The organism is Roseivivax jejudonensis (genome assembly GCF_900172265.1).
In the GTDB taxonomy this organism is placed as follows: domain Bacteria; phylum Pseudomonadota; class Alphaproteobacteria; order Rhodobacterales; family Rhodobacteraceae; genus Roseivivax; species Roseivivax jejudonensis.
On sequence record NZ_FWFK01000004.1, the window covers coordinates 220,185 to 329,103 of the forward strand.

111 protein-coding genes and 2 tRNA genes (2 of these 113 only partly in view) are annotated in these 108,919 nt (G+C 70.2%); 56 read left to right on the forward strand and 57 right to left on the reverse strand.

What is annotated here, in order from left to right; all coding sequences use genetic code 11:
- Both ROJ8625_RS11895 and ROJ8625_RS11900 read left to right on the forward strand, forming a co-directional pair.
- On the forward strand, nucleotides 1-706 hold the 3' portion of the coding sequence (locus tag ROJ8625_RS11895; RefSeq protein ID WP_085792109.1) for a rhomboid family intramembrane serine protease. It extends 74 nt beyond the left edge of the window; 706 of the gene's 780 nt are visible here — the last part of the coding sequence; the start codon falls outside the window, past its left edge; the stop codon is at nucleotides 704-706.
- Nucleotides 707-822: 116 nt separating this feature from the next.
- Nucleotides 823-1,200: a GFA family protein gene (locus tag ROJ8625_RS11900; protein ID WP_085792110.1), complete on the forward strand. Its 378-nt coding sequence runs from the start codon at nucleotides 823-825 to the stop codon at nucleotides 1,198-1,200.
- Nucleotides 1,201-1,203: 3 nt separating this feature from the next.
- On the opposite strand, the gene ROJ8625_RS11905 is transcribed toward ROJ8625_RS11900, so the two are convergent.
- The 6 genes from ROJ8625_RS11905 to thyX all read right to left on the reverse strand — a co-directional run bounded on the left by ROJ8625_RS11905 (nucleotide 1,204) and on the right by thyX (nucleotide 6,316).
- Nucleotides 1,204-1,995 carry an inositol monophosphatase family protein gene (locus tag ROJ8625_RS11905; protein WP_085792111.1) on the reverse strand — a complete coding sequence of 264 codons (792 nt, stop codon included), beginning with the start codon at nucleotides 1,993-1,995 and terminating at the stop codon, nucleotides 1,204-1,206.
- Nucleotides 1,996-2,079: 84 nt separating this feature from the next.
- On the reverse strand, nucleotides 2,080-2,406 hold the full coding sequence (locus tag ROJ8625_RS11910; protein WP_085792112.1) for a hypothetical protein: 327 nt from the start codon (nucleotides 2,404-2,406) through the stop codon (nucleotides 2,080-2,082).
- A 128-nt stretch (nucleotides 2,407-2,534) separates the two neighbouring features.
- Nucleotides 2,535-2,819, reverse strand: a complete 285-nt coding sequence (locus ROJ8625_RS11915; protein ID WP_085792113.1) for a hypothetical protein — start codon at nucleotides 2,817-2,819, stop codon at nucleotides 2,535-2,537.
- 140 nt (nucleotides 2,820-2,959) lie between these two features.
- Nucleotides 2,960-3,556, reverse strand: a complete 597-nt coding sequence (locus ROJ8625_RS11920; RefSeq protein WP_085792114.1) for an outer membrane protein — start codon at nucleotides 3,554-3,556, stop codon at nucleotides 2,960-2,962.
- Between the two features lie 789 nt (nucleotides 3,557-4,345).
- A complete protein-coding gene (locus ROJ8625_RS11925) occupies nucleotides 4,346-5,383 on the reverse strand; it encodes an ATP-binding protein (RefSeq protein WP_159456762.1) in 1,038 nt (345 codons plus the stop codon).
- A gap of 21 nt (nucleotides 5,384-5,404) precedes the next feature.
- Nucleotides 5,405-6,316 carry an FAD-dependent thymidylate synthase gene (gene thyX / locus ROJ8625_RS11930; RefSeq protein WP_085792116.1) on the reverse strand — a complete coding sequence of 304 codons (912 nt, stop codon included), beginning with the start codon at nucleotides 6,314-6,316 and terminating at the stop codon, nucleotides 5,405-5,407.
- A 205-nt stretch (nucleotides 6,317-6,521) separates the two neighbouring features.
- On the opposite strand from thyX, the gene ROJ8625_RS21030 reads away from it, so the two are divergent.
- The 4 genes from ROJ8625_RS21030 (at nucleotide 6,522) to ROJ8625_RS11950 (ending at nucleotide 10,394) form a co-directional block, all read left to right on the forward strand.
- On the forward strand, nucleotides 6,522-7,658 hold the full coding sequence (locus ROJ8625_RS21030) for a hypothetical protein (protein WP_085792117.1): 1,137 nt from the start codon (nucleotides 6,522-6,524) through the stop codon (nucleotides 7,656-7,658).
- Nucleotides 7,655-9,130, forward strand: a complete 1,476-nt coding sequence (locus ROJ8625_RS11940; protein ID WP_085792118.1) for a porin family protein — start codon at nucleotides 7,655-7,657, stop codon at nucleotides 9,128-9,130. Before ROJ8625_RS21030 ends, ROJ8625_RS11940 begins: the two co-directional genes overlap by 4 nt.
- Nucleotides 9,131-9,252: 122 nt before the next feature.
- A complete protein-coding gene (locus tag ROJ8625_RS11945) occupies nucleotides 9,253-9,687 on the forward strand; it encodes a VOC family protein (RefSeq protein ID WP_085792119.1) in 435 nt (144 codons plus the stop codon).
- A complete protein-coding gene (locus tag ROJ8625_RS11950; protein WP_085792120.1) occupies nucleotides 9,681-10,394 on the forward strand; it encodes a DUF1194 domain-containing protein in 714 nt (237 codons plus the stop codon). Before ROJ8625_RS11945 ends, ROJ8625_RS11950 begins: the two co-directional genes overlap by 7 nt.
- On the opposite strand, the gene ROJ8625_RS11955 is transcribed toward ROJ8625_RS11950, so the two are convergent.
- Nucleotides 10,391-11,185: an SseB family protein gene (locus ROJ8625_RS11955; RefSeq protein ID WP_085792121.1), complete on the reverse strand. Its 795-nt coding sequence runs from the start codon at nucleotides 11,183-11,185 to the stop codon at nucleotides 10,391-10,393. The two genes, ROJ8625_RS11950 and ROJ8625_RS11955, sit on opposite strands and share 4 nt — an antisense overlap.
- A gap of 404 nt (nucleotides 11,186-11,589) precedes the next feature.
- Here ROJ8625_RS11955 and ROJ8625_RS11960 point away from each other — a divergent pair, with 404 nt between their 5' ends.
- From ROJ8625_RS11960 to ROJ8625_RS11975, 4 genes are all read left to right on the forward strand, one after another.
- Entirely contained in the window at nucleotides 11,590-12,204 is a 615-nt protein-coding gene (locus tag ROJ8625_RS11960; protein ID WP_085792433.1) for a uracil-DNA glycosylase family protein, read from the forward strand.
- On the forward strand, nucleotides 12,201-12,836 hold the full coding sequence (locus ROJ8625_RS11965; protein WP_085792122.1) for a nucleoside/nucleotide kinase family protein: 636 nt from the start codon (nucleotides 12,201-12,203) through the stop codon (nucleotides 12,834-12,836). Before ROJ8625_RS11960 ends, ROJ8625_RS11965 begins: the two co-directional genes overlap by 4 nt.
- A 62-nt stretch (nucleotides 12,837-12,898) precedes the next feature.
- On the forward strand, nucleotides 12,899-13,900 hold the full coding sequence (locus tag ROJ8625_RS11970) for an LLM class flavin-dependent oxidoreductase (protein WP_085792123.1): 1,002 nt from the start codon (nucleotides 12,899-12,901) through the stop codon (nucleotides 13,898-13,900).
- The gene (locus ROJ8625_RS11975; RefSeq protein WP_085792124.1) at nucleotides 13,897-14,439 is read left to right on the forward strand and encodes a L,D-transpeptidase family protein; all 543 of its coding nucleotides are present in this window, start codon (nucleotides 13,897-13,899) and stop codon (nucleotides 14,437-14,439) included. Before ROJ8625_RS11970 ends, ROJ8625_RS11975 begins: the two co-directional genes overlap by 4 nt.
- A 163-nt stretch (nucleotides 14,440-14,602) precedes the next feature.
- Here ROJ8625_RS11975 and ROJ8625_RS11980 read toward each other — a convergent pair whose 3' ends face one another.
- Complete coding sequence (locus tag ROJ8625_RS11980; RefSeq protein WP_085792125.1) at nucleotides 14,603-15,643, reverse strand: permease; 1,041 nt, start codon at nucleotides 15,641-15,643, stop codon at nucleotides 14,603-14,605.
- Complete coding sequence (locus ROJ8625_RS11985; RefSeq protein ID WP_085792126.1) at nucleotides 15,636-15,989, reverse strand: ArsR/SmtB family transcription factor; 354 nt, start codon at nucleotides 15,987-15,989, stop codon at nucleotides 15,636-15,638. Before ROJ8625_RS11985 ends, ROJ8625_RS11980 begins: the two co-directional genes overlap by 8 nt.
- A gap of 200 nt (nucleotides 15,990-16,189) precedes the next feature.
- Between ROJ8625_RS11985 and ROJ8625_RS11990 the strand changes: the two genes are divergently transcribed.
- The 4 genes from ROJ8625_RS11990 to ROJ8625_RS12010 all read left to right on the forward strand — a co-directional run bounded on the left by ROJ8625_RS11990 (nucleotide 16,190) and on the right by ROJ8625_RS12010 (nucleotide 20,550).
- Nucleotides 16,190-17,275: a polyamine ABC transporter substrate-binding protein gene (locus ROJ8625_RS11990; RefSeq protein ID WP_085792127.1), complete on the forward strand. Its 1,086-nt coding sequence runs from the start codon at nucleotides 16,190-16,192 to the stop codon at nucleotides 17,273-17,275.
- Between the two features lie 74 nt (nucleotides 17,276-17,349).
- Entirely contained in the window at nucleotides 17,350-18,471 is a 1,122-nt protein-coding gene (locus ROJ8625_RS11995; RefSeq protein WP_085792128.1) for an ABC transporter ATP-binding protein, read from the forward strand.
- 370 nt (nucleotides 18,472-18,841) lie between these two features.
- Nucleotides 18,842-19,732: an ABC transporter permease subunit gene (locus ROJ8625_RS12005; protein ID WP_085792130.1), complete on the forward strand. Its 891-nt coding sequence runs from the start codon at nucleotides 18,842-18,844 to the stop codon at nucleotides 19,730-19,732.
- Nucleotides 19,729-20,550 carry an ABC transporter permease gene (locus ROJ8625_RS12010; RefSeq protein WP_085792131.1) on the forward strand — a complete coding sequence of 274 codons (822 nt, stop codon included), beginning with the start codon at nucleotides 19,729-19,731 and terminating at the stop codon, nucleotides 20,548-20,550. The genes ROJ8625_RS12005 and ROJ8625_RS12010 overlap by 4 nt, the downstream gene beginning before the upstream one ends.
- A 217-nt stretch (nucleotides 20,551-20,767) precedes the next feature.
- Here ROJ8625_RS12010 and ribA read toward each other — a convergent pair whose 3' ends face one another.
- Nucleotides 20,768-21,865 carry a GTP cyclohydrolase II gene (ribA, locus tag ROJ8625_RS12015; RefSeq protein ID WP_085792132.1) on the reverse strand — a complete coding sequence of 366 codons (1,098 nt, stop codon included), beginning with the start codon at nucleotides 21,863-21,865 and terminating at the stop codon, nucleotides 20,768-20,770.
- 161 nt (nucleotides 21,866-22,026) lie between these two features.
- On the opposite strand from ribA, the gene ROJ8625_RS12020 reads away from it, so the two are divergent.
- Nucleotides 22,027-22,713, forward strand: a complete 687-nt coding sequence (locus tag ROJ8625_RS12020; RefSeq protein WP_085792434.1) for a response regulator transcription factor — start codon at nucleotides 22,027-22,029, stop codon at nucleotides 22,711-22,713.
- A 198-nt stretch (nucleotides 22,714-22,911) separates the two neighbouring features.
- On the opposite strand, the gene ROJ8625_RS12025 is transcribed toward ROJ8625_RS12020, so the two are convergent.
- The 4 genes from ROJ8625_RS12025 to ROJ8625_RS12040 all read right to left on the reverse strand — a co-directional run bounded on the left by ROJ8625_RS12025 (nucleotide 22,912) and on the right by ROJ8625_RS12040 (nucleotide 28,069).
- The gene (locus ROJ8625_RS12025) at nucleotides 22,912-24,117 is read right to left on the reverse strand and encodes a bifunctional alpha/beta hydrolase/OsmC family protein (RefSeq protein WP_085792133.1); all 1,206 of its coding nucleotides are present in this window, start codon (nucleotides 24,115-24,117) and stop codon (nucleotides 22,912-22,914) included.
- 163 nt (nucleotides 24,118-24,280) lie between these two features.
- Nucleotides 24,281-26,659, reverse strand: coding sequence for an ATP-dependent helicase (locus tag ROJ8625_RS12030; RefSeq protein ID WP_085792134.1), 2,379 nt, complete (start codon nucleotides 26,657-26,659; stop codon nucleotides 24,281-24,283).
- Nucleotides 26,660-26,796: 137 nt separating this feature from the next.
- Nucleotides 26,797-27,243 (reverse strand): hypothetical protein, encoded by a 447-nt coding sequence (locus ROJ8625_RS12035; protein ID WP_085792135.1) that lies wholly within the window; start codon nucleotides 27,241-27,243, stop codon nucleotides 26,797-26,799.
- Between the two features lie 76 nt (nucleotides 27,244-27,319).
- Entirely contained in the window at nucleotides 27,320-28,069 is a 750-nt protein-coding gene (locus ROJ8625_RS12040; protein ID WP_085792136.1) for an SDR family oxidoreductase, read from the reverse strand.
- Nucleotides 28,070-28,240: 171 nt separating this feature from the next.
- Here ROJ8625_RS12040 and pyc point away from each other — a divergent pair, with 171 nt between their 5' ends.
- From pyc to ROJ8625_RS12065, 5 genes are all read left to right on the forward strand, one after another.
- On the forward strand, nucleotides 28,241-31,681 hold the full coding sequence (pyc, locus tag ROJ8625_RS12045) for a pyruvate carboxylase (protein ID WP_085792137.1): 3,441 nt from the start codon (nucleotides 28,241-28,243) through the stop codon (nucleotides 31,679-31,681).
- A gap of 85 nt (nucleotides 31,682-31,766) precedes the next feature.
- Nucleotides 31,767-32,147 carry a hypothetical protein gene (locus tag ROJ8625_RS12050; protein ID WP_143535110.1) on the forward strand — a complete coding sequence of 127 codons (381 nt, stop codon included), beginning with the start codon at nucleotides 31,767-31,769 and terminating at the stop codon, nucleotides 32,145-32,147.
- Nucleotides 32,148-32,361: 214 nt separating this feature from the next.
- Nucleotides 32,362-32,742 (forward strand): MAPEG family protein, encoded by a 381-nt coding sequence (locus ROJ8625_RS12055; RefSeq protein WP_234984251.1) that lies wholly within the window; start codon nucleotides 32,362-32,364, stop codon nucleotides 32,740-32,742.
- A gap of 96 nt (nucleotides 32,743-32,838) precedes the next feature.
- A tRNA-Gly gene (locus tag ROJ8625_RS12060) sits at nucleotides 32,839-32,913 on the forward strand.
- Nucleotides 32,914-32,948: 35 nt separating this feature from the next.
- A tRNA-Gly gene (locus ROJ8625_RS12065) sits at nucleotides 32,949-33,023 on the forward strand.
- A 16-nt stretch (nucleotides 33,024-33,039) separates the two neighbouring features.
- On the opposite strand, the gene ROJ8625_RS12070 is transcribed toward ROJ8625_RS12065, so the two are convergent.
- Together ROJ8625_RS12070 and ROJ8625_RS12075 are read right to left on the reverse strand one after the other, a co-directional pair.
- A complete protein-coding gene (locus ROJ8625_RS12070; protein WP_085792139.1) occupies nucleotides 33,040-33,516 on the reverse strand; it encodes a GNAT family N-acetyltransferase in 477 nt (158 codons plus the stop codon).
- A 4-nt stretch (nucleotides 33,517-33,520) separates the two neighbouring features.
- On the reverse strand, nucleotides 33,521-33,760 hold the full coding sequence (locus ROJ8625_RS12075) for an Lrp/AsnC ligand binding domain-containing protein (RefSeq protein ID WP_085792140.1): 240 nt from the start codon (nucleotides 33,758-33,760) through the stop codon (nucleotides 33,521-33,523).
- 136 nt (nucleotides 33,761-33,896) lie between these two features.
- Between ROJ8625_RS12075 and hisB the strand changes: the two genes are divergently transcribed.
- The 3 genes from hisB (at nucleotide 33,897) to ROJ8625_RS12090 (ending at nucleotide 35,840) form a co-directional block, all read left to right on the forward strand.
- The gene (gene hisB, locus ROJ8625_RS12080; protein WP_085792141.1) at nucleotides 33,897-34,484 is read left to right on the forward strand and encodes an imidazoleglycerol-phosphate dehydratase HisB; all 588 of its coding nucleotides are present in this window, start codon (nucleotides 33,897-33,899) and stop codon (nucleotides 34,482-34,484) included.
- 81 nt (nucleotides 34,485-34,565) lie between these two features.
- Nucleotides 34,566-35,201 (forward strand): imidazole glycerol phosphate synthase subunit HisH, encoded by a 636-nt coding sequence (gene hisH, locus ROJ8625_RS12085; RefSeq protein ID WP_085792142.1) that lies wholly within the window; start codon nucleotides 34,566-34,568, stop codon nucleotides 35,199-35,201.
- A 381-nt stretch (nucleotides 35,202-35,582) separates the two neighbouring features.
- Nucleotides 35,583-35,840, forward strand: a complete 258-nt coding sequence (locus tag ROJ8625_RS12090) for a YjhX family toxin (RefSeq protein WP_143535111.1) — start codon at nucleotides 35,583-35,585, stop codon at nucleotides 35,838-35,840.
- A 40-nt stretch (nucleotides 35,841-35,880) separates the two neighbouring features.
- Here the strand turns inward: ROJ8625_RS12090 and ROJ8625_RS12095 are convergent, their stop codons facing one another.
- Nucleotides 35,881-36,267: a DUF2147 domain-containing protein gene (locus tag ROJ8625_RS12095; RefSeq protein WP_085792144.1), complete on the reverse strand. Its 387-nt coding sequence runs from the start codon at nucleotides 36,265-36,267 to the stop codon at nucleotides 35,881-35,883.
- Nucleotides 36,268-36,405: 138 nt separating this feature from the next.
- On the opposite strand from ROJ8625_RS12095, the gene hisA reads away from it, so the two are divergent.
- Nucleotides 36,406-37,122, forward strand: a complete 717-nt coding sequence (gene hisA, locus ROJ8625_RS12100) for a 1-(5-phosphoribosyl)-5-[(5-phosphoribosylamino)methylideneamino]imidazole-4-carboxamide isomerase (protein ID WP_085792145.1) — start codon at nucleotides 36,406-36,408, stop codon at nucleotides 37,120-37,122.
- 31 nt (nucleotides 37,123-37,153) lie between these two features.
- Here hisA and ROJ8625_RS12105 read toward each other — a convergent pair whose 3' ends face one another.
- Nucleotides 37,154-37,594, reverse strand: a complete 441-nt coding sequence (locus ROJ8625_RS12105) for a DUF302 domain-containing protein (RefSeq protein ID WP_085792146.1) — start codon at nucleotides 37,592-37,594, stop codon at nucleotides 37,154-37,156.
- Nucleotides 37,595-37,748: 154 nt separating this feature from the next.
- On the opposite strand from ROJ8625_RS12105, the gene hisF reads away from it, so the two are divergent.
- Nucleotides 37,749-38,510 carry an imidazole glycerol phosphate synthase subunit HisF gene (gene hisF, locus ROJ8625_RS12110; protein ID WP_085792147.1) on the forward strand — a complete coding sequence of 254 codons (762 nt, stop codon included), beginning with the start codon at nucleotides 37,749-37,751 and terminating at the stop codon, nucleotides 38,508-38,510.
- Nucleotides 38,507-38,815: a phosphoribosyl-ATP diphosphatase gene (locus ROJ8625_RS12115; RefSeq protein WP_085792148.1), complete on the forward strand. Its 309-nt coding sequence runs from the start codon at nucleotides 38,507-38,509 to the stop codon at nucleotides 38,813-38,815. Before hisF ends, ROJ8625_RS12115 begins: the two co-directional genes overlap by 4 nt.
- Before the next feature lie 43 nt (nucleotides 38,816-38,858).
- On the opposite strand, the gene ROJ8625_RS12120 is transcribed toward ROJ8625_RS12115, so the two are convergent.
- The 7 genes from ROJ8625_RS12120 to tldD form a co-directional block, all read right to left on the reverse strand.
- Entirely contained in the window at nucleotides 38,859-39,245 is a 387-nt protein-coding gene (locus ROJ8625_RS12120) for a DUF1801 domain-containing protein (RefSeq protein ID WP_085792149.1), read from the reverse strand.
- On the reverse strand, nucleotides 39,245-39,871 hold the full coding sequence (locus ROJ8625_RS12125) for a CoA transferase subunit B (protein ID WP_085792150.1): 627 nt from the start codon (nucleotides 39,869-39,871) through the stop codon (nucleotides 39,245-39,247). Before ROJ8625_RS12125 ends, ROJ8625_RS12120 begins: the two co-directional genes overlap by 1 nt.
- Before the next feature lie 4 nt (nucleotides 39,872-39,875).
- Nucleotides 39,876-40,928, reverse strand: a complete 1,053-nt coding sequence (locus tag ROJ8625_RS12130) for a PAS domain-containing protein (RefSeq protein ID WP_234984252.1) — start codon at nucleotides 40,926-40,928, stop codon at nucleotides 39,876-39,878.
- A gap of 19 nt (nucleotides 40,929-40,947) precedes the next feature.
- Complete coding sequence (locus ROJ8625_RS12135; RefSeq protein ID WP_085792151.1) at nucleotides 40,948-41,646, reverse strand: CoA transferase subunit A; 699 nt, start codon at nucleotides 41,644-41,646, stop codon at nucleotides 40,948-40,950.
- A 356-nt stretch (nucleotides 41,647-42,002) separates the two neighbouring features.
- Nucleotides 42,003-44,795: a type I DNA topoisomerase gene (gene topA, locus ROJ8625_RS12140; RefSeq protein WP_085792152.1), complete on the reverse strand. Its 2,793-nt coding sequence runs from the start codon at nucleotides 44,793-44,795 to the stop codon at nucleotides 42,003-42,005.
- A 201-nt stretch (nucleotides 44,796-44,996) separates the two neighbouring features.
- Entirely contained in the window at nucleotides 44,997-46,184 is a 1,188-nt protein-coding gene (gene dprA / locus ROJ8625_RS12145) for a DNA-processing protein DprA (protein WP_085792153.1), read from the reverse strand.
- A 220-nt stretch (nucleotides 46,185-46,404) separates the two neighbouring features.
- Nucleotides 46,405-47,826 (reverse strand): metalloprotease TldD, encoded by a 1,422-nt coding sequence (tldD, locus tag ROJ8625_RS12150; protein ID WP_085792154.1) that lies wholly within the window; start codon nucleotides 47,824-47,826, stop codon nucleotides 46,405-46,407.
- A 185-nt stretch (nucleotides 47,827-48,011) separates the two neighbouring features.
- Between tldD and coxB the strand changes: the two genes are divergently transcribed.
- The 9 genes from coxB (at nucleotide 48,012) to ROJ8625_RS12195 (ending at nucleotide 55,117) form a co-directional block, all read left to right on the forward strand.
- Nucleotides 48,012-48,911, forward strand: a complete 900-nt coding sequence (coxB, locus tag ROJ8625_RS12155) for a cytochrome c oxidase subunit II (protein ID WP_085792155.1) — start codon at nucleotides 48,012-48,014, stop codon at nucleotides 48,909-48,911.
- A 103-nt stretch (nucleotides 48,912-49,014) separates the two neighbouring features.
- Nucleotides 49,015-49,959, forward strand: coding sequence for a heme o synthase (cyoE, locus tag ROJ8625_RS12160; protein ID WP_085792156.1), 945 nt, complete (start codon nucleotides 49,015-49,017; stop codon nucleotides 49,957-49,959).
- On the forward strand, nucleotides 49,959-50,144 hold the full coding sequence (locus tag ROJ8625_RS12165; protein ID WP_085792157.1) for a cytochrome c oxidase system small membrane protein: 186 nt from the start codon (nucleotides 49,959-49,961) through the stop codon (nucleotides 50,142-50,144). Before cyoE ends, ROJ8625_RS12165 begins: the two co-directional genes overlap by 1 nt.
- A complete protein-coding gene (locus tag ROJ8625_RS12170) occupies nucleotides 50,144-50,734 on the forward strand; it encodes a cytochrome c oxidase assembly protein (protein ID WP_085792158.1) in 591 nt (196 codons plus the stop codon). The genes ROJ8625_RS12165 and ROJ8625_RS12170 overlap by 1 nt, the downstream gene beginning before the upstream one ends.
- Before the next feature lie 28 nt (nucleotides 50,735-50,762).
- A complete protein-coding gene (locus ROJ8625_RS12175) occupies nucleotides 50,763-51,563 on the forward strand; it encodes a cytochrome c oxidase subunit 3 (protein ID WP_085792159.1) in 801 nt (266 codons plus the stop codon).
- A 394-nt stretch (nucleotides 51,564-51,957) separates the two neighbouring features.
- A complete protein-coding gene (locus ROJ8625_RS12180; protein WP_085792160.1) occupies nucleotides 51,958-52,629 on the forward strand; it encodes a 50S ribosomal protein L25/general stress protein Ctc in 672 nt (223 codons plus the stop codon).
- 121 nt (nucleotides 52,630-52,750) lie between these two features.
- A complete protein-coding gene (pth, locus tag ROJ8625_RS12185; RefSeq protein ID WP_085792161.1) occupies nucleotides 52,751-53,479 on the forward strand; it encodes an aminoacyl-tRNA hydrolase in 729 nt (242 codons plus the stop codon).
- Between the two features lie 82 nt (nucleotides 53,480-53,561).
- Nucleotides 53,562-54,737: a serine hydrolase domain-containing protein gene (locus ROJ8625_RS12190; protein WP_085792162.1), complete on the forward strand. Its 1,176-nt coding sequence runs from the start codon at nucleotides 53,562-53,564 to the stop codon at nucleotides 54,735-54,737.
- Between the two features lie 2 nt (nucleotides 54,738-54,739).
- Nucleotides 54,740-55,117 carry a DUF2237 family protein gene (locus ROJ8625_RS12195; RefSeq protein ID WP_085792163.1) on the forward strand — a complete coding sequence of 126 codons (378 nt, stop codon included), beginning with the start codon at nucleotides 54,740-54,742 and terminating at the stop codon, nucleotides 55,115-55,117.
- A gap of 16 nt (nucleotides 55,118-55,133) precedes the next feature.
- Here ROJ8625_RS12195 and ROJ8625_RS12200 read toward each other — a convergent pair whose 3' ends face one another.
- From ROJ8625_RS12200 to trpB, 4 genes are all read right to left on the reverse strand, one after another.
- Nucleotides 55,134-55,667, reverse strand: coding sequence for a helix-turn-helix transcriptional regulator (locus ROJ8625_RS12200; RefSeq protein WP_085792164.1), 534 nt, complete (start codon nucleotides 55,665-55,667; stop codon nucleotides 55,134-55,136).
- 36 nt (nucleotides 55,668-55,703) lie between these two features.
- Nucleotides 55,704-56,057 carry a hypothetical protein gene (locus tag ROJ8625_RS21210; RefSeq protein ID WP_200813314.1) on the reverse strand — a complete coding sequence of 118 codons (354 nt, stop codon included), beginning with the start codon at nucleotides 56,055-56,057 and terminating at the stop codon, nucleotides 55,704-55,706.
- A 27-nt stretch (nucleotides 56,058-56,084) separates the two neighbouring features.
- Nucleotides 56,085-56,447, reverse strand: a complete 363-nt coding sequence (locus ROJ8625_RS21035) for a PepSY domain-containing protein (protein WP_159456763.1) — start codon at nucleotides 56,445-56,447, stop codon at nucleotides 56,085-56,087.
- 206 nt (nucleotides 56,448-56,653) lie between these two features.
- Nucleotides 56,654-57,871: a tryptophan synthase subunit beta gene (gene trpB, locus ROJ8625_RS12215; protein ID WP_085792165.1), complete on the reverse strand. Its 1,218-nt coding sequence runs from the start codon at nucleotides 57,869-57,871 to the stop codon at nucleotides 56,654-56,656.
- A 163-nt stretch (nucleotides 57,872-58,034) separates the two neighbouring features.
- On the opposite strand from trpB, the gene pcaD reads away from it, so the two are divergent.
- The 4 genes from pcaD to ROJ8625_RS12235 all read left to right on the forward strand — a co-directional run bounded on the left by pcaD (nucleotide 58,035) and on the right by ROJ8625_RS12235 (nucleotide 61,808).
- Nucleotides 58,035-58,823 carry a 3-oxoadipate enol-lactonase gene (pcaD, locus tag ROJ8625_RS12220; protein ID WP_085792166.1) on the forward strand — a complete coding sequence of 263 codons (789 nt, stop codon included), beginning with the start codon at nucleotides 58,035-58,037 and terminating at the stop codon, nucleotides 58,821-58,823.
- A gap of 39 nt (nucleotides 58,824-58,862) precedes the next feature.
- Nucleotides 58,863-60,191: a lyase family protein gene (locus tag ROJ8625_RS12225; RefSeq protein WP_085792167.1), complete on the forward strand. Its 1,329-nt coding sequence runs from the start codon at nucleotides 58,863-58,865 to the stop codon at nucleotides 60,189-60,191.
- 77 nt (nucleotides 60,192-60,268) lie between these two features.
- Nucleotides 60,269-61,348 carry an alcohol dehydrogenase catalytic domain-containing protein gene (locus ROJ8625_RS12230; RefSeq protein WP_085792168.1) on the forward strand — a complete coding sequence of 360 codons (1,080 nt, stop codon included), beginning with the start codon at nucleotides 60,269-60,271 and terminating at the stop codon, nucleotides 61,346-61,348.
- 148 nt (nucleotides 61,349-61,496) lie between these two features.
- Nucleotides 61,497-61,808, forward strand: coding sequence for an ArsR/SmtB family transcription factor (locus tag ROJ8625_RS12235; protein WP_085792169.1), 312 nt, complete (start codon nucleotides 61,497-61,499; stop codon nucleotides 61,806-61,808).
- A 124-nt stretch (nucleotides 61,809-61,932) separates the two neighbouring features.
- Here the strand turns inward: ROJ8625_RS12235 and ROJ8625_RS12240 are convergent, their stop codons facing one another.
- Entirely contained in the window at nucleotides 61,933-63,831 is a 1,899-nt protein-coding gene (locus ROJ8625_RS12240; protein WP_085792170.1) for an acyl-CoA synthetase, read from the reverse strand.
- A gap of 225 nt (nucleotides 63,832-64,056) precedes the next feature.
- Between ROJ8625_RS12240 and ROJ8625_RS12245 the strand changes: the two genes are divergently transcribed.
- The 3 genes from ROJ8625_RS12245 to recR all read left to right on the forward strand — a co-directional run bounded on the left by ROJ8625_RS12245 (nucleotide 64,057) and on the right by recR (nucleotide 66,955).
- Nucleotides 64,057-65,826, forward strand: coding sequence for a DNA polymerase III subunit gamma/tau (locus ROJ8625_RS12245; RefSeq protein WP_085792171.1), 1,770 nt, complete (start codon nucleotides 64,057-64,059; stop codon nucleotides 65,824-65,826).
- 174 nt (nucleotides 65,827-66,000) lie between these two features.
- Nucleotides 66,001-66,345, forward strand: coding sequence for a YbaB/EbfC family nucleoid-associated protein (locus tag ROJ8625_RS12250; protein WP_085792172.1), 345 nt, complete (start codon nucleotides 66,001-66,003; stop codon nucleotides 66,343-66,345).
- A gap of 10 nt (nucleotides 66,346-66,355) precedes the next feature.
- Nucleotides 66,356-66,955, forward strand: a complete 600-nt coding sequence (gene recR / locus ROJ8625_RS12255; protein ID WP_085792173.1) for a recombination mediator RecR — start codon at nucleotides 66,356-66,358, stop codon at nucleotides 66,953-66,955.
- Nucleotides 66,956-66,976: 21 nt separating this feature from the next.
- On the opposite strand, the gene ROJ8625_RS12260 is transcribed toward recR, so the two are convergent.
- A complete protein-coding gene (locus tag ROJ8625_RS12260; RefSeq protein WP_085792174.1) occupies nucleotides 66,977-67,771 on the reverse strand; it encodes a DUF1013 domain-containing protein in 795 nt (264 codons plus the stop codon).
- Nucleotides 67,772-67,918: 147 nt separating this feature from the next.
- Here ROJ8625_RS12260 and ROJ8625_RS12265 point away from each other — a divergent pair, with 147 nt between their 5' ends.
- Nucleotides 67,919-68,542, forward strand: a complete 624-nt coding sequence (locus ROJ8625_RS12265; protein WP_085792175.1) for a ribonuclease T2 family protein — start codon at nucleotides 67,919-67,921, stop codon at nucleotides 68,540-68,542.
- A gap of 19 nt (nucleotides 68,543-68,561) precedes the next feature.
- Here ROJ8625_RS12265 and ROJ8625_RS12270 read toward each other — a convergent pair whose 3' ends face one another.
- A complete protein-coding gene (locus tag ROJ8625_RS12270) occupies nucleotides 68,562-69,146 on the reverse strand; it encodes an FG-GAP repeat domain-containing protein (protein WP_234984253.1) in 585 nt (194 codons plus the stop codon).
- Nucleotides 69,147-69,451: 305 nt separating this feature from the next.
- Nucleotides 69,452-69,775: a 2Fe-2S iron-sulfur cluster-binding protein gene (locus ROJ8625_RS12275; protein WP_085792176.1), complete on the reverse strand. Its 324-nt coding sequence runs from the start codon at nucleotides 69,773-69,775 to the stop codon at nucleotides 69,452-69,454.
- A 136-nt stretch (nucleotides 69,776-69,911) separates the two neighbouring features.
- Here ROJ8625_RS12275 and ROJ8625_RS12280 point away from each other — a divergent pair, with 136 nt between their 5' ends.
- Together ROJ8625_RS12280 and ROJ8625_RS12285 are read left to right on the forward strand one after the other, a co-directional pair.
- Nucleotides 69,912-70,298, forward strand: a complete 387-nt coding sequence (locus ROJ8625_RS12280) for an OB-fold nucleic acid binding domain-containing protein (RefSeq protein WP_234984254.1) — start codon at nucleotides 69,912-69,914, stop codon at nucleotides 70,296-70,298.
- A gap of 54 nt (nucleotides 70,299-70,352) precedes the next feature.
- Nucleotides 70,353-70,886, forward strand: coding sequence for a peptidoglycan-binding domain-containing protein (locus ROJ8625_RS12285; protein ID WP_085792178.1), 534 nt, complete (start codon nucleotides 70,353-70,355; stop codon nucleotides 70,884-70,886).
- An 80-nt stretch (nucleotides 70,887-70,966) separates the two neighbouring features.
- On the opposite strand, the gene ROJ8625_RS12290 is transcribed toward ROJ8625_RS12285, so the two are convergent.
- A complete protein-coding gene (locus tag ROJ8625_RS12290; RefSeq protein ID WP_085792440.1) occupies nucleotides 70,967-72,376 on the reverse strand; it encodes a Do family serine endopeptidase in 1,410 nt (469 codons plus the stop codon).
- A gap of 269 nt (nucleotides 72,377-72,645) precedes the next feature.
- Nucleotides 72,646-72,984 (reverse strand): TraR/DksA family transcriptional regulator, encoded by a 339-nt coding sequence (locus tag ROJ8625_RS12295; protein ID WP_085792179.1) that lies wholly within the window; start codon nucleotides 72,982-72,984, stop codon nucleotides 72,646-72,648.
- Between the two features lie 83 nt (nucleotides 72,985-73,067).
- Between ROJ8625_RS12295 and cysE the strand changes: the two genes are divergently transcribed.
- Nucleotides 73,068-73,877 (forward strand): serine O-acetyltransferase, encoded by an 810-nt coding sequence (gene cysE, locus ROJ8625_RS12300; RefSeq protein ID WP_085792180.1) that lies wholly within the window; start codon nucleotides 73,068-73,070, stop codon nucleotides 73,875-73,877.
- Nucleotides 73,878-73,893: 16 nt separating this feature from the next.
- On the opposite strand, the gene ROJ8625_RS12305 is transcribed toward cysE, so the two are convergent.
- Genes ROJ8625_RS12305 through pdhA form a run of 4 tightly spaced genes read right to left on the reverse strand, consistent with a single transcriptional unit; the run spans nucleotide 73,894 to nucleotide 77,272 of the window.
- A complete protein-coding gene (locus ROJ8625_RS12305; RefSeq protein ID WP_085792181.1) occupies nucleotides 73,894-74,667 on the reverse strand; it encodes an E3 binding domain-containing protein in 774 nt (257 codons plus the stop codon).
- Nucleotides 74,657-74,926 (reverse strand): hypothetical protein, encoded by a 270-nt coding sequence (locus ROJ8625_RS12310; protein WP_085792182.1) that lies wholly within the window; start codon nucleotides 74,924-74,926, stop codon nucleotides 74,657-74,659. The genes ROJ8625_RS12305 and ROJ8625_RS12310 overlap by 11 nt, the downstream gene beginning before the upstream one ends.
- A complete protein-coding gene (locus ROJ8625_RS12315) occupies nucleotides 74,923-76,275 on the reverse strand; it encodes a pyruvate dehydrogenase complex E1 component subunit beta (RefSeq protein WP_085792183.1) in 1,353 nt (450 codons plus the stop codon). The genes ROJ8625_RS12310 and ROJ8625_RS12315 overlap by 4 nt, the downstream gene beginning before the upstream one ends.
- Nucleotides 76,276-76,279: 4 nt before the next feature.
- A complete protein-coding gene (pdhA, locus tag ROJ8625_RS12320) occupies nucleotides 76,280-77,272 on the reverse strand; it encodes a pyruvate dehydrogenase (acetyl-transferring) E1 component subunit alpha (protein ID WP_085792184.1) in 993 nt (330 codons plus the stop codon).
- A 283-nt stretch (nucleotides 77,273-77,555) separates the two neighbouring features.
- On the opposite strand from pdhA, the gene ROJ8625_RS12325 reads away from it, so the two are divergent.
- Nucleotides 77,556-78,509, forward strand: a complete 954-nt coding sequence (locus tag ROJ8625_RS12325; RefSeq protein ID WP_085792185.1) for a magnesium transporter CorA family protein — start codon at nucleotides 77,556-77,558, stop codon at nucleotides 78,507-78,509.
- A gap of 230 nt (nucleotides 78,510-78,739) precedes the next feature.
- Here the strand turns inward: ROJ8625_RS12325 and ROJ8625_RS12330 are convergent, their stop codons facing one another.
- Nucleotides 78,740-80,113: an L-serine ammonia-lyase gene (locus tag ROJ8625_RS12330; protein ID WP_085792186.1), complete on the reverse strand. Its 1,374-nt coding sequence runs from the start codon at nucleotides 80,111-80,113 to the stop codon at nucleotides 78,740-78,742.
- Between the two features lies 1 nt (nucleotide 80,114).
- Complete coding sequence (locus ROJ8625_RS12335; protein ID WP_085792187.1) at nucleotides 80,115-80,819, reverse strand: glutathione S-transferase family protein; 705 nt, start codon at nucleotides 80,817-80,819, stop codon at nucleotides 80,115-80,117.
- Nucleotides 80,820-80,972: 153 nt separating this feature from the next.
- Here ROJ8625_RS12335 and rpiA point away from each other — a divergent pair, with 153 nt between their 5' ends.
- The 5 genes from rpiA to ROJ8625_RS12360 all read left to right on the forward strand — a co-directional run bounded on the left by rpiA (nucleotide 80,973) and on the right by ROJ8625_RS12360 (nucleotide 85,962).
- Nucleotides 80,973-81,761 carry a ribose-5-phosphate isomerase RpiA gene (gene rpiA / locus ROJ8625_RS12340; protein ID WP_085792188.1) on the forward strand — a complete coding sequence of 263 codons (789 nt, stop codon included), beginning with the start codon at nucleotides 80,973-80,975 and terminating at the stop codon, nucleotides 81,759-81,761.
- A gap of 177 nt (nucleotides 81,762-81,938) precedes the next feature.
- Nucleotides 81,939-83,429: an FAD-dependent oxidoreductase gene (locus ROJ8625_RS12345; RefSeq protein ID WP_085792189.1), complete on the forward strand. Its 1,491-nt coding sequence runs from the start codon at nucleotides 81,939-81,941 to the stop codon at nucleotides 83,427-83,429.
- Between the two features lie 65 nt (nucleotides 83,430-83,494).
- The gene (hflK, locus tag ROJ8625_RS12350; protein ID WP_085792190.1) at nucleotides 83,495-84,664 is read left to right on the forward strand and encodes an FtsH protease activity modulator HflK; all 1,170 of its coding nucleotides are present in this window, start codon (nucleotides 83,495-83,497) and stop codon (nucleotides 84,662-84,664) included.
- Nucleotides 84,664-85,770, forward strand: coding sequence for a protease modulator HflC (hflC, locus tag ROJ8625_RS12355; protein WP_085792191.1), 1,107 nt, complete (start codon nucleotides 84,664-84,666; stop codon nucleotides 85,768-85,770). Before hflK ends, hflC begins: the two co-directional genes overlap by 1 nt.
- Before the next feature lie 3 nt (nucleotides 85,771-85,773).
- The gene (locus ROJ8625_RS12360) at nucleotides 85,774-85,962 is read left to right on the forward strand and encodes a DUF2065 family protein (protein ID WP_085792192.1); all 189 of its coding nucleotides are present in this window, start codon (nucleotides 85,774-85,776) and stop codon (nucleotides 85,960-85,962) included.
- A gap of 6 nt (nucleotides 85,963-85,968) precedes the next feature.
- Here ROJ8625_RS12360 and ROJ8625_RS12365 read toward each other — a convergent pair whose 3' ends face one another.
- The 4 genes from ROJ8625_RS12365 to ROJ8625_RS12380 all read right to left on the reverse strand — a co-directional run bounded on the left by ROJ8625_RS12365 (nucleotide 85,969) and on the right by ROJ8625_RS12380 (nucleotide 91,530).
- Entirely contained in the window at nucleotides 85,969-88,425 is a 2,457-nt protein-coding gene (locus ROJ8625_RS12365) for a phage tail protein (protein ID WP_085792193.1), read from the reverse strand.
- Nucleotides 88,340-88,669: a hypothetical protein gene (locus tag ROJ8625_RS12370; protein WP_085792194.1), complete on the reverse strand. Its 330-nt coding sequence runs from the start codon at nucleotides 88,667-88,669 to the stop codon at nucleotides 88,340-88,342. Before ROJ8625_RS12370 ends, ROJ8625_RS12365 begins: the two co-directional genes overlap by 86 nt.
- Nucleotides 88,670-88,829: 160 nt before the next feature.
- On the reverse strand, nucleotides 88,830-90,608 hold the full coding sequence (locus ROJ8625_RS12375; RefSeq protein WP_085792195.1) for an SLC13 family permease: 1,779 nt from the start codon (nucleotides 90,606-90,608) through the stop codon (nucleotides 88,830-88,832).
- A gap of 103 nt (nucleotides 90,609-90,711) precedes the next feature.
- A complete protein-coding gene (locus ROJ8625_RS12380; RefSeq protein ID WP_085792196.1) occupies nucleotides 90,712-91,530 on the reverse strand; it encodes a TIGR00282 family metallophosphoesterase in 819 nt (272 codons plus the stop codon).
- A gap of 125 nt (nucleotides 91,531-91,655) precedes the next feature.
- On the opposite strand from ROJ8625_RS12380, the gene ROJ8625_RS12385 reads away from it, so the two are divergent.
- The 4 genes from ROJ8625_RS12385 to ROJ8625_RS12400 all read left to right on the forward strand — a co-directional run bounded on the left by ROJ8625_RS12385 (nucleotide 91,656) and on the right by ROJ8625_RS12400 (nucleotide 96,264).
- Nucleotides 91,656-92,033 (forward strand): hypothetical protein, encoded by a 378-nt coding sequence (locus ROJ8625_RS12385; RefSeq protein ID WP_085792197.1) that lies wholly within the window; start codon nucleotides 91,656-91,658, stop codon nucleotides 92,031-92,033.
- 44 nt (nucleotides 92,034-92,077) lie between these two features.
- The gene (gene cobT, locus ROJ8625_RS12390) at nucleotides 92,078-93,955 is read left to right on the forward strand and encodes a cobaltochelatase subunit CobT (protein ID WP_085792198.1); all 1,878 of its coding nucleotides are present in this window, start codon (nucleotides 92,078-92,080) and stop codon (nucleotides 93,953-93,955) included.
- A gap of 103 nt (nucleotides 93,956-94,058) precedes the next feature.
- Complete coding sequence (locus tag ROJ8625_RS12395; RefSeq protein WP_085792199.1) at nucleotides 94,059-95,864, forward strand: aminopeptidase P family protein; 1,806 nt, start codon at nucleotides 94,059-94,061, stop codon at nucleotides 95,862-95,864.
- Between the two features lie 55 nt (nucleotides 95,865-95,919).
- A complete protein-coding gene (locus tag ROJ8625_RS12400) occupies nucleotides 95,920-96,264 on the forward strand; it encodes a DUF427 domain-containing protein (RefSeq protein ID WP_085792200.1) in 345 nt (114 codons plus the stop codon).
- 40 nt (nucleotides 96,265-96,304) lie between these two features.
- On the opposite strand, the gene ROJ8625_RS12405 is transcribed toward ROJ8625_RS12400, so the two are convergent.
- From ROJ8625_RS12405 to murC, 12 genes are all read right to left on the reverse strand, one after another.
- Entirely contained in the window at nucleotides 96,305-97,987 is a 1,683-nt protein-coding gene (locus ROJ8625_RS12405) for a chloride channel protein (RefSeq protein ID WP_085792201.1), read from the reverse strand.
- Nucleotides 97,988-98,085: 98 nt separating this feature from the next.
- A complete protein-coding gene (recN, locus tag ROJ8625_RS12410; protein ID WP_085792202.1) occupies nucleotides 98,086-99,732 on the reverse strand; it encodes a DNA repair protein RecN in 1,647 nt (548 codons plus the stop codon).
- Between the two features lie 95 nt (nucleotides 99,733-99,827).
- Complete coding sequence (locus ROJ8625_RS12415; protein ID WP_085792441.1) at nucleotides 99,828-100,682, reverse strand: outer membrane protein assembly factor BamD; 855 nt, start codon at nucleotides 100,680-100,682, stop codon at nucleotides 99,828-99,830.
- Nucleotides 100,683-100,839: 157 nt separating this feature from the next.
- The gene (gene lpxC / locus ROJ8625_RS12420) at nucleotides 100,840-101,760 is read right to left on the reverse strand and encodes a UDP-3-O-acyl-N-acetylglucosamine deacetylase (protein ID WP_085792203.1); all 921 of its coding nucleotides are present in this window, start codon (nucleotides 101,758-101,760) and stop codon (nucleotides 100,840-100,842) included.
- Between the two features lie 198 nt (nucleotides 101,761-101,958).
- Nucleotides 101,959-103,626 carry a cell division protein FtsZ gene (gene ftsZ / locus ROJ8625_RS12425; RefSeq protein WP_085792204.1) on the reverse strand — a complete coding sequence of 556 codons (1,668 nt, stop codon included), beginning with the start codon at nucleotides 103,624-103,626 and terminating at the stop codon, nucleotides 101,959-101,961.
- 171 nt (nucleotides 103,627-103,797) lie between these two features.
- Nucleotides 103,798-105,132 carry a cell division protein FtsA gene (gene ftsA / locus ROJ8625_RS12430; RefSeq protein WP_085792205.1) on the reverse strand — a complete coding sequence of 445 codons (1,335 nt, stop codon included), beginning with the start codon at nucleotides 105,130-105,132 and terminating at the stop codon, nucleotides 103,798-103,800.
- Nucleotides 105,129-106,001, reverse strand: coding sequence for a cell division protein FtsQ/DivIB (locus tag ROJ8625_RS12435; RefSeq protein WP_234984255.1), 873 nt, complete (start codon nucleotides 105,999-106,001; stop codon nucleotides 105,129-105,131). Before ROJ8625_RS12435 ends, ftsA begins: the two co-directional genes overlap by 4 nt.
- On the reverse strand, nucleotides 105,989-106,903 hold the full coding sequence (locus ROJ8625_RS12440; RefSeq protein ID WP_200813315.1) for a D-alanine--D-alanine ligase: 915 nt from the start codon (nucleotides 106,901-106,903) through the stop codon (nucleotides 105,989-105,991). Before ROJ8625_RS12440 ends, ROJ8625_RS12435 begins: the two co-directional genes overlap by 13 nt.
- A gap of 167 nt (nucleotides 106,904-107,070) precedes the next feature.
- Nucleotides 107,071-108,003, reverse strand: coding sequence for a UDP-N-acetylmuramate dehydrogenase (gene murB / locus ROJ8625_RS12445; protein ID WP_085792206.1), 933 nt, complete (start codon nucleotides 108,001-108,003; stop codon nucleotides 107,071-107,073).
- Between the two features lie 54 nt (nucleotides 108,004-108,057).
- Nucleotides 108,058-108,312, reverse strand: a complete 255-nt coding sequence (locus ROJ8625_RS12450; protein ID WP_085792207.1) for a DUF2484 family protein — start codon at nucleotides 108,310-108,312, stop codon at nucleotides 108,058-108,060.
- On the reverse strand, nucleotides 108,309-108,563 hold the full coding sequence (locus ROJ8625_RS12455; RefSeq protein WP_085792208.1) for a DUF2484 family protein: 255 nt from the start codon (nucleotides 108,561-108,563) through the stop codon (nucleotides 108,309-108,311). The genes ROJ8625_RS12450 and ROJ8625_RS12455 overlap by 4 nt, the downstream gene beginning before the upstream one ends.
- Nucleotides 108,560-108,919: the 3' portion of a UDP-N-acetylmuramate--L-alanine ligase gene (gene murC / locus ROJ8625_RS12460; protein WP_085792209.1), read on the reverse strand. 1,044 nt of this gene lie beyond the right edge of the window; 360 of the gene's 1,404 nt are visible here — the last part of the coding sequence; its start codon lies off the right edge, out of view; its stop codon occupies nucleotides 108,560-108,562. The genes ROJ8625_RS12455 and murC overlap by 4 nt, the downstream gene beginning before the upstream one ends.

A 108,919-nucleotide genomic window follows, 5' to 3' on the forward strand; every position in this document is an offset into this window, starting at 1 on the left:
GGTGATTTTCCTGAACTACTGGCACCTGTTCCAGAACGAGCTGGCGCTGAACCGGTTCTTCTTCGAGTGGGCCATGATCCCGGCGCGCGTGTCGATGGGCGAGGGCTTCGGCGGGTTGGTGACCTCCATGTTCCTGCACGGCGGCATCCTGCACCTTGCCGGCAACATGCTGTTTCTGTTCATCTTCGGCGACAACGTCGAGGACGAGATGGGCCACCTGCCCTACCTCGCCTTCTACCTCGCGTGCGGCGTGGCGGCGGCATTGGCGCAGTACGTGACGGCACCGCTGAGCCAGGTGCCGATGGTGGGCGCCTCGGGCGCGATCGCCGGCGTCATGGGCGCCTACCTGCTGCTGTTTCCGCGGGCGCGCGTCGATATCCTGATCATCCTCATCATCATCTTTCGCATCGTCACCATCCCCGCGTGGATTCTGCTTGCACTGTGGCTTGCCATGCAGGCGTTCGGCGGCATCGGCGCGCCGGCCGATGCCGGTGGTACGGCCTACTGGGCGCATGTGGGCGGGTTCGTGATCGGCGTGCTGCTCTGCGTGCCGCTCTGGCTTCTGCGCGGCGGGACGGCCTTCTGGCGCCGGTCGCACGGGACGCCGCCGCATCCAGAAGCGCGCTATCGCTTCGTCACCTCGGACGTTCCGCGCGCGGGGCGGCGGCGGAACGCCGGGCGGCCGCGCGGGCCTTGGGGTCGCTAGCGCTCCGATGCGCGCCGCGACGCAAGCACGGGCACGGACATGCGCACGGAGGACTTGCGCTCGGCGAGAGAGCCGCGATGCTCGGGCGTGACCCACGCCGAACAGGAAGGCGCCCGATGTCCGACCGGCCAGACCCCCGTACCGCCACCTGCCATTGCGGCGCCGTCGAATTGCGCGTGACGCTGTCGGACCGGCTGGAGGATGCGCGGCGCTGCGACTGCTCCTACTGCCGCAGGCGTCCGGCGCCGGTAGTTTCCGCGAAGCTTGCCGACCTCACGGTCGTGCGCGGGGCAGATCACCTGACGCTCTACCAGTGGGGCACGCACACGGCCGAGCATCATTTCTGCTCGGTCTGCGGGATCTACATGTATCACCGCCGCCGGTCCGACCCGACGGAATACGGCATCAACATGGGTACACTCGAGGGCGTGAACCCGGCCGAGTACGAGCCCGTCCCGTGGAACGACGGGGTGAACCACCCCTCGGACCGCTGACGTTCAGGCCTCGCGGATGATGCGGGCGAACTGGTCGTAGATGTTGCCGTTCGCGCACAGGATCGTGCCGTCCTCGAGCGGCGTCTGCCCCTCGCGCACGCCGCCCACGAGCGCACCGGCCTCGAGCGCGATGAGCGAGCCGGCGGCGAGATCCCACACTTGCAGCTCGCGCTCCCAGTAGCCGTCGTAGCGGCCCGCCGCGACATAGGCGAGGTCGAGCGCCGCCGAGCCCCAGCGCCGCACACCAGCGCATTGCGGCATGAGCCGGGCGAGATCCTTCAGCGTCGCCGGCAGCGTCGCCTTCGACCCGAAGGGGACGCCGGTCGCGAACAGGGCTTCGACCATGCGGGAGCGGCCGGAGACGCGCAGACGCTTGGAGTCGTTGAGCCACGCGCCCGATCCGCGCTCGGCATAGAACATCTCGTCCTTGGCGGGATCATAGACGACCGCCGACACGATCGCGCCCTTGTGCTCGAGCGCGATTGAGATGGCCCAGTGGGGCATGCCGTGCAGAAAGTTGGTCGTCCCGTCGAGCGGATCGACGATCCAGCGGCGGGTCGGATCCTCGCCCGCGATCTCGCCGCCCTCCTCGGCCAGCCAGCCGTAGGTCTTGCGCGCACCGAGCAGCTCTTCGCGCAGGATCTTCTCGGCCGCGAGGTCGGCGCGGCTGACGAAGTCGCCGGCGCCCTTCATCGAGACCTGCAGGTTCTCGACCTCGCGGAAGTCCTTGACGAGCGAGCGTCCCGCTTTCCGCGCCGCCTTCATCATGATGTTGAGATTGGCGCTGCCCTGCATCGACCCGGCCCCTTCGCGTGTACGCTGTCGCGTGTCAGGGCGGGCGTATACGCGCGCGCTCCGGGGATGTGAAGGGGCGCGGTGTCAGCGGTAGATGATGCCCTTTCGGCCTTCGACCAGCGCCGGCGCCGGCGCCGGCGGAGCGGCCCGCGTCGGCGCGGGTGCATGTGCGTGGCCGCCGGCACGGTTCACGTAGGGTCCGGCCGTCGGCGTGCCGCACGAGACCATGCCGCCGAGCGACACCGGCTGCAGCCCGTGCGGGCAGTGGTTCGCGACGCCGGGATAGACATGGACGAGGAAGGTGGAGTTCGGCTCGTTCGTTGCGTCGCCGCGCCACGCGTCATCGGCCGCAACGACGCCGGCCGACAGGAAAGTTGCGGCGGCCGCCGCGAACAGGTGGGTCGTGCGCATGTCGGTTGTCCCCCGGTCTGGTGGGCGCATGCCGGCACCCGTCGCCGCAAAGCGTACACCGCGCCGCATTTCTGTCAAATTTCACCGCCGGACTTGGCAGGACTTGGGCGGTCGCAACGGGGCAACGATCACGCCGGGTCGCGTTCGTCCCAGTGCTGACCCATCGCGACGATGCAGGAGCGGCCGCTGGCGTAGGTCATCACCAGCGTCCAGTCGCCGTCCTCGGCGCGCCAGAGCTCCATCACCTCTTCGGGGGAGCGCAGGCCGGTGGCGTGGCGCTCGGCGCCGAACTGGCGGGTCAAACGCTCGGTCATCGCCGCCTTGGGCGCGCACACGACCTCGGCAATCGGGCTTGCGGCCGGTGCCGGGGCGGCGGCCGCGAGGAGCGGCAAAAGGAGGAGCGTACGGGTCATCAGCATCTTTGTAACAGATAGATGACATGCCTCGCAGGACAACGGGACATCGTGGCCGGCAGCGGGCCGCGCGTGATGCAAAAAAGCCCCCGCACCGGCGGGTGCGGGGGCCGTCTGTCCGATTGGCGTCGGAGGTCGCCTCAGAAGCGGTAGTTGAGCGTCACGCTCGCCGTCGTGGCGTCGGCTTCGAGGTCGTCTGCGTCGAAGTCGCTGAACTCGTGGTAGTTCACTTCGGCGCCGGCGGTGATGCTCTCGGTCAGGAAGGTCTCGGTGCCGAGGCCGACATAGTAGCCGTTGGAATCGCCCACGGCGTCTTCATCGGTGAACGCCTTGGCGTAGCCACCCTGGCCATAGACCATCGTGCGGCCGAGGTCGTAACCGACGCGCGGGCCGGCGCGCAGCACGCCATCGGCCGTCGCGGCATCGTCGAGGTCGATGTCGGTCGCGTCGTACTGCAGACCGCCGCCGACGATCACGTTGCCGAGGTCGTAGTCATAGTAGCCGCGCACACCGTACGTGGCACCGTCGCCCTCGAGGTCCGGATCCTCGGTCTCGATGTTGCCGTAACCCAGCTGACCACCGAGCGAGAAGCCGGAGAAGTCGTACAGAGGCGCGGGATCGGCGGGCACGATCGGCTGCTGGACGGTGGGCTCCTGATAGGTCTCGGTCGGGCCGGCGGCGAAGCCTGCGGTGGCGGTGGCAGCGAGTGCGGTGGTGATGACGAGAATGCGTTTCATGCTCGATCTCCTGGTTCCGTGTCTGGGTGGCGGGCTTCGTCGCCCGTCGTCGTGAGGCGGAAATGTGGAGAGGGCGGGCTTCGTTCCAGACCCCGCGGTTCACGGTGTCGTGGCTGCCAAGTTACCACTTTCATGGGATTTTTCGCATTCGCCGTGGAACCGGCGGACATTGGCGCATGACGCGGCGCGACCCGCTCACGCGGGTGAAACGCGCGGCGCCATTCGCTCACGCGCCGGCGGCGGGCCGCCGTCCCGGGGCGACCGGCCCGCTTGACGCCGGCGCGACCGGGCCCGGAGTTTCGTCAGATTCGTACAAAACAGGGGGGCGGTTCGGACACGCTCCCGCGCATTCGGCGGGGGTTTCGTACGATTTTCCGGATCGAGGTGCGGCCCTGCGCCCCGCCCTGCCCCCCCGCGGCCGGTCGGGAGCGCGGCGCCGCGGCCCAGCGACGGGACGATGGCGCCGGGCGCGCGTCGTGCCGGGGGCGTGCCTTCCCGAGTCGGTCCGGCGGGTTGGCGCTTTGGTGGGGGTTCGCCCTGCGGTTGGGGCTGGCGCTGGTCGGGCGCGGTGCCCCGCCCGGTCTCAAGCCGAGGCGCCGGGCGAGCGTCATGCCGGAGGCATGCCTCCGGCTTGACCCGTTCCGGCGAGCTTGCGCTTTGGTGGGGTTTCGCGCTCCGGTGGGGGCGGGAGAGGCCGGAATATGAAGCGCGCCGCTCCGGGCGGTGTTTGCGCCAACCCACGGGCCGGCGCTCGCCCGTCGGCTGCAACCAAACACAGAGACCTCGCGGCTAAGGTGCGTCTCCGGTTTCTTGCCATCGCGCTCTGTTTTGAGCGCTGGCGCAAACTTCAAGAAACTCTCGCGGGCTTTCTTCAGCAAATCGGGCCACCGCCTCCCTTCCGTCACGGAAATAAAATGGCCGCTCTGTCATTGATTGATAGCCTGTATGGCGCTCGTCACCTTCCTTCGTTTTCCAGAATCCGAGATGAGCGGCAATTTTTCTAAGATGAGTAGAGTTGAAAGGTAAATCGTTAAGAGTAGCCTGCTGCACCCTATGCCTGATCTCGTCAGCCGCACGGGATGGCAACATAGGTTGTCGTGGATCGTTAGCAGCAGGCACAGTAAGTTCGATGTTACCCTGTATTTGATACGCAGGAGCTCCACCATCATCCACAAGATTTGCGCGGTCGATAACGTTTAGATCTTTAGCAGCATCGTAAGGCAAAAAATATGTAACGTCGCCTTCCGCCTCGCCGGGAGAAGAAGCGTCAGCAATGATTGCTCGATCAAATCCTACTTTTCTACCTCGCGAAAGAAAGCCAAAAATTTGATGCCGTATACTTTCATCCCTTTCTTGCAATATTTGCACAAACTCGCTCCCACTTATCGCGGCAGTCTGACCACGGCGTCGGGCGTATATGACGCCTTGCCTTAACATGTGAGGCTGTCCAGCCCCGGCCGTTAGGTCTTTGGCTGCAATGCATGGCTTATTAGATAGCGGAGAAACTTGGAGCACGGCAACTCTAATGCCGTGCACCGAGGCCTCACGGAATTCAGTGATAGGGTGTGGGACCAAAGAGGTTTTTAGAAGATCTGACTGGATCCCTTCATCCAGCAAGGGTCCAGTCAATCCGATCAAATCACGAGGTCTATCGCAAACCCCGAAAACAATTATCCCCCCTGACTGATTACTAAACGCCGCGATTGTCTTCATGCATTTCTTGAAAGTCACTTCGTTCAGAATCTGTTTGAACTCTAGCTCAGTGCTTTCACGCGCGGTTACTCTCAAGACCCCGCCATTTGAGACCACATCCAGACGTTCTTCCAACTCGCCATCTGTAATCAATTTTCAAGATACTCCAATCACCCCCTTGAACTCCCGCCATTCCCCCTTCGACATCCCGGAATTCTCCTGCGTCACCTCCTCGCCCGCGAGCATCCGCTTCACGCAATCGAGGCCGGCGGCGGACAGGACCGCGCCGCCCATGCGGTAGTCCTCGAAGGCCTTGTAGGCGAAGGGGACCCAGTCCTTGACCATCTCGCAGATGGCGTCGGCGTAGACGCGGATCTCGTATTGAGCGTGGGAATCCGCGCGGAGGCGGAGGAAATGGAGGAGGTTGTGGAGGTCCACCTTCCAGTACCACTGGGTGTAGATGTTGGCGGGCAGGTTCATGCGGGCGAGCTCGCGGGCGAGGCCCTGCTGGCCGTCGTCCGAGATCATCGCCTCGTAATGGTCGTAGGCGCGGGTGGCGTCGTCGCGCAGCCAGCGCAGGACGCGCTCGGCCTCCTCGCCCGAGAGCGCCTCGCCCCGGCCCTGGTTGTTGACCGTCGACTGCGCGGCGAGCGCGTCGGCCTCGGGGATGTAGAACTCGCGGTCGAGGATGGAGTAGCGCGCGGAATACTCGTTCACGTTCGCGGTGCGGTGGCGGATCCACTGCCGCGCGACGAAGACCGGCAGCTTCACGTGCAGCTTGATCTCGCACATCTCGAAGGGCGTGGAGTGCCAGTGCCGCATGAGGTACCGGATCAGCCCCTCGTCGTTCGACACCGACTTGGTGCCGCGGCCGTAGCTGACGCGGGCGGCCTGGCAGATGGCGCTGTCGTCGCCCATGTAGTCGATGACCCGGACGAAGCCGTGATCGAGCACCGGACGCGCGCGGTAGAGATGCGCCTCCATCGCCGGAACCGTGGCGCGCAGCGTCTGGACGGGCTGCGCGCGAAGCTCTTCGATCTCGGCCTCTTGTTCGGGAGTCAGGGGCATGGGCGGGGTCCTCTCCACCAGATGAGTCGCGTTTTCACCACATCTTGCATGACGCGCGACAAAAAACCACCATATCGGGTGGCGGCAAATCCGCCGCACTCGGGCAACATTCGCGGCGGGCGGCGTCCCGCGTCGATTGACTTGGACGACGGGCTCGGGACAATCGCGGGAAAAACACGGCACAGCACAATCGAGGCAGCGTGACATGACCCGCATCGTGGCGATGATCCTGACGCTGGCGCTTCTGGGCGCCTGCGGCTCCACCGGCAACGACGGCGAGAACCCGCTCGACCAGGAAGAGGACGGCGGCGGAGACGGCGGCGACGGCGACGGCGGAGATGACGGCGGCGACGATGGCGGCGACGTCGACGACCCGATCGACAGCGACCGCGACCTGCCCCCCGGCACCGCGAGCCCGACGCCGAACTCGGCAATCGTGCGCTACGAGCCGCAGGACGGCGACGACGGCGGCGGCTTCGCGCGCAACATCCGCTACAATTCCGACAGCGACACGTTCGAGGTCGACAACCTGGCCTTCGACGGCGACAACGTCTACCGCCGCGGCGGCACGGCGGCGGCGCAGAACGACGTGGGCTCGCTTGGGCCCTTCGCGGTCTACGAAAGCGACGTCTCGGGCGTGGACCCGGAGACCGGCAACGTGGTCGACAACCTGTCCTACCGGGCGATCTACGGCGTGTCGAACAGCGGCCAGACCGAGTTCGCGATCGTGCGCACCGGCTCCTACACCGATTTCGGCTTCGGCGGCTTCGTCTACCAGCGCAACTCCACCGACCGGGCCGGCAACCCGACGCAGCTGATCCTGCCGACCGAGGGCAGCGCGGGCTATGCGGGCGACTACGCCGGCACGCGGATCTTCGGCGGGCGCAGCGGGCAGGAATACGTGACCGGCCGGGCGTCGATGACGATCGACTTCGAGGACTTCAACGACGGCCAGGCGGGCGTGCAGCTCTTCGTGCGGGACCGCCGGCTGTTCGACCTCGACGGCAACGACATCACGGACGAGTACGTCGCGGCGCTGCAGGAGAACAACCCGGACCTGATCGCCCCGCGCGACGCGCAGGGCAACGTGATCCTGCCGAACGTCCGCCCGGTGATCGCGCCCGACAACGCCGACGCGAACGGCGAGATCACGCAGGACGTCTTCGCCTCGGCGACGCAGACCGACGGCACGGTCGTGAACACCGCCGAGGGGCAGTACTACGCGATCATGTCGGGCGACGGCGCCGAGGAGATCGTCGGCGTGCTGGTGATGGAAGGCGACGACCCGCGCAGCGACGCGACCTTCCAGGAGACCGGCGGCTTCATCGTCTACCGCAGATGACGGCAGCGGGCGCGCAGGCGACGCATCCCCCGCCCGGCCGCCGCGCGCGGCGGCTGGGACGGGTCCTGGCGGCGCTGGTCCTGTGGGCCGGCGCCGCCGGCGCGCAGGGGGCCGATGCGCCGGAGCGCGCCGCGCCGGCGGCCGGCGCGGGCGCCCAAAGCGTGCTGACGCCGGATGCGCTGCGCGACGTGGCGGGCCGCGCGGCGGTGTCGGGGCGGCCCGACCTCGCCCGGAGCGCGGCGGAGGCGCTGCTCGCGCGCGATCCCGACGACGTGCAGGCGCTGCTGATCCTGTCGCGCGCCGCGCGCGACGGGCAGGATTTCGACACCGCGCGCGACGCCGCCGGCCGCGCCTTCCGCGGCGCGGGCGACGCCGACACGCGCTATGCCGCGGCGCTGGCGATGGCGCAGGCGCTGTCGTCGGACGGGGCGCGGACGCGGGCGCAGTTCTGGCTGCGCCGGGCGATGCAGATCGCGCCGACCGAGCGGCAGAAGGCGCAGGCCGTCGCGGATTTCCGCTACGTGCGGTCGCGCAACCCGTGGTCGACGCGGCTGTCGTTCTCGGTGGCGCCGTCGTCGAACGTGAACGGCGGCACGACGTCGGAGTCGTTCGACCTCTTCCTGCCGATCGGCAACGGCTATTACGTGCCGGCGCCGGACCTCGAGCCCGAGGGCGCGTCGCGCGCGCTGTCGGGGCTGGAGATCGGCACCGGGATCTCGACCGAGCGGGTGATCTTCGAGACTCGGACCCGGCGGATCTCGCTCGATCTGGGGCTGTCGCGGCGCGACGTGGTGCTGTCGGACGACGCCCGCGACATCGCGCCGGACGCCGAGAACGGCGATTTCGCCCGCACGACCGTGTCGGCGGGCCTGACGCAGGACTGGACCACACCGTCCAAGCGGGTCGGCGCGAGCATCGGCGCGCGGCTGGCGCGGGACTGGTACGGCGGCGACCTGCTGTCGCAGACGGTGAGCGCGAACGGCACGCTGCGCGTTGCGCTCGCGCCGCGGCTCCTGGGCCAGGCGGGGCTGTCGGTGGATCACGAGGCGGGCTTCGGCACGCGCGAGGACGCGGACGGCTGGCGCGCGAGCCTCGGGGCGACGCACGTGCTCGAGGGCGGGCATCGGCTGAGCCTCGCGCTCAGCCATCGCGACCGCGAGTCCGACGCCGAGATCCTCGATTTCACCGAGCAGGAGGCGAAGCTGTCGCTCGACCTCGGCCGGCCGGTCCTCGGCACGGGGCTCGCCTTCGGTCTGAGCGCGTCGGGGCGCGCCTATGAGGAGCATCCCTACTCGCTCGACGGGCGCAACGACCGCCGCTACGGCGCGTGGGCGCGCGCGTCGCTGGACGAGCTCGACTACTACGGCTTCGTGCCGGACCTGACGCTGAGCGCCTCGCGCACCGAATCCGACATCGGGCTCTACGACAGCGAGGAGTTCGGCGTCTCGGTCGGGATCCGCTCGAAGTTCTGACCGGACGTCCCGTGCCGACGGCACGCGGCGGGCGCGTCGGGCCACGCGACGCTCGACACCGGTTCGGGCGCGCCTATCCTCCGGTCAGTACCGCAACCACCAGATCCGAGGGCACGCACTCCATGTCGATCGAATACCTGCACACGATGGTCCGCGTGAAGGACCTCGAGAAATCCATGGCCTTCTACGAGATGCTGGGTCTCAAGGAGCGGCGGCGCATGGACAACGAGGGCGGCCGCTTCACGCTCGTCTTCATGTGCCCGCCCGGGCAGGAGGACGGCCACAACGATGTCGAGCTGACCTACAACTGGGACGGCGACGACCAGCTGCCCGACGACAGCCGCCATTTCGGCCACCTCGCCTATCGCGTCGACGACCTCTACGGCCTGTGCCAGACGCTGATGGACAACGGCGTGACCATCAACCGGCCGCCGCGCGACGGGCACATGGCCTTCGTCCGCTCGCCCGACAACGTGTCGGTGGAGCTTCTGCAGAAGGGCGACGCGCTGCCCAAGCAGGAACCCTGGGCCAGCATGGAGAACACCGGGCATTGGTGAGGGCGGCCGCCCTTCTTGCCCTGCTCCTGTCGCTCGCGACCGCCGGCGCGGCGCGGGCGCAGGAGTGCCGGCTGGCGCTCCTGCTCGCGCTCGACGTGTCGTCGTCGGTCGACGCAAGGGAATACGCGCTGCAGCGCGACGGTCTGGCCGCCGCGCTGAACGACCCCGACATCCGCGCGGCGCTGCTGTTCGGGCCCGGCCGCGTGGCGCTGTCGGCCTACGAGTGGAGCGGGCGACAGCAATCGGTCGTGGTGCTCGACTGGACGATGATCGCGTCGGAGCGCAACATCGACGCGGTGATCGCCGGGCTGACGCGCAGCCCGCGCAGCCAGACCCGGTTTCCCACCGCGATGGGCTTCGCGCTGGGGTTCGGGGCGACGCATCTCGCGCGGGGCCCGGCCTGCGCGCGCCGGGTGATCGACGTGTCGGGCGACGGGGTGACGAATGACGGTTTCGGCCCGGGCCTCGCCTACCAGCACTTTCCCTTCGAGGGGGTCACGGTGAACGGCCTCGCGGTGCTCGGCGCCGACCCGGAGGTCGACCGCTACTACGACGAGGTGGTGCGCCACGGGCCGGGGGCCTTCGTGGAATACGCCGACGGCTACGAGGGCTTCCGCCGGGCGATGACACGCAAGCTCCTGCGCGAGATCGGCGGCATGGTCGTGGGCGGACGCGCACGCCCGCATCCCGAGGGATCGGCCGGCTAGCGCAGCTTCGGCGGCGTGTCCGGATCGCTGCCGGGTGCCGGCCGTTCGCCGCGCGCCCGCGGTTTCGCGCCCTCGGGCAGGTCGAAGCGCAGCGCCACGCGCGCGAGCCGCGCCGCCAGCGGATCCTCGTTGCCCAGGAACGCCACGTCGAGCGCCCCGGCATCGAGCCCCGAGAAGATCAGCGCCTCGTTGACCGCGCGGGCCAGCGGCTCCTCGGCGCCGCGCGCCGTGCCGGTCACCGCCAGCAGGTGCCCGCGCGAGCCATCGTCGTAGCGCACCGAGGCGAGGTAGGCGTGCCGCGCCAGCCCCGCCGCCCGCGCCAGTTTCGCGTCGAGCGCGGTCAGCAGGTCCTCGGGCAGCGCCCGCGGCGCCTCCACGCTCTCGGGACGGGCGAGCGCCTCTCCGGGCCGGTTCGACAGCACCTCGGCCAGCCAGTCGAGCGCCGCCGGCGGCACCAGCCCCGACCCGCCCGGCGCGCCGAGATTGAGCGCGATGCCGACCCCCTGCCCCGCCAGCATGTCGGCGAGCGTGCGCCCCGGCAGCGCGGCATAGGGCGCGGGCGCGCCGGCGAAGGCGGCCAGCGCCTCGTCGCCCTCGAAGGCCAGAACGTAACGTCCCTCCGCGGTGTCGAAGACTTCGGGCGACAGCGCGTCCGCGCGGGGTTCCTCGGTCAGGAGCAGGCTGAGCTCGGTCTCCGCCAGCCGGGCGTAGAACGCCATGCGCAGGCGGTCGTCGTCAGGCGCGGCCTCCATCGCCGCGCGCGCGGCGTCGAGCGGGGTCGGATCGGACATGGGGTCGCTCCTTCTCCGGTCCCGTCGAGACTCCGCCGAAACGCGGGGGGATGCAAGGGCATACCGTCCGACAGGGCCGAGAGCGCGCGCGCCCGCGACGCGCCAACGGGCCACGGCGCCCACCCGCGCGCCCCGCACCGCCCCGACACCTCCCAGGCAACCGCCCCCTCTTCTTCTTGGCGCAAATACTCCGGGGAGCGCGAGGGGCAGCGCCCCTCGCTCCCGTCCGCGCCACACCCACGCCGCAATGGCCTGCGCGCGCCCGGCGCGGCAGGCATTGCCCGCGCCGGGCGCGCGCCGGGGGATTTGCTTGCGCGCGTCTGGCGCGCCGGGGGGGGGTTGCCTGCGCGCGTCTGGCGCGACAGGGGTTGCTTGCGCGCGTCTGGCGCGCGACGCTGCCCCGCATGGACCCGACCGCCCCCCTCAAGGCCGAAATCCGCGCCTGCCGCATCTGCGCCGATCGCTTCGCCGCGACGCGGACCGCGCATGCACCGCGGCCCTGCGTGTGGTTCTCCGCGGATGCGCCGATCCTCGTCGCCGGACAGGCGCCCGGGATGCGCGTGCACGAGTCCGGCAAACCGTTCTTCGACCGCTCGGGCGACCGGCTGCGCGACTGGATGGGCATCGACGAGAGCGAGTTCTACGACCTCGCCAAGGTGGCGGTCCTGCCGACGGCCTTCTGCTTTCCGGGCTACGACGCCAAGGGCTCGGACCTGCCGCCGCCGCCGGTCTGCTGGGAGACGTGGCACCACCGCGCGCTCGACGCGATCGGCCCGGTTCGGCTGCGGCTGGTGATCGGCGGCCACGCCATCCGCCGGCATCTCGGCGACCGGCGCCCCGTGCGCGAGGCGGTCGCCGACTGGCGCGCCCGCCCGCCCGGCACCTTCGCGCTGCCGCACCCGTCGTGGCGCAACACCGCGTTCCTTCGCCGCAACCCGTGGTTCGAGGCCGAGGTGGTGCCGCGCCTGCGCCGCGCGGTGGCCGACGCGCTCGACCGGCCGGTGCGGGCGGCGTCATGAGCGCCGAGCCCGTCACCGAAGCGGCCCTCGCCGACCGCCTTGCCGCGCTGCCGCGCGGGCGGCGGCACCTCGTCGCGATCGCGGGCGCGCCGGGGTCGGGCAAGTCGACGCTGGCCGAAACGCTCGTCGCCGGGCTCGCGGCGGCCGGGCGGCCCGCCGCGATCCTGCCGATGGACGGCTTCCACCTCGACGACCGGGTGCTCGAGCCGCGGGGCCTGCGCCCGCGCAAGGGCGCGCCGGAGACCTTCGATGCCGCCGGCCTCGCCCATCTTCTCGGCCGGCTGAAGCGGAACGACGAGGCGGAGATCGCCGTGCCGGTCTTCGACCGCGAAATCGAGATCGCGCGCGCCGGGGCGCGAATGATCCCGCAGGCGGTCGAGATCGTCGTGGTCGAGGGCAACTACCTCCTGCTGGAGCGCGCGCCGTGGGACGCGCTGGCGCCGCTCTTCGACCTCTCGGTGCGTCTCGACGTGCCCGAGCCGGTGCTGCGCGACCGGCTCGCCGAGCGCTGGCGCGGCTTCGGCCTCGCCGCGCCGGCGATCCGCGCCAAGCTCGAGGAGAACGACCTGCCGAACGGGCGGCTGGTCCTGTCCGCGAGCCGCATGCCGGATCTGGTCGTGGCGCAGGGCTGACCCCTTCCGCCGGCGCGCCCGCCTGATTACCTCTGTCCTTCCAGCCGACAGGAGTCCGACCGATGCGCTATTCCCTTCTCGATCTCGCCCCGGTGCCCGAGGGGTCCGACACCGCGACGGCGCTGGCCAACATGGCCGCGCTCGCCGAGCGGGCGGAGACGCTGGGATACCATCGCTACTGGCTGGCCGAGCACCACAACATGCCCGGCATCGCCTCGGCGGCGACGGCGGTGCTGATCGGCCACGTGGCCGCGCGGACGCGGCGGATGCGCATCGGCGCGGGCGGCATCATGCTGCCCAACCACGCGCCGCTCGCGGTGGCCGAGGCGTTCGGCACGCTCGCCACGCTCCATCCCGGGCGGATCGATCTCGGGCTCGGCCGCGCGCCCGGTGGCGACCCGGCGGTGATGCAGGCGCTCGGCACCCATCCCGCGCGCGCCGAACGCTTCGAGGACGAGGTCGCGGAGCTGCGCGCGCTGCTCGGCCCGGCCCGCGACGGGCTGCCCGTGCGTGCGCATCCCGGCGAGGGCACCGAGGTGCCGTTGTGGATCCTGGGCTCCTCGCTGCACGGCGCGGAGGTCGCGGCCCGGCTCGGTCTGCCCTACGCCTTCGCGTCGCATTTCGCGCCGGCGGCGCTCGAGCGGGCCTTCGAACTCTATCGCGCCCGCTTCACGCCCTCCGCGCAGCTGTCGCGGCCGCACGCGATGCTGGCGATCAACGTCTTCGCGGCCGAGACGGACGCCGAGGGCCGGCGTCTGCGCAGCTCGATGGAACAGGCCTTCTACCGCCTGCGCACCGGCCGGCCGGGCAAGCTGCCGCGCCCGGTCGACGACATCGCCGCGGCGATCCCGGCGCAGGTCCGCCCGGCGATCGACGGCGCGCTCGCGGTCTCGGCCACCGGCGGCCCTTCCAAGGTCGAGCGCGAGCTCGACGCGCTGATCGCCCGCCACGCGCCCGACGAGGTGATCCTGACGAGCCAGATCCACGACCCCGCCGCGCGCCTCGCCTCGTGCGAGATCGCCGCCGAGGCGATGACGCGGCTCGGCGCGCAGGCGGCGGCATGAGCGGCCCGGTGGCACGGCCCGCGCCCCGCCCCGACGACCTCGTCCTGACCCCGCGCGGCGTGCGCTTCATGGGACGGTTCTGGCCCTGCACGATCGGCCGCGGCGGCGTCACCCGCGACAAGCGCGAGGGCGACCGCGCGACGCCCGCCGGCGTGCACGACATCGTCGGCCTGCTCTACCGGCCGGACCGCGGCGCACCGCCGGCCGACTGGGCGGTGCCGATCCGCCCCGGTGACCTGTGGTCCGACGATCCCGCCGACGAGGACTACAACCTCATGGTCCGGGCCCCGCACGCGCATTCGCACGAGGCGCTGCGCCTGCCCGACCCGCGCTACGACGTCGTTCTCGTCACCGACTGGAACTGGCCGCGGGCCGAGGCCGGCCGCGGCTCGGCGATCTTCCTGCACGCCTGGCGGCGCCCGGGTCACCCGACCGCCGGCTGCGTCGCGTTCCGCGCCGACCATCTTCGCGCCATCGCCGCCCGCGTGACCGTCACCACCCGCCTGATCGTGCCCGACACCCTCGCCGACCGCGCCTGACCCCGGGCGCACCGCCCCCATCTCCGCCCCGCGACGGTCCCGGGCGCCTCCGGCCCCCGGTCCCCTGCCTCTTCTTCTTGGGCAAAATACTCCGGGGAGCGCGAGGGACAGCGCCCCTCGCTCCCGCCCGCGCCACAGGCGCGGCCCGGCGCGGGCGCCGGGCTCAGGCCGCGCCGGCCCAGGCCGCCCAGGCGAGGCCCGCCACCAGCGAACCGGCGAAGGCGAAGCCGAGATAGGCGGCGAAGACCCGCGGGCGGACGAGGGCCCAGACCGCGATGGCGGCGGGGATGCAGCTGACACCGCCGGCGAGGACGAAGCTCATCGCCGCGCCGGGCGCCATGCCCTGGTCGAGCAGCGCGTCGACGAGCGGGACCGCGGCGTAGCCGTTGAGATAGGCCGGCGCACCGATGAGCGCGCCTTTCACCACCGGCCAGATGCCGGTGCCGCCGAGCACGCCGGCGACCGCTTCGGCGGGCACGTAGCGCAGCATCAGGGCCTCGATCACGTAGGCGAGCGTCAGCCACTTGAGCAGGAAGACGGCGTTGCCGATCCCGGTGTCGCGGAAGGTGGCGCGGCGCTCGGGCTCGCTCCAGAAGCGCCAGACGGGGCGGCCGCGGAACGGCTGCGCCGCGCCGCAGCAGCCGCCGGTGGCGGGCCGTTCGCGCAGCGGGTCGCGGAATACCGGCGAGCCGCGCAGCGCCATCGTTCCGGCACCGCCGAGGAGGCCGAGCCCGACCGCGGCGATCGTCTTGCCGATGGCGAAGTCCCAGCCGAGCGTGCCGGAGGTGATGAGGAACATCGCCGGGTCCATGAGCGGCGAGGCAAGCCAGAACGCCATCACCGCCGAGAGCGGCGCGCCGACCGCGAGCAGCGCGGCGATGAACGGGATCACCTCGCACGAGCAGAACGGCGAGAGCCCGCCCAGCAGCGCGGCGAGGCCGATCATCCGGACCTCGCGCCCCTCGAAGGCACGCGCGAGCAGCGTCTCGGCGCCGGTCGCCTTGAGGTACGCGACGGCGAGCACGGCAAAGAGGATGAAGGGCGCGGTATGCCACAGCGCGGTCGCGGTGAAGATCACCGCGGGCCCGAGCTCGGCGGGGTCGAACAGCGCCAGCGCGGCGAGGATCAGGAGCGTGGCGAGCCAGGCCTTGCCGGGCAGGCGCAGGCGGGTGCGGCGCGGCCCGGGCAGCGTGATGTCAGTCATGGTGGACGTGCCCTTCCGGTCCGGCATCGGCGCAGCAATTGCGCAGGAGGAAATCCGACAGCGCGCGCGCCTCGTCGTAGGCCACCGCGGCGCAGATCACGCTGCGGCCGGCGCGCGTCTGCGTCACGAGCCCGGCGCCGGCGAGGATCCGCAGGTGATGGGTGAGGGTCGAGCCGGTCACCCCGGCGCGGTCGCCGAGCGCGCCGATCGACAGCCCCTCGGGCCCGGCGCGCACCAGCGTGCGCAGGACCGACAGGCGCTGCTCGGAGCCGAGCGCGGCGAAACGTGAGGCGGCGATCTCGAGCGCGAGGTCGGGGCCGTCGGACGGGAGCGAGTCGTGTTTCATGTTTCTAGGGATATCGAAATGTCGCGCCGTCGCCAAGAGACATTTCGACAGGTCTCGAAACGTGGGCCGCGCATGATCTGGGCGCTTGCGGTGTCCGCGGCGGCGGTTAATGATCTTTTGATTGCCCCGCCGGGCAAGCTTTGTTCACATCCGGTCAGGAAGGGACGCCGAGACGTCCCGCGACCACAGGGAGCCAATCCATGACGACGAAACTGACGACACTGACGGCCGTTGCCGCGCTTCTCGCCGGAGCCGCGGCCGCGCAGGAGGTGCGGGTCTACAACTGGTCCGACTACATCGACGAGGATCTTCTGACCGAGTTCGAGGAAGAGACCGGAATTTCGCTGACCTACGACGTCTTCGATTCCAACGAGGTGCTCGAGACCAAGATGCTCGCCGGCGGGTCGGGCTACGACGTGGTGGTGCCGACGGGGTCGTTCCTGCAGCGGCAGATCCAGGCCGGGGCGTTCCAGGAGCTCGACAAGAGCCAGCTGCCGAACCTCGACAACATGTGGGAGACCATCAGCGAGCGCACCTCGCAGTACGACCCGGGCAACACCTACTCGATCAACTACATGTGGGGCACGACCGGGCTCGGCGTGAACATCGACAAGGTGCGCGAGGTGCTGGGCGAGGATGCGCCGGTGAACTCGCTGTCGCTGATCTTCGATCCCGAGAACATGGAACAGCTCGCCTCGTGCGGGGTGCATGTCCTCGACGCGCCGACCGAGGTGATCCCGGCGGCGCTGAAGTATCTCGGCGAGGATCCCGACAGCAAGGATGCCGAGGTCATCGAACAGGTCGGGCCGCTGATGGCCGAGATCCGCCCGTATATCCAGAAGTTCCATTCGTCCGAATACATCAACGCTCTCGCCAACGGCGAGATCTGCGTGGCGTTCGGCTGGTCGGGCGACGTGCTGCAGGCGCGCGACCGCGCCGCGGAGGCCGACAACGGCGTGACGGTCGAATACCACATCCCCAAGGAGGGCGCGCTGATGTGGTTCGACCAGATGGCGATCCCGGCGGATGCGCCGAACCCCGAGGCCGCGCACACCTTCCTGAACTTCATGATGGACGCGCAGAACATGGCGCAGGCGTCGAACTACGTCTACTACGCCAACGGCAACGAGGCGTCGCAGGAGTATCTCAACGAGGACGTGATCGGCGATCCGGCGATCTACCCCGACGAGGAGACGCTGGAGAACCTCTACACCTTCTCGCCCTACGATCCGCGGCTGCAGCGCACGGTCACGCGCCTGTGGACCTCGATCAAGTCGGGCGTCTGATCCCGACGTGACGCGGCCCGGCGCCGGATCCTCCGGCGCCGGGCGGCCCTTTCCCCCCTGCCCGCCGGAGCCCCATGAGCCAGACGGTCTTCGCCCCCTGGGACGATCCCGACGCGCGCCCGCTGATCGAGTTCCGCGGCGTGACCAAGCGCTTCGGCGACTTCACCGCGATCGACGATCTCACGCTCGACATCTACGAGCGCGAGTTCTTCGCGCTGCTGGGCCCGTCGGGCTGCGGCAAGACGACGATGATGCGCATTCTCGCCGGGTTCGAGACGCCGAGCGAGGGCACGATCCGCCTGTCGGGGCAGGATATCGGGCAGGTGCCGCCGAACCGGCGCGCGGTGAACATGATGTTCCAGTCCTACGCGCTCTTTCCGCACCTGTCGGTGTGGGAGAACATCGCCTTCGGGCTGAAGCGCGAGGGCCAGGACAAGGAGGCGATCGAGGCGCGGGTCGCCGAGATGCTGCGGCTGACCCGGCTCGAGAAGTTCGGCGCGCGCAAGCCGCACCAGATCTCGGGCGGGCAGCGCCAGCGGGTGGCGCTCGCGCGGTCGCTGGCCAAGGCGCCGAAGCTCCTGCTGCTCGACGAACCGCTGGGCGCGCTCGACCGCAAGCTCCGCGAGGAGACGCAGTTCGAGCTGATGGACATCCAGGAGAAGACCGGCACCACCTTCGTGATCGTCACCCACGACCAGGAGGAGGCGATGACCGTCGCCAGCCGGGTCGCGGTGATGAACGAGGGCCGGCTCGTGCAGGTGGCGACGCCGCCGGTGATCTACGAGCAGCCCAATTCGACCTACGTGGCCGACTTCCTCGGCAACGTCACGATCATCGAGGGGCGCGCGCGGCGCAGCGAGGACGGCTACACGCTCGACTGGGCCGAGGGCCAGCCGCCGCTGAAGGTGCGCTCGGGTCTCGATGTGCAGGAGGGCGCGCGCGCCTTCATGGCGATCCGCCCCGAGAAGGTGGAGATCCACCGCAACCGGCCCGAGGACGACAACGTGCTGCGCGGCAAGGTCATCGACATCGGCTATCTCGGCAACCTGTCGACCTACCACGTGGAGATGCCCGACGGCCGGATCATCCGGGCGCAGAACTTCAACACCGAGCGCGACACACGCCAGCCCTTCACCTGGGATGACGAGGTGTGGATCAACTGGACCGCCGCCTGCGGCGTGCTGCTCGAGTCATGAGCGCGGCGCGCGGGATCGGGCGACGGGACCGGCAGGACGGCGCGACGCGCGAGCGGGCGCCGGGACGGGCTGTCGCCGCGGCGGGGCGGACTGGCGCGCGGCCGGCGCGCGATCCTCGGGGCCGCGAGCCCGACATGGCGGGCGGCCGGTGGGCGCCCGGCCGCCGCGTCGGCGCGGCCGGCCGTCGGTCGACCCCGGTTCGCCGCGTCGCTGCGGCCGGTGCCGGTGTCGCGTCGCCGGTGACTGCCGGTGACACGGCCCCCGGCGCAGGGAACAGGACAGAGCGACGCGGCGCAGCGCAGCGCCGCCGCACATTGCTCGGCGCGGCGCTCCGGGCCGGGCTCGGTGACGCGCTCCGGGCGGGGGCGGCATGAGGCGGCTCGCGGTCATCGCCCTGCCCTATCTGTGGCTCGTGGCGCTGTTCCTGGTGCCGTTCCTGATCGTGCTGAAGATCTCGCTGTCGGACATCGCGGTGGCGATCCCGCCCTACACGCCGACGCTCGATCTCTCCGAGGGCTGGGCGGGGATCCGCGACTTCCTCGCCGGGCTCGATTTCGAGAACTTCGTCTTCCTGACGCAGGATTCGCTCTACTGGCGGGCCTATCTGAGCTCGGTCTGGATCGCGCTCGTCTCCACGCTCATCACGCTCGCCGTGGGCTACCCGATCGCCTACGGCATGGCGCGCGCGGCGCCCGAATGGCGGCCGACGCTCCTGATGCTGGTGATCCTGCCGTTCTGGACCTCGTTCCTGATCCGCGTCTATTCGTGGATCGGCATCCTGTCGTCCGAGGGCCTGCTGAACCAGGTGCTGATGTCGGTCGGCGTGATCGATGCGCCGCTGACGATCCTCAACACGACCCGCGCGGTCTATGTCGGGATCGTCTACACCTACCTGCCGTTCATGATCCTGCCGATCTACGCGACGCTTGAGAAGATGGACGAGTCGCTGCTCGAGGCGGCCGAGGATCTCGGCTGCTCGAAGATCCAGGCCTTCTGGCTGGTGACCTGGCCGCTGTCGCGCGGCGGGGTGATCGCCGGGTGCTTTCTCGTCTTCATCCCGGCGATCGGCGAGTTCGTCATCCCCTCGCTCCTCGGCGGGTCCGACACGCTGATGATCGGCAAGGTGTTGTGGGAGGAGTTCTTCTCCAACCGCGACTGGCCGGTCGCCTCGGCGGTGGCGATCATCCTGCTGCTGATCCTGATCATCCCCATCGTGCTGTTCCAGCGCAACGAGCAGAAGGCGCGGGAGCAGGACGGATGAGACGCTTCTCGTGGTTCAACGTCACCTCGCTGACGCTCGGCTTCGCGTTTCTCTACCTGCCGATGGTCATCCTGGTGATCTACAGCTTCAACGCCTCGCAGCTGGTGACGGTCTGGGGCGGCTTCTCCACCCGCTGGTACGGCGAGCTCCTGCGCGACGAGGCGTTCCTCGATGCCGCCTGGGTGACGATCCGCGTCGCCGTCGCCTCCTCGACGCTGGCCACCGTTCTCGGCACGCTGGCGGCGGTCGTTCTGGTGCGGATGGGCCGGTTCCCGGGGCGCACGCTGTTCTCGGGCATGATCTATGCGCCGCTGGTGATGCCGGAGGTGATCACCGGCCTGTCGCTCCTGCTGCTGTTCATCGGCATCGGGCTCGACCGCGGGATCCTGACGGTGGTGCTCGCGCACACCACGTTCTCCATGTGCTACGTGTCGGTCGTGGTGTCCTCGCGGCTGGCGACCTTCGACCGCGCGCTTGAGGAGGCCGCGCTCGACCTCGGGTGCACGGCGGCGCAGGCCTTCCGGCTCGTGACCCTGCCGATCATCGCGCCCGCGGTCATCTCGGGCTGGCTCCTCGCCTTCACGCTCTCGCTCGACGACCTCGTGATCGCGTCCTTCACCACCGGACCGTCGGCGACCACCCTGCCGATCAAGATCTTCTCGTCGGTGCGCCTCGGCGTGTCGCCGCAGATCAACGCGCTGTCGACGATCCTGATCGGGTTCGTGACCGTGGGCGTCATCGCCGCGTCGCTCGCCACCAAGCGCCGCGCGGTGCTGGCCGAGCGGGACCAGCGGGCGGCGGAGCGCGCCGAGGCCTGAGGGCCGCGGGCGGTCGCGGCGGGAGCGAGGGGCGCGGCCCCTCGCGCTCCCCGGAGTATTTCGACCAAGAAGAATATGGGGCGCGTCGGGGGGACGCGCGGTGGGTGTCGAGCGGCGCGAGGGGCCGGGCCGTTCTCGCCGCGCGGAGTTCTTGGATCGGGATGGCGGGAGGGGCGCCGGGGGTGGTCGGGTGTGGCGGGGGCGGGGCTCGCGGCGGTCAGAGGAGGTGGCCGGATTTCCGCGCCTTGGTCGCGAGGTAGTGGTGGTTGAACCGGGTTTCGCCGACCTTGAGCGGCACGCGTTCGGCGACGGCGATGCCGCTTTCCTCCATGCGCGCGATCTTGGCGGGATTGTTCGTCAGCAGCCGGACCTGGCCGACGCCGAGCCGGCGGAGCATCTCGGCGCCGAGGCGGAAGTCGCGCTCGTCGTCCTCGAAGCCCAGCCGGTGATTGGCCTCGACCGTGTCGAAGCCCTGGTCCTGCAGCGCGTAGGCGCGCATCTTGTTGGCCAGTCCGATGCCGCGGCCCTCCTGGTTGAGGTAGAGCAGGATGCCGGCCCCGGCCTCGCCCATCTGGCCGAGTGCCGCGTTGAGCTGCGGGCCGCAATCGCATTTGAGCGAACCGAGAAGATCGCCGGTGAAACAGGCCGAGTGCAGCCGCGCGAGCACCGGCGCGGCGCGGTCGGGGCGGCCGATCTCCACGGCGTAATGCTCCTCGGAGCCGTCCTCGGGGCGGAAGATGTGAAGCCGCGTCGCCTCGGCCGCGCGCAGGGGCACCTGTGCCGTCACGACGTGCGACAGCGGGCTCAGCCGTTCGAGATGCGGCGCCGCGGCGGCGGCGTCGATCAGCCCGAGCCCCTCGGCGGCCGCGAAGCCCGCGGCGTCGGCGGCGGCGAGGGGCACGACGAGCGCCGCGGGCAGCAGCCGTGCCGATTTCACCAGCGCCAGCGCCAGCCGGTGCAGCGTCGCGTCGCCGTCGCGCCGGGTGCGCAGCGGGCCCTTCATCGGTTGCGCGAGGTCGTCCTTGGGGTCGGCGACGCTCTGGACCCAGGCGCGGGTCGCCGCGGCCGGCACCGCGACGCGCGCGACGTCGCCGTCGTAGGCGCGCGCCTTCAGCGTCTCGGCGCGCCGCGCGGTCAGCGCGAGATCGACCTCGGCGTCGAGCCCCTGCGCGGCGGCCAGGCGGTGCGCGCTCAGCGTTTCGGCGGCGAGAACGAGCGCGGCGCCGCCGGGCCCGGCGAGCACCACCGGCACCCCCATGCGCAGGTCGCTGCGCGCGCGGGCCAGCGTTTCGGTGAGATCGGGCGCGAAGGACATGGGCCGGCTTTCCGAGGGGGAAGCGGCCGCGCGCGGCGGCCGCGGATTACGTCTCTGTAACAAAGGTCCGCAGCGGACACGAGGGCGTGAGAGACCTGCCACAATGCTTGTCGGCCGCGCCGGCCCATCACATTTCCGAGAAAACGACGGAGGACCGCAAGATGGCCCAGCTGAAGAACATTCTTCTTGTCGACGATGACGACGATCTGCGCGAGGCCCTGGCCGAGCAGCTCGTTCTCACCGAGGACTTCGAGGTGTTCGAGGCCGAGACCGGCGCGGCGGCGATGTCGCGCGCGAAGGAACAGCTCTACGACCTCATCATCCTCGATGTCGGCCTGCCCGATACGGACGGCCGCGAGGTGTGCCGGCTCATGCGCAAGCAGGGCGTCAAGTCACCGATCCTGATGCTGACCGGGCACGACAGCGACGCGGACACGATCCTCGGACTCGATGCGGGCGCGAACGACTACGTGACCAAGCCGTTCAAGTTCCCGGTTCTGCTCGCGCGGATCCGCGCGCAGCTGCGCCAGCACGAACAGTCCGAGGACGCGGTGTTCCAGCTCGGGCCCTACACGTTCCGGCCCTCGATGAAGCTTCTCGTGGACGAGGCGGAGAAGAAGATCCGCCTGACCGAGAAGGAGACGAACATCCTCAAGTTCCTCTACCGCGCGCCCGAGGGCGTTGTCCCGCGCGACGTGCTGCTGCACGAGGTGTGGGGCTACAATGCCGGGGTGACGACCCACACGCTGGAGACGCACATCTACCGGCTGCGCCAGAAAATCGAGCCGGATCCGTCCAATGCACGGCTCCTGGTGACCGAATCAGGCGGATACCGGCTCATTTCCTGAGCGAAGGAAATTCCGACCATAGGCGCGGAACCGAAACCGAGAGACCTCTGTTACCCTGACAGCCCGTGGGCGCGTGCGGGGTATCGCGCGCCGAACCTCCCTGTTGGACCTGGCCGGGCTTTGTGCCCGGCCTTTTTTTGTCCGCCCCCCCCCGGCTCCCCCGCGTTGGCGGGGGCAGAGGCGCGGGGCGCGACGCGGTCAGAGCGGCGTCGTGTCGACCGACGCGCCGCGTTCGAGCGTGCGGTGCACCGGGCATCGGTCGGCGATCTCCAGAAGACGCGCGCGCTCGGCCTCGCTCAGGTCGCCGGTGATCTCGATCGCGCGGTGGAAGCGGTCGATCTTCGCGTCGCCCGCGCCGGCGTCTTCGGCGTGGCGCTTGTCATGGGTGATGTCGACGCGCACGTGGTCGAGCGCCAACCCCTTGTGGCGGGCATACATGCGCATCGTCATCGCGGTGCAGGCGCCGAGCGCGGCCGACAGCAGGTTGTAGGGCGTCATGCCGCGATCGGTGCCGCCGACGAACGCGGGCTCGTCCGCCTGCACGTGGTGGGCGCCGACATTCACGTCCTGCAGGAAGCCCGCCGGATCGGCCTCGACCACCCGCACCACGCCCTCGGGCGTGGCGTCGGGCGGCGGCGGCGGCACGAGGTCGACGTAGCGCGCCATCCACGCCGCGATGACGCCGGCGGCGTAGTCGGCATCGGCCGGGTCGCTGACGAGGTGATCGGAGTCGTCGAGGGTGACGAAGCTCTTGGGATGCCGGGCGGCGGTGAAGATGTCGGAGGCGTTGTCGATCCCGACAGTGGCGTCGCGCGGCGCATGCATCACGAGGAGCGCCCGGCCGAGGGCGGCGATGGCCGGCGTGAGCGCGGCGGCGCGGATGTCCTCGACGAAGTCGCGTCCGATGCGGAAGGGCCGGCCGGCGAGCGTGACCTCGGCGACGCCCTCGCGCTCGATCGTCTCGAGCGAGTCGGCGAAATTGTGGGCGACATGGGCGGGATCGGCGGGCGCGCCGATGGTGACGACGGCCCGGGCCGAGGGGATGTCGGCGGCGGCGCGCAGCACGGCGGCACCGCCGAGCGAGTGACCGATCAGCACGTCGGGCGCCATGCCTAGCCCGTCGAGATGCCGGGACGCCGCGACGAGATCGCCGACGTTGGAGGTGAAGGAGGTGTTCTCGAACTCGCCGCCGGAATGGCCGAGGCCGGTAAAGTCGAAACGCAGGACGGCGACGCCCTCGGCCGTCAGGCGCGCAGCGATGCGGCGGGCGGCGGCGATGTCCTTTCCGCAGGTGAAGCAGTGCGCAAAAAGCGCTGTCGCGAGGTGCGGGCCGGCCGGGCGGTCGAGCCGCGCGGCGAGCGCGTGGCCGCCGCTGCCGGTGAAGGTCAGGCGTTCGGGGGGCATGTCGGGATCTCCTCGGCCGGGGGTCGGCCGGGAGGGTGCCAGCGGCGCGGCGTTTCGGCAATCGCCGGATCGGCCGGGCGGGTGCCGGGGCGCGCCGGAACGGCGCGGCCCGTGTCCCGGGCGGGGGGAGCCGCCGCCGGTCGCCCGGCGCCGGCGCGGGCGATCAGAACGGCACGTCGTCGGCGGCGCAGATGAAACGGGCGACGACCTTCTTGGTGCCGGCCTTCTCGAAATCGACCTCGACCTTGTCGCCCTCGATGCCGGCCACGGCGCCGTAGCCGAACTTCTGGTGGAACACACGCTCTCCGATGACGTAGGCCGACACGGCCTCGAGATCGATGACCTGGTTGCGCGACTCGCGCGGCTGGCTCATCGGCCGCTCGGTCGAGCGGGCCTGCAGCCGCCGCCAGCCCGGCGAATTGTAGACGTCGGCCCGCTGCGCGCGGTCGTCGATGTCGCTCATCTGGCGCGCCATGATCTCGGGCGAGGCGGAGGCCGCCATGCCGGCCGCGCCGTAGCCGCCGCCGTAGAGGCCGGGCGGGGTCAGGACCTCGACATGCGCCTCGGGCAACTCGTCGATGAACCGCGAGGGCATCTGGCTCTGCCATTGGCCGAAGACCCGGCGGTTGCCGGCGAAGGAGATGGTGCAGACCTCCTCGGCGCGGGTGATGCCGACATAGGCGAGGCGGCGTTCCTCCTCGAGGCCCTTGAGCCCCTGTTCGTCCATCGAGCGCTGCGAGGGAAACAGACCGTCCTCCCAGCCCGGAAGGAACACGGCCGGGAACTCGAGCCCCTTGGCGGCGTGCAGCGTCATCACCGACACCTTGGCCCCGCCGTCGTCGGTCTCGTTGTCCATCACGAGGCTGACATGCTCGAGGAAGCCCTGCAGGTTCTCGAAGCCCTCGAGCGCCTTCACCAGCTCCTTGAGGTTCTCGAGCCGGCCGGGCGCCTCGGGCGTCTTGTCGTTCTGCCACATCGCCGTGTAGCCGGATTCGTCGAGGATCTGCTCGGCGAGTTCCATGTGCGTGAGGTCCGCGCTGCCGACGAGGCGGCCCCAGCGGGCGAGGTCGTCGACCAGAACGCGAAGCGCGGCGCCGCCCTTGCCCTTGATCGCCTCTTCGGCAACGGCGATGCGGGCGCCGTCGACGAGGGTGACGCCGCGGTCGCGGGCGATGCGCTGGATCGTCTGCTGCGCCTTGTCGCCGAGCCCGCGCTTGGGCACGTTCACGATCCGCTCGAAGGCGAGGTCGTCCTCGGGCGAGGTGACGAGGCGGAAATAGGCCATAGCGTCGCGGATCTCCATCCGCTCGTAGAAGCGCGGGCCGCCGATCACCCGGTAGGGCAGACCGATCGTCAGGAAGCGGTCCTCGAACGCGCGCATCTGGTGCGAGGCGCGCACGAGGATGGCGCAGTCGTCGAGGCTGAAGGCGCGCATGCCGCGGGTGCCCTTCTGCATCGACTCGAGTTCCTCGCCGATCCAGCGCGCTTCCTCGTCGCCGTCCCAGTGGCCGATGAGGCGGACCTTCTCGCCGTCGTCGGCGTCGGTCCAGAGCGTCTTGCCCAGCCGGCTTTCGTTGCCGGCGATGACCGAGGACGCGGCGGCGAGGATGTGCGGCGTCGAGCGGTAGTTCTGTTCGAGGCGCACGACGTGCGCGCCCGGGAAATCCTTTTCGAAGCGCAGGATGTTGCCCACCTCGGCGCCGCGCCAGCCGTAGATCGACTGGTCGTCGTCACCCACGCAGCAGATGTTACGATGTCCGGCCGCGAGCAGGCGCAGCCAGAGATACTGCGCAACGTTGGTGTCCTGATACTCGTCCACGAGGATGTAGCGGAACCAGCGCTGGTACTGCGCCAGCACGTCCTCGTGGGTCTGGAAGATCGTCACGCAGTGCAGCAGCAGGTCACCGAAATCGACGGCGTTCAGCTCCTTCAGGCGCGCCTGGTACTCGGCATAGAGCCGCGGCCCCTCGTGGTTGTAGGCGCCGGCCTCGGCGGCGGGCACCCGGTCGGGAGTGATCGCGCGGTTCTTCCAGCCGTCGATGACGTTGGCGAGCTGGCGCGGCGGCCAGCGCTTGTCGTCGATGTTGGTGGCCGCGACGAGCTGTTTCATCAGGCGCAGCTGGTCGTCGCTGTCGAGGATGGTGAAGTTCGATTTCAGCCCGACGAGCTCCGCATGGCGGCGCAGGAGCTTGACCGAGATCGCATGGAACGTGCCGAGCCAGGGCATCCCCTCGATCGCCTGCCCCAGCATCCGGCCGACGCGGGTCTTCATCTCGCGCGCGGCCTTGTTCGTGAAGGTCACGGACAGGATCTCGTTCGGGCGGGCCTTGCCCTGGTTCAGCAGGTGCACGATGCGCGCGGTCAGTGCCTTGGTCTTGCCGGTGCCGGCGCCGGCCAGCATGAGCACGGGGCCGTCGAGCGTTTCCACCGCCTGGCGCTGCGCGGGGTTCAGCTCGTCGAGGTAGGGGGCGGGCCGCGCCTGCATCGCCCGCGCCGAAAGCGACGCGGCCTCGAAGGCGTCCATGTCGTCGAAACTGCTCATGGCGCGAAGATAGCGTGGGCGGCCCCCGAGATAAAGCGGAGTTCTCCATCTGTTCCGCTCGTTAACGGAAAATCGATACGCTTGTGCATGGTTTCGCCGGCGCGGGGCGGTGGCAGGTCGCGGCGGGGTCCGGCGGATCAGCCGCCGGCATCGGTGGCGAGGCTGGCGAGATCGCAGAGCGAGCGGACCGGCCCGGCGCGCGGGACGTCCCACCCCGCCACGGCATCGCGCCACGGCTGCGTCGCGCGCCAGCGTTCGACGACGTGGCCCGCGCAGCGGGCATAGCCGACGCCGACCCGAGCGGCGACGCGGCGCGTCTCGTATTCGTAGCGCCCCTCGACCCCGTCGCGGTCGATCAGGATCACGAGCGGCGTCTTGCCCGTCAGTTCGGCGGCGAAGATCGCCTGGTGCAGGCTGTCGCGGGAGGACGCCTTGTCGAGGCCGATCTCGATCACGTGGCGGTCGGTCTCGCAGTCGACGCGGACGTGGCGCGCCTCGCCCACCGCCTCGAAATGGCGGCGGGTCTCGACCTCGCCGCCGGCGAGGAGGCCGCAGAGCAGCAGCGCGATGTCGACCTCGGACATGGATCCCCGGCAGCGTCGGAACGGGTTAACGAAGGTTAATAAAACCTTAACGCCGCCGGGAAAAACCGCAAGCGCGTCAGCGCTTGGTCATGCCGCCGTCGACGACGTACTCGGAGCCGCTGACGTAGGAGGCATCGCCGGACAGCAGGAAGCACGCGACCGCGGCGACCTCATCGGCGGTGCCGACACGCCCGAGCGGGACCGCCTGCTTGACGGTTTCGACGAAGTCTTCCTGCTCGTCCTTGCTCATGCCCGTGCCCTCGAAGAACCGGGTGTCGATCGGGCCGGGGCAGACCGCGTTCACGCGGATCCCGCGCGGCGCGAGGTCGGCCGCCCAGGAGCGGGCCAGCGCCATGCAGGCGATCTTGGTCGCGCCGTAGACCGCGCCTTCGGCCTGACCGAGATAGCCGGCGACCGACGAGGTCAGCAGCACGGCGGCGTTGTCGTTCAGCATTGGCTTCAGCCGCGCCATCTGCAGGACCGGACCGCGGACGTTGACGTTCATGATGTGGTCGAAGCTGTCGGCGTCGGAGTCCTCGGTCGCCCAGAACTTGCCGTAACCGGCGTTGAGATAGGCGCCGTCGAGCCCGCCCATCTGGTCCTTCACCTTCTCGGCGAGAACATCGGCCTCGGCCGGGTCGAGCGAGTCGTTGCGCAGCACGAGGCTGCCGGAAGGAAGCCGGCGGCCGGCCTCGTCGAGATGGTCCTGGCTGGTGCCGGTGACCGCGACCTCGCCGCCTTCGTCGACGATGCGAAGAGCGGTGGCGAGGCCGATCCCGGAGGTGCCGCCGGTGATAAGAATGCGCTTGCCGTCGAAACGGGCCATCGGATTTCCTTTCGGGAGGGTTGCGTCGCGTGGCCAACGGCGCCGGGGCCGCCCGCGTTCCGCGCCGCAGCGACGGCGCGCCCGATGTCGTGCCCCGCGCGGCGTCCATTGTTGTTCGGGTGGCCGCGCCCTACCATGCTGCGAAGCAGAAAAGACCGAGGACAGACCCAGATGGCCGATTTCCAGAAGATCCTCATCGCCAATCGCGGCGAGATCGCCATCCGCGTGATGCGGGCGGCCAACGAGATGGGCAAGAAGACCGTCGCGGTCTTTGCCGAGGAGGACAAGCTGGGGCTGCACCGGTTCAAGGCCGACGAGGCCTACCGGATCGGCGAGGGGCTGGGCCCGGTGCAGGCCTACCTGTCGATCCCCGAGATCATCCGGGTGGCGAAGCTGTCGGGCGCCGACGCGGTGCACCCGGGCTACGGCCTGCTGTCGGAGAACCCCGAGCTCGTCGATGCCTGCGATGCCGCGGGGATCACCTTCATCGGGCCGAAGGCCGAGACGATGCGCGCGCTCGGCGACAAGGCCAGCGCGCGGCGGGTCGCGATCGAGGCGGGGGTCCCGGTCATCCCGGCGACCGAGGTGCTCGGCGACGACATGAAGAAGATCCGGGCCGAGGCCGACGAGATCGGCTATCCGATCATGCTCAAGGCGTCGTGGGGCGGCGGCGGCCGGGGGATGCGGCCGATCCTGTCGGCCGACGAGCTCGAGGACAAGGTGAAGGAAGGCCGGCGCGAGGCCGAGGCGGCGTTCGGCAACGGCGAGGGCTACCTCGAGAAGATGATCGAGCGCGCCCGCCACGTCGAGGTGCAGATCCTCGGCGACCGGCAGGGCAACATCTATCACCTCTACGAGCGCGACTGCTCGGTCCAGCGGCGCAACCAGAAGGTCGTGGAGCGCGCGCCCGCGCCCTACCTGTCGGACGCCCAGCGCGAGGAGCTGTGCGAGCTGGGGCGCAAGATCTGCGCCCACGTGAACTACGAATGCGCCGGCACCGTCGAGTTCCTGATGGACATGGACACCGGCAATTTCTACTTCATCGAGGTCAATCCGCGGGTGCAGGTCGAGCACACGGTGACCGAGGAAGTCACCGGCATCGACATCGTGCAGGCGCAGATCCTGATCGCTGAGGGCAAGAGCCTCGTCGAGGCGACCGGCAAGGCGTCGCAATACGACGTGGCGCTGAACGGGCACGCGCTGCAGACGCGGATCACGACCGAGGATCCGACCAACAACTTCATCCCCGATTACGGCCGCATCAGCGCCTATCGCTCGGCGACAGGCATGGGCATCCGGCTCGACGGCGGCACCGCCTATGCCGGCGGCGTCATCACGCGGTTCTACGATTCCCTGTTGGTGAAGGTGACGGCGTGGGCGCCGACGCCCGAGAAGGCGATCGCGCGGATGGACCGGGCGCTGCGCGAGTTCCGCATCCGCGGGGTCAGCACGAACATCGACTTCGTGAACAACCTGCTGCGGCACCCGACCTTCCTGTCGAACCAGTACACGACCAAGTTCATCGACACGACGCCGGAGCTGTTCGACTTCAAGCAGCGCCGCGACCGGGGCACCAAGGTGCTGACCTACATCGCCGACATCACGGTGAACGGGCATCCCGAGACCGAGGGCCGCACCCTGCCCCGCGCCGACCTGAAGGTGCCGAAGGCGCCGGAGACCGAGGGCACGGCGCCCGACGGCACCCGGCAGCTTCTGGAGCGCGAGGGGCCGCAGGCGGTGGCCGACTGGCTCGCCGCGCAGAAGCAGGTGCTGATCACCGACACCACGATGCGCGACGGGCACCAGTCGCTTCTGGCGACGCGGATGCGCTCGATCGACATGATCCGGGTCGCGCCGGCCTATGCCGAGACCCTGCCCGGCCTGTTCTCGGTCGAGTGCTGGGGCGGCGCGACGTTCGACGTCGCCTACCGCTTCCTGCAGGAATGCCCGTGGCAGCGGCTTCGCGACATCCGCGCGAAGATGCCCAACATCATGACGCAGATGCTGCTGCGCGCGTCGAACGGGGTGGGCTACACCAACTATCCCGACAACGTGGTCGAAGGCTTCGTCAAGCAGGCGGCCGAGTCCGGCGTCGACGTGTTTCGCGTGTTCGACAGCCTGAACTGGACCGAGAATATGCGCGTCGCGATGGACGCGGTGATCGACAGCGGCAAGATCTGCGAGGGGTCGATCTGCTATACCGGCGACATCAACGACCCCGACCGGGCGAAGTACGACCTCAAGTACTACGTCGCGATGGGCAAGGAGCTGAAGAAGGCCGGCGCGCACATCCTCGGGCTCAAGGACATGGCGGGGCTCCTGAAGCCCGCCGCCGCCGGGCCGCTGATCAAGGCGCTGAAGGACGAGGTGGGCCTGCCCGTCCATTTCCACACGCACGACACCTCGGGCGCGGCGATCGCGTCGATCATGGCCGCGGCGGAGGCCGGTGTCGACGCGGTGGACGCGGCGATGGACGCGCTGTCGGGCAACACCTCGCAGCCGACGCTGGGGTCGATCGTCGAGGCGCTGCGCTTCACCGACCGCGATACCGGGCTCGACATCGCGCGGGTGCGCGCGATCTCCAACTACTGGGAACAGGTGCGCGCACAATACGCCGCGTTCGAGAGCGCGATGCAGGCACCGGCGTCGGAGGTGTATCTGCACGAGATGCCCGGCGGGCAGTTCACCAACCTGCGCGCGCAGGCAAGGTCGCTGGGGCTCGAGGAGAAGTGGCCCGAGGTCGCCAAGACCTATGCCGAGGTGAACCAGATGTTCGGCGACATCGTGAAGGTGACGCCGTCGTCCAAGGTGGTGGGCGACATGGCGCTGATGATGGTCAGCCAGGGCCTGACCCGCGAGGAGGTCGAGGATCCGAAGAAGGACATCTCGTTCCCCGACTCGGTCATCGACATGATGAAGGGCAACCTCGGACAGCCGCCGGGTGGCTGGCCCAAGGGCATCCAGAAAAAGGTCCTGAAGGGTGAAAAGCCGATGACGGACCGGCCGGGCAAGCATCTCGATCCCGTGGACTTCGACGCCAAGCGCGAGGAATTGCAGGAGAAGTTCCCGGACCGCGAGTTCGACGCGGAGGACCTGAACGCTTACCTGATGTATCCCAAGGTCTTTACCGACTACGTCGCCCGCCACGAGACCTACGGCCCGGTGCGGACGCTGCCGACGCGGACGTTCTTCTACGGCATGCAGCCGGGCGAGGAGGTCACCGCCGAGATCGATCCGGGCAAGACGCTGGAGATCCGGCTGGTGACCGTGGGCGAGACCCACGAGGGTGAGGTGCGCGTCTTCTTCGAGCTGAACGGCCAGCCGCGGACGGTGCGCGTGCCCGACCGCAAGGCGACAGGCGGCGCCGCGGCGCGGCCGAAGGCCGAGCTCGGCAACCCGCTGCATGTCGGGGCGCCGATGCCCGGCGTGGTCAGCCAGATCGCGGCCGAGGCGGGCAAGAGCGTGAAGGAGGGCGACCTTCTGCTGGTGATCGAGGCGATGAAGATGGAGACCGGGCTCTATGCCGAGCGCGACGCGACCGTGAAGGCGGTGCACGTGCAGGCCGGCGGCCAGATCGACGCCAAGGACCTGCTGGTGGAATACGAGGAGTGACGTCGCGTCCGGGGCGCCCTGCGTTGACCGCGGGGCACCCCACCCGCATGATCGCCGCCGGTACGAGTTCCGGGTGGAGTGCGACATGTGTGAGCCGGGCGAAAAGCTCAAGTTGTGTACCTGCACGGGCCCCGGGCCGCTGAAGCGGCCCTACTGGACCTTGAAGCGCCGGGATCCCGAACGGGCCGACCCTGACCTCATGGCCGTCGGCAGTTGCGAGATGGTTCGGCACAGCTTCGAGGAGAAGCTCCTGCGCTCCAAGATCCTGGAGGATATCAACCGCTTCGACGCGTTCGACACCGAGATGACGCTTGCGGACGGCGACATCCTCGAACTGGCGCTCGACCGGATGGACCTGACGTTTCGGTTCACGGGCGGGCGCTGGCAGGACGCGGACGACCTCGGCGACCGCCGGAGCGCGGGTGACCTCGTCGGAGTGGGACGCTTCTCGTGCTCCATTCGCTGACGCGCCCGCGGCGGGTGCCGTTTCGGTGATCGTCACGTAGAGCCGTGCGGCCGCGTGCACCTTGGTCGGCCGTCGGAGGGCTCAACGGGGCGCTGGCCCCTGCCCTGCGGGTATCGCGTCATGCACACCGGCGCGCACGGGCTGTGCGACGCTGTGCTTGTCAGTCGGCCCGCGCGGTGCATCCTTTCAACGAGAGCCACCCGGGAGGGCGATCATGCTGAGCGTCACGCCGATCTATGCCGCGCTGCTGACGGCGCTGTTCATCGCGCTGAGCGTCCGGGTCATCCGGGCGCGGCAGGGGGCCGGGGTCTCGCTCGGGCATGGCGGGGATCCGGGGCTCGAGGCGCGAATCCGGGCGCAGGGCAATTGCGCGGAATACGCGCCGCTCGGGATCCTGTTGCTGCTTCTGGCCGAGTTGCAGGGCGCGCCGGCGATCGCGCTGCATCCGCTGGGCCTCTTGCTGCTGGCGGGGCGGGTGGCGCATGGCCTCGCGCTGACGCGCGGCGCGCTCGGGCTGCGCGTCGCGGGCATGGCGCTGACCTTCACGATGCTGGCGATCACCGCCGCGGGCCTGTTGCTGCACGCGTTGATCTGACCGGTCGGCACCGCGCGACACGGCGTGACGCGGCGCGGAAATTTCTGCTTGCAGCGCTGGGCGCGAGACTTTAAATCCCGCGCACACCCAAGGAATGCGGGCGTAGCTCAGGGGTAGAGCATTACCTTGCCAAGGTAAGGGTCGTGAGTTCGAATCTCATCGCCCGCTCCATTGGGTCGACATCGCCGGGACAGACCGGCCGGAGCGCGGGCGTAGCTCAGGGGTAGAGCATTACCTTGCCAAGGTAAGGGTCGTGAGTTCGAATCTCATCGCCCGCTCCAATCATCAGGCAGACAGTCACGATGTCAGCGGCTTGCGCATGCGGGCCCGTTGCAGCGCGACGCCGCGGCGCCGCACCTCTTCGCGCAAGACGGTGGTGAAGCCGCAGGCGGCGAACGGCGCTTCGGCCGCGAGGCTCGCATCGGTGACGAGTTCGGTCTCTCCGGCCGCGCGCGCCGCCGCCTCGATTGCGCGGAGAAGGTCGCGGAAGACGCCCCGGCCCCGCGCCTCGGGCAGGATGAACGCGAGATCGACGTAGCCGCCGGGACCGAGCGTCATGAAACCCGTGATGCCGCCCGATTCTTCGGCCACCCGCACTTCCTGCGCGGCGAGGCGCAGTTCCCAGTCCGGGGCGGCGGGCACGGACGGCGCCCAGGCGCGGCGCTGGCGCCGCGTGTAGGGGCTGGGCTCGGCATGGATGGCGGCGTGGAAGATCACCGCCAGCGCGCGCAGATCGGCGGCGCGGGCCGGGCGGATCCGGCGCGCACCCGCCACCGGATCAGAATGCCTTGAACGTCAGCGTCGTGAGCGAGCGTTCGATGCCCGGGATGTCGAGAAGCTGTTCGTTGATGTACTTGCCGACATCCTCGTCCTCGGGGATGTAGAGCTTCATCAGGAGATCCCACTCGCCCGAGGTCGAGAAGAGCTCCGAATGCAGTTCGCGCAGCGCGATCGCCTCGGCCACCTTGTAGGTGCGGCCGGGCGTGCAGCGGATCTGGACGAAGGCGCAGGTGGACATTTTCGGGCCTCGCAGCGGACAGGAACGCGCGGGAACGCTTGCACGGGCGACACGCGGATCACAAGGGCCGCGCGCGCCCCTTGGCCTCGGCCCCCGGCCCGCCTATACCGGCGCGCGACGACACGAAGGAGAGCCCATGCGGCGCGCGCGCATCACCCGCAAGACCGCCGAGACCGACATCACCGTCGCGCTGACGCTCGACGGGTCGGGCAGCTACGACAATCGCACCGGCGTCGGCTTCTTCGATCACATGCTCGACCAGCTGGCGCGGCATGCGCTGTTCGATCTCGAGGTGCGCTGCGACGGCGACCGGCACATCGACGATCACCACAGCGTCGAGGACGTGGGCATCGCGCTCGGCCAGGCGCTGACCGAGGCGCTGGGCGACAAGCGCGGGATCCGGCGCTACGGCGCCTGCCACCTGCCGATGGACGACGCGCTGGTGCGCGCGGCGCTGGACCTGTCGGGACGGCCCTACCTCGAATGGCACGTGGCGTTCCCGACCGAACGGATCGGCAGCTTCGACACGGAGCTGGTGCGCGAGTTCTTCCAGGCGTTCGCGACCCACGGCGGGATCACTCTCCACGTGGACGGGCTGCGCGGGCTCAACAGCCACCACATCGCCGAGGCGGCGTTCAAGGCGGTGGCGCGCAGCCTGCGCGACGCGGTCGAGACCGATCCGCGCAAGGGCGACGCCGTGCCCTCGACCAAGGGCACGCTCTGAGCCGGGCGCGCCGACGGGGCGCGCGCGGAGACCACACCTGAGGCGCGCGCCGGCCGCGCGCGGCACGAACGAGAGACGGGCATGCTGACAGCGATCATCGACTACGAGAGCGGCAACCTGCATTCCGCCGACAAGGCGTTCCAGAAGATGGCGCGCGAGGCCGACGCCGGCGAGGTCGTGGTGACCTCGGAGGCGGAGACGGTCGCGAAGGCCGACCGGCTGGTCCTGCCGGGCGACGGCGCGTTCCCGGCCTGCGCCGCCGCGCTGGCCGAAAGCGGCGTGAAGGAGGCGCTGGTCGAGGCGGTCGAGCAGCGCGGCGTGCCGTTCATGGGCATCTGCGTCGGCATGCAGCTGATGGCGCGGATGGGCCACGAATACGAAGAGACCCGCGGCCTGGGCTGGGCCGACGGCGAGGTGATGCGGATCACCCCCTCGGATCCGGGGCTGAAGGTGCCGCACATGGGCTGGAACGACCTGATGATCGACATCCAGCACCCGGTGCTCGAGGGCGTGCGGAGCGGCGATCACGCGTATTTCGTCCACTCCTACCAGATCCGCATGGCCGACCCGGCCCAGCGCATCGCCAAGGTGGATTACGGCGAGGACGTCACCGCGATCGTCGGCTCCGAGAACCGGATCGGGCTGCAGTTCCACCCCGAGAAGAGCGGGCCGACCGGCCTGCGGATGATCGCCAACTTCCTCAACTGGCGGCCGTAGGGGCCGCCGCACGGCGGTGGGGCCCTTGCGTGTCGCGGAACGGTGCGGGCGGCCGTGTGCGCGGATGCGCGGGTCTGTCCGACCGGCTGATGGCAGCGCGGCGCGGGCCTGTCCCGTCGGCGGCGGCCGCACCGGACCACGCCCGAGTGTGGCGTTGCCGTTCCGCTCCAACGTCCCGAGATCGGCAGCACACGCCCCGCGCTTGACCGCGGCGGGCCGGCGGGGCAAGGACGGTCCCGGATCCCGGCGCGGTGTGACGCGCCACATGGAGAGTGGATGCGCGAGCTTGTGTGACGGCCGCCTTTCCTGAGGGAAAGGCCACCACCCTGCCCCGAACCGAGGCGGTCGGCGGCATTGTCATGGCCGAACACGAGACTTCCGATGAACTTGTCGAAACGGGAACAGCGCGTGCTGCACGTGCTGGCGCAGGGCGGTGCGATCCGCCACGAACGCGGCGACACCGCGAAAATCACCGGCGTCACCTGCGTGACGCGCGACGGCGCGATCCTCTCCGAGTGCGGGATCGCGCTGTTCCAGCGGCTGCGCCGCCGCGGGCTGATCGCCAGCCACAAGGGCGCCGCCTACCGCATCTCGATGAAGGGCCGGCGCGCCGTGCGCGCCGAGCTCGACAACCGCTGATGCGCCGCCGGGGCGGGCCGAGGGCCCGCCCCGTGCGGTCTCAGCGCACGCGGCTCCAGGTCTGGCTGGAGCACAGCAGGCCGCCGGCGACGCAGCCCGAGAGCTTCAGCGAGTTGCCGGCGAGATCCATCTTGCCGAGATAGATCTTGTCGTTCGACGGCCGCCACACGCGGCCCTCGTATTTGCCGCCACCCTGCGGGACCATGTTGATGACCAGCGTCTTGCCCTTGTTGGGCGAATCGTATTCGCCCGAGGAATCGAAGGTGCGCTGGATGACGCCGCACAGCTTGTCGCCGCAGGGCACCATGGCGACGTGGGCGTAGGAGCCGTCGTCGACCTGGGTCTGCCAGATCCCTTCGACCGGATCGGCGGCGGCGGCGCCGGCCATCAGCGTCAGTCCGGCGATCCATGCGCTCAGTCGTGTCATGTGAGTGTCTCCTCCCGTCAATGGTGGCCCGGAGCCTGTGGCCCGATCGGCCCCTCGATCAAGGTTGACGCGAGGTCGCGTTGCATGTGCCGTTCCGTCATGGCAAGGGCCGGACGCCCTCACAGGACGGAGCCCGAGATGATCCTCTACCCCGCCATCGACCTCAAGGACGGCCAGGCCGTGCGGCTTCTGCGCGGGGACATGGAGGCGGCGACGGTGTTCAACGACGATCCCGCCGGGCAGGCCCGCGCCTTTGCCGAGGCCGGATGCCGGTGGCTTCACCTCGTCGACCTGAACGGCGCCTTTGCCGGGCGGCCGGTGAACGCGGCGGCGGTGGAGGCGATCCTGCGCGCGGTGGACGTGCCGGCGCAGCTCGGCGGCGGCATCCGCGACATGGCGACGATCGAGACGTGGCTGGACAAGGGCCTCGCGCGGGTGATCCTCGGAACCGTCGCGGTGGAGGATCCGGGCCTCGTGCGCGAGGCGGCGCGCGCCTTTCCGGGGCAGGTCGCGGTCGGGATCGACGCGCGCAAGGGCCGCGTGGCGACGAAGGGCTGGGCCGAGGAAACCGAAGTGGACGCCACCGCGCTGGCCCGAAGCTTCGAGGACGCGGGCGTGGCGGCGATCATCTATACCGACATCGACCGCGACGGCGCGATGGGCGGCCCGAACGCGGAGGCGACCGAGGCGCTGGCGCGCGCCGTCGACATCCCGGTGATCGCGAGCGGCGGGGTGTCGTCGCTGGACGACCTGATCCGGCTGCGCGACACCGGCGTGATCGCGGGCGCGATCTCGGGGCGCGCGCTCTACGACGGGGCGCTCGACCTGCGCACGGCGCTGGACGCGCTCGGCTGAGCGCGCGCCACGCCGGGCGCGGCGCCGCGCATCAGTCTTCTGCGGTGGCGGCGGCAGAGAGATTCTCGAGCGCGCCTTCCATGCGCTCGATGTAGTCGGCATCGTCGTCGATATCGAAATCGTCGAACATTTCTTCGGGCTCTTCCCAGCTCAGGTAGGTCTGCCCTTCCCAGGTGTAGGCGAGGACGCGCAGCGGCAGCACGAGACCCGCGCGGATGTCGTCCTGCATTGCCGGCGTGCCGAGCTGCGGGTTGCCGAAGATCAGCAGCGTCGCGGGCTCCAGCTCCATGTCGACCGAGGCCGCGCCCTCGGCGTGATCGACACGGGCGAACACGGTCGCGCCGGCCTCTTCCACCGCGGCTTCGAGCCGGTCCACGGTGTCGGCGACGGAATGCGGGCTCTCGACGCTGACGAGATCGGCGGCGGCGGGACTGGCGACGAGCGCGAACGCCGCGAGGGAACGACGGAACATGGCGGGATCTCCGGGTTGATGGACGTAACGGCAACGCCGCCGGTCGCGCCCGGTTCCGCCTTTGCCCGACCCGGCCCATCGCCCTGCCCGGCCGCACGCGCGGTTGCGCTCGCGCCGCCGCTTCGGCATATCGAGGCGCGACAGGAGGTCCCCCATGCTGAAGACGCGCATCATCCCCTGCCTCGACGTGGCGGACGGCCGCGTGGTCAAGGGCGTCAACTTCGTCGACCTGCGGGACGCGGGCGACCCGGTCGATGCCGCCCGCGCCTACGACGCGGCAGGCGCCGACGAGATCTGCTTTCTCGACATCACCGCGACGCACGAGGACCGCGACACGATCCTCGACGTCGTGACGCGCACGGCCGAGCAGTGTTTCATCCCGCTGACCGTGGGCGGCGGCGTGCGCACCGTCGAGGACGTGCGCAAGCTGATGCTCGCGGGCGCCGACAAGGTCAGCTTCAACTCGGCCGCGGTGAAGGACCCCGACGTGGTGACCGCCGCCGCCGACCGGTTCGGCAGCCAGTGCATCGTCGTGGCCATCGACGCGAAGGCCAAGGAAACCGGCGAGGGCTGGGAGATCTACACCCATGGCGGCCGCCAGGCGACGGGCATCGACGCGGTGGAGTTCGCGCTCGACATGGTGGCGAAGGGCGCGGGAGAGATCCTGCTGACCTCGATGGATCGCGACGGCACGAAATCGGGCTTCGACCTCGAACTGACGCGGACGATCGCGAACGCCGTGCCGATCCCGGTGATCGCCTCGGGCGGGGTCGGCACGCTCGATCACCTCGTGGAGGGGATCACCGAGGGCGGCGCGTCGGCGGTGCTGGCCGCCTCGATCTTCCACTTCGGCACGTTCAGCATCGCCGAGGCGAAGGATCACCTCGCCGCCGCGGGTATCCCGGTGCGGCAATGACGCTCGAGGAGCTCGCCGCCATCGTGGACGCGCGGGCCTCGGCGGCCTCCGGCGAAAGCTGGACGGCAACGCTGTTGTCCAAGGGCCCGGAGAAATGCGCCGAGAAGTTCGGCGAGGAGGCCGTGGAGGCGGTGATCGCCGCCGCGACGGGCGACCGCGCCGGGCTGACCGGCGAGGCCGCGGACGTGCTGTTTCATCTCCTGGTGATGCTGCGCGCGCGCGGCGTGCCGCTGTCGGACGTGATGGACGAACTGGCGCGGCGCCAGGGACAGTCCGGCCTCGCGGAGAAGGCCGCGCGGCGCTGAGGGCGCGGGCCGCCCAATTCGCGGCCGGGCCCGCCCCCGTCGATCATGCCTCGCTCGGGCGCCGTTCGTCGCGCGCCGCGACGAGGAGCGCCCGGATCTCGGGCCGTGCCGCGTCGTCCGGTGCGGCGAGCTTCACGTGCCGGAGCGCCTTTCCGGTGCCTTGGAGCAGGCCGGCCGGATCGGCCAGCGACGTGCCCCGGAAGAAGCCGAGGTTGACGTGCCGGGCGTGCGGCATCGCGTAGGCGTAGCCGTGCGTCATCTTGCCCGGGCCCCAGCCCCACCAGACGCTGCCTTCGCGGCGGCTCGCGGCCTCCAGCGCGTCGGGGTGCACGTCCGCCACCAGCGCGCGCACGGCCCGGAGCGTCCCGGCGTGGGCGGGCGCCCCCGCCACCACGTCCTCGAACGTTCCGAGCCGCGCGTCGACGCGCATCAGACGATGGTCGCCTCGGTCTTCTCGCGGATCTCGTCCTCGGTCACGTCGGGGGCCGTCTCGACGATCCTGAGGCCGCCGTCGACGACGTCGAGAACGCCCAGGTTGGTGATGATCCGGTTGACCACGCCGGTCCCGGTCAGCGGCAGCGTGCACTCCTTGAGAAGCTTCGGCTCGCCCGCCTTGTTGGTGTGGTCCATGACCACGATCACGCGCTTCACGCCGGCGACGAGATCCATCGCGCCGCCCATGCCCTTGACCAGCTTGCCCGGGATCATCCAGTTGGCCAGATCGCCGTTCTCGGCCACTTCCATCGCGCCGAGGATCGCCATGGCGATCTTGCCGCCGCGGATCATGCCGAAGGAGGTCGCGCTGTCGAAATAGGCGGTGTGCGGCAGCTCGGTGATGGTCTGCTTGCCCGCGTTGATGAGGTCGGGGTCCTCTTCGCCCTCGACCGGGAACGGGCCCATGCCGAGCATGCCGTTCTCCGATTGCAGCGTCACCTCGACGCCCTCGGGGATGTAGTTGGGCACGAGCGTCGGGATGCCGATCCCGAGATTGACGTAGGTGCCGTCCTCGAGCTCCTGCGCCGCGCGCGCGGCCATCTCGTTGCGATCCCAGGGCATGTGGTCACTCTCCTTGGCTGGTCAGGTCGTGCGGATCCACCGGCACATCGATCATCACGACGGTTCCGGCGGCGCCGCGCGCCACGTTGATGGTCGCGTCGAGCCCTTCGAGCAGCGACGCGGTGAGACGGCCGCCGCGGGTGCGTTCGGACGGCCAGTCGATGTTGCGGGGGATGCCGACCCCGTCGTCGGCGACGAGGATCCGCAACCCGCCTTCGGACAGGCGCGAGACGCGCAGATCCACCGTGCCGCGGTCGTGCCCGACGAAGGCGTGACTGAAGGCGTTAGACAGCGCCTCGGACACCAGGAGCGCCACGCGGGTCGCGACCTCGAGCGTGACATCGGCGGGGTCGATGCGCTGACCGAAGCGGATTCCGGGCCGGCCCTCGTGATGCGCCACGGTGCTCGCGATCCGGCCGAGCAGCGCGCCGAGATCGATGCCGAGCCAGTCGACGTGATCGTCGGTGAGCCGCAGTTCCTCGTAGACCAGCTGCAGGCATTCGAGCCGCCGCGGCAGCGCCTCGACCTCGCGCATGGGATCCTCGAGCGTGCCGCTGTGGTCGGCGGCGCCGATGGTGGTGAGGATCATCGCGAGGTCGGTGTGAACCCGCGAGCGGATCACCTCGAGATTGTGATCGAGCGTGCCCCGGCCGCTGTCGTTCGTGCGGATCTCCTTCTGCAGGCCGAGAAAGTAGATCGGCTTGCCGTCCTGGTCGTGGATCGGGGCGATGGTGAGCCGGTTGGTGAAGGGCTCGCCGCTCGCGCGGTAGTTCAAGATGTCGACGGTCACGTCGCGCCCGCCCTCGACCGCGTCGCGGACCTTGTCCACGTCCGACTTGGCGGTGCGCTCGCCCTGCAGGAACCGGCAGTTGCGGCCCACCACGGCCGAGCGCGAATAGCCGGTCGTGCGTTCGAAGGCGTCGTTGACATAGACGATCGGGTTGTCCGGGGCGAGCGGGTTGGTGATGATCACCGAGATCGCGAGACGCGAGAAGCCGGCGACGACCTCGCGGTCGTCGAGCACGGCGGCCAGGGCGCGCTTTTCGGTGATGCTCACTCGCGGGCCCCTTCCCGGCTCAGGCGGCGGGCCGCGTGGTGCGCTGCTCGATGCGCTTCTCGTGCTCGCCCTGGATCAGGCGGTGCACGTAGATCCCGGGCAGGTGGATGTGGTCGGGGTCGAGCTGGCCGGGCTCCACGATCTCCTCGACCTCCATGATGCAGACCTTGCCGCACATCGCCGCCGGCGGATTGAAGTTGCGCGCGGTCTTGCGGAAGATGCAGTTGCCGGTGGTGTCGGCCTTCCACGCCTTCACGATCGAGACGTCGGCGAAGATGCCGCGTTCGAGGATGTAGTGCTCTCCGTCGAACTCCTTGACCTCCTTGCCCTCGCCGATCTGGGTGCCGTAGCCGGTCTTGGTGTAGAAGCCGGCGATGCCGGCGCCGCCGGCGCGCATGCGCTCGGCCAGAGTGCCCTGCGGGTTGAATTCGAGCTCGAGCTCGCCGCCGAGATACTGGCGCATGAACTCCTTGTTCTCGCCCACGTAGGAGGACATCATCTTCTTGATCTGCTTGGATTCCAGGAGAATGCCGAGCCCGAAGCCGTCGACGCCCGCGTTGTTCGACGCGACGGTCAGATCCTTCGTGCCGGCCTCGTTGATCGCCTGGATCAGCAGCTCGGGGATGCCGCAGAGGCCGAAGCCGCCCGCCGCGATGGTCATGCCGTCGAACAACAGCCCGTCGAGCGCCTCGGCTGCGGAACCGTAGACTTTCTTCATGGATCACTCCCTCGTGCGGTGGTTGCGGATGTTGTGGCGAAGGGGGCTGGCAGAGTCAAACCCGTGCGGGGGCCGCCCTGCCGCTCGGGCGCCGGTCCGGGCCCTGCGTGGGGGACCGGCGGGGGCGCTGCCCCCCGCACCCCCGGGGTTTCCGGCAAGATGAAGGATCGGCGGGGTGCCCGGCCCTCGCCGGGCGACGTGGATCGGGCGCTGTCCCTGGCGGAGTGTCGCGGGGCTCGCTTCGCAAGGGGCGCGCCGCCCCGGCGCCGGTCCGGGCCCCGCGGGGTGGACCGGCGGGGGCGCTGCCCCCGCACCCCCGGGGTTTCAGGCAAGATGAAGGCGGATCGGCGGGGCGCTCAGCTCTCGCCGGAGGCCTTGGAGCGGGTGCCGCTCTTGGCGGACGTCTTGGCGGCGCCCGTCTTCGCGGCCGCGCCGCGCGCCGGGGCCTTGGCGGTCGACTTGGCCGCGCCGGTCTTCTTCGCCGCGGTCGTCTTTGCGGGGGCCTTCTTGGCCGGGGCCTTCTTGGCGGCGGTCTTGCTGGCCGGGGCCTTCTTCTTCGCGCCGCCCTTCTTCGCCGCCTTCTCGTCGACGAGGGCCACCGCCATGTCGAGCGTCACGTCGGCGGGCTCGGTGCCCTTGGGCAGCGTGGCGTTGACCTTGTCCCACTTCACGTAGGGCCCGTAGCGGCCGTCGAGCACGTTGACCGGGCCGCCGTGTTCGGGGTGCTCGCCCAGTTCCTTGAGCGGCTTGGCGGCCGCGCCGCGGCCGCCGCCGCGCTTGGCCGCCTTCTCAGCGAGGACGTCGACCGCGCGGTTGATGCCGATCTCGAAGACCTCGTCGACCTCCTTGAGATTGGCGTAGAGGCGGTTGTGCTTCACGTAGGGGCCGTAGCGCCCGATCCCGGCCTCGATCGGCTCGCCGTCCTCGGGGTGGCGGCCGACCTCGCGCGGCAGGGACAGCAGCGTCAGCGCCTTCTCGAGATCCATGTCCTCGGCCGGCCAGCCCTTGGGCAGGCTGGCGCGCGGCGGCTTGGGCTGCTCCTCGGTCGCCTCGCCGCGCTGGACGTAGGGCCCGAAGCGGCCGGAGCGCAGGCTGATCTCGTCCTCGCCGTCGTAGCCGAGCACCCGGTCACCGGCGCCGTCGTCGCCGCCGATCGGGCGGGTGTAGCGGCACTCCGGGTAGCGCGAGCAGCCGACGAAGCCGCCCGACCGCGAGGTCTTGAGGTGCAGGTTGCCTTCGCCGCAGAGCGGGCAGACGCGCGGGTCCGAGCCGTCCTCGCGCGGGGGGTAGAGCTGGGGCGCGAGGGCGTCGTCGAGCACGTCGAGCACCTCGGCGATGCGCAGCTCGGAGGTCTCGGCAATGGCCGCGGAGAAGTCGCGCCAGAACTTCGACAGGAGTTCCTTGTAGTCGCGCTCGCCGGCGGAGACGTCGTCGAGCTCCTCCTCGAGCGCGGCGGTGAAATCGTACTCGACGTAGCGCTTGAAGAAGTTCAGCAGGAAGTGGGTGACGATCCGGCCCTTGTCCTCGGGAATCAGGCGGTTCTTGTCCTTGCGGACGTATTCGCGGTCCTGGATCGTGGAGAGCACGGAGGCGTAGGTGGAGGGGCGGCCGATGCCGAGCTCCTCCATCTTCTTGACCAGCGTCGCCTCGGTGTAGCGCGGCGGCGGCTGCGTGTGATGCTGGAGCGCGAGCACCGCGTCGCCGCCGCCGATCACCGCGTGGCCGTTGCGGTCGCGCCCGGCGCCGGCGGTGGCGGCGCCGGCGGCCGCGTCCTTCTCGGCCGCCTTCTCGAATTCCGCGCGCAGGCCGGTCGCGGCGAAGGCGGCGGGCTCGCCCTCGGCGATCTGCGGCAGGCGCTTGTCGTCGTCGTCCTGCGGCTCGTCGCGGCCTTCCTCGTAGACGCGGATGAAGCCGTCGAAGAGCACGACCTGGCCGGTGGCGCGCAGCCCGACCTGCCCGTCGGGCGAGGCGATCTCGACCGTCGTGCGCTCGAGCCGCGCGGCCTCCATCTGGCAGGCGAGCGTGCGCTTCCAGATGAGATCGTAGAGTTTCTTCTGGTCGGCGTCGGTCAGGCGCAGCGCGGCGGCGTCGGCGGCCATGTCGGTGGGCCGGATGCATTCGTGCGCTTCCTGCGCGTTCTTGGCCTTGTTCTTGTAGATGCGCGGGCTGGAGGGCACGTAGTCGTCACCGTAGCGCGCGCGGATCGCGTCGCGCGCGGCGTCGACCGCCTCCTGCGCCATGTCGATGCCGTCGGTCCGCATGTAGGTGATGTGGCCCGCCTCGTAGAGCCGCTGGGCGGCGGACATGCATTGCTTGGCGCCCATGCCGAACTTGCGGCTGGCCTCCTGCTGGAGCGTCGAGGTCATGAACGGCGCGGAGGGATTGCGGTTCGCGGGCTTGGCCTCGACCGAGGTGACGCGCAGATCGCGCGAGCCGACCGCCTGCACCGCCATCTCGGCCTGGGTCTCGTTCTCGAGGTCGTACTTGTCGAGCTTCTTGCCGGCGAGCGTGGTCAGCCGGGCCTCGAACTCCTTGCCGCGCGGGGTGGCGAGCAGCGCCCTGACCGACCAGTACTCGCGAGGGTCGAAGGCCTCGATTTCCATCTCGCGCTCGACGATCAGGCGCAGGCACACCGACTGGACCCGGCCGGCGGAGCGCGCGCCCGGCAGCTTGCGCCAGAGCACCGGGCTGAGATTGAAGCCGACGAGGTAGTCGAGCGCGCGGCGGGCGAGATAGGCCTCGACGAGCGGCGCGTCGATCTCGCGCGGGTTGCGCATCGCTTCGGCCACGGCGGACTTGGTGATGGCGTTGAAGGTGACGCGGCGCACGTCGGTGTCGGCCTTGATCGACTTGCGCTTGGTCAGCGCCTCGCGCAGGTGCCAGGAGATCGCCTCGCCCTCGCGGTCGGGGTCGGTCGCGAGGATCAGCTGCTGGTCGTCCTTGAGCGCGTCGGCGATGGCCTTGACGTGCTTCTTGCTGTCGGCGCCGACCTCCCACGTCATCTCGAATTCGTGGTCGGGATCAACCGACCCGTCCTTGGCGGGCAGGTCGCGCACATGGCCGTAGGAGGCGAGGACCGTGTAGTCGGAGCCGAGATACTTGTTGATTGTCTTGGCCTTGGCCGGGGACTCGACGACGACGACGGGCATGGCGGAGGGCACCTGTACTGCGGGAAACGCGGCTCTTAATGGCGGGGCAGCATGTGGGCTTCAAGCCCGGATTGTCAATCTGGCCCGCGGCGGGGGCCGCCGGACCCGGCCGGAGCGCGATGCGGCGCGCGCGGGAACGAGGGGCGCTGCCCCTCGCGCTCCCCGGAGTATTTCGGCCAAGAAGAGGGGGATGGCGCGCGGTCAGACCGCGCGGGCGAGCAGGCCGCCCGGGGCGCGGCGGATCTCGCCCGCAAGCTCGAGATCGGTGAGCGCGGGGCCGACCTCGCCGAGGCCGGCGCCGAGATCGCGCGCGATCTGGTCCTCGGCGACGGGAACCGGGCCGAGGCGGTCGAGAATCGCCTGGTGCAGCGCGCGGGTATCCGGGCCGGGCGCCGATGGCCGCGGTGCGGCGGGCTCCGGGACGGGGGCCGGCGCCACGGGGGCCGGGGTCGGCACGGGCTGGGCCGTGGCGGGGGCGGCCGGCGCGGCGGCGAGCTCCGGCACGGCATCGAACACGTCGGCGGCCGAACGCACGAGCCGCGCGCCATCGCGCAGCAGGAGATTGGTGCCGCCCGAGCGGGCATCGAGCGGGTGGCCGGGCACCGCCAGCACCTCGCGGCCCTGGTCGAGCGCGGTGCGCGCGGTGATGAGCGAGCCGGATTTCGCTGCCGCCTCGACCACGATGACGCCGCGGGCGAGCCCTGAGATCAGCCGGTTGCGGGCGGGGAAGTGGCGCGCCTGCGGCTGCAGGCCGATCGGCTGTTCCGCCAGGCGCAGGCCGCCGACGGCGGCCAGATCCTCCGCCAGGCGGCCATTTTCGGCCGGGTAGAGCACGTCGACACCGCCGGCGAGCACCGCCACGGTTCCGGTCGCGAGGCTCGCCTGGTGGGCGGCGGCGTCGATGCCGCGGGCGAGGCCCGAGACCACGACGACGCCGGCCTCGCCCAGGTCGCGGGCGAGGAGCCGCGCCATGCGCAGCCCGAGCGAGGAGGCGTTGCGCGCGCCGACCAGGGCGACCATCGGGCGGGACAGGATCGCGGGCGTGCCGACCGCCCAGAGGAAGGGCGGCGCGTCGTCGATCGCGGACAGCGGGGCGGGCCAGTCGGGGTCGCCCTCGAAGATCAGGCGGGCGCGCGCGGCGCGGCCGGCGGCGAGTTCGGCGCGGGCGGTGCGCTCGGGGCAGGCCGCGTAGTCGGTGAGGCCGGCGTCCCGGGCGATCGCGGGCAGCGCGGCGAGCGCGGCGGCGGCGGAGCCGTGTTCGGCGATCAGCCGACGGTAGGTGGCGATGCCGACGCGGCGGGAGCGCAAGAGTCGAAGCCGGTCGAGACGGTCGTCTTCCGTGGTGGGTGGGAGTAGGGGGTGAGTGGAAGAAGAATAATGCTCAACCATCCGCCCTCGGCTCCGAACTCTTGCCGGACCTGTTTAGGCGGGCCGGGGTTAATGCGGCGTAAACGACGGGCGGGGAATTCGCGGGTCGGCGCGGAAATTCGGCGAAAGCCGGGCCGGCCCCGGGCGCGGCGGCGGCGCATCGTGTCGATTCGTCCTGAGTCGGCGCCGTGTGGCGCCGCGATGCCCCTGCCCCGCCGCGTCCTGCCGCGCCACGCCGGGCTCAGCCGCCGGCGCCGCCGACGGTCAGCCCGCCGATCAGCACCGAGGGCTGGCCGACGCCGACCGGGACCCACTGGCCGGCCTTGCCGCAATTGCCCATGCCGGGATCGAGCGCCATGTCGCCGGCGAGGCCGCGGATCTGCTGCAGCGCGGTTGCGCCGTCGCCGATGAGCGTCGCGCCCTTGACCGGCGCGCCGACCTTGCCGTCCTTCACGCGGTAGGCCTCGGTGCAGGAGAACACGAACTTGCCGTTGGTGATGTCGACCTGGCCGCCGCCGAAGCCGACGGCGTAGATGCCGTCCCTGAGCTCGGCCACGAGATCGTCGCGCGTGGCGTCGCCGCCCAGCATGTAGGTGTTGGTCATCCGCGGCATCGGGATGTGGGCGAAGCTTTCGCGCCGGCCGTTGCCGGTGGGCGCCGCGCCCATGAGCCGGGCGTTCTGCCGGTCCTGCATGAAGCCCACGAGGATGCCGTCCTCGATCAGCACGTTCCGGCCCGAGGGCGTGCCCTCGTCGTCGACCGTGAGCGAGCCGCGGCGGTCGGGAATCGTGCCGTCGTCGAGCACGGTGACGCCGGGGGCGGCGACGCGCTGGCCCATGAGCCCGGCGAAAGCCGAGGATCCCTTGCGGTTGAAGTCGCCCTCGAGGCCGTGGCCCACGGCCTCGTGCAGCAGGATCCCGGGCCAGCCGGGGCCGAGCACGATGTCGAAGACGCCGGCGGGCGCGGGTTCGGCGCGCAGATTGACCAGCGCGATGCGCAGCGCCTCGCGCGCCTTGGCCTGCCAGTCCTCCGGCGCCAGCAGGCCGTCGAGCGCGACGCGGCCGCCGCCGCCGGCGGTGCCGCTCTCGCGGCGGCCGTCCTCCTCGACGATGACGCTGACGTTGAGCCGGGTCATCGGGCGGATGTCGGTGACGAGCGAATCGTCCTCGCGCAGAATCGCCACCTCCTGCAGCGAGGCCGCCACGCTTGCGGTGACCTGCACCACGCGCGGATCGAGCCCGCGGACGAAGGCGTCGATCTCGGCGAGGGTCTCGACCTTGGTCGCAAACGGCTGGCCGGCGATCGGGTCGGCTTCGGTGTAGAGCTTGCGGTTGGTGGCCTGCGGGCCGGGCGCCATCACGCCGCCGCCCTGCCCCACGGCCAGCCGCGCGGTGTCGGTCGCGCGCGCCAGCGCCGCGGCGCTGATCTCGGTCGAATGGGCGTAGCCCGCGACCTCGCCGCGCACCGCGCGCAGGCCGAAACCCTCGGAGGCATCGTAGCTTGCCTGCTTCACGCGGCCGTCGTCGAAGACCACGCCCTCGGAGCGGCGGCGTTCGAGAAACAGCTCGCCGTCCTCGGCGCCGGCGAGCGCCCCGCGCAGGCCGGCGAGCGCCTCCGCCCGGTCGAGATGCGTGTCGAAGGGGCGGAACGGAGAGTCTGTCATACGGGCCTCGATATGATCTGGATCATGGACAAGCGTCTGTTTGCCGCAAGGCAAGTTCTTTATCCCGGGGTGAGAATATGGTTAGAGGCTGGGCCAAACAACGGGAGTGGCCCGAAGTGCGCCCTGAGGCAGCACCTAGTGCTCCCGGCCCCGGATGCGACAGACGACAACCGACAAGGTGAGACATGAAACTTAAGACGATGCTGTTGGGCGCTCTGGCGAGCTTCGCCGCACCGGCCGTTGCGCAGGATGCGGGCGAGAACCTTCCTGTCATCGGCGCACCGACGCCGGGCGCCATGGGCTTCCAGGAGGCCGCGACCGAGCTTGCGCGCGACATCCACTGGCTCGACGGCATGGTGACGATCATCATCACCGGCATCACGCTCTTGGTGGTCGGCCTGCTCGGGGTCTGCATCGTCCGCTACAACCGCCGCGCCAACGCGGAGCCGGGCAGCTTCACCCACAACTCGCCGCTCGAGATCGCGTGGACCGTGGGCCCGATCTTCATCCTCGTCTTCATCGGCGCGTTCTCGCTTCCGGTGCTGTTCAAGCAGCAGGAGATTCCCGAGGGCGACATCTACATCAAGGCGACCGGCTACCAGTGGTACTGGGGCTACGAGTACATGGACGACGGCTTCGCCTTCGACAGCTACATGATCGGTTCGCCGGCGACCGGCGGCGACAACCGCATGACCGAAGAGGTTGCGGCCCAGCTCGAGGAGGCCGGCTACGCCCGCGAGCACTTCCGCCTGGCGACCGACACCGCGGTGGTCGTGCCCGTGGGGCAGACCGTGGTGATGCAGGTGACCGGCGGCGACGTGATCCATTCGTGGACCATCCCCGCCTTCGGCGTGAAGCAGGACGCCGTTCCCGGCCGCCTCGCCGAGCTGCACTTCACCCCCGAGCGGGAAGGCGTCTACTTCGGCCAGTGCTCCGAGCTCTGCGGCATCGCGCACGCCTACATGCCGATCACCGTGAAGGTGGTCAGCGAAGAGGCCTACGCGACCTGGAAAGAGCAGATGGTCGAAGAATACGCCGTCGCGCCCAGCGCCGACGCACCGGTCCGGCTCGCCGCGGCGGAGTGATACGGCCCGCGCCGCCGGCCGGCGGCGCCAGACATCTCCGGCGCGGCCCCCGTGACGGGGGCCGCGCGATCCATCTCAGGACAGACCGCCAGGACGACCCAGGATGACCGACGCCTCCCTCGATCCCACCGACGTCACCGGCGACGCGCAGTTCGGCGACTACTTCGCGCTGCTGAAGCCGCGGGTGATGACGCTGGTCGTGTTCACGGCGCTCGTCGGGCTCCTGGCCGCGCCGGTGGCGATCCATCCCTTCGTGGCGTTCTGCGCGATCCTGTTCATCGCCGTCGGCGGCGGCGCGTCGGGCGCGCTCAACATGTGGTGGGACGCCGACATCGACGCGGTGATGCGGCGCACCGCAAAGCGGCCGATCCCCGCCGGGCGCGTGTCGGGCAGCGAGGCGCTTGGCCTCGGAATGGCGCTGAGCGGGTTCTCGGTCGTGTTCCTCGGGCTCGCGACCAACTGGCTCGCCGCCGGGCTCCTGGCGTTCACGATCTTCTTTTACGTGGTCATCTACACGATGTGGCTGAAGCGCTGGACGCCGCAGAACATCGTCATCGGCGGCGCCGCCGGGGCCTTCCCGCCGATGATCGGCTGGGCCGCGGCCACGGGCAGCGTGTCGGTCGAGGCGGTGCTGATGTTCTCGCTCACCTTCCTGTGGACACCGCCGCATTTCTGGGCGCTCGCGCTCTTCATGCGGAAGGACTACGACAATGCCGGCGTGCCGATGCTGACGGTGACGCATGGCCGCCGCGCGACGCGGAACCAGATCTTCGTCTATACGCTGATCCTCGCGGCGCTGGCGCTCGCCACCGGGTTCACCTCGGCCGGCGGGCCGCTCTACCTGACCGTCGCGATCGTGCTGAACGCCATGTTCGTCAAGGGCGCGTGGGAGATCTGGATGCGCGACGAGCTGCTGGCCGAAACCGACAACTTCGCGGTGGAGAAGTCGTTCTTCAAGCTGTCGCTTCTCTACCTGTTCCTGCATTTCGGCGCGCTCCTCGCCGAGGCGACGATCGAGCGCGCGGGCATCCTCTGGGGGGCCGCCTGATGAGCATACGCACCACGCACGAGATCCACACCCGCCGCTTCGGCCGGAACCTCGGCCTCGGGCTGACGCTGGCCGGGTTCATCGCGGTGATCTTCGGCCTGACGGTCGTGAAGGTCCAGGGGCTGGAGTATCGCCAGCCCGCCGCCGGCACCGTCACGGTCACCGACACGGAGGCAGACAGCTGATGGCATTCAGATCGCTCGACAAGAAGACCCGCACCGTCGCCGGGCTCGGCGGCGTGATCGTGTTCATGGGCGCGATGTCCTGGGCGGCGATCCCACTCTACAACTGGTTCTGCGCGGTGACCGGCTATGGCGGCACCACCGGCGTGGCCGAGGCCGGCAGCGACGCGGTGCTCGACCAGACGATCAAGGTGCGCTTCGACGCCAACACCGAAGCCCGGATGCCCTGGGAATTCCGCCCGATGGAGCGGGAAATGGAGCTGAAGATCGGCGAGGACGGTCTGGCCTACTACGAGGCCTACAACCCGACCGATCGCCCGGTCGCCGGGCAGGCGGGTTACAACGTCGCGCCGTTCACCGCCGGAGCCTATTTCGAAAAGGTGCAGTGCTTCTGCTTCAACGAGCAGGTCCTGCAGCCGGGGGAACGGGTCGAGATGCCGGTGTACTTCTACGTCGATCCCGAGATCGTCGAGGATCGCGACGCGAAGTTCACCAAGACCATCACCCTGAGCTATACGTTCTACGAGATCGACCTTCCCGACGCGGCCAAGCAGGCCGCGCTGGGCGAGGACAGCGACACCACCGTCAACTGACGACGCCATCCGAAGAGGGACAAGACACATGGCGCATGCTAAGAACCACGACTATCACATCCTGAGCCCTTCGCTCTGGCCGTTCTTGTCGGCCGTCGGGGCCTTCGTGATGCTCTTCGGCGCCGTCATCTGGATGAAGCAGGACAGCCCCTGGCTCTTCCTGATCGGCTTCGTCGGCATCCTCTACTGCATGTTCGGCTGGTGGTCCGACGTCATCTCCGAGAGCAACGCGGGCGACCACACGCCCGTGGTGCAGATCGGGCTGCGCTACGGCTTCATCCTGTTCATCATGTCCGAGGTGATGTTCTTCTTCGCGTGGTTCTGGTCCTTCTTCAAGCACGCGATCTACCCGATGGGCCCCGAGAGCCCGGGCGTCGACGGCGTGTGGCCGCCGGCGGGCATCGAGACGTTCGATCCGTGGCACCTGCCGCTCATCAACACGCTGATCCTGCTGTGCTCGGGCGCGGCGGCGACGTGGGCGCACCACGCGCTGGTTCACGAGAACAACCGCAAGGACATGAAGTGGGGCCTCGTCATCGCGATCCTGCTCGGCCTGATCTTCTCGGTCTTCCAGGCCTACGAGTACAGCCACGCGGCCTTCGGCTTTGCCGGCAACATCTACGGCGCCAACTTCTTCATGGCGACGGGCTTCCACGGCGCGCACGTCATCATCGGTACGGTGTTCCTGTTCGTGTGCCTGCTGCGCCTGATGAACGGGGCGTTCACGCCGAACAAGCACGTCGGCTTCGAGGCCGCCGCGTGGTACTGGCACTTCGTCGATGTGGTGTGGCTGTTCCTCTTCGCCGCCGTCTACGTCTGGGGCGGCTGAGCCTCCGCGCCTTCAGCGACATGGACCGAACGCCCGCCCTCCCCGGCGGGCGTTTTTCGTTGCCGGGTCCGCGCAAGCTGCGCAGCGACGGGCCGCGGATCGGCGATCCCGACGGTCGGGCGGCGGCGCGTTATGGCTGCCATTACGGCAAGACCCCCGAGCGTCGCGCCAAGCGTCAGCGGATCGCCGGTCCGGGGGCGGCCCGGCGATGCGCGGCGGCCTGACGGCCTTTTGTCCGCGCGGGTCACGTCCGACCGCAGCATGCCCGCCCCCGCCATTCTGCCGCACGCGGGGCGAATCGCCTTGCCAACGTCGCCCGGCCCTTGTAACGGGCAAGCCTCGCGCGGGGTGACAGCCTTGGAGGCACCCTGCGGCACACATTAGGAGACACATCATGGCTGGAGAAATTCCTGATCTTCACGCCCTGGAACGCACGGGGACGGGCAAGGGCGCCGCTCGTGCAGCGCGTCGTGCGCACCTGGTTCCGGGGATCGTGTTCGGTGGCGACAAGGATCCCTTGCCCATCAACCTGCCCTACCACGACCTGATCAAGCGCCTGAAGGCCGGCCGCTTCAAGTCGACGCTCTTCAACCTGAAGGTCGACGGGCACGAGGACGTCCGCGTCATCTGCCGCGACGTGCAGCGCGACATCGTCAAGGACCTGCCGACGCATCTCGACTTCATGCGCCTGCGCCGCACCTCGAAGATCAACCTCTTCATTCCCGTCGAGTTCGTCGGCGAAGAAGAGTCGCCCGGTCTCAAGAAGGGCGGCGTGATGACGGTGATCCGCCCCGAGGTGGAGCTGATCGTGACCGCGGGCGACATCCCCGAGAAGCTGGTGGCCGACATCTCCAAGCTCGACATCGGCGACACGGTGACGATCTCGGCGATCGACCTGCCCGCAGGCACGAAACCCACGATCGACCGCGACTTCGTGATCTGCAACGTCACCGCGCCGTCGGCCCTCGCCGCAGCCGAGGACGAGGAGGACGAGGTCCAGGAGACCGAGGTCATCGAACAGACCGACGACACGGTCGAGGAAGAGAAGGAATACGCCGAGGAGTGATCCCCGGCGGCTCCGGCTCAGACATCATCCGAACGGCCCCACGCCCCCGGCGCGGGGCCGTTTTCGTTGCAGGCCCGGCGCACGCGGCCTATCTGTCGGGCGACCAGAGAGGGAGCGACGCATGAAACTCTTCGTCGGCCTCGGCAATCCCGGCGCGCAATATGCCGGCCACCGGCACAATATCGGCTTCATGGCCGTCGACCGGATCGTTGAGGAGCACGGGCTGGGCCCGTGGAAAGCCCGGTTCCAGGGCCGCACCGCCGAAGGTCGGCTGGGCGGTGACAAGGTGCTGCTCCTGAAGCCCGAGACCTTCATGAACCGCTCGGGCCAGTCGGTCGGCGAGGCGATGCGCTTCTTCAAGATCGACCCCGAGGATGTCTGCGTCTTTCACGACGAGCTGGACCTCGCGCCCGGTCGGCTGAAGGTGAAGATGGGCGGCGGGCATGCCGGCCACAACGGATTGCGCTCGATCCACGGACATATCGGCGAAGGCTACCAACGCGTGCGGCTCGGGATCGGGCATCCCGGACACAAGGACAAGGTGTCGGGCTACGTGCTGCACGATTTCGCCAAGGCCGACCAGGACTGGCTCGACGACCTGATGCGCGGGATCGCCGACGGCGCGCCGGCGCTGGCCGACGGCGACGCGCCCGGCTTCATGAACAAGGTCAGCCTGCGCGTTGCGCCGCCCAAGGCGCGCGATGCCGGCGGCGATGGCAAGCCGAAAGCGGCGGCCGCGCCGAAGCCGGAGGCGGACCCTGCGCCCAGGTCCGACGCGGCGGCGCCGTCGGACGCCCCGGAGCCCGACACGCGCAGCGCGCTGCAGAAGCTGGCCGACCGCTTCCGCTGAGGCGGGCGACAGCGTAGCGACGGAGCGTCGCGCTTGCGCGGTGCGCGCGGGTCGTATGTCCTTCGCTCCGGGAGGACGACACATGCGACGACTGGTCCTGCGGGCGCTGACCGCCCTGATCATCCTGGCCGTGATCGCGGCCGGCGCCGCCCTGTGGCAGCGCGAGCGGCTGGAGCGGCTCGCGGCGGTCACGACGCTGTTCGCCGAAGACCGGATCGTCGAGAACTTCAGCAATATGGACGAGCTCTTCGAGACGGCGGCGGTGCCGCGCGGCGACGGGCCGGTCACGCCCCTGCCCGAGGGGCCCGCGCTGACGCTGCCGGCGGGGTTCGAGGCATGGCTGGCGCGCCGGGCGGTCACCGGCATCGTCGTGCTGCACGAGGGCGCGATCGTGCACGAGGGCTACCACCTGGGCACCGGGCCCGAGGACAGGCGGATTTCGTGGTCGGTCGCGAAATCCTACCTGTCGATGCTGTTCGGGGTGATCGTCGAGAGCGGCGCGATCCGCAGCCTGGACGATCCGGTGACGGAGTACGCCCCGGTGCTGGCCGGCAGCGCCTATGACGGCGTGACGATCCGCAACGTGCTGCAGATGGCGTCGGGCGTGGAATTCGACGAGGATTACCTGGACTTCTGGAGCGACATCAACCGGATGGGGCGCGTTCTTGCGCTTGGCGGGTCGATGGACGGGTTCGCCGTCGCGCGCGAGGCGCGCGTGCGGCCGCCCGGCGAGGCGTGGCAATACGTGTCGATCGACACGCACGTGCTGTCGATGGTGCTGCGCGGCGCGACGGGGCGCACCCTGCCCGAGCTGATGTCGGAGCACATCATCGGCCCGATGGGGGTGGAGAGCGCACCCTACTACGTCACCGACGGCAACGGCGTGGCGTTCTCGCTCGGCGGGCTCAACCTGTCCACGCGCGATTACGCGCGGATGGGCCAGACGGTGCTGGCCGGCGGCACCTTCGGCGGCCGGCAGATCGTCCCCGAAGGCTGGATCGCCGAGAGCACGGCGCCGTCGGCGCCCACCGCTCCGGGCGAGATCCGCTACGGCTACCAGTGGTGGATCCCGGCCGACGGGCGCGAGGGCGAGGTCCTTGCCCGTGGCGTCTATGGGCAATACGTCTACATCGACCGGCAGGCGGGGCGCGTCGTCGCGTTGAACGGGGCCGACCGCGCGTTTCGCGAGCCCGGCGCCTTCGACGACACGCTCGGTATGGTGCGCCAATTGCGCGACGCGCCGCTCGAAGAGAGGTGAGTATGGAAAAGGATCCGCAAATCAACGTTCTGGGCACGGACCTTGAACCGTGTTCGTCGGACCCGCTGACCGGGTTCTTCCGCGACGGGCACTGCAACACCTGCGCCGCCGACCAGGGCAGCCACACCGTGTGCGCCGTGGTGACGGAAGAATTCCTCGCCTATTCCAAATACGTCGGCAACGACCTGTCGACGCCGCGGCCGGAATTCCAGTTTCCGGGGCTGAAGCCGGGCGACCGCTGGTGCCTGTGCGCCGGCCGCTTCCTCCAGGCCCATGACGAGGGCTACGCGCCGCGCGTGTCGCTGGCCTCGACCCATCGCCGGGCGCTCGACATCGTTCCGTTCGAGACGCTCGAGAGCCACGCCGACGACGCGGTCTGAGCGAGAGCGCTGAGCGTCAGCGCCCCGCGTCGGCAAGGCGGGGCGGCTCCGGAGCGGGCTCGATCGGCATCTGCGGCTCGATCAGATCCTCTATGAACGTCGACAGGAGCTGAGAGCGGCCGCTGACGCCGGCCTTGCGGTAGATGGCGTTGGTCTGGGCCTTTACCGTCCCCTCTGAGGTCTGCCGCAGCGACGCGATCTCGGCCACCGACAGGCCCTTGATCGAGAAGAGCGCGACATCGCGCTCGGCCGGGGTGAGCCGCCACGCATCGAAGCGGTCGTGCACCACCTTCATGAAGTCGCCCGAGGCGATGCGCACGCTGTCCTCCGCGCGCTTGGCGGCGAGGACGCTCTGCCGCAGCATCGCCGCCGTCATCGCGACGCCGAGCGTCAGCCCGAGCGCCGCGCCCACCTCGGCCAGTTCCCACAGAGTCCACGGGATCGGGTCGCGGCGGATGCCGAGCAGGCTTGGCAGGAAGTCCCAGAGGAAGAACAGCGAGCACGTCGCCTGCAGCAGCAGGAGCGCGACGAAGGCGACCTGACGTTTCACGCCGCCGGCCCGAGGCGACGCCCGGATGCGGGCCGGTCAGTCCTCTTCGCCATCGCCGCCTCCGCCGTCATCGTCATCGTCGTCGTCGTCATCGCGGTCGTCGTCATCGTCGTCATCGCGGTCGTCATCGTCGTCGTCGCCGCGGCGGCGATCGGTGTAGTCGCGCAGGACGGAGCCGGTGGACGGGTCGATGACGATCTCGCGCTGGCCGGCGGGCCCGTCGGCGACGATGCGGATCCGGCCCAGCCACGTGCGCGACACGCGGATGTTGCCGAACCCTTGCGCGCGCAGTTGCTCGGCCACGCTTTCGGCCAGGCCCTGCGCCTCGGCGGCGCACGCCGGGGCCACCACGAGAGCGGCCGCCCCGGCCAGGAAGACGCGGCGTTTCATCGGCGCATCCGGAGGAACACCAGGATGTCAGTCGTCGTCGTCCCAGTCGTCGTCGTCATGGTCGTCGTCATCATCCCGATCGTCATCGTCGTCATCATACCGATCGTCATCGTCGTCATCATACCGATCGTCGCGATCGTCATCGTCGTCGCGATCCCAGCCGTCGTCGGAATCGTCGCCATCGCGCCAGCCGCCGTCGTCATCGTCGTCGTCGTCATCGTCCCGTGCAAGGATGATGCCGCCGTCGAACGCACGCGCGCCGTCCGCGACGCGGTCGCGCACCTCGTCGGCGAAGGCCGCGACGAAGCCGGAATTGAGTGTATCCGCGCCGGCGGTGCCGGCGGTCAGCGCGCCGAGGGCTGTGGCCGTTGCGAGCAGAAGCGGTTTCATGTCGTCTCTCCTGTGATCGTATGATCTTCGGGGTTCGACGATCACGCCGGTGGCGCGACCGTGGACGACAGGATGCGCGCCCTGCCGCGTCGAGCCATCGGGAGAGAGTTTAGGACCGGCCGCGTAAACCGGGTGCCGACGCGCATAAACCCAGGTTTATGCGCGGGCCGGCGGCGTTTCACGGCGCGAACGCCGTGGTCGCGGTGTCAGATGTCGTGGCCGAGCGCCTTGGCGACGGTGAAGATGTCCTTGTCGCCGCGTCCGCACATGTTCATGCAGATGATGTGGTCGGACGGCAGCTCCGGCGCGATCTTGGTCACGTGCGCCAGCGCGTGCGACGGCTCCAGCGCGGGGATGATCCCCTCCATCTCGCAGCAGAGCTGGAACGCCTCCAGCGCCTCGGCATCGGTGATCGAGACATACTTGGCGCGGCCGACCTCGTGCAGCCAGGCATGTTCGGGCCCGATGCCCGGGTAGTCGAGACCCGCCGAGATCGAGAATCCTTCGAGGATCTGGCCGTCGTCGTCCTGCAGCAGGTACGTGCGGTTGCCGTGCAGCACGCCCGGGCGCCCGCCGGTGAGCGACGCGCAATGCTCCATCTTGTCGCTGACGCCCTTGCCGCCGGCCTCGACACCGATGATCGACACGTCCTTGTCGTCGAGGAACGGATAGAACAGGCCCATCGCGTTGGATCCGCCGCCGATTGCCGCGACCAGCGTGTCGGGCAGTCGGCCCTCGGCCTCCTGCATCTGCTCGCGCACCTCCTTGCCGATGATCGACTGGAAGTCGCGGACCATCGCCGGATAGGGATGCGGGCCGGCCACCGTGCCGATGCAGTAGAACGTGTCGCGCACGTTCGTCACCCAGTCGCGCAGCGCGTCGTTCATCGCGTCCTTGAGCGTGCCGCGGCCCGACGTGACCGGCACCACCTCGGCGCCCAGAAGCCGCATGCGGAACACGTTGGGCTGCTGGCGCTCGACGTCGTGCGCGCCCATGTAGACCACGCATTTCAGGCCGAACTTGGCGCAGACCGTCGCGGTGGCGACGCCGTGCTGACCGGCGCCGGTTTCGGCGATGATGCGGGTCTTGCCCATGCGGCGGGCGAGGATGATCTGGCCCAGCACGTTGTTGATCTTGTGCGCGCCGGTGTGGTTCAGCTCGTCGCGCTTCATGTAGACCCGGGCGCCGCCCAGACGCTCCGTCAGCCGCTCGGCGAAGTAGAGCGGCGAGGGCCGGCCGACGTAGTGGGTCCAGAGATCGTGCATCTCGTCCCAGAACGATTGGTCGGTCTTGGCGTGGGTGTAGCGCTCCTCGAGTTCGAGGATCAGCGGCATCAGCGTTTCGGACACGAAGCGGCCGCCGAAATCGCCGAAGCGGCCCTTTTCGTCCGGGCCGGTCATGAAGGAATTAACGAGCTCGTTCATCGTGACGCCTCCCGCGCGCATTCAGACCCGTGGTCTAGTCGAGACGCGGCGCGGTTTCCAGCGAGAATGCCGGGTCATTCGCCCGCCGCGTGCCGCCCCATTTCCTTTGGCGCGCAGGCGTCCTACACCGGGCACGACGGCGAGGCAGAGGGGAGACACGCACATGCGCATGGCGGATCTGGGCGGGCTGCGCCTGCACTATCGCGAGGACGGCGACCCGGACGGCGCGCCGGTGGTCTTTGCCAACTCCCTGGGCACCGATCTGCGGCTGTGGGACGACGTTCTGCCGCACCTGCCGTCGGGGCTGCGGCTCATCCGTTACGACAAGCGCGGGCACGGCCTGTCGGATTGCCCGCGCGGCCCCTACGGCATGGGGCAGCTCGTCAGCGACGTGGAGGGCCTGCTCGATCATCTCGGCGTCCGCAACGCGGTCTTCGTCGGGTTGTCGATCGGCGGCATGATCGCGCAAGGCCTCGCGACCAAGCGGCTCGACCTCGTGCGCGCGGCGGTGCTGTCGAACACCGCGGCGAAGATCGGCACGCGCGAGATGTGGCAGGAGCGGATCGAGGCGGTGGAGACCGGCGGCATCGCCGCGCTGGCCGACCCGATCCTCGAACGCTGGTTCTCGGCCAGGTTCCGCGAGACCGACGCGCTGCACGCGTGGCGCAACATGCTGCTGCGCCAGCCGGTCGAGGGCTACACCGGCTGCTGCCACGCGATCGCGGGGACGGACTTCTTCACGCCGACGGCGGCGCTGCGCCTGCCGGTGCTGGGGATCGCCGGGTCCGAGGACGGCTCCACCCCGCCCGACCTCGTGCGGGAAACGGCGGAGCTGGTGCCCGGGGCCGAGTTCCGGCTGATCCGCGGTGCCGGGCACCTGCCCTGCGTCGAGGCGCCCGAGGAATACGCCGAGATCCTGACCGAGTTCCTGAAGGTGCAGGGCCATGTCTGAGCGCCTGCCCGGCCCCGCCGCGTGCCCGGGAGGCGCCCGATGACCGGCACGATCGCCAGCCCTCTTTATGCCCACCTGTTTCCGGCCGGCGACGTGGGGCGGCTCTTCACCGACAGCGCAGAAGTGCGCGCCATGATGATCGTCGAGGGTGCGCTCGCCAAGGTTCAGGGCGCGGCCGGCACGATCCCCGAGCTGAGCGCGGCGGCGATTCACCGTGCGTCGCTCGAGCTTCAGATCGACCCCGGAGGGTTGGCGCGCGCGACCGGCGAGAACGGCGTTCCGGTGCCCTCGCTCGTGGCGGCGTTCCGCGACGCGATGCAGGCGCCGGAGCATGCGCAATACCTGCACTGGGGGGCGACCTCGCAGGATATCGTGGATACCGGGCTGATGCTGCGGCTGCGGCAGGTTCTGGGGCATTACGGCGACGCGCTCGACCGGCTGCTGGACGCGCTGGCCGGGCTGGCCGAGACGCACGCGCGCACGCCGATGGCGGCGCGCACCTACGGTCAGCATGCGACGCCGACGGCGTTCGGCGCGGTGGCGGCGTCGTGGGGCTGGCCGCTTCTGACCCTGCGCGCCGAGATCCCGGCGCTGATCGATGCGCTGCCCGTGTCGCTGTCGGGCGCGGCGGGCACCGCCGAGGCGCTCGGCCCCGAGGCGCCGGTGCTGCGCGCCGCGCTGGCCGAGGCGCTCGGTCTCGCCGATCCGGGGCACAGCTGGCACACCGACCGGACGCCGGTGACGGCGGTTGCCGCGTGGATCGCGCGGGCGGCTTCGGCGCTGGCCAAGATCGGCGAGGACCTGATCCTTGCGGCGCAGTCGGACGTGCGCGAGGTGCGGCTGGCACAGGCGGGCGGATCCTCGACCATGCCGCAGAAGCAGAACCCGGTGGCGCCGTCGGCCCTCGTCGCGCTGGCGGCGCAGGCGCACGGGCTGAACGCGACGCTGCAGGGCGCCGGTGCCCACCGGCAGCAGCGCGACGGCGCGGCGTGGTTCACCGAGTGGCTGACGCTGCCGCCGCTGGCGCAGGCGCTGGCAGCCGCCCTCGCCCGGGCCGAGGAGGCCGTGGGCGGGCTCGAGATCGACGCCGCGGCGATGGAGCGCGTCCTGTCCGAGAGCCAGGGTCTCCTGGCCGCCGAGGCGCTGAGCTTCGCGCTGACCGCGCGCATGTCGCGGCCCGAGGCGCAGGCGGAGGTGAAGGCGCTGGTGCGCGAGGTCGTGGCCACCGGCGGGCATCTGCGCGACGCGGCGCTGGCCAAGTGGCCCGAGATCGACTCCGGGCTGTTCGATCCGCACGTGGAGCTCGGGCAGGCCCCGGCGGAGGCGCATGCCTTCGCAGCGGCGGCGCGTCAGGCAACGGCGCGCTGAGCCCCGGGACCGGCGGGTTGTTTTCCGCCGGCCCGCCGATGACAGTCCGCCAGAGCACAGCGAGAAAGAGGTCCGCCATGCCGCGCATCCGCGCCGCCGTCTGCACCGCCTTCGGGGCGCCGCTCGAGATCGAGGAGCTGGACCTGCGGGCGCCGGGGCCCGGCGAGATCGAGGTCGCGATCGAGGCGGTGGCGATCTGCCATTCGGACATCCACTACGCCGAAGGCAGCTTTCCGAGCCGCCTGCCCTGCGTCCTCGGCCACGAGGCGGCGGGCCGGGTGACGGCGCACGGGCCCGGGGTCACCGGCCCCGCCATCGGCAGCCGCGTGGTGGTGACGCTGGTGCGATTCTGCGGTGCCTGCCCCGCCTGCCTGTCGGGGCACTCGACGATCTGTCGCGACTTCGACCGCGCCGACACGCCGCTGGCACGCCCGGACGGCACGCCGGTCTGGAACGAGATGGAAACCGCGGCCTTTGCCGAACGGGTGGTCGTGCACGCCACGCAATGCGTCGCGGTGACCGAGGAGATCCCGGCCGACCGCGCCGCGCTTCTGGGCTGCGGGGTGGTCACGGGCGTCGGCGCGGTCGTCAACGCGGGCGCCCTGCGCCCGGGCGAGGACGTGGTGGTGATCGGGGCCGGCGGCGTGGGCCTGAACGCGATCCAGGGCGCCCGGATCGCCGGCGCCCGGCGGATCGTCGCCGTCGACGTGTCGCAGAGCAAGCTGTCCGATGCCGCGGCCTTCGGCGCGACCGACGGCGTACTGGCGACCGATCCGTCGCCGTGGCGGCGCGTGGCCAAGGCGCTCGGGCGCGCGGCGGACCTCTGCATCGTGACGGTGGGCGCGACGGCGGCCTACGATGCCGCGCCGCGCTATGTCGGCTGGGGCGGCCGGATCGTCATGGTCGGCATGCCCGCCGCCGGGGAAACCGCCGCCTACGAGCCGCTGAAGGCGGCATTCACGGGCCAGCGCCTGATCGGGTCGAAGATGGGGGATGCGGTGATCGCGCGGGACATTCCGTGGATGGCCGACCTCTACGCCCAGGGGCGGCTGGAGCTCGACGCGCTGGTGTCGCGGCACTGGACCTTCGACCAGATCAACGATGCGATGGCCGACACCGAAGCGGGCGGCGCTCGCCGAAACGTGATCGTTTTCTGAGGGTCCAGGGACGGCCTTTGCAGCGGTGAAACGGCGCGTTTCCGCGAGGGCAAGTTCACTTCTTGGAACTCGGCGCCGGACAAACTAGTATTGCCGATACACCTTTTGACCACCACCGACCTGGCTGCGGAGGGCTGGTACCTTGACGATGGACGACGCCTCCAGCGTAGACCGTGACGCGTTCGAACGTGTGGACGACGCCACGGACTATCTCAAGACGCTGAGCCATCGCGGCCGCCTGCTGATTCTGCACCATCTCCAGGATGGCGAGAAATCGGTTACCGAACTCGAGCGTCTGCTCGACAGCAGGCAGGCCGCGGTAAGCCAGATGCTGGCACGGCTTCGGGGTGACGCGCTGGTTCAGACCCGGCGCGAAGGCAAGACGATCTACTATCGTCTCGACGACCCCGAGACCGGGCGGGTTCTGGATCTGCTCAGGCAGAAGTTCGCGCCGCTCTGAGCGGCGGGCGGACGGCGCGCTGCGACGCGCCGTCCCGCGATGCCATGCCGAGGCTTCGGCCCGGCGGTTATCCTCATACGGGAAACGACGAAGCGGCGCGCAAGGCGCCGCCGCGCCCGTGCGTTCAGGCGGCTGCCGACGTCGCCTCGGCGTGGTCCCACGGACGCGTGAACGCGCCGAGCACGTCGCCGATTTCCGAATCCGACGCGCCGTTGGGCACGATCTGAGCGACGAGGCCGCGGGTCTTGTCGTCGATCACCGACACGACGCGCGCGGCGCTGCCGGCCTTTTCCAGCGCGTCGTTGTACACGCGGGTGATCGCATGCTTGCGCAGGTCGGGCTTGAAGACCTTGCCGACCGCCGTCTTGGGCAACTCGTCGAGGATCGTGAGGTGCTTGGGCTGGGCCGCGCGCTCGTGCACGTGCGTCTTGCAATGCGCCATCAGCTCGTCCTCGGTCACCGTGGCGCCGTCCACCAGTTCGACGAAGGCGCAGGGCAGTTCGCCGGAATGCGCGTCGGGCTGACCGATCGCGCCCGCGAACGCCACCGCGGGATGGCCGAGCAGCGCCTCCTCGATCTCGGCGGGGTCGATGTTGTGGCCGCCGCGGATGATGAGATCCTTCGCGCGCCCGGTGATCCAGAGGTAGCCGTCCGCGTCGATCCGGCCGAGATCGCCGGTGCGCAGGTAGACGCCCTCGTGGAACAGGTCGCGGTTCTTGTCTTCCTCGGTGTAGGTCGAGCCGGCGTAGACGCCGGGGCTCGCGATGCAGATCTCGCCGATCTCGTCGGTGGCGCATTCCTCGGGGCCGTTGCCGCTGCGCTTGACGATCTTCACCTGCGTGTAGGGGAACGGGATGCCGATCGAGCCGACCTTCTTTTCGCCGTCGGGCGGGTTGCAGGACACGAGGCAGGTCGCCTCGGTCAGGCCGTAGCCTTCGCAGATGGTCACGCCGCAGGCCTTTTCGAACCGCTTGAAGAGTTCCAGCGGCATCGGCGCGGAGCCCGAGAACGCGGTCTTGACGGTGGAGACGTCGGCATCGACCTTGCGCTGCATCAGCGCCGACACGGCGGTCGGAACGGTGATCACGAAGGTGATCTTCCAGCGCTCGACCAGCTTCCAGAAATTGTCGAACACGCCGTCGCCGCGATAGCCCTGCGGCGTGGGGAAGACGACATGCGCGCCCGAGGCCAGCGACGCCATCAGGATCACGTGGCAGGCGAAGACGTGGAACAGCGGCAGCGGGCAGATGATGTTGTCCTCTTCGGTGAAGAGGAGACGGTGCCCGAGCCAGCCGTTGTAGATCATGCCGGAATACAGGTGCTGGGCGACCTTCGGCATGCCGGTGGTGCCGCCGGTGTGGAAATAGGCGGCGACGCGATCGACCTCGCGATCCTCGAACTCCAGGGTCTTCGGCTGCCTGGCGACCTCGCGGCCGAAGTCCTTGACGTCGACGTGGTCCTTGCCGGCGAGCTTGGGCCGGATCAGCGGGACGATCCACGATTTCGGCGGCGTCAGGTAGCGGTTGAGATCGACCTCGAGCACGGTAGACACCGACGGCGCGTGGCGCACCGCCTCGTGGACCTTCTGCGCCACGTCGGTCTTGGGAAACGGCTTCAGCGTGACCACGACCTTGGCGCCGGTCTCGCGCAGGATGGCGGCGATCTGCTCGGGTTCGAGCAGCGGGTTGATCGGGTTGACGATGCCGGCGACGGCGCCGCCCAGAAGCGTGATCGTCGTCTCGTTGCAGTTGGGCAGGACGTAGGCGACGACGTCGTCTTCGCCGACTCCGAGCGAGCGGAAGAGGTTGGCGGCCTGCGTCGTCTTTTGGTGCAGCGCCTTCCAGCTCAGGGTCTCGGCCTTGTCCTTCGGTCCCGACAGGATCTGGTAGGACACCGCCGGACGCTCGGGAAACTTGCCGGCCGTGCGCGACAGCAGACCGTAGAGCGTGACCGGCAGGTCGCGATCGGCCCACGGCATCTCGTTCTCGATGGCGTCGCGGTCGGCGAACGAGGCAAATGTCATCGGCAGGGTCCTCCCAGAAATCTCCCGGCGCGCAGTCTCGCGCGGCGGGCCGGCCTTCTGCAAGTGTGCGCGACGTGACGGCAGATTGCGCTGACGCGACGTTCCGGACCGGGCGGACGGGCGGCAGGCGGCGCGTCGGGCCGCGCCGTCCGGTGCGGGGCCCGCACGCGGTGGACGCCGCCGCGTCCGCGCCCTAGGCTGCGGTCGCCCCCCAAGGAGTCGCGCATGTCCGACAGCCCCGCCTACCAGGTGCTCGCCCGCAAGTATCGCCCCGAGACGTTCGCCGATCTCGTCGGGCAGGACGCGATGGTGCGCACGCTGAAGAACGCCTTTGCCGCCGACCGGATCGCGCAGGCCTTCATCATGACGGGGATCCGGGGCACCGGGAAGACGACGACCGCGCGGATCATCGCCAAGGGCATGAACTGCATCGGTCCCGACGGCACCGGCGGACCGACGACCGAGCCGTGCGGCGAATGCGAGCATTGCCGCGCGATCATGGAGGGGCGTCACGTCGACGTGCTCGAGATGGACGCGGCGTCGAACACGTCGGTCAACGACGTGCGCGAGATCATCGACAGCGTGCACTACCGGGCGGCCTCGGCGCGCTACAAGATCTACATCATCGACGAGGTGCACATGCTCAGCACCTCGGCCTTCAACGCTCTCCTCAAGACGCTGGAGGAGCCGCCCGAGCACGTGAAGTTCATCTTTGCGACGACGGAGATCCGGAAGGTGCCGGTGACGGTGCTGTCGCGCTGCCAGCGGTTCGACCTGCGGCGGATCGAGCCCGAGACGATGGTCGCGCTGCTGCGCCGCATCGCAGATACCGAAGGCGCGGCGATCGGCGACGAGGCGCTGGCGCTCATCACCCGCGCGGCCGAGGGGTCGGCCCGGGACGCGACGTCGCTGCTCGACCAGGCGATCAGCCATGCCGGCGGCGAGACCACGGCCGAGGAGGTGCGCGCGATGCTCGGCCTCGCCGATCGCGGACGCGTCATGGACCTGTTCGAGCTGGTGATGCGGGGCGATGCGGCGGGCGCGCTGACCGAGCTCTCCGCGCAGTATTCCGACGGCGCGGACCCGATGGCGGTGATGCGCGACCTGGCCGAGGTCACGCACTGGGTGTCGGTGGTGAAGATCACGCCGGAGGCCGCCGAGGACCCGACCATCGGCCCGGAGGAGCGCACGCGCGGCATCGCGCTGGCCGAGGGGCTGGGGATGCGGCCGCTCACCCGGATGTGGCAGATGCTGCTGAAGGCGCTCGAAGAGGTCGCGCAGGCGCCGAACGCGATGATGGCCGCGGAGATGGCGATCATCCGCATGACCCACGTGGCCGAGTTGCCGAGCCCCGAAGAGCTGGTGCGCCGGCTGCAGGCGGAGCCGGCGCCGCCCGCGCCGGGCCCCGGCGGCGGTGGCGGTGGCGTCGCCGAGGCCGGCGGCGCGGCGCAGGGCCAGCCCGCGCAGGGTCAGCCCATGCCGACACATCGCGCCCCGGCGGGTCCGTCGGCGCGGTCGACCGGCGGGGCACTGGCGGCCGTCGCCGAGGATCAGGCGCTCGCGCGGTTCCCGACCTTCGAGCACGTGGTCGAGCTGATCCGCGCCAACCGCGACGCCAAGCTCCTGATCGAGGTCGAGAGCCATGTGCGTCTGGCGGCCTACCAGCCGGGCCGGATCGAGTTCACCCCCACCGACGACGCGCCCGGCGACCTGGCGCAGCGGCTGGGCGCCGCGCTCGGCCGCTGGACCGGCAACCGCTGGGCGGTGATCCTGGTCAACGGGGCCGAGACGCCCACGATCTTCGAGACGCGCAACGCAGACCGTCTGGCGCTGGAGGCCGAGGCGGCGGCGCACCCGATGGTGCGCGCGGTGCTCGACGCCTTTCCGAAGGCGACGATCGCCGAGATCCGCACCGAGGAGGCCGTGGCGCAGGAAGCCGAGGTCGAGGCCCTGCCCGAGGTCGAGGACGAGTGGGACCCCTTCGAGGAAGACTGACCGGGCCGGAGCGGGGCAGCACAAGACGGCCGAACGGGCCGGAGTGGCGCAAGGCGGCGGAGCGGACAGAGGGCCGACCGGACCGGGCGCTGCGACAGCGACGCGCCCTGCCCTTGTGAGCCCGCGATGCGCCGCGTATCTGTGTCTCGACACCTCACGCGACGGGAGACGGGCATGTTCAAAGGATTGGGCGGTCTCGGCGACATGGCCGGGATGATGAAGAAGGCGCAGGAGATGCAGACCCGCATGGCGGAGCTGCAGGAAGAGCTGCACGCGATGACGGTCACCGGCGAAAGCGGGGCGGGTCTCGTGAAGGCGACCGCGTCCGCCAAGGGCGAGCTCAAGTCGCTCGACATCGATCCGTCGATCTTCAACGGCGACGATAAGGAAGTCGTCGAGGACCTGATCCTCGCCGCGATCAAGGACGCGCAGACCAAGGCGAACGAGCGCGCGCAAGAAGAGATGCGGGCGCTGTCCGAGAGCCTCGGGCTGCCCAAGGACATGAACCTGCCGTTCTGAGGCGGGCGCCATGGCCGGATCCGACCGCGACGACATCGACGCGCTGATCGAGCTGATGGCCCGCCTGCCGGGCCTCGGGCCCCGGTCCGCGCGCCGCGCGGTGCTGCACATGATCGCCAAGCGCGGGCAGATCCTGTCGCCGCTGGCGGAGCTGACCCGCAAGGTCGCCGACACCGCGCGCGAATGCCTGAACTGCGGCAATGTCGGCACCGCCGACGTCTGTGCGATCTGCCGCGACGAGGCGCGCGCGACGGGCCTTCTGTGCGTGGTGGAGGATGTCGCCGATCTCTGGGCGATGGAGCGTTCGGGCCAGTTCGGCGGGCGCTACCACGTGCTCGGCGGGACGCTGTCGGCGCTCGACTCCGTCGGGCCGGAGGATCTCGGCATTCCGCGGCTGGTCGACCGGGTATCGGCAGAAGGGGTGACCGAGGTCATCCTCGCGCTGAACGCGACCGTGGATGGCCAGACCACCGCGCATTACATCGCTGACGCGCTGGAGGGCCGCGTGACGCTGTCGTCGCTGGCGCAGGGCGTGCCGATCGGCGGCGAGCTCGACTACCTCGACGACGGGACGATCACCGCCGCGCTGCGGGCCCGCCGCGCGCTCTGACGCGGCGGTGCCGGGCGCGGATCAGCCGCGCGGGTCGTCGCTGTCGTCGTCTTCGTCCTCGTCGTCGTCGTCGTCGGAGCCGTCTTCGGGCAGGTTGAAGAAGCTCTCGGCGTCGGCGTAGTCGCCGTCGTCACGCTCTGCCGTCTCGGGTGCGGCCTCTTCCTCGTTGCCGTCGGTCAGGCTGAACGTCTCGAGCCCCTCGATCGCCGAGGGCAGACGCGGTTCGGGATCCATCTCGAGCGACTGCTCGGTCGAGACGAGCTTGCGACGCGCGTCGTCGTCCATCACCTCGCCGGTCTTCTTCGACGCCTTCTGGATCGCCTCGTCGAGTTCCGACTGGCGGCAGAGGCCGAGCGCGACCGGATCGATCGGCTGGATGTTGGAGATGTTCCAGTGCGTCCGGTCGCGGATCGACTGGATCGTCGGCTTCGTGGTGCCCACGAGCTTGCCGATCTGGCCGTCGCTCAGCTCGGGGTGGAACTTCACCAGCCACAGGATCGCCGCCGGGCGGTCCTGCCGCTTGGACAACGGCGTGTAACGCGGGCCGCGGCGCTTTTCCTCGTCGCGGGCGGCGGGGTTGAACTTGAGCTTCATCCCGCGCAGCGGATCCTTCTCGGCCGCGTCGATCTCGGACTGTTCCAGCTGGTTGTTGGCGACGGGGTCGAAGCCCTTGACGCCCGCGGCCACGTCGCCGTCGGCGATGCCCTGGACCTCGAGCTCGTGCATGTCGGTGAAATCGGCGATCTGCTTGAAGGTCAGGGTGGTGTTGTCCACGAGCCAGACGGCAGTCGCCTTCGGGTGCAAGAGCTTGGCCATGTCATCGTCTCCTAGTGGTCATCTTTCTCGGGCTCCCGAAGCGCGGCCAGCGCCTTCGGAAGCTCCCGGATCGGCCCGGGTCGGGGTTACCGTTGTCGGGGAACTCGACTGGCATATAGTGGCTGCGACGGCGAGAGGAAAGAGCAAATGCGGCTTGTGATGGCCCTGCTCCTGATGGCCGGCGCGGCGCGCGCCGAGGGCGAACGGGCAGGAGAGTTCGACTACTGGGTGCTGGCGATGAGCTGGTCGCCGACCTACTGCGCGCTGGAGGGCCGGGCCGAGGGATCGCAGCAATGCGACCGGCCGCTGGGCTGGATCCTGCACGGGCTCTGGCCGCAATACCATCGTGGCTGGCCGTCCTACTGCCCGACCGGCGCGGCGCCGCCGTCGCGCGCCGACACGCGCGCGATGGCCGACGTGATGGGCACCGCCGGGCTTGCCTGGCACCAGTGGAAGAAGCATGGCACCTGTTCGGGGCTGTCGTCCGAGGCCTATTTCGCGACGTCGCGCCGGGCGTTCGACGCCGTCACCCGGCCCGAGGTGCTGCGCCGGCTGGACGCGCCCGTGCGCGTTCCCGCCGCGGTAATCGAGGAGGCGTTCCTCGAGGCCAATCCGGGCCTTGCGCCCGACATGCTGACGATCACCTGCCGCGACGGCCGGATCCAGGAGGCGCGGCTTTGCCTGTCGAAGGCGCTGGAGCCGGTGCCCTGCGGCGCGGACGTGGTTCGCGACTGCCGGGCGACCGACGCGCTTCTCGATCCGGTGCGCTGACGGCCGCGACGACGACGGCTCAGCGGCAGGCGCGCGCCCGCGCTTCGGCTTCGGGGCTCCACGGGCCAATATCGCGCGCCGAGAGGCGCGTGCCGTCGAAGCCGATCGCCAGAAGCCGCCGCCACGTGCCGTCGGCGGCGACGAGTTCGGGCCGGTCGCCGCAGGCGCGCAGGCCGCCGTGGATCACCGCCTCTCCGATCCGGTGGTTGGTGACGCCCTGCATCGACGCGACCGCGACGAGGCGGTCGCCCTCCAGCCGCCAGAGCCGCAGCACGCGTGCCAGGTGCGGCCGGTCGACATAGGCGATCTCCACCCGGCCGTCGCCGTCGAGATCGGCGGCGGCGAGCGGGGCCAGCCAGCGGTGCCGTTCGCCGATGAAGGGCGTCGCGGCGCGGCGGCCCTCGGCCGACCAGATCGCGAGCCGGGCGCCCCGGTCGAGCGCGGTCTCGACCGTTACGACCTCGGGGGCACCGTCGCCGTCGACATCCCAGAGCCGCGGCGCGAGATCCTCGAACACCATGTCGGCGGGCAGCGTCGCCCGCAGCCGGCGTCCGTCGGTCAGCGTCATCTCGAGGCTGCGCCATTCCAGCGCGTCGCCCAGCACCGCGTGGTCGTAGACCGCCGTGGCGTCGGTGTAGCGGGCGGCGGCGATGTCGGCGGATTGCGCCGCCGCCGGGAGCGCGCCGAGACCGCAGAGTCCGCCGAGCGAAAGCAGCGCCGCGCGAAGCGCGCGACGCCGCCCGGACGGGCGAAGGAGCTGCGCCCAGGGGAACGGGCGACAAAGCTGCGCCCGGGAGGACGGGCGACAAAGCTGCGCCCGAGGGGACGGGCGACAAAGCTGCGCCCGGGAGGACGGGCGACAAAGCTGCGCCCGGGAGGACGGGCGACGGAGCTGCGGCCGGCGGCCGGTCAGATCTGTTTTTCCGGCATCTGCACGACGAGCCCGTCGAGCGCGTCCGATACCTTCAGCTGGCAGGTCAGGCGCGAGCGTTCGGGGTCGGGCTCGTGCGCGAAGTCGAGCATGTCCTCTTCCATGTCCTGCCGCTCGGGGAGCTTCGACACCCAGTCGGGATGCACGTAGACATGGCAGGTCGAGCAGGCGCACGCGCCACCGCAATCGGCCTCGATGCCGGGGATGCCGTTGTCGCGCGCGCCCTCCATCACCGTCAGCCCGTTGGCGACGTCGACGGTGTGTTCGGTGCCGTTCCACTCGATATAGGTGATCTTCGCCATGCGAGGGCCTCCGTTCCTGCGTCGCGGGGATACCTAGAGAAGCGCGTCGCGGGCTTCCAGAGGTTTCGGGCGCGCCGTGGTGCCGCGGCACCGCCCGGGCTGGACGCGATCCCGGATGTTCGCTAAATGTTCACGCATGCGCACCATCCAGCCCCCGACCGGCCCCTGGCCGCGCCCGCCCTCCTGCCTGACCGCCGAGCGGTTGGTGGAGCCGCCCGAGGGCGCACGGATCGCGGTGGCGGGACTCGTCATCCTGCGCCAGCGTCCGGGCACGGCGAAGGGCGTGATCTTCCTCACGCTCGAGGACGAGACCGGCGTGGTGAACGTGATCGTCTGGCGGGCGCTCTACGAGCGCTTTCGCCGGGCGGTGATCGCGGGCCGGATGCTGCGGGTGACCGGCCGGCTGCAGCGCGAGAGCGGCGTGACCCACGTGATCGCCGAGGAGATCGAGGACATGTCCCACCTGCTCGACCGGTTGCTGGACGAGCGCCCGGCGCTTTCGTCCGGCGGGCCGGAGCGGTAGGATCCGCCAAAACGGCGCGCGGTCCCGGCGCGCCGGCCCGACAACGAGCAGGACATGACCGGACGGTTTTTCCCCTTCGCCGCGCTGACGCTGGCCGTTCTCGGAGCGTGCAGCGCCTCCGACCGAGGCACCACGCCCCCCGCCGACGCCGAGACCTCGCAGCGGACCGAGACCGGCGCCGACGGGCGCTGCTACGCGGTCGAGCCGATCCCGGCGATCTACGAGCAGGTGCCCGGACAGGTGCAGGTCGTGCAGGCCGAGATCGCCGAGGACGGGACCGTGATCCGCCCGCCGATCTATCGCAACGCGTCGGTGCCGCGCATCGTCCGGCCGCGCGGCGAGATCCGCTTTGCCGTGCCGTGCCGCGAGCGGGTCACGCCCGAGCTGGTGGCGTCGGTGCAGCGCGCACTCAAGGTGCGCGGCCTCTATGCCGGTCCGGTGACCGGAGAGATCGACGCCGGGACAGAGGCCGCGATCCGCGCCTACCAGTCCGATCGCGGGCTCGACAGCGGGCGGCTGTCTCTCGAGACGGCGCGGGCGCTGGGACTGATCGAGGTGCCGCGCCCCGCTCCGGACGCCGAGGAATGAGCCCGAACGAAAACGGCGCACCCCCGAGGGAGTGCGCCGCATGTCCGTCGTCGGGTGACGGGATCAGCTGAGACTAACGATCACTCGTTCCCGCTTTCCTCGAGGCTGAGGGCGACAAAGCGCGGGCTGCCGTCGCGGCGCACCAGCAGCAGCAGCGACATCCGGCCGGCGTCCCGGGCCTCGGTGATACGCTCCTGCAGGTCCTCGATCGCCAGCACTTCGGTCTGGCCGGCCTCGGAGATCACGTCACCACGGCGCAGGCCCTTTTCGTAAGCCTCGGCACTTTCGTCGACCTCGAGCACGGCGAGGCCGCGCACATCGTCTTCAAGCCCGAGTTCCCCGCGCAGGTCGGAGGTCAGGGGCGACAGCGTCATGCCGAGGACGCTTTCCTCGGACGGCGCCTCTTCCTGCGGCGTCTCGCCGCTCGGGCCGACCTGGGCCGCCTCGGCCTCTTCACGGCGGCCGAGCGTCACGCGGAAGGTCTCGGTCGCGCCCTCGCGGTTGACGACCACGCGCACGGTCTTGCCGACCGCGGTGTTGCCCACCTGGCGCACGAGGCCGCGGGTATCCTCGACCTCGACGCCGTCGAAGCTGACGATCACGTCGCCGGTCTCGATCCCGGCCTCGGCGGCGGGGCCGTCGGGCACGTCGGTGACGAGCGCGCCGGCCGCGGCCTCAAGGCCCATCGCCTCGGCCACGTCGTCGGTCACGTCCTGGATCGACACGCCGAGCCAGCCGCGGCGCGTCTCGCCGTATTCGCGCAGCTGATCGACGACGTTGGTCACGACGTTCGACGACATCGCGAAGCCGATGCCGATCGACCCGCCCGTGGGCGACAGGATGGCGGTGTTCACGCCGATCACGTCGCCGTCCATGTTGAACAGCGGGCCGCCGGAGTTGCCGCGGTTGATGGCCGCGTCGGTCTGGATGTAGTCGTCGTAGCTGCCCGACAGCGCGCGGCCCGAGGCCGACACGATGCCGACCGACACCGAGAAGCCCTGCCCGAGCGGATTGCCCATCGCCATCACCCAGTCGCCGACGCGCATCGCTTCGCTGTCACCGAAATTGACGAAGGGCAGCGGCTCGTCGGCCTCGACCTTCAGAAGCGCGATGTCGGTGTTGGGATCGGTGCCCACCACCTCGGCCGGCATCTCGCCGCCCGAGAAGAACTCCACCTGAATCTCGTCGGCGTTCTCGATCACGTGATTGTTCGTCACGACGTAGCCGTCCTCGGAGATCACGAAGCCCGATCCGAGCGCGGAGGAGCGCCGCATCGGGGCATCATCGCCCTCGGGGTTGCGGAACTCGCGGAAGAACTCCTCGAATGGGGAGCCTTCGGGCACGATCCCCTGCGGTCCCGACTGGCGCGCGACGGTGGTCGCCGTGGTGATGTTGACCACCGAGCCGCTGATGCGGTCGACGAGCGGCGCAAGGCTCTGCGGAGCGCCCTGCGCTGCGGCGCTGGCCACGTGGGCGAGAATCAGCAGCATCGAGAGCGTGGCGATCCAGAGCGCCTGAATCGGGAAGCGCGCGGCGCGCGCTCGGGCGGCGGCGGCACTGGCGGCAGGTCTCGCGGTCGGTCTGACGGTCACGTCTCACTCCTTGTGGATTGTGCCCTTGTGAATTTCGGCGCGGCGGGCCGGGCGGTCGGTCGCGCGCCGGGATCTGTCGAGGACCAAGATAGAGTCCTCGCGGCAAGTCTCAAAGCCCGATCCGCGGTCTCAACCTCTCGTGACCGGGCGCGACGCCGCTCGCGCCCTCAGCCCGCGGCGCATTCGACGCAGCGCGTGGCCGTCGGATCGAGCGCCAGCCGCTTCGGCGCGATCTCCTCGCCGCAGGTGTCGCAGTAGCCGTATTCGCCGTCGTCGAGACGTTCCAGCGCCTGCGCCAACCGGCGGCGCTCGGCATCGCGGCGGGCCTGCCCGGCCTTGGCCATCGCCTGCGATTGCAGCGCGTCCATCCGGCTGAGGCGGCCGACCGATTGCTGGTCGAGGGTCACCACGCCCTGCCCCTCGCGGCCGAGCGCGTCCTCGGCATCGAGCTCCTCGAGCCGCGCGGCGATGCGCGCGCGGGCCTCGTCGTCGGGCACCGCATTCATCTCTGTGATCGCTCCGGTCACGGGCTTTGAGTTTCGCGCCCACATCCTATTTGCTAGGGTGCCGGTGTCAAAGGAGGCTTGCCATGGCAGAAACCCGCGCGAAGGTCGCCGAACTCGATCCCGTCTGGGCCCGCGTCATGCGCGAGGCCGAAGAAGCCGTCGCGAACGAGCCGCTGCTCGGCGGGCTGGTTCATCAGTCGGTGCTGCACCATCCGACGATCGAGCGCGCGCTCGCCTATCGCATCTCGCTCAAGCTCGCCTCCGGCGAGATGTCCGAGCAGATCCTGCGCGAGATCGCCGACGAGGCCTACAAGACCGATCCGGAGCTCGCGCTTGCCGCGCGCGCCGACATCGTCGCGATCTGGGAGCGCGACCCGGCCTGCCATCGCTTCCTGCAGCCGCTTCTGTTCTTCAAGGGCTTCCAGGCGGTGCAATCCTACCGCGTCGCCAACTGGCTCTATCGGCAGGGCCGGCAGGATCTGGCGTTCTTCCTGCAGATGCGCTGCTCCGAGGTGTTCGGCGTCGACATCCACCCGGCGGCCCGGATCGGGCGCGGCATCATGATCGACCACGCCCATTCCATCGTGATCGGCGAGACGGCGGTCGTCGGCGACAACGTGTCGATGCTCCATTCGGTGACGCTCGGCGGGACCGGCAAGGAGGAAGAGGACCGCCATCCGAAGATCGGCGACGGCGTCCTGATCGGCGCGGGCGCGAAGGTTCTGGGCAACATCCGCATCGGGCGCTGCTCGCGCATCGCGGCGGGGTCCGTCGTTCTCGAGGAAGTGCCGGACTGCAAGACCGTGGCGGGCGTGCCCGCCCGGATCGTGGGCGAAGCCGGCTGCGCGCAGCCGTCGATCAGCATGGATCACCTCATCACCGGCGGCACCTGACCCCAGACCCGGCGCGTCAGACCTCCGGCAGACCGGACAGGAGCGGCCCCGGCCGCTCCAGCATTGCGGCGACGTCCGACAGCGTCGCGGCGGCCTGGTCCGGCGTCCAGTGATCCGGATCGGCCACCAGAAGCAGATCGAGCGCCGCATCCTCGCAGCGTGGGCACCGAACCGCCGCCGGCCCGATCGCCAGCATCAGGGTGCGTCCCGCCGGCAGCGGCAGCGCCTCCGGCGCGTGCGGCAGCACGGCGAGCGCGACCGCGGCGGCGCCGTTGCCCCGCGCGGCCTGCCCCGCGCCGAGCGCGCGCGTGCCCGGGGCGGACAGCGCCCGCCACTCGGCCAGGTCCGTGCTGACGGCGACGGCCTCGACCGACGGGAGCGCCCGGCCGAGCGCCTTGGCCGCGAAGGCCCAGAGCGGCGTGGCGCCGTGGCTGTCGCCAAGGATCTCCACCAGCATCTCGAGCCGGGCGGACGCGACGCGCTGCCGCAGGGCGATGGTGGGGGCCATGCGCGACGGCTTGGCGGCTTGCGCTCCGGGCGCAGCCGCGCGCGGCGCGGGCGCGGAGGACGCGGCGCCCTCGGGCGCGGGCGCGGAGGACGCGGCGCCCTCGGGCGCGGGCAGATCGGCCTCCACGATGCGTCCGTTCGGGCCGCTTCCGCTCAGCGTCGCGAGGTCGATGCCGCGTTCGGCAGCGAGCCGGCGCACGAGGGGCGAGGCGCGCGGCCGCGCCGGTGCGGCCGCCTCCGCGGCGCCGTCGGGATCGGACCAGTCGTGCGCGCTATCGTCCATCGCTCTCCTCCAGCGTGACCAGATCGTAGGGTGGCCGCGGGGCGCGGCCCGCACGCCGCGCGGCGACCGCCGCGGCCAGCGGCCGCCGGTGCGCCGCGATCCACTCGTAGGCCTCCTGGTGGGAGGGCCGCTCGCCCGGGCGCATCCCCTCCATCAGGCATTCCGGCACCAGCGCCCGCGTCGCGCCCTCGGGCAGCGCGACGCGCACGCGGTACGCCTCGCGCGCGACGTCGCGGCCGGTGACCTCGACCCGGCTCATCGGTAGCGCACCTGCCGCACCGCGGCGATCACGTCCTCGGCGCACGGCAGCGCCGCCCGCTCGAGCGTCTCGGCATAGGGCATCGGCACGTCGGCCCCGGTGACGCTGGCGACCGGCGCATCGAGCCAGTCGAAGGCCGCGCGCGTGACCTCGGCAGCGAGATGCGCGCCGATCCCGCCCTGCGGCCAGCCCTCCTCCACCGTCACCAGCCGATGGGTCCGGGTGACGCTCTGGGCCACCGTGTCCACGTCCAGCGGCCGCAGCGTGCGCAAGTCGATCACCTCGGCCTCGATCCCGTCGTCGGCGAGCGCCTCGGCGGCCTCCAGCGTCGCCGCCATCGCCGGGCCGTAGCTTGCGAGCGTCACGTCGCCGCCCGAGCGCCAGATCCGGGCGCGACCGAACGCGACGACGTGATCGTCGAGCGCGGGCACCTCGAAGCTCTTGCCGTAGAGCCGCTCGTTCTCGAGGAAGATCACCGGGTTCGGATCGCGGATCGCGGCCTTCAGCAGCCCCTTGGCGTCCGACGCGGCATAGGGATAGACCACCCGCAGGCCGGGGATGTGCGCGAACCACGCGGCAAAGCACATCGCGTGCTGCGCGCCCACCCGCCCGGCCGCGCCGTTCGGGCCGCGGAACACGATCGGGCAGGCGATCTCCCCGCCCGACATGTAGTGCGTGAACGCCGCCGAGTTGACGATCTGGTCCATCGCCTGCAACGCGAAGGACAGGTTCATGAACTCCACGACCGGCCGCTGCCCGGCGAAGGCCGCACCCACGCCGATCCCGGCGAAGGCGGCCTCGGTCACCGGAGTGTCGATCACGCGCGCCGCGCCGAAGGCGTCGAGCAGGCCCTGGGTCACCCGGTAGGGCCCCTCGGCCATGCCGACCTCCTCGCCGATGACGAAGACCGACTCGTCACGGCGCATCTCTTCGGTCAGCGCGTCGCGCAACGCCTCGCGCACGATGAGCGGCGACAGGTGCGCGCCGGCCGGCCATCCGGGCTCGGGGATCGCGGCGGCGCGCGCGCCGCGCGGGCGCGGCCGGGTCACCGGCGCCGGCGCCGGCGCCGCGGACTCGGCGGCCGTCGCCGCCGGCCGGGTCGCGTCGTTGGCCGGAACGAGAAGCGCGATCGGCGTGTCGACCTTGACCGGGTCGCCGCCCTCGGGAACGAGGATGCGGTCGAGCCGGCCGGCCGCCACCGCCTCGAACTCCAGCGTCGCCTTGTCGGTCTCGATCTCGGCGATCACGTCACCCGGCTCCACCGCGTCGCCCTCGGCGACGAACCAGCGCGACAGCCGGCCCTCCTCCATCGCCGGCGACAGCGCGGGCATGCGGATCTCGGTCGCCATCGGTTCAGCCCTCCGCCACGACGTGGGCATGCAGCGTCTCCGCAGCCGGTTCGGGCGCGGCCCGGGCGGCGTCAGCGGCGGCGCTGACCACGTCCTTCACCTCGCGGTCGATGCGCCGCAGGTCGTCCTCGGTGGCGAGTCCGGCCTCGAGCAGGACGCGGCGCAGCCCGTCGATCGGATCGCGCGCGGCGCGCACGCGGGCGGCCTCGTCACGGGTGCGGTACTTGGCCGGATCGGCCATCGAGTGGCCGCGATAGCGGTAGGTGCGCGCCTCGAGCGCGACCGGCCCCTTGCCGGCGCGCGCATGCAGCACCGCGTCGCGCGCGGCCTCGCGCACGGCGCGGACGTCCATGCCGTCGACCGACTGCACCGGCAGGCCGTAGGCGCGCGCCCGGTCGAGCAGGCTCGACCGCGCCGCGGCCCCGGCCACGCCGGCGGCGAAGGAGTTGTTCTCGATCACGAACAGGACCGGCAGGCGCAGCATCTCGGCCATCCGGTAGGTCTCGGCCACCTGCCCCTGGTCGGCGGCGGCGTCGCCGAAATACACGAACGTCACCGCGTGGCGGCCCTGCTGTTTCTGCGCGAGCGCGACGCCGGCGCCGATCGGCACCTGCGCGCCGACGATCCCGTGGCCGCCCCAGAAACCCGCCTCGCGGCCGAACATGTGCATCGATCCGCCGCGGCCGCGCGACACGCCGGTCTCGCGACCGAGGAGCTCTGCCATGAGCGCCGCCGGGTCCATCCCGGCGGCCAGCATGTGCCCATGGCCGCGATACGAGGTGATGCGCTGGTCGCCGGGCCGGGCGGCGGCCTCGATCCCGGTGACGACGGCCTCCTGGCCGATATAGAGATGGCAGAACCCGGCGATCAGGCCCATCCCGTAGAGCTGCCCCGCCTTCTCCTCGAAGCGGCGGATCAGCAGCATGTCGCGGTAGAGTGCCACATCGTCGTCCGACGCCGCCTCGGGCGCCCGGTCGGTCCCGTCGCGTGCCGCCATCGGCGCGCCCTCCCAATCCCGGCCTTCGGCCGTCCTTTGCGTCAAGTCTAGGCGCCGCGCAATATTCTTTCAAGCCGCCATCGCGGGACGACCCCTGCGCGGCCGGGGTGCGTTTTCCGCGGCCGCGGACTGTGCCGTTGCCGCCCGCGCGGCGGCCTGTGCGATTGCCGCCTGCGCGGCAGCCTGTGCGATTGCCGCTTTCGCGGCGGCCTGTGCGATTGCCGCTTTCGCGACGGGGCGCTATGGCTGGCGGCACGCACGCCGTCCGGGAAAGAGGCGAAGAATGATCCGCTGCTTCACGCTCGACGGCCGGCACCTGGTGCCGGCGCCGCGGCTGCGGCACGACTCGATCTGGATCGATCTCGTCGCGCCCGACGCGGACGAGTCCGCCGAGGTGGCCGATCTCGTCGGGCTGCGCGTGCCGAGCCGCGCCGACATGGAGGAGATCGAGGTCTCCTCGCGCCTCTACTCCGCCGGCGGCGCCGCCTACATGACCGCGATCCTGCCGGCCCAGAGCGAGGACGGCGACCCCGAGATGGCCCCGGTGAGCTTCGTGCTCGCCGAGGACCGGCTGGTCACGGTCCGCCATCACGCGCCGCGCGCCTTCGACACCTTTCCCGGCCCCGAGGGACGCCTCCTGCCCGACCCGGCCGACGCGACCGCGGTGCTCATCGGTCTGCTCGAGGCGGTGGTCGACCGGCTCGCCGACATCCTCGAGACCGCCGCGGGCGACATCGACGCCATCTCGCGCGCCGTGTTCCGCCCCGGCGACGCCACCGAACGCGACTTCCAGGCGATGCTGGAACGGATCGGCCGCAAGGGCGACCTGACCTCGAACATCCGCGACAGCCTCGTCACGCTCGACCGCCTTGCGCGCTATCTCGGGCAGATGACCGCGCGCGGCCGCACCGAGAAGGAGCTGCGCGACCGCGTCAAGGTGCTCGGCCGCGACGTCGCCTCGCTGCTCGACCACGCCGGCTTTCTGGCGCAGAAGATCACCTTCCTGCTCGACGCGACGCTCGGCATGATCTCGATCGAGCAGAACGCGATCATCAAGATCTTCTCGGTCGTCGCGGTGATGTTCCTGCCGCCGACGCTCATCGCCTCGATCTACGGCATGAACTTTCGCCTGATGCCCGAACTGGGCTGGCCCTTCGGCTACCCGCTGGCGCTGGCCCTGATGGCCGTCTCCGCCGTCGTGCCCTACTTCTACTTCAAGCGGCGTGGCTGGCTCTGACACCACCGCAGCGCCCCGGCGGCACCACCTCCGCCGCGACGGCCCCCGGATCGCCCCCACCGTCTTCTTCTTGGCGCAAATACTCCGGGGGTGTGGGGGCTGGCCCCCACGCCACCGCCGCAACCCGTCCCGCCGGCCGCCGCAATGCCTGCCCCGGCACGGCGTCTCCAGCAGGATTGCCCCCCGCAGGACCGCGGCGCGCCGCACCGCCAGCCGCCCCAGGGCGTCCGTCAGCAGTTCGGCACGTTGACCGCGAGCCCGCCGAGCGCGGTCTCCTTGTATTTCTCCGACATGTCCGCGCCGACCTGCCGCATCGTCTCGATGCACGCGTCGAGCGGCACCAGATGCGTGCCGTCGCCGCGCAGCGCCAGCGACGCCGCCGACACCGCCTTGATCGCGCCGAGCCCGTTGCGCTCGATGCAGGGCACCTGCACGAGGCCCTTCACCGGATCGCAGGTCATGCCGAGGTGATGCTCGAGCGCGATCTCGGCGGCGTTCTCGATCTGCGCGGGCGTGCCGCCCATGACCGCGGCGAGGCCCGCCGCCGCCATCGCCGAGGCGGATCCCACCTCGGCCTGGCAGCCGGCCTCGGCGCCCGAGATCGAGGCATTGTACTTCACCAGCCCGCCGATCGCCGCCGCGGTCAGCAGGAATTCGGGCACGCGCGACCGGGTCGCGCCCGGCACATGGTCGAGCCAGTAGCGGATGGTCGCCGGCACGACGCCCGCCGCGCCGTTCGTGGGCGCGGTGACGACCTGCCCGCCGGCGGCGTTCTCCTCGTTGACCGCCATGGCGTAGACGCTCATCCAGTCGTTGATCGTGTGCGGCGGGGCGAGGTTGGTGCCGCGCTCGGCCAGGAGCGCCGCGTGGATGCCGCGGGCGCGGCGGCGCACCGAGAGCCCGCCCGGCAGGGTGCCGTCGCCCTCCAGCCCGCGGTCGATGCAGTCGGTCATGACCGTCCAGATCCGCGCCAGCCCGTCGTCGAGCGCCGCGCGCGGGGCGCGCGACAGCTCGTTGGCGCGCTTCATCTGCGCGACCGACAGCCCCGACGCCTCGGCCATCGCCAGCATCTCGGCGGCGGTCTTGAACGGGTACGGCACCGGCGGGCCGTCGTCGGTGTCCTTGCCGCGGGACAACTCGTCCTCGGTCAGCACGAATCCCCCGCCGACGGAATAGTAGGTCTCCTGCAGGATCACGTCGCCCTGCGCGTCGGTCGCCATCAGGATCATGCCGTTGGCGTGCCCCGGCAGCGCCCGGTCGTAGTCGAAGACGAGGTCGCGCCCGGGATCGAAGGCGAACGGCCCGATCCCGTCCGGCGCCACCTGCCCGGTCTCGCGGATCTCGGCCAGCGCCGCCTCCGCGGCGGCGGCGTCGTAGGTCTCGGGCCGGAACCCGGCGAGGCCGAGGATCACCGCACGGTCGGTCGCGTGCCCGACGCCGGTGAAGGCCAGCGATCCGTGCAGCGACCCGCGCAGCCCGTGCGCGGTGTAGTCCGCCGCGCGCACGCGCTCGAGAAACCGCGCCGCGGCCACCATCGGCCCCATCGTGTGCGAGGACGACGGCCCGATCCCGACCTTGAACATCTCGAAGACCGACAGGAACATTTCAGACCGCGCTCCCTTCCGGCGGATCGGGCAATTCGGGCGCCGTGAACGGGCTGGGGCCCAGCCCCTCGGCCGCGGCCGCACGACGCGCAGCCTCGCGCGTCTCGACGCGGGCCGCAACCCGGCGCAGCGCCGGGCGCCCGGAGAGATCGTACCAGCCGGTCTCGCCCGGCGGATAGATCGCGAACCAGCGCAGGAGACAGGCCAGCAGCAGGTCCGCGACCGACGGCACCTCCGCCCCGAGCCAGCCATGCCCCGCCCCGGCCGCCGCCTCGACGAGGTCGAGGTGCCAGGACAGGTTGCGCTTGACCCGGGCGCGCAGCGCCGCCGCGGCCGCCGGCGCCTCCCGCCCCACATACGTCTCCGGGTAGGCCAGGAGCCGCAGCTCCGCCTGCACCGTGTTCGACAGGAAGAACAGGTGGCTGAGAAAGATGCCGCGATCGGCCGCGTCCGGCCGCGGCGCCAGCGCCCCGTGCGTGTCGGCGAGATGGAGCAGGATCGCCGCGGTCTCGAAGATCGGGCCCTGCGGTGTCTCGAGCGCCGGGATCCGCCCCGCCGGGTTCACCCGGCGAAAGGCCGGCTGCGCCTGCGCCCGCGCCGCGCGATCGACGAGAACGGTCTCGTAGGATTGCCCGAGCTCCTCGAGCGCGAGGCGCACCGCGAGCGAGGCGTTGTCCGGGGCGTAGTGCAGGCGATAGCGGCTCATGCCGCGACGGATAGGCGCCCGCGCCGGCGCCGCCGCGCCCGTTTGCGACGCGCCGCACCCCGAATGCGCCGGCGGGCCGGGCCGGATTGCCTCTCGCGCCCGGCGCGCACGCCGCCTATACACGGCGCGGAACCGATCCCCCGGAGGCCGCCCATGACCGCAGAGCTCTCGCCCATCGACAAGGCCAAGTTCGTCGCCGCCCGCCGCGCCGCCGACTACGTGCAGGACGGCATGCGCGTCGGCCTCGGCACCGGCTCGACCGCCGCCTGGCTGGTGCGCTGCCTCGGCGAGATGGTGCGCGAGGACGGGCTGCGCTTCCGCGGCGTGCCGACCTCCTCGCGCACCGCCGCGCTCGCCCGCGAGGAAGGCATCGACGTCGTCGGCCTCGACGAGGCGCGCTGGCTCGACCTGACGATCGACGGCGCCGACGAGTTCGACACCGAGCTCAACCTCGTCAAGGGCGGCGGCGGGGCGCTCCTGCAGGAAAAGATCGTCGCCGCGGCGTCCGACCAGATGGTCGTGATCGCCGACGCCGCCAAGGAGGTCGCGCATCTCGGGGCCTTCCCGCTGCCGGTCGAGGTGGTGCCGTTCGGCTGGCGCACGACCCAGGCGCTGGTCACCGAGACGCTCGAGGCGATGGACGTGCTCGGCCGCGAGATCACGCTCAGGATGAACGGATCGCAGCCGTTCGTGACCGACGAGGGCAACTACATCCTGGATCTGCACCTGGGCCGCATCGGCAACGCGCGCCAGCTCGCCATGGTGCTGAACCAGATGCCCGGCGTGGTCGAGAACGGTCTCTTCATCGACATCTGCGACACCGTGATCGTCGGTCACGGCGACGGCCGCATCGAGATCCGCGACATCAATGCCGGCACCGTCAGCGAGGACCGCATCGACTTCGTCGAGGACGACAACCTCTTCCGCGACCTCGGCGACTGAGCCGCCCGCACGCCCCTGCCCCTTCTTCTTGGTCGCAAATACTCCGGGGAGCGCGAGGGGCAGCGCCCCTCGCCGGCCGGCCGGCGGCCCCGGGCGCCGCGGCGGGCGGGCACGCCCGCGTCTGGCCAAGCGGCGTGCGCTGTGGAATACCGAGCCTGCAACGAGCCGGAGGCATTCATGAGCGACTTCGACTACGATCTCTTCGTCATCGGCGGCGGCTCGGGCGGCACGCGGGCGGCGCGGATGGCGGCCGGAGAGACCGGGGCCCGGGTCGGGCTGGCGGAGATGAGCCGCTACGGCGGCACCTGCGTGATCCGCGGCTGCGTGCCGAAGAAGCTCATGGTCTTCGCCTCGGAATACGCGGACGTGGCAGAGGCCGCGAACGATTACGGCTGGGAGATGACGCGCGGGGCCTTCGACTGGCCGAGCTTCTCGCGGCATCTCAACGCCGAGCTCGACCGGCTGGAGCAGGTCTACCGCGACCTGCTGTCGAAGGCGGGCGTGACGACCTACGACGCGCGCGCGACGCTGCGCGATCCGCACACGGTCGAGCTGTCGAGCGGCGAGGTGGTCACCGCCAAGCACATCCTGATCGCCGCCGGCGGGCACCCTGTCCGGCCGGACATGGCCAATGCCGATCTGGGCCTCGTGTCGGACGACATCTTTCACCTCGAGCGGCTGCCGAAATCCATCCTGATCGTCGGCGGCGGCTACATCGCGTGCGAATTCGCCTGCATCCTCAAGGGGCTGGGCGTCGACGTGACACTCTATTACCGGGGCGCGCAGATCCTGCGCGGCTTCGACGACGAGGCGCGCGGGCTGATCGCCGAGGAAATGGGCCAGCGCGGGATCGAGATCCACACCGGCACCAACATCGTCGAGATGCGCTGTGCCGAGGAGGGCGAGATCGAGGATCCCGACGAGGCGCGCATGGGCGCGAGCGTCGACCAGATCGGGGAGCTGGCCGGCGACAGCGGGCTGGCGACGCAGGAGCGCGAGGACGACACCGAGGCCGCCGAGCGCAAGGGCCCGATCTGGGTGAAGTCGACCAATGGCGGCGAGCATGTCTTCGACGCGGTGCTCTTCGCCACCGGCCGCAAGCCGAACACCGACGATCTGGGCCTCGAGGCCGCGGGGGTGCAGCTCGGCCGGCGCGGCGAGGTGAAGGTCGACGAATACAGCCAGTCCAGCGTGCCGTCGATCTACGCGATCGGCGACGTGACCGACCGCGTGGCGCTGACCCCGGTGGCGATCCGAGAGGGCATGGCCTTCGTCGACACCGTGTTCCGGGGCGAGCCGACGCCGGTCGATCACGCCTACATCCCGTCGGCGGTCTTTACCCAGCCCGAGATGGGCAGTGTCGGCATGACCGAGGAGGACGCGACCGAGCAGGAGGAGGTCGAGGTCTACTGCACGTCGTTCCGCCCGATGCAGACCGCGTTCATCGGACGGCCCGACCGGGTGCTGATGAAGCTGATCGTGTCCAAGGCGTCGCGTCGGATCATGGGCTGTCACATCGTCGCACCGGGTGCGGGCGAGATGATCCAGCTGGCGGGCGTCGCGATCAAGATGGGCGCGACGAAAGAGGATTTCGACCGCACCTGTGCGGTGCATCCGACCATGTCCGAAGAGATCGTGACCATGCGCAAGCCGGTCCGGAGCGGTTGATTTCACCCCCCGCATGACCAGCTATAACGCAGAACGAACGAATTGGTTCAACAAGGGAAGAGTTCATGGCAGGCAATAGCGGCGGCCCGTGGGGCGGCGGCGGCTCCGGCAACAACGGACCGCAGCGCCCGCAGGGCGGCGGAGGGGGCGGCGGACGCCGGCCCGACGACAACCAGATCCCCGAGATCGACGAGCTGGTCCGCAAGGGCCAGGAACGTCTGCGGGTCCTGATGGGCGGCCGGGGCGGCAACGGCGGATCGGGCGGCGGCGGCGACGGCCCGTCGGGCCGCACGATCGGCATCATCGTTGCCGTGGTCGTGTTGGGCATCTGGGCCTGGAACAGCTTCTACACCGTGCGCCCCGAAGAGCAGTCTGTGGAGCTGTTCCTCGGCGAGTACGCGTCGACGGGACAGCCCGGCCTCAACTTCGCGCCCTGGCCGCTCTACTCCTACGAGGTGGTCAATGTCACCTCGGAGCGGACCGAGAACATCGGCATGGGCCGCGGCGCCAACGAGGACGGCCTGATGCTGACCACCGACGCCAACATCGTGGACATCGAGTTCCAGGTGGTCTGGAACATCCAGGATCCGGCACGGCTGCTGTTCAACATCCGAGATCCGCAGCTGACGGTGCAGGCGGTGTCGGAAAGCGTGATGCGCGAGATCATCGCGGCCTCGAACCTGGCGCCGATCCTCAACCGTGACCGTGGCATCATCGCCGATACGGCGCTGGAGAACATCCAGGGCACGCTCAACGAGTACGAGTCGGGCATCAACGTGGTGCGTGTGAACCTCGACGCGGCGGACCCGCCGGCCGAGGTGATCGACGCGTTCCGCGAGGTGCAGGCCGCCGAGCAGGAGCGCGACAGGCTGCAACGCCAGGCCGACGCCTACGCCAACCGCGTTCTGGCCGAAGCCCGCGGCGAGGCCGCGCAGACGCTCGAACAGGCCGAGGCCTACCGCGCGCAGGTGGTGAACGAGGCCATCGGTGAGGCATCGCGCTTCATCTCGGTGGCGCAGGAGTTCAACCAGGCGCCCGAGGTCACGCAGCGCCGTCTCTACCTCGAGACGATCGAGCGGACGCTCGGCGACATCGACAAGATCGTGCTCGACGAGGCCGGGGCCGGCGGCGACGGACAGGGCGTGCTGCCCTACCTGCCGCTCAACGAGCTGAACCGGAACCGTCCGGCGGCGTCGTCCGGCAACTCCAACCAGACCAGCGGAGGGTCGAACTGATGCGCTGGACCGCTCTCCCAATCATCGTGATCGTCGGCGTGTTGATCGCCGTCTGGTCGGCCATCTTCATCGTGGACGAACGCGAAAAGGCCCTCGTGCTGCAGTTCGGCCAAATCAAGCAGGTGCGCGAGGAGCCCGGGCTCGGGTTCAAGATCCCGGTCATCCAGGAAGTCGTCTACTACGACGACCGGATCCTGTCGCTCGACACCGACACGATCGAGGTGACGCCCGCGGACGACCGCCGGCTCGTGGTCGACGCCTTCGCGCGCTACCGCATCGCCGATGTCGTGCAGTTCCGGCAGGCGGTCGGCATCGGCGGCGTGCGCGCCGCCGAGGACCGGCTGAGCTCGATCCTCAACGCCGACATCCGCGAAGTGCTCGGTGCCGACCAGGTCACGTCCGACCGGATCCTGTCGCAGGATCGTCGGGACCTGGCGCGGCGGATCCTGTCGGAGGCGCGGTCGGAGGCCGAGAGCCTCGGGCTGCAGATCGTCGACGTGCGGCTGAAGCAGACCAACCTGCCGCAGCAAAACCTCGAGGCGACGTTCGCCCGGATGCGCGCCGAGCGTGAACGCGAGGCGGCCGACGAGATCGCCCGCGGTAACGAGGCGGCGCAGCGCGTGCGCGCCGCGGCCGACCGCACGGTGGTCGAGACGACCTCGAACGCGGGCCGCGAAGCCGAGATCATCCGAGGCGAGGCGGACGCCGAGCGCAACCGCGTCTATGCCGAGGCGTTCGGCGACAACCCGGAGTTCTTCTCGTTCTACCGGTCGCTCACCGCGCTGGAGCGGTCGCTGCAGCGAGACAACTCCACGCTCGTTATCTCGCCCGATAGCGAATTCGTCGGACCGCTCTTCGCGGCGATCCGGGCCGAGGGGCTCGAGGGCGTCGAGATCTCGGACACCGACGTTGAGCGGCTGCGCGAACTGGCGCCGCAATCCGAGATCTCGCCCGACCTGCCCGACAGCGCGCGCGAGGAGATCGAACGCTCCGCCGAGGAGGCCGAGCGCCAGATCGAGGAGCGGGCCAACCAGAACCGGCCCCAGGGCAGCGGCGAAGATGACGCCGAGAGCACGCCCGAAGAGGACGCACCGGTCGGGAACTGACGCATGACCGCAGAGATCGTTCTGGCGATGATCGCCGGTGCGCTGATCGTGGAGGGGCTGGCCTATGCGCTGGCCCCTTCGCTTGTCGAGCGCGTGCTGGAGGCGCTGGCCGCGATGCCGCTGGAGGCGCGGCGCACCCTCGGGCTTCTGACGGCCCTGACCGGCGTGGCGGTCCTCTGGCTCGCGCTTTAGCGCGGGTCACCCGAGATCGAGGCGCGCGGCCGGCCCCGGACCGAAGCGCGCCGACACCTGCGCGACCGCGAGCCGCACCGGCCCGCCTGCGAGGTCCGTGCCCAGCGCGCCGGCCTCGTAGCGCCAGCGCGGCGCATCGGTGGATGCCTCGCGCAGCACCTCCGCCCCGCGCAGGATCCGCACGAGATAGGTCTCGCGCTCTTCGCCGAGCGGTACGTCCGGGCCGGTCCAGTCGTCGCCATCGATGCGCGTGCGGCGGATCCAAGTTACATCGAGCCCACCGCCCGAGGGGACCGCGCGCAGGTGCGCGGGCGCATACGGCCGGAGGCCGACGCCATCGAACGCGGCGACGGTCAGCGTGTAGGACGGATCGTCGAGCGGCCGCCGCGCCGGTCCGATGCGGTAGTGCCGCGCCTGCCGCCGCGCCGCCGCCGCCAACGCGATCTGCGCCGGCGCGCCGTCCATGCGGACGACGACGCTGCCCGCGGGCCAGACCGGCGGCATCACCCCGTCGGTGCCGAACTGCCCGCGCAGGCGCATCGACAGACGCCAGCGGTCCGGCGCGATCATCTCGACCTCGCGCGCCTGCAGAAGCTCCCATCCGTCCGGTGAGCCGTCACCGACGGCAAAGAGGTTGCCGCCGGCCAGAAGCGCCGGCCCGTCGATCCGCGACAGCGCCCCCGAGAAGAGCCGGATACCGAGCGGAGCACCGCGATCGAGCCGCCCGACCGGACCGGCGGCCAGCGGCGTTTCCGTAGCCCCGACGGTGGCGCGGGCCGCGATCACCGTGTTGAGCGCGTAGCCGGAATCGTCCGCGGCATCGTAGACGGCGACCGACCCGGGCCAGGGGCTCGCCGTCAGTGCGAGATGCGGCGCGTGCGGCGCCTCGTCTCCGATCATCAGCGGCAGGTCGAGGAACCGGGCCTGAACCGGGATCGCCGGCACGAACGGGCGCAGCGTGGCCGGATCGTCCGGAAACGCCGCCGCAAGGTAGGTGCCCGGCTCGATGCGCACGGCCTCGAGCAGCTGGCGATCGGTGATCTCGGCCCGGTCGATCCGGTAGCGCGCGCCGTCGAGCGAGACCACGTCGCCGGCCCCCAGCGCGATCCGGGAGGGCGGAAGGGCGAAACGCAGCGTATCGCGGGCGAGCCGCGCCTCCACCAGCCAGCGCTCCGTCACCTGCCGCGCCTCCGCGCGGGTGAGCGACAGCGCGACATCGGTCTCCGAGATCGCGTGGGTGGCGTCGTCCGGCAGAACGCTTTCCTCGGCGACGGTCTCGTGGTCGCCGTCGGCCTCGAAGAAGCGCAGGCGCACACGACCGGCCATCTCGGCCTCGGCGGCGCGCGTTTCGGTCAGGCGGGCCTCGAGGTCGTCCGACAGCGCCAGCGCGTCGGGGTCGAGCTCGGTGGCATGCGCGCCGTCGCGCATGCGGAACACGAGCCGCCCGCCCCGTTCGATGGCGTCGAATCCGTGGGCCAGCATCAGCGGCTGCAACGCGCGGCGGGCGTCACCGACATCCGGAACGAGGTAGCCGCGCACGAAACCGTGGAGCGCGGAGGTGTCGATCTCGTGCAGACCGGCGCGGGCGCAGATCTCCGTCACGACCGACGCCAGCGTGCGCGCGCTGGCACGGCCCGTGATCCAGTGGCCCCGGCGCCAGTTCGCGCCGTCGGCCCACACGTCTGACAGGCCCGGAAACCACGGGTATGGCCGCGCGTCCCACGCCCAGACGAAGGCGCGCGACAGGTCGACCATGGGTCCGTCATAGACCGGCGACACCGGGTTGTTGTCCGGGTCGTCCCAGTAGAGGTGCAGCGCGCGCAGGTACTGCCGCTGAATCAGTTCGTCGCGCTGCCCGGTCGAGTGTCGCGGCAGGTGGCTTTCGGAGGATCTGGGATCGAGAAAGACGTTCGGCTGGTTCGTGCCCTTGTCGACGGCGGGGCAGCCGAGCTCGTCGGCCCATGCGCCGTCGAATTGCGGCCCGCGCAATCCCTCCGGCTCGTGTGCGGAAAACGCCATCGCTTCGGCGCCGTTCGGCCATTCGAGGCACTTGCGCGAGGCCTTCCACGTCGGACGCCGATCGGGTGGCGAACAGGCCATGATGCCGCTGTCGCCGAAGATCATCACCTCGCGCACCTGGTCCTGGGTCTCGCCGAGAAGCGCGAGCCGGCGGCATCGCCCGGGGTCGAGGGGTTTCGGCCCCTCGACCGCCGCGCGCACCCATTCGGCGCCGGCGCGGGTCTTGCCCGCGCCGCGCCCCCCGAGGATGACCCACGTGCGCCAGTCGCCCTCGGGCGGCAGCTGGTGCGGCATCGCCCAGACCTCGAAGAGGAAGGGCAAGGCCAGTTCCACGCCGTCACCCAGGGCGCGCAGCCATTCAGTCCGACGCGCAGCACTTGCGGAGGCGATGGATTCGGCAGCGGACCTCGTTCCGGGCCGCGTCGAGGTCGAGTCCGTAGCCATATGCGATGCCCGCTTTTTCCTTGCGAAAGGCCGCGATCTCGCCCTCGGTCTCGCGCGCGGCTTTCAGCCAGTAGCGCACATCGCCGAGAAGACGCGCCGTTTCCGTCCGCTCGCCGAGATCGCCGGCTTCGGCGCGTGACCTCAGCTCGGTCAGTTCCGTCCGGATCGATCGGAGCGTCTCGGCGATCGCGTCGCGATCCTCTTCGAGCTCGGAGACCCGGTCTTCGAATGTGATCAGTGCCATGCTCGCCTCACCTTCGCGGTTATGTGCGTGGGGCCGCGCCGGGACGTGCCCGGACTGCGACGATGCGGCGAAGCTACATCGGCGATGCACAATTCCGGATTGATCGCCGGAGCCCGGCGCTAATCCTTTGTTCAAATATCGGGGGCCCGGAGCCCGCGCCCTACAGCGGCCAGATCAGCGGGATCATGAGGGTCGAGACAACACCGACCAGAAGGTTGAGCGGAATGCCCACGCGCAGGAAATCGGTGAAGCCGTAGCCGCCCGGCCCGTAGACCAGCGTGTTGGTCTGGTATCCGATGGGCGTGGCAAAGCTGCACGACGCGGCCACCATGACCGCGACGACCAGCGGGCGCGGATCGACGCCGAGCGCTTCGCCGAGCGAGATCGCGATCGGCGTGACCACGACGGCGACGGCATTGTTGCTGACGAGCTCCGTCAGCGTGCTCGTCAGCAGGAACACGGCGCCGACCACGAAGAATCCGTTCAGACCGTCGAAGAATGGCACCACGGCCTGCACGATGAGTTCGACCGCGCCCGAGCTTTCGAGCGCCGCCCCGATCGCGAGCATCGCGAAGATGAGCGCGAGCAGCTGCCCCTCGACGAAGGTGAACGCCTCATCGGCATCGATGCACCGCGCGAAGAGGACGACCGCGACCGCCATCACCGCCAGCGCGAGGATCGGCGCGACGCCGAGGGTCGACAGGATCACGATACCGGCCAGCGCGAGGACGGCGATCGGCGCGTGCCCCCGCCGGAAGGCGCGCGCCGACGGCTGCGACACGTCGACGAGGTTCATTTCCTCGGCCAGCCGCTTGATGTCGGCCGGCGCCCCCTCGAGCAGCAGGGTATCGCCGACGCGCACCACGAGTTCGTCCAGCTGCCGGCCGATATTCTGGTTCCGGCGGTGCACCGCAAGCGGGTAGACACCGTAGCGCCGCCGCAGGCGCAGCGCCCCGAGCGAGCGGCCGATCATCTTGCAGCCGGGCGTGATCAGCACCTCTACGGTCGTTGTCTCGACCGCCGAGACCTGGTCGACGCGGCGCAGGGACTTGTTGCTCTGCAGGCTCAGGAGCTCGGTCATCTGCGTGCGCAGCACCACGCGGTCGCCGACCTGCAGCTGAACGCCCTCCAGCTCGCGCCGGAGCGACTCGTCGCCGCGCACGACGTCGACAAGGCGCACGCCGTCGCGCTTGAACAGTTGCACGCTCAGCACGTCGCGCCCGATCAGGTTGGAGTCGGGCGGGATGACCGCCTCGGTGAAGAACTTCATCTTGCTGCGGTCCGACAGCGTGCCGGCCATGCTCGTCCGCGCCGGCAGCAACCAGCGGCCGAAGAGCATCAGGTAGCCCAGCCCGCAGACCACGAGGACGAGCGCCAGCGGCGTCACTTCGAAAATGGTGAACGGCTCGAGGCCGCGGGTGCGCGCGACGCCATCGACCAGCAGGTTGGTCGACGTGCCGATCAGCGTCGTCATGCCCCCGAGGATCGCCGCATAGCTCAGCGGGATCAGAAGCTTCGACGGCGTGACACCCAGAACCTTCGACAATTGCACGAAGATCGGCAGCATCACGACCACCACCGGGGTGTTGTTCATGAACGCCGAGGCCACCACGACGAGCCCCATGATGCCCGCCATCGCGGTCCGGGGGCGTTTCTGCGCGCCCGACTGCGCCACCGACGTCACCGCCTCCAGCGCGCCTGTGCGCACGAGCGCCCCCATCACGAGGAACATCGCGGCGATCGTCCACGGCGCCGGGTTGGCCAGAACCTCGAGGCCTGCCTCGTAGGGCAGAACGCCGGTCGCCAGCAGAACCGCGACGCCGCCGATCGCGACGACCTCGGTCGGATAAAACTCGCTCACGAACAGCGCGAACATCACGGCGATCACGCCGAGCGTGACATACGCCTCTGCGGTCTGCCCGAGGTTCAGAAACTCCATGCTGCCCGTTACTCCGCCGCACTTGCCCGGTCCGAGGCCAGCCGCCATCTTGTCGAAGGCGTCGGCGCGGCACAAGCGGGTCCGGCGTCGCGGCTCGGGCGTGTCATGCGGACGGATCGCCCGGCATGAGTCGCCCGCCATCCCGCACCATGTGCACCGCGGTCGCCCGGCCCGTGCGGTCGTCGGTCTCCACCAGAACGCCTGACAGCGTGGCGTCGCCCAGCGCCGGCTGGAACCTCCCCTTCGGCATGCCCGTGATGAACCGGCGCAGCGGTTCGGTCTTGTCCATGCCGATGACCGAGTCGTAGTCGCCGCACATTCCGGCATCGGTCAGGTACCCGGTCCCGCCCGGCAGAACCTGCGCGTCGGCGGTCGGCACGTGCGTGTGCGTGCCGACGACGAGGCTGGCGCGGCCGTCGCAGAAATGGCCCATCGCCATCTTCTCCGACGTCGCCTCGCAATGCATGTCGAGCACGATCGCCTGCGCCTGCCCGCCGAGGGGATGCGCCTTGAGCACCGTTTCCACCGCCGAGAACGGATCGTCGAAGGGCCGCTTCATGAAGACCTGGCCCAGCACCTGCACGACCAGCACCTTGCGGCCGCGCGCATCGGTGAACAGCCGGTGACCGCGGCCCGGCGCGCCCTTGGCGAAGTTGAGCGGGCGGACGATGCGGGTCTCGGACTCGATGGCCTGCAGCATGTCCTTCTGATCGAAGGCATGGTCGCCCAGCGTCACGCAATCCGCGCCGGCCTCGAACAGGGCCTTCGCGTGGTCCCCGGTCAGCCCCGCACCGTTGGACGCGTTCTCGCCGTTGACGATGCAGAAATCGACGCGCCACCGCGTTCGAAGCTCTGCCAGCCGCTCCGCCACCGCGGCCCGGCCGGCCCGCCCCATCACATCGCCGAGAAAGAGAATTCGCATGCAGCGAGGCCTAGTGCCGCCGGTCGCAAAAGCAAAGCGCAAACACGGTCCGCGCCCGCCCCGCGACAACGCGCCCGCGTGCGGCCTCAACCGGAACTTCAGGCCCGTATGCTCGGTTTCACATCATGCGGCCTTTCGTCCTCGCCCTCTTCGCCTCTCTCGCGCTTACCGGCGCGGCATCGGCGTTGCCCACCGGCGACCCGGCGACGGTTTTCGCGCGGTGCGAGGGGCGCATGGGGGCCGCGCTCGCCTTCGGATGGCTCGACGGCCGGCATGACGACCGCACGGAGCGGATGCAGGACACCTTCGCCGACCTCCGCGATGCCGCCTCGACCGGCGCCGAGGGCTCCGCGACGCGGCGCGATCAACGGATTCGCGCCCGCGCCGATCAGGCGCGGCTGCTGCAGGACGCCCGGTTCCATCCCGACCCCAGGCATCGCCGCGTCGCCGCCGCCACCGCGCAGGCGCATCGCCGCAGCTGCGAGGCGCTGGTTCTGGGCTGAGCCGCCCTCTTGCCAATCGCCCGTGCAGAGAGGACAAAGACCGCATGGCGAAGAACTCCGACAACCCGGCGGATCCGTTCAAGAAGGCGCTGGCCGAGGCCACCAAGGTCATGGCCCACGACCCGGAACTGACGGTCAGCTACACGGTCGATCCGTCCGGCGTGTCGGGCGACGCGATGCGGCTGCCGCAAGTGTCGCGCCGGCTGGCGCCGGACGAGATCCTGCTGGCGCGTGGCACCGCCGACGCGCTCGCGCTGCACCGCCGCTACCACGATTCCGGCACGCACGCGCGCTACGCGCCGCAGGGCGACATGGCACGCGAGATCTACGAGGCGATGGAGACCGCCCGCTGCGAGGCGATGGGTGCGCGCGACATGCCCGGCACCGCCGGCAACATCGACGCCAAGATCGGATACGACGCGGCGCGCAAGGGCTATGCCGAGGTGAAGGACGCCGCCGACGTGCCGCTGTCGACCGCGGCGGGCTACTACGTGCGACACCTCGCGACCGGGCGCGATCTGCCCGAGGGCGCGCGCACGGTCATGGACCTGTGGCGCAACCACCTCGACAGCCAGGCCGGCGGCAATTTCGGCGATGTCGAAGCCGCGATCGCCGACCAGGCCGAGTTCGCGCGGCTGGCCCGCCGCGTCATCACTGACCTCGGATACGGCGATCAGCTCGGCGATGACCCGGATTCGATGGACGACGAGTCGCAGGACGAGGCCGAGGACGGCACCGACGACGACCAGGATCCCGACTCGACCGGCGATCAGGACGAGGGCGAGGACGATCCCGAGGCGTCGCCCGAGCAGAGCCAGGAGCAGACCGACGATTCCGCGCAGGCGCAGGTCTCGCTCGACGAGATGGCCGACGAGGAGATGGGCGAGGAGACCGAGCTGCCCGAGGGCGAGGCGCCGATGGATCCGCCCCCGCTCCCGCCCGCGTCCGAGGCCGACCCGAACTACACCGTCTACGAGACCGCGTTCGACGAGGAGGTCCGCGCCGAGGATCTGGCCGACGCGACCGAGCTCGAACGCCTGCGTGCCTATCTCGATCAGCAGCTCGACCCGCTCAAGGGCGCGGTGTCGCGGCTCGCCAACAAGCTCCAGCGCCGGCTGCAGGCCCAGCAGAACCGCTCGTGGGAATTCGACCGCGAGGAAGGCATCCTCGATGCCGGCCGGCTCGCCCGCGTCGTCGCCAACCCGACCACGCCGCTGTCGTTCAAGGTCGAGAAGGACATGGAGTTCCGCGACACGGTCGTGACGCTCCTGCTCGACAATTCCGGTTCGATGCGCGGGCGGCCGATCTCCATCGCGGCGATCTGCGCCGACGTGCTCGCGCGCACGCTCGAACGCTGCTCGGTCAAGGTCGAGATCCTCGGCTTCACCACCCGCGCGTGGAAGGGCGGCATGGCGCGCGAATCGTGGCTCAACGCCGGCCGCGAACAGCAGCCCGGGCGCCTGAACGACCTGCGCCACATCATCTACAAGAGCGGGGACGCGCCGTGGCGGCGCACCCGCGCGAATCTCGGCCTGATGATGAAAGAGGGTCTGCTGAAGGAAAACATCGACGGCGAGGCTCTCGAATGGGCGCACCGCCGGCTGGTCCACCGGCCCGAGGCGCGCAAGATCCTCATGGTGATCTCGGACGGCGCGCCGGTCGACGATTCCACGCTGTCGGTCAATCCCGCCAACTTCCTCGAGAAGCACCTGCGCGACGTCATCGCGATGGTCGAACGCAAGAAGCAGGTGGAGCTGTTGGCGATCGGGATCGGGCACGATGTCACGCGCTACTACGACCGCGCGGTCACGATCACCGACGTGGATCAGCTCGCCGGCGCGATGACCGAACAGCTCGCGTCGCTTTTCGACAGCGATCCGCGCGCCCGCGCGCGCGTCATGGGCATGCGGCGCGCCTCGTGACAGCCGCGCCCGGGCGACGCGGCACGAGAGCGGTGCATCACGCCGCGCGCGTCGTTCACGGCCCGGCACGACAGCCAGGCAGCCGACACCGGGGAGAAGTCGTGTGAAAGACACGCGCGCAACGACCTTTCAGCGGTTCGAACAGACCACCCGCCCCGACCAGGGGCCCGGGCGGCTGGCCGCCCTGCGCACGGAGCTGTCGCGAGAGGCGCTCGACGGCGTCATCGTGCCCCGCGCCGACATGTACCAGGGCGAATACGTCGCGCCGCGCGACGAACGCCTCGCCTGGCTCACCGGGTTCACCGGCTCGGCCGGGCTCTGCGTCGCGCTGCAGGACCGCGCCGGTCTTTTCGTAGACGGCCGCTACCGGGTGCAGGCCCGCGATCAGGCCGACCCGGTCTTCACCCCTGTCGACTGGCCCGAGATCCAGCCGTGGGCATGGCTCGCCGAGGCGCTGCCCGAGGGCGGACGGATCGGTGTCGATCCCTGGCTGACGAGCGTCGACACGCTCTCCCGGCTCGAGAACGGCGCGCCGGGAATCACCTTCGTGCAGGTCGACAACCTCGTCGACCGGATCTGGGACGATCAGCCCGATCCGCCGCTCGGGCCGGTCACGGTACAACCCGAGGACCTCGCCGGCCGCAGCCACGACGAAAAGATCGCGGCGCTCGCCGCCGACATCGCGCCGGCATCGGCCGCGGTGCTCACCTTGCCGGACAGCATCGCGTGGCTTCTGAACGTCCGCGGCAGCGACATCCCCCGCAATCCCGTGCCGCACGCCACCGCGATCCTGCATGCCTCGGGCCGGGTCACGCTCTTCATCGCGGCGGAGAAGCTCGACGGGATCGGCGATCACCTCGGTTCGCGTGTCGATGTCGCGCCCCCCGACTCGTTCGAGGCGGCGCTCGCCGCGCTCGATGGCCCGGTTCGGATCGACCCCGCCTCCTGTCCGGTCGCCGTCGCGCGGATCCTGCGCGAGGCCGGCGTTGCCACGGAGCACGCCACCGACCCGTGCCTGCGGCCCAAGGCGACGAAGACCGAGGCGGAGATCTCGGGCGCCCGGGCCGCGCATGCCCGGGACGCCGTCGCGGTCACCAGGTTTCTCGCCTGGCTCGATGCCCAGGCCCCCGGCACCCTGACCGAGATCGACGTGGTCTCGCGGCTGGAGGCCGAGCGCCGCGCGACCGGAGAGCTTCTGGACATCTCGTTCGAAACGATCGCGGGCACCGGGCCACACGGCGCCATCGTGCACTACCGCGTGACCGAGGCGACGAATGCCACCGTGGAGGCCGGGCACCTGCTGCTCGTCGATTCCGGCGGACAGTACCGCGACGGGACGACCGACATCACGCGCACCGTTGCCATCGGCGAGGTCGCCGAAGACGAACGCGCCGATTTCACCCGTGTCCTGCGAGGCATGATCGCGATGTCGCGGCTGCGCTGGCCCGAGGGCCTCGCCGGACGCGACCTCGACGCGGTGGCGCGCCTGCCGCTCTGGGAGGCCGGGCGGGACTACGCCCACGGCACCGGCCACGGCGTGGGCGCCTACCTGAGCGTGCACGAGGGCCCACAGCGGCTGGCCCGCTCCGGCACCGTGCCGCTGGAACCGGGGATGATCCTGTCGAACGAGCCCGGCTTCTACCGCGAGGGCGCCTACGGCATCCGGATCGAGAACCTCGTCGTCGTGCAGGAGGCCCCGGAGCTGCCGGGTGCCACGATTCCGAGCATGCTGACCTTCGAGACGCTGACCTACGTGCCGATCGACCGGCGCCTGATCGTGCCCGAAATGCTGAGCCCGGCGGAGCGCGACTGGCTCGACGCCTATCACGCGACCTGCCACGCGCGGCTGTCGCCGCATCTCGACGCGGCGGCGCGTGAATGGCTGGACGCCGCCTGCGCGCCGCTGTGACACATTCCTGTGACGCGGCACGGGCCATAGAGACAACAAGGACAGGGAGACAACCATGAGCGACGACATCAAGATCCGCCCGGCCGAAGGCACGTGGGTCGTCCGGGCCGGCGGCGCCGTTCTCGGGGAATCCGCGAACGCGCTGGAGCTGAGCGAATCCGGCCATCCCGACGTCATCTATTTTCCGCGCGACGACATCGCGATGGCGCTGCTGGACCGCACCGACCACGTGACCACCTGCCCCAAGAAGGGCGAGGCGCGGTATTTCTCGATCATGTCCAAGAGCCGGACCTACCTGAACGCCGTCTGGAGCTACGAGGAGCCCAAGGAGGCGGTGTCGCAGATCCGCGGCTATCTCGCCTTCGACGAGCAGGACGGCGTGACGGTCGAACAGCTGTAGGGGATATGCGCGGCGACCGTCGCCGCGCACCGCAGGCCGCTCAGCTGTGTTCCTCTTCCGCCGTCGCGGCGAGCGCGCGGTTGTAGGCCTTGAGCGCATCGACGTGAAACAGCGCGCCTTCGAGCTCGAGCGAGCCGGTCTCGGGCGAGCGGCGCACCACCGGAAGGAAGGCCGCGCCGGTCTCCTCGAACCGTGGAAGCGCGGTCTCGAGCGTCGCAGCTGCGTTTACCGACACGCCCTTCTCGATCATCGACAGGCAGGTCTCGGTGTCCGCGGCGCCCAGGTCGGTCGGCTTGCGCATCAGGTTCTGCACCTTGAACATGCACAGGAGATAGGCCTGCGGCCCGGCGGCGAGATGCACGTTCCGGCGCTCGATCTGCGTGAGGAAGAAGGACCGGTCGACGATCCGGGACGCAAGCGCCGTCGACATCGACACCGACACCATCACCGCGAGCCCCGTCTGCCAGTCGCCGGTGAGTTCGAACACGATAAGCGTGGTCGAGATCGGCGCGCCGAGCACGGCCGCCGCGACCGCGCCCATGCCGGCCAGCGCATAGAGCGTGTGGGACCCCGACTGGTTCGGGAACAGCCCGGTCGCGATCAGCCCGAAGGCGAGACCGGTGAGCGCGCCGATCATCAGCGAGGGTGAAAAGACGCCGCCGCCCATGCGCCCGGCCATCGTGATCGCGAGTGCCGCCACCTTCAGCACGACGAACACGACGGCCTCGTGCGTCGACAGGCTTCCGGTCAGGGCGAGCGACGTCGTCTCGTAGCCCACGCCGATGATGTGCGGGTACCAGATCGCCATGATGCCCAGAAGCGTGCCGGCGACGGCGGGACGCAGGAAATACGGCAGCCCGAGCCGCTTCTGCCACGCGCTCGCGATGTCGTCGGACACGAAGATCGCGCGCATCGTCACCACCGCGACAGCCCCGCAGACGAGCCCAAGCACGAGGAAAGCGGGCAATTCGAGGTAGAACTCGACCGTCGTGGTGCCGGGGAGGCGAAACTCCGTCACGTCGCCGAAGGCGAGGCGATTGATGACCGTGCCCGCCGCCGATGCGATGGCGATCGGCGCGAACGCGTGCAGCGCGGAATGCCGCAGGATCACTTCGAGCGCGAAAAGCGCGCCGGCGATCGGCGCGTTGAAGCTGGCCGACACCGCCGCGGCGACGGCGCAGCCCAGAAGGTCGCGGCCGGTGATGCCGTCGGCGTTGATCAGGCTCGCGACCTTGCTGGAAATCATCGCGGCGATGTGCACGACCGGACCTTCCCGCCCGGACGAGCCGCCGGTGGACAGCGTGATCCAGGAGCACAGCGCGGACGCGACCCCGGCGCGGCCCTCGACCCGGCCCTCGTTGAGCGCCGCGCCCTCGATCACGTCGGCGACCGACCGGATGCGCCCGTCTCCGATGACCCAGTGCACGATCCCGCCGACGACGATACCGCCGAGCATCGGGATGGCGATCACCCAGTACCATTCGAGGTCGGCCGCGAAACTGGCAAGGAGGTTGGGATCGTCGACGCCGTAGAGCGCGGCCTGCAGCCACTCGATGCCGAGGCGGAACACCAGCGCGGCAAATCCCGCGGCAATGCCGATGAGCAGCGCGATGAACCAGAACTGGATCTGGCTCGGCCCGCGGTCGCGCAGGAAATCCAGACCGCGGCGCACCCGCCCGGGCGCACCTGCCCCGGCGCGCGATGGCTCTTGCCCTGCCGTCATCCGAAGCCGACCGTCCTCCCGTCCACGCGTCTTTTCCGGCATAGGACGTTTGCGCGGCACGGCCAAGGCTTGCGGCCTGCAAGGGCCGCCGGGTTCCCTCAGCCGGCCAGAAGTGCCCGCGCGGCAGCCCGTGCCTCGTCCGTCACGGTGTCGCCGGCCAGCATCCGGGCGATCTCGCCCTCGCGCTCCGCCGCGTCGAGCGCGGTGACCGTCGAGACCGTGGCCGCGTCCGCCACGCGTTTCTCGACCCGCCAATGATGCGCGCCCAGTGCCGCGACCTGCGGCGAATGGGTGACCACGAGAACCTGCCCGCCATTCGCCAGCTCGGCGAGCCTGCGGCCCACGGCATCGGCGGTGGCGCCGCCGACACCGCGGTCGATCTCGTCGAAGATCATGGTCACGCCACGGTCGCCCTCGGCGAGGCAGACCTTCAGCGCGAGAAGGAAGCGCGACAGCTCCCCGCCAGAGGCGATCTTGTTGAGCGGGCCCGACGGCGCGCCGGGGTTCGTGGCCACGGTGAACGCGACCGCATCGCGGCCCTCGGGGCCGGGGGCCGCCTCCTCGATCTCGGTGCGGAAGACCGCACGCTCCATCTTGAGGGGTGCGAGCTCGGCCGAGACCGCGCGGTCGAGCCGCTCCGCGGCCGCCTTGCGCGCGATCGATAGCCGCTCAGCCGCGGCGTCGTAGGCGCTCTCGGCCTCCGCAAGCGCGGTCTCGAGATCCGAAAGGCCCGCCGCGCCCCGGTCGAGCGCATCCAGCCGCCCCGACAGATCCGCACGCAGATCGGCCAGCTCGTCCGGCGCGATCTGGTGCTTCCGCGCGAGGGCGCGCAGGGCAAAGAGCCGTTCTTCGGTCGTCTCGAGATCGCTCGGATCGAAGCTCAGCCCGTCGAGGCAGGTCTCGACGCCGGACACCGCCTCGCCCAGTTCCACCATCGCGCGGTCGAGCGCGGCGAGCGGCGCGTCGAGCGCGCCGTCGGCACCGTCCGAGGCTCCCTCCAGCCAGCGGGTCGCGTCACCGATCGCCTGTTCGGCCTGCTCCGACAACGCCTGGTGCGCGCGGCCGATATCCTCGCGGATCCGTCCGGCCGCCTGCATCCGCCGCCGGGCGACATCGAGCGCCTCTTCCTCGCCCGGTTCGGGCGCGAGGTCGTCGAGCTCCTTGACCGCGAAGCGCAGGAACTCTTCTTCCGCGCGGGCCGCTGCCACCGCCTCGCGCGCCTCGACCAGCGCCCTGTCGGCGCGCGTGCGCGCCGTCCACGCCGTGCGCACCTCGGCGCGCTCGGCGTCGGTCCCTGCGAAGGCATCCAGAATGGCGCGGTGGCCCTTGGGATTCAGAAGCCCGCGATCGTCATGCTGCCCGTGCAGTTCCACCAGCGTGTCGGACAGCCGGCGCAGCACCTCGCCCGAGGCGCGCCTGTCGTTGATCCACGCGGTCTTGCGTCCCTCGCTGGTATTGACGCGGCGCAGGATCAGCGTGTCGTCAGCCTCGAGCCCGGCTTCTGCCAGAACCTCGCGCGCCGGGTGGTCAGGCGGCAGATCGAACTCCGCCACGACCTCGCCCTGCGTCGCGCCGGAGCGCACCAGCTCGGCCCGGCCGCGCCAGCCGAGCACGAAACCGAGCGCATCGAGCAGGATGGACTTGCCGGCCCCGGTTTCCCCGGTCAGCACGTTCAGCCCCGGCTGGAAGGCAAGCTCCAGCCGGTCGATGATCAGGATGTCGCGGATCTCCAGCGCGCGCAGCATGGCTCAGGGTGTAGGGCCAAAGTCAGTCGGGCTGCAACGGGGCGCGGCGAGATCGAGACCGGGCCGTGCCGCACACGGCCGGCGGGGGCGCGGGGTCAGAGCCACTCGCCCCGCACCATCTGGCGATAGATCGCCGAGAGCCAGTTGTCGCCCACGGAGCGCATCTCGAGGCCCTGCCCTGTCAGGAGCGCGTAGCTGTCCTCGTACCACTCGCTCGAACGGTAGTTGTAGGCGAGGATGGCGCCGGCGGTCTGCGCCTCGTCGGTCAGACCGAGCGACAGGTAGGCCTCCACCAGCCGGTGCAGCGCCTCGGGCGTGTGCGTCGTCGTCTGGAAGTCCTCGACCACCACGCGGAACCGGTTGGTTGCCGCGGCGTAGTGCTGCCGCTTCAGGTAATAGCGCCCGATCTCCATCTCCTTGCCGGCGAGATGGTCGAAGGCGAGGTCGAATTTCAGGATCGCGGTGCGGGCGTATTCGCTGTCGGGATAGACCTCGATGACCTGACGCAGCGATTGCAGCGCCTGGAAGGTCAGCCCCTGGTCGCGGCCGACTTCCTCGATCTGGTCGTAATAGCTCAGCGCCAGAAGGTACTGCGCGTACGCCGCGTCATCCTCGAGCGGATAGAAATCGATGTACCGCTGTGCGGCGGCGCGGCTGTTCTCGTAGTCGCGGTCGCGATGGAACGCGAAGGCCTGCATGATCAGCGACCGCTTCGCCCACTCCGAATAGGGATAGAGGCGTTCGACCTCGGCGAAGTATTCCGCCGCGTCGTCGGGGCGGTTGCGGTCGAGTTCAAACTCGCCGCGCTCGTAGATCTGTTCAGCCGTGAAGGATTCGAGAGGAACGCCCCCGGGGCCGGTGCCCGGACGCTCGCCGTTGCCGCATCCCGACAGCGCGAGTGCGAAAAGACCGGCCCCAATCAAGGAAAACCGCACGATTCCGCCTGCCATCCGGATCACCCTCAGCTCGTCCGCGGAGCTGCCTGCCCCTTGTCGTTACACGCCTCTAGCACAGAAAATTCCGGGGCAAAACGGCCTAGGATCACTTCGCCGCGCGCTGCGGCGTCGCGGTCGCCGCGCGGCGCGACCGCAGATCCGGCGGACCCGATCAGGCCACCGCCGGGATCTCTTCGCGCTGGATGCCGACGCCGGGCAGACGGGCGCGCATTTCCGGCCCGATCTCCACCAGCCGCGCGGCTCCGTCCGTCGCGAACACTTCGTGCAGCAGCAAGTTGGTCATCGCGTGACCGGCCTTGTGGCCCTCGTAGAGCCCGAGGACCGGATGACCGGCCAGCGCCAGGTCGCCCAGTGCGTCCAGCATCTTGTGGCGCACCGCCTCGTCGGCGTGGCGCAGCCCGCCCGGCGTCAGAACGCGCGCGCCTTCGACGACGACGGCATTGTCCAGCGTACCGCCGAGCGCGAGCCCGTGGGCCCGCATCGTGTCCACGTCGGCCTTGCGGCAGAACGTCCGGCTGTCCGACAGCTCGCGCACGAAGGCGCCGTTCGACAGGTCGAGCGACTTGCGCTGCGTTCCGATCGCCGCGTCGGCAAAGCTGATGTGAAAGTCCATGCGCACGCCGTCATGCGGCGACAGGCGCGCCCAGCCCGCGTCGGTCCGGACTTCGACCGGCTTCAGGATCTGAAGCGCGCGCACCGGTGCGGCCAGTGTCCGCAGGCCACGGCCGAGGATACCGCGCACGAAAGGCGCCGCCGAGCCGTCGAGGATCGGCACTTCCGGTCCGTCGATCTCGACCAACGCGTTGTGCACGCCGCAGCCCGCAAGGGCCGCCATCACGTGCTCGACCGTCTGCACCTCGACGCCGGCGGCGTTCACGATGCGCGTGCAGAGCGGCGAACGCTGGACGACGTCCCAGCGCGCCGGCACGAGCGTGTCGCCCAGGCGGATGTCGGTGCGCTTGAACCAGATGCCATGCTCCGCTCCGGCCGGGCGGATGGTCAGGCGCGCCGGACGACCGGAGTGGAGGCCCACCCCGTCGAACGTGATCGCTGCTCTGACGGTCGTCTGCACGGTCTGTCTCCGGATCGCTGGTGTGGCGGAGGCACGGCGCCCCTGCGTCTGCCATTTGATCTAGAGATCACGTGCACTTCGCTCAAATCAAAGATTACAACGGCTTGAAACACGAAGTCGCAATTCTCAAGCCCCTGATCCAAAACGAAAAACGCCCCCTCCGGAGAGGGGGCGCTCGGTGTCCCGCGGGCCGCGGTGTCAGTTGGCCTGCCGGCGCAGGAAGGCGGGGATCTCGATCCGGTCCTGATCTTCCTCGGCGTGATCGTCCTGGATCGGCTCGGGCCGGTGCGCCTGCACGGGCGGCTGGCGCCGTGCCGCGGCGGCCGGAGCGGCCTCGTGACCGTGGCCGGTCATGCGGTTGATGAGCGAATTGATCCCGAAGCGGGCCTTCTCGCCCTCGGCGGTCTGCTGTGCCGCGCGCTGCGGCTGCGCGCTGCGCTGGGGTGCTGCCGGCGCCTCGGGACGGGACCGCGCGGCGGCGGCCTGGAGCCGGGCGAGTGCCTCGGGCGAAGGCGTTCCCGGAGCCGGGGCGCGCGGCGCGACGAAGGTCTCGGGGCTGTCCTCGGGCTCCACCTCGACGGCGCGATGGTCGGCCGCGGCGGGCTTGGGCTGGTACGCCGGCGGCGGCAGGCCGTCGTCGCCCTCGGCCGTGTCCTCCTCGAAGATGGTTTCCATCTCGTCGGCGGCGGCGGTGCGTTCGGCGTTCAGATCCTCGAAGAGAGAGGGCTCCTGGTCGTCACGCGCGACCTGCGCGGCCGGGGCCGCCGTCGCGGCGGCGGGCGCGGGACGCGGCGCCTCGGTCAGCTTGGGCGCGGCGTGGGCCACGTCCTCGGCCTCGACCGTCTGGCGCAGCGGCTCACGCAGCGACCGGCGCGGCACCGGCATTTCCGTGTTCACGTCGGTCGCATCGATGCCGGTGGCGACGACGGACACGCGCATCCGGCCTTCCATGGTCTGATCGAGGGTCGAGCCGACGATGATGTTCGCGTCCGCGTCGACTTCCTCGCGGATGCGGTTCGCCGCCTCGTCGAGTTCGAACAGGGTGAGGTCGTGACCACCGGTGATGTTGATGAGCACGCCCTTGGCGCCGCGCAGCGAGATCTCGTCCAGCAGCGGGTTCGCGATGGCCTTCTCGGCGGCCTGGATCGCGCGATCCTCGCCGTCGGCCTCGCCCGTGCCCATCATCGCCTTTCCCATCTCGTCCATCACCGCGCGCACGTCGGCGAAGTCGAGGTTGATGAGACCCGGGCGCACCATCAGGTCGGTCACGCCCTTCACGCCCTGGTACAGGACGTCGTCGGCCATCGAGAACGCCTCGGTGAAGGTCGTCTTCTCGTTCGCCAGACGGAACAGGTTCTGGTTCGGAATGATGATGAGCGTGTCGACGACCTTCTGCAGCGCCTCGACGCCGTCCTCGGCCTGGCGCATGCGCTTGGCGCCTTCGAACTGGAAGGGCTTGGTCACGACGCCGACGGTCAGGACGCCCAGCTCGCGGGCCGCCTGAGCGATGATCGGCGCGGCGCCGGTGCCGGTGCCGCCCCCCATACCGGCGGTGATGAAGCACATGTGCGCGCCAGCGAGGTGATCGACGATCTGTTCGATCGACTCCTCTGCCGCCGCGGCGCCCACGGTCGCGCGGGCACCGGCACCCAGACCCTCGGTCACCTTCACGCCGAGCTGGATGCGGTTGTCCGCCTGGCTTTGCTGCAGAGCCTGCGCGTCGGTGTTCGCCACGACGAAGTCGCAGCCGTCGAGCGCCTTCTCGATCATGTTGTTGACGGCGTTGCCGCCCGCCCCGCCGACGCCGAAGACCGTGATCCGCGGCTTCAGTTCATCGTTCCCGGGCACCGAAAGGTTGAGTGTCATCGCTGTTCCGCCTGCTTGCTTTGGGCCGGCCGGGCCCTTTTCCGCCTATTTTTACCCGATGCTATCGTTTGCAGGGCCTGACGTCACGCAAAAAACACGAAAATCATACCAAATCTGCCGCAGTTCTTTCCGAGACTCGCGTGATTTCGCCGAAACGCGCAGATATTGCGGTCACCAGTTTTCCTTGAACCATCTCACGGCGCGCCCGAACGTCCGGCCGGGCAGTCGCTCCACCGGAATCTCGAAGTCCCACCACTCGTCCTGCGGATGCGCGGCAAAGAGGCAGAGGCCGACCGTGCTGGCGAAGCTCGGCACCGTCGCCGCCTGCGGCAGGCCGTGCACACGGAGCGGACGGCCCAGCCGCACTTGCTGGCCGAGGATCTTGGAGGCGAGGCCGTCGAGCCCCGGCGTCTGGCTGCCCCCGCCGGTCAGCACGATCTGCTGGCTCGGCAGGTATTCGAACCCGGCCGCGTCGAGCCGGGCGCGCACCTCCTCGAGGATCTCCTCGACGCGTGGGCGCATGATCCCGATCAGCTCGGCGCGGGTCACCGTGCGCCGGTCGTGCTCCCAGTCGCCGGTGTCGCCGCCGATCTCGATCATCTCGCGGTCGTCCATGCCGGTCGCCACCACGCCGCCGTGGAAGGTCTTGATCCGCTCGGCCGTCGCCATCGGCACCTGCAGACCCATCGAGATGTCGCCGGTGATGTGGTCGCCGCCCATCTTGACCGCGTCGGCGTAGATCATGTGCTTCTTCATGAAGATCGACACGCTGGTCACGCCGCCGCCCATGTCGATGCACGCCGCGCCCAGTTCCTGCTCGTCCTCGACGAGAGCCGAGATGCCGCTGGCATATGCCGACGAGGCGATGCCCGCGAGTTCGAGATCGCAGCGCTTGACGCATTGCGCGAGGTTCTGGACCGCCATGCCGTCGACCGTGAGCATGTGCATGTCGGTCGCGAGTTCCTGGCCGATCTGTCCGCGCGGATCGCCGAGGCCGGAGCGGTGATCGAGCGCGAAGTTCACCGGCTGAGCGTGCAGCACCTCGCGGTCATGGCCAAGATCGGGCACGTCACAGGCCGACAGCACGCGCGCGATGTCCTGCTCGCTGACCGTGGTGCCCTGCAGGTCGACCTTGCCCGACAGTCCGTAGCTGCGCGGATCGGCGCCCGAGAAGCACGCGATCACGTGGTCGACCCGCTTGTCGGCCATCTTCTGCGCCGCCTGCACCGCGGTACGGATCGCGCGCTCGGTCTCCTGCATGGCGCTGATCTCGCCGAAACGCACGCCGCGCGAGCGCGTGGTCGCGACACCGATCACCTGGAACCCCGACTGACCGGCAAGGCTGCCCACGCCGTCCTGGTCATGCATCCGCTCGGTGCCGTCGAAGCGCAGCACGAAGCAGGCGATCTTCGAGCTCCCGACATCGAGAATGGCGATGACACCGCGCTGCATCGCCGCCTTGCGCATGTTGCGCATCGCCCGCTGGGATTCGTAGAGCTCGATCATCTATTCTGTGTCCCTGCCTCAATCGCCTTGATGCGCCAGAGTTCTTCCAGCGCATGATCGGTCATTCTCAATGTCGGTCGCCGCGGAAGCCGCAGATCGACGGCGACGAGATCGCGCGCCAAGAGATCCACGGCATCGTCCATCGCGATAGCGCGCTCCAGCGCGCGCACCGCCCCGGCCTCGGGCAGCATGATCCGCTGCCCGCGGTCGAGTACCACGTCCCACCGCCGCGCGCCCTTGCGCACGAAGCCCCGCAGCCGGCCGCGCAGCGGCGCGGCCGCGACGTGGAGCGCCGAAAGCTCCGCCACGGCGAGGTCCGCGCCGTCGCCCACCATCACCGGCAGATCCGGATGCGCCGAGCGCGTCTCGGCCGGGCCGACGACGACACCTTCGGGGTCGACCAGCCACAACCCCTGTGCCGTGCGCCACAGGACCGCGGGCACGCGTTCTTCCACGTCGACTTCGAGCACGCCGCCCTGGCGGATATGCAGGCGCACGGACTTCACCGCGGCCAGTTCCGCGACGGTGTCGCGCATCGCTTCGAGGTCGAGGTCGAAGGATGAGACGGGGAAGTCCACCGCGAGACGCGCGCGCACCTCCTCGGCGACCTCGTCGGACGCGCCGTCGACGGCCATCAGCTTGACCATGAACTCGGGGCGTTCCTCGATCATGGCCCGGGCATCGCTCCAGGCCAGCGTGATCCGCTCGATGGTCTCGGGCTGGCTCAGCCAGAACGCCGCGCCGCCGAAGGTGAGCGCCAGCGGCAGCCCGACCCGCAGCATTAGGCGGTAGGCCGGCGTCAGCATCATCCGCTGCATCCGGTAGCGCAGGCGCGACGGCGCGGGATCGATCCGGGTCACCTGTTGCACGAAGCGTCCTCCACCAGAAAGCGGCACATCGCGCCGAACGGAATGCCCACGCTCTCGCCCTGCTCCGGCGTCAGGGAGGTGGGCGTCATGCCGGGCTGCGTGTTGGTTTCCAGAAGCACGAGCCCCGCGAGGCCGCGCGACGAGTCCCAGCGGAAGTCGGTGCGGCTCACGCCGCGACAGCCGAGCGCCCGGTGCGCCCGAAGCGCGTAATCGAGGCAGGCATCGAAGATGTCCTGCGGGATGTCGGCCGGCACCACATGGCGCGACCCGCCGGGCTTGTACTTGGCGTCGTAGTCGTACCAGTCGTCGGTGACGATATCGGTGACGGTCAGCGCGCGGTCGCCCAGCACAGTGGTGGTCAGCTCGCGCCCGGGCGCGAACGCCTCGACCATCAGGATGTCCGGCATCGTGTCGGCAAGCGCCGGCGGCGCGTTCTCACCCTCGGCCACGAGGTAGACCCCGACCGAAGACCCTTCGTTGTAGGGCTTGATGACGTAGGGCGGCACCATCGGGTGCCCGCCGGAGAGCTCCGCCTTGCACACGAGCCGGCTGTCGGCCACCGGCAGCCCGATGTTGCGATAGACGGCCTTGGTGCGCTCCTTGTCCATGGCGAGCGCGGAGGCGAGGACCCCGGAATGCGTATAGGGCACGCCCATCCATTCGAGCAGTCCCTGAACCGCGCCGTCCTCGCCCATCGGACCGTGCAGCGCGTTGAAGGCGACGTCGGGGGAAATCTCGGACAGGCGCGCGGCAAGGTCGCGGTCGCAATCGACCTCGACCACTTCGAACCCCTCGTTCCGCAAAGCGGCGGCGCAGCCACGCCCGGTCGAGAGAGACACCTCGCGCTCGGCCGAGATGCCGCCCATCAACACCGCCACTTTCGGGAGTGCCCTGCTCGACATCCCAAAACTGCCTCGTGCCTCGGACCTGCCCGCCCACACCGATGGCGGGGAATCCGTTATGTCATTTTCGTTGCAACCTGCCTGTGGTCGCGATTGTCCCGGTTTCCCGGTCTGCTCCGGGGCGGTTCGGGGCCGAAGGCCGCGTATCGCGGCGGGCCCGTCCGTCCTCAGTCGCGGATCGGTTCACCAACCCGCATGATTTCCCAATGTAGCGATATTCCACTGCTTTGAAAAACCATTTTTCGCACATCCTCGCCAAGACCTTCGAGGTCGGCTGCCGTGGCGTCGCCGGTATTGATGAGGAAGTTCGAGTGCTTTTCCGACATCTGCGCGCCGCCGCGGCGCGCGCCGCGCATCCCGGCGTCGTCGATCACCTTCCAGGCCTTGAGATCGTGCACGTCGTCGTCGCGCCCGGTCGAGGAGAAGCCCGCGGGATTTCGGAAGGTCGATCCCGCCGTCCGCTCCTTGCTGGGCTGCGTCGCGTCGCGCCGCGCGAGCTGGTCGGCCATGCGGGCCTCGAGCGCGTCGGCCGCGCCAGGCGCGCCCTCGAAGGTCGCGTCGACGATCACCGCCCCGTCGGGCAGGTCGGTCTGGCGGTAGCGGAAGTTCAGGTCGTCGGCGGCAAAGGTGATCAACCGGCCGTCGCGGGTCACCGCCCGAGCCGACACGAAGACGTCCGCGACATAGGTGCCGTAGCAGCCTGCGTTCATGCGCACCGCGCCGCCGACGGCGCCGGGGATCGTCCGCAGGAAAGTCAGGTCGACGCCTGCGGCAGCCGCGCGCTTGGCCACGAACGCATCGAGCGCCGCGGCCCCCGCGGTCACCCGCGTTCCGTCGATCTCCACGCCGTTGAAGCCGCGGCCGAGCCGGATCACCACCGCGCGGATGCCGCCGTCCCGGACGATCAGGTTCGATCCGACCCCCATCGGAAAGACCGGCACCGCGGGGTCGAGCGCGGCGAGGAAATCCTGCAGGTCGGCCACGTCGGCCGGCTGGAACAGCCAGTCCGCCGGTCCGCCGACGCGCAGCCAGGTCAGGTCGGAAAGGGCGCGCTCGGCCGTCAGGCGTCCGCGAACCCGGGGGAGATCGGTCAGGGTCATGGCGCGTGTCCTGCCCAAACTCGCCGGGGGCGTAAAGCCCCGCGGCGTCCGCGCTCAGGCGCGCGAGGCGGACTGCCGCCGCATCCACCGCACGAAGTAGCGCACCGGCCAGCGCAACACGCTCATCCCGGCCGCGAGAGCGAGAAGCCCGATCCACGGGCCGTTCTCGTAGGTGACGAAGCCCAGGAGCGGAATGCCCACGGCGATCAGGACATAGGCGCGAGACCAGTGATTGTCGCGGGAGGGGATCATGGCGAGAACGTTCGCCGTGACGGCCCAGGCCAGCGCGAGGATCAGCGACAGGGTCATTTCGGCTCCTCCCGGAAACGCCACACCGTCCATTTCATGAAATGCGCCAATGGACGTCGAAACATAGACACGAAAGCTGCAAACCCGCACACCGCATAAATCGCACCGTGCACCACACCGATCCAGACAAGCAAGGCCGGCGCGGCGATCAGCAGACCGAGACCCGGCGCGTACTGGCGCCGCATCGGCAGCATCGCCACGATTGTGGCCGCCAGGGCCCAGAGGCAGGCGACCACCAGCGGCGCGCTCACGCCGCTGCCTCCAGCCGGCGGGTCAGGCCGTGCGCCCACGCGCTGATCGTGCCCGCCCCGAGGCAGACGACCATGTCCCCCGGCTGCGCCTGTTCGCGCACCAGCCGCTCGAGGTCGTCCTCGTCGCGGATCGCGCGGGCATGCCGATGGCCGTGCCGCACCAGCCCGGCCACGAGATCGTCGCGGCCCGCGCCCTCGATCGGATCCTCGCCGGCGGAATAGACGTCGGCGATCGCGACGACGTCGGCCTCGTTGAAGCAGGCGCAGAAATCATCGAAAAGCGAATGCAGACGCGAATAGCGGTGCGGCTGGTGCACGGCGATCACGCGGCCTTCGCAGGCCTGCCGCGCAGCCTT

Coding starts and splice junctions, on each gene's coding strand:
- ROJ8625_RS11900 (WP_085792110.1), top strand. CDS start 823: ATGTCCGACCGGCCAGACCCCCGTACCGCCACCTGCCATTGCGGCGCC.
- ROJ8625_RS11905 (WP_085792111.1), bottom strand. CDS start 1,995: ATGCAGGGCAGCGCCAATCTCAACATCATGATGAAGGCGGCGCGGAAA.
- ROJ8625_RS11910 (WP_085792112.1), bottom strand. CDS start 2,406: ATGCGCACGACCCACCTGTTCGCGGCGGCCGCCGCAACTTTCCTGTCG.
- ROJ8625_RS11915 (WP_085792113.1), bottom strand. CDS start 2,819: ATGACCCGTACGCTCCTCCTTTTGCCGCTCCTCGCGGCCGCCGCCCCG.
- ROJ8625_RS11920 (WP_085792114.1), bottom strand. CDS start 3,556: ATGAAACGCATTCTCGTCATCACCACCGCACTCGCTGCCACCGCCACC.
- thyX (WP_085792116.1), bottom strand. CDS start 6,316: ATGCCCCTGACTCCCGAACAAGAGGCCGAGATCGAAGAGCTTCGCGCG.
- ROJ8625_RS21030 (WP_085792117.1), top strand. CDS start 6,522: ATGACCCGCATCGTGGCGATGATCCTGACGCTGGCGCTTCTGGGCGCC.
- ROJ8625_RS11940 (WP_085792118.1), top strand. CDS start 7,655: ATGACGGCAGCGGGCGCGCAGGCGACGCATCCCCCGCCCGGCCGCCGC.
- ROJ8625_RS11945 (WP_085792119.1), top strand. CDS start 9,253: ATGTCGATCGAATACCTGCACACGATGGTCCGCGTGAAGGACCTCGAG.
- ROJ8625_RS11955 (WP_085792121.1), bottom strand. CDS start 11,185: ATGTCCGATCCGACCCCGCTCGACGCCGCGCGCGCGGCGATGGAGGCC.
- ROJ8625_RS11960 (WP_085792433.1), top strand. CDS start 11,590: ATGGACCCGACCGCCCCCCTCAAGGCCGAAATCCGCGCCTGCCGCATC.
- ROJ8625_RS11965 (WP_085792122.1), top strand. CDS start 12,201: ATGAGCGCCGAGCCCGTCACCGAAGCGGCCCTCGCCGACCGCCTTGCC.
- ROJ8625_RS11970 (WP_085792123.1), top strand. CDS start 12,899: ATGCGCTATTCCCTTCTCGATCTCGCCCCGGTGCCCGAGGGGTCCGAC.
- ROJ8625_RS11975 (WP_085792124.1), top strand. CDS start 13,897: ATGAGCGGCCCGGTGGCACGGCCCGCGCCCCGCCCCGACGACCTCGTC.
- ROJ8625_RS11980 (WP_085792125.1), bottom strand. CDS start 15,643: ATGACTGACATCACGCTGCCCGGGCCGCGCCGCACCCGCCTGCGCCTG.
- ROJ8625_RS11985 (WP_085792126.1), bottom strand. CDS start 15,989: ATGAAACACGACTCGCTCCCGTCCGACGGCCCCGACCTCGCGCTCGAG.
- ROJ8625_RS11990 (WP_085792127.1), top strand. CDS start 16,190: ATGACGACGAAACTGACGACACTGACGGCCGTTGCCGCGCTTCTCGCC.
- ROJ8625_RS11995 (WP_085792128.1), top strand. CDS start 17,350: ATGAGCCAGACGGTCTTCGCCCCCTGGGACGATCCCGACGCGCGCCCG.
- ROJ8625_RS12005 (WP_085792130.1), top strand. CDS start 18,842: ATGAGGCGGCTCGCGGTCATCGCCCTGCCCTATCTGTGGCTCGTGGCG.
- ROJ8625_RS12010 (WP_085792131.1), top strand. CDS start 19,729: ATGAGACGCTTCTCGTGGTTCAACGTCACCTCGCTGACGCTCGGCTTC.
- ribA (WP_085792132.1), bottom strand. CDS start 21,865: ATGTCCTTCGCGCCCGATCTCACCGAAACGCTGGCCCGCGCGCGCAGC.
- ROJ8625_RS12020 (WP_085792434.1), top strand. CDS start 22,027: ATGGCCCAGCTGAAGAACATTCTTCTTGTCGACGATGACGACGATCTG.
- ROJ8625_RS12025 (WP_085792133.1), bottom strand. CDS start 24,117: ATGCCCCCCGAACGCCTGACCTTCACCGGCAGCGGCGGCCACGCGCTC.
- ROJ8625_RS12030 (WP_085792134.1), bottom strand. CDS start 26,659: ATGAGCAGTTTCGACGACATGGACGCCTTCGAGGCCGCGTCGCTTTCG.
- ROJ8625_RS12035 (WP_085792135.1), bottom strand. CDS start 27,243: ATGTCCGAGGTCGACATCGCGCTGCTGCTCTGCGGCCTCCTCGCCGGC.
- ROJ8625_RS12040 (WP_085792136.1), bottom strand. CDS start 28,069: ATGGCCCGTTTCGACGGCAAGCGCATTCTTATCACCGGCGGCACCTCC.
- pyc (WP_085792137.1), top strand. CDS start 28,241: ATGGCCGATTTCCAGAAGATCCTCATCGCCAATCGCGGCGAGATCGCC.
- ROJ8625_RS12050 (WP_143535110.1), top strand. CDS start 31,767: ATGTGTGAGCCGGGCGAAAAGCTCAAGTTGTGTACCTGCACGGGCCCC.
- ROJ8625_RS12055 (WP_234984251.1), top strand. CDS start 32,362: ATGCTGAGCGTCACGCCGATCTATGCCGCGCTGCTGACGGCGCTGTTC.
- ROJ8625_RS12075 (WP_085792140.1), bottom strand. CDS start 33,760: ATGTCCACCTGCGCCTTCGTCCAGATCCGCTGCACGCCCGGCCGCACC.
- hisB (WP_085792141.1), top strand. CDS start 33,897: ATGCGGCGCGCGCGCATCACCCGCAAGACCGCCGAGACCGACATCACC.
- hisH (WP_085792142.1), top strand. CDS start 34,566: ATGCTGACAGCGATCATCGACTACGAGAGCGGCAACCTGCATTCCGCC.
- ROJ8625_RS12090 (WP_143535111.1), top strand. CDS start 35,583: ATGAACTTGTCGAAACGGGAACAGCGCGTGCTGCACGTGCTGGCGCAG.
- ROJ8625_RS12095 (WP_085792144.1), bottom strand. CDS start 36,267: ATGACACGACTGAGCGCATGGATCGCCGGACTGACGCTGATGGCCGGC.
- hisA (WP_085792145.1), top strand. CDS start 36,406: ATGATCCTCTACCCCGCCATCGACCTCAAGGACGGCCAGGCCGTGCGG.
- ROJ8625_RS12105 (WP_085792146.1), bottom strand. CDS start 37,594: ATGTTCCGTCGTTCCCTCGCGGCGTTCGCGCTCGTCGCCAGTCCCGCC.
- hisF (WP_085792147.1), top strand. CDS start 37,749: ATGCTGAAGACGCGCATCATCCCCTGCCTCGACGTGGCGGACGGCCGC.
- ROJ8625_RS12115 (WP_085792148.1), top strand. CDS start 38,507: ATGACGCTCGAGGAGCTCGCCGCCATCGTGGACGCGCGGGCCTCGGCG.
- ROJ8625_RS12120 (WP_085792149.1), bottom strand. CDS start 39,245: ATGCGCGTCGACGCGCGGCTCGGAACGTTCGAGGACGTGGTGGCGGGG.
- ROJ8625_RS12125 (WP_085792150.1), bottom strand. CDS start 39,871: ATGCCCTGGGATCGCAACGAGATGGCCGCGCGCGCGGCGCAGGAGCTC.
- ROJ8625_RS12135 (WP_085792151.1), bottom strand. CDS start 41,646: ATGAAGAAAGTCTACGGTTCCGCAGCCGAGGCGCTCGACGGGCTGTTG.
- topA (WP_085792152.1), bottom strand. CDS start 44,795: ATGCCCGTCGTCGTCGTCGAGTCCCCGGCCAAGGCCAAGACAATCAAC.
- dprA (WP_085792153.1), bottom strand. CDS start 46,184: ATGGTTGAGCATTATTCTTCTTCCACTCACCCCCTACTCCCACCCACC.
- tldD (WP_085792154.1), bottom strand. CDS start 47,826: ATGACAGACTCTCCGTTCCGCCCCTTCGACACGCATCTCGACCGGGCG.
- coxB (WP_085792155.1), top strand. CDS start 48,012: ATGAAACTTAAGACGATGCTGTTGGGCGCTCTGGCGAGCTTCGCCGCA.
- cyoE (WP_085792156.1), top strand. CDS start 49,015: ATGACCGACGCCTCCCTCGATCCCACCGACGTCACCGGCGACGCGCAG.
- ROJ8625_RS12165 (WP_085792157.1), top strand. CDS start 49,959: ATGAGCATACGCACCACGCACGAGATCCACACCCGCCGCTTCGGCCGG.
- ROJ8625_RS12170 (WP_085792158.1), top strand. CDS start 50,144: ATGGCATTCAGATCGCTCGACAAGAAGACCCGCACCGTCGCCGGGCTC.
- ROJ8625_RS12175 (WP_085792159.1), top strand. CDS start 50,763: ATGGCGCATGCTAAGAACCACGACTATCACATCCTGAGCCCTTCGCTC.
- ROJ8625_RS12180 (WP_085792160.1), top strand. CDS start 51,958: ATGGCTGGAGAAATTCCTGATCTTCACGCCCTGGAACGCACGGGGACG.
- pth (WP_085792161.1), top strand. CDS start 52,751: ATGAAACTCTTCGTCGGCCTCGGCAATCCCGGCGCGCAATATGCCGGC.
- ROJ8625_RS12190 (WP_085792162.1), top strand. CDS start 53,562: ATGCGACGACTGGTCCTGCGGGCGCTGACCGCCCTGATCATCCTGGCC.
- ROJ8625_RS12195 (WP_085792163.1), top strand. CDS start 54,740: ATGGAAAAGGATCCGCAAATCAACGTTCTGGGCACGGACCTTGAACCG.
- ROJ8625_RS21210 (WP_200813314.1), bottom strand. CDS start 56,057: ATGAAACGCCGCGTCTTCCTGGCCGGGGCGGCCGCTCTCGTGGTGGCC.
- ROJ8625_RS21035 (WP_159456763.1), bottom strand. CDS start 56,447: ATGAAACCGCTTCTGCTCGCAACGGCCACAGCCCTCGGCGCGCTGACC.
- trpB (WP_085792165.1), bottom strand. CDS start 57,871: ATGAACGAGCTCGTTAATTCCTTCATGACCGGCCCGGACGAAAAGGGC.
- pcaD (WP_085792166.1), top strand. CDS start 58,035: ATGCGCATGGCGGATCTGGGCGGGCTGCGCCTGCACTATCGCGAGGAC.
- ROJ8625_RS12225 (WP_085792167.1), top strand. CDS start 58,863: ATGACCGGCACGATCGCCAGCCCTCTTTATGCCCACCTGTTTCCGGCC.
- ROJ8625_RS12230 (WP_085792168.1), top strand. CDS start 60,269: ATGCCGCGCATCCGCGCCGCCGTCTGCACCGCCTTCGGGGCGCCGCTC.
- ROJ8625_RS12235 (WP_085792169.1), top strand. CDS start 61,497: ATGGACGACGCCTCCAGCGTAGACCGTGACGCGTTCGAACGTGTGGAC.
- ROJ8625_RS12240 (WP_085792170.1), bottom strand. CDS start 63,831: ATGACATTTGCCTCGTTCGCCGACCGCGACGCCATCGAGAACGAGATG.
- ROJ8625_RS12245 (WP_085792171.1), top strand. CDS start 64,057: ATGTCCGACAGCCCCGCCTACCAGGTGCTCGCCCGCAAGTATCGCCCC.
- ROJ8625_RS12250 (WP_085792172.1), top strand. CDS start 66,001: ATGTTCAAAGGATTGGGCGGTCTCGGCGACATGGCCGGGATGATGAAG.
- recR (WP_085792173.1), top strand. CDS start 66,356: ATGGCCGGATCCGACCGCGACGACATCGACGCGCTGATCGAGCTGATG.
- ROJ8625_RS12260 (WP_085792174.1), bottom strand. CDS start 67,771: ATGGCCAAGCTCTTGCACCCGAAGGCGACTGCCGTCTGGCTCGTGGAC.
- ROJ8625_RS12265 (WP_085792175.1), top strand. CDS start 67,919: ATGCGGCTTGTGATGGCCCTGCTCCTGATGGCCGGCGCGGCGCGCGCC.
- ROJ8625_RS12275 (WP_085792176.1), bottom strand. CDS start 69,775: ATGGCGAAGATCACCTATATCGAGTGGAACGGCACCGAACACACCGTC.
- ROJ8625_RS12280 (WP_234984254.1), top strand. CDS start 69,912: ATGCGCACCATCCAGCCCCCGACCGGCCCCTGGCCGCGCCCGCCCTCC.
- ROJ8625_RS12285 (WP_085792178.1), top strand. CDS start 70,353: ATGACCGGACGGTTTTTCCCCTTCGCCGCGCTGACGCTGGCCGTTCTC.
- ROJ8625_RS12290 (WP_085792440.1), bottom strand. CDS start 72,376: ATGCTGCTGATTCTCGCCCACGTGGCCAGCGCCGCAGCGCAGGGCGCT.
- ROJ8625_RS12295 (WP_085792179.1), bottom strand. CDS start 72,984: ATGAATGCGGTGCCCGACGACGAGGCCCGCGCGCGCATCGCCGCGCGG.
- cysE (WP_085792180.1), top strand. CDS start 73,068: ATGGCAGAAACCCGCGCGAAGGTCGCCGAACTCGATCCCGTCTGGGCC.
- ROJ8625_RS12305 (WP_085792181.1), bottom strand. CDS start 74,667: ATGGACGATAGCGCGCACGACTGGTCCGATCCCGACGGCGCCGCGGAG.
- ROJ8625_RS12310 (WP_085792182.1), bottom strand. CDS start 74,926: ATGAGCCGGGTCGAGGTCACCGGCCGCGACGTCGCGCGCGAGGCGTAC.
- ROJ8625_RS12315 (WP_085792183.1), bottom strand. CDS start 76,275: ATGGCGACCGAGATCCGCATGCCCGCGCTGTCGCCGGCGATGGAGGAG.
- pdhA (WP_085792184.1), bottom strand. CDS start 77,272: ATGGCGGCACGCGACGGGACCGACCGGGCGCCCGAGGCGGCGTCGGAC.
- ROJ8625_RS12325 (WP_085792185.1), top strand. CDS start 77,556: ATGATCCGCTGCTTCACGCTCGACGGCCGGCACCTGGTGCCGGCGCCG.
- ROJ8625_RS12330 (WP_085792186.1), bottom strand. CDS start 80,113: ATGTTCCTGTCGGTCTTCGAGATGTTCAAGGTCGGGATCGGGCCGTCG.
- ROJ8625_RS12335 (WP_085792187.1), bottom strand. CDS start 80,819: ATGAGCCGCTATCGCCTGCACTACGCCCCGGACAACGCCTCGCTCGCG.
- rpiA (WP_085792188.1), top strand. CDS start 80,973: ATGACCGCAGAGCTCTCGCCCATCGACAAGGCCAAGTTCGTCGCCGCC.
- ROJ8625_RS12345 (WP_085792189.1), top strand. CDS start 81,939: ATGAGCGACTTCGACTACGATCTCTTCGTCATCGGCGGCGGCTCGGGC.
- hflK (WP_085792190.1), top strand. CDS start 83,495: ATGGCAGGCAATAGCGGCGGCCCGTGGGGCGGCGGCGGCTCCGGCAAC.
- hflC (WP_085792191.1), top strand. CDS start 84,664: ATGCGCTGGACCGCTCTCCCAATCATCGTGATCGTCGGCGTGTTGATC.
- ROJ8625_RS12360 (WP_085792192.1), top strand. CDS start 85,774: ATGACCGCAGAGATCGTTCTGGCGATGATCGCCGGTGCGCTGATCGTG.
- ROJ8625_RS12365 (WP_085792193.1), bottom strand. CDS start 88,425: ATGGCTACGGACTCGACCTCGACGCGGCCCGGAACGAGGTCCGCTGCC.
- ROJ8625_RS12370 (WP_085792194.1), bottom strand. CDS start 88,669: ATGGCACTGATCACATTCGAAGACCGGGTCTCCGAGCTCGAAGAGGAT.
- ROJ8625_RS12375 (WP_085792195.1), bottom strand. CDS start 90,608: ATGGAGTTTCTGAACCTCGGGCAGACCGCAGAGGCGTATGTCACGCTC.
- ROJ8625_RS12380 (WP_085792196.1), bottom strand. CDS start 91,530: ATGCGAATTCTCTTTCTCGGCGATGTGATGGGGCGGGCCGGCCGGGCC.
- ROJ8625_RS12385 (WP_085792197.1), top strand. CDS start 91,656: ATGCGGCCTTTCGTCCTCGCCCTCTTCGCCTCTCTCGCGCTTACCGGC.
- cobT (WP_085792198.1), top strand. CDS start 92,078: ATGGCGAAGAACTCCGACAACCCGGCGGATCCGTTCAAGAAGGCGCTG.
- ROJ8625_RS12400 (WP_085792200.1), top strand. CDS start 95,920: ATGAGCGACGACATCAAGATCCGCCCGGCCGAAGGCACGTGGGTCGTC.
- ROJ8625_RS12405 (WP_085792201.1), bottom strand. CDS start 97,987: ATGACGGCAGGGCAAGAGCCATCGCGCGCCGGGGCAGGTGCGCCCGGG.
- recN (WP_085792202.1), bottom strand. CDS start 99,732: ATGCTGCGCGCGCTGGAGATCCGCGACATCCTGATCATCGACCGGCTG.
- ROJ8625_RS12415 (WP_085792441.1), bottom strand. CDS start 100,682: ATGGCAGGCGGAATCGTGCGGTTTTCCTTGATTGGGGCCGGTCTTTTC.
- ftsZ (WP_085792204.1), bottom strand. CDS start 103,626: ATGACACTCAACCTTTCGGTGCCCGGGAACGATGAACTGAAGCCGCGG.
- ftsA (WP_085792205.1), bottom strand. CDS start 105,132: ATGATCGAGCTCTACGAATCCCAGCGGGCGATGCGCAACATGCGCAAG.
- ROJ8625_RS12440 (WP_200813315.1), bottom strand. CDS start 106,903: ATGTCGAGCAGGGCACTCCCGAAAGTGGCGGTGTTGATGGGCGGCATC.
- murB (WP_085792206.1), bottom strand. CDS start 108,003: ATGACCCTGACCGATCTCCCCCGGGTTCGCGGACGCCTGACGGCCGAG.
- ROJ8625_RS12450 (WP_085792207.1), bottom strand. CDS start 108,312: ATGACCCTGTCGCTGATCCTCGCGCTGGCCTGGGCCGTCACGGCGAAC.